The organism is Bacteroides sp. ET336 (assembly GCF_024733815.1).
Taxonomy (GTDB): domain Bacteria; phylum Bacteroidota; class Bacteroidia; order Bacteroidales; family Bacteroidaceae; genus Phocaeicola; species Phocaeicola cellulolyticus.
In genome coordinates, this window is record NZ_JANRHK010000001.1 from 1 (window position 1) to 115,343 (window position 115,343).

At 39.4% G+C, this 115,343-nt stretch carries 106 protein-coding genes and 6 tRNA genes (1 of these 112 running past the window's edge); 55 read left to right on the forward strand and 57 right to left on the reverse strand.

Annotated features, from left to right (window positions below; all coding sequences use genetic code 11):
• Window positions 1-27 precede the first annotated feature (27 nt).
• From NW213_RS00005 to NW213_RS00015, 3 genes are read right to left on the reverse strand one after another with little or no spacing between them, the layout of a single operon-like run.
• Window positions 28-1,272, reverse strand: a complete 1,245-nt coding sequence (locus NW213_RS00005; protein WP_258321458.1) for an ABC transporter permease — start codon at window positions 1,270-1,272, stop codon at window positions 28-30.
• Between the two features lie 2 nt (window positions 1,273-1,274).
• Window positions 1,275-2,522 (reverse strand): ABC transporter permease, encoded by a 1,248-nt coding sequence (locus tag NW213_RS00010; RefSeq protein ID WP_154044308.1) that lies wholly within the window; start codon window positions 2,520-2,522, stop codon window positions 1,275-1,277.
• 11 nt (window positions 2,523-2,533) lie between these two features.
• Entirely contained in the window at window positions 2,534-3,253 is a 720-nt protein-coding gene (locus tag NW213_RS00015) for an ABC transporter ATP-binding protein (protein WP_258321459.1), read from the reverse strand.
• Between the two features lie 139 nt (window positions 3,254-3,392).
• Between NW213_RS00015 and NW213_RS00020 the strand changes: the two genes are divergently transcribed.
• Window positions 3,393-4,367 carry an ROK family protein gene (locus NW213_RS00020; RefSeq protein ID WP_204390688.1) on the forward strand — a complete coding sequence of 325 codons (975 nt, stop codon included), beginning with the start codon at window positions 3,393-3,395 and terminating at the stop codon, window positions 4,365-4,367.
• 80 nt (window positions 4,368-4,447) lie between these two features.
• On the opposite strand, the gene NW213_RS00025 is transcribed toward NW213_RS00020, so the two are convergent.
• The gene (locus NW213_RS00025; protein WP_235339576.1) at window positions 4,448-4,843 is read right to left on the reverse strand and encodes a hypothetical protein; all 396 of its coding nucleotides are present in this window, start codon (window positions 4,841-4,843) and stop codon (window positions 4,448-4,450) included.
• Between the two features lie 92 nt (window positions 4,844-4,935).
• On the opposite strand from NW213_RS00025, the gene NW213_RS00030 reads away from it, so the two are divergent.
• A complete protein-coding gene (locus tag NW213_RS00030; protein WP_258321460.1) occupies window positions 4,936-6,303 on the forward strand; it encodes a sodium-dependent transporter in 1,368 nt (455 codons plus the stop codon).
• 12 nt (window positions 6,304-6,315) lie between these two features.
• A complete protein-coding gene (locus tag NW213_RS00035; protein ID WP_204390683.1) occupies window positions 6,316-7,035 on the forward strand; it encodes a helix-hairpin-helix domain-containing protein in 720 nt (239 codons plus the stop codon).
• A 120-nt stretch (window positions 7,036-7,155) separates the two neighbouring features.
• Here NW213_RS00035 and NW213_RS00040 read toward each other — a convergent pair whose 3' ends face one another.
• On the reverse strand, window positions 7,156-8,577 hold the full coding sequence (locus tag NW213_RS00040; RefSeq protein ID WP_204390681.1) for an alkaline phosphatase: 1,422 nt from the start codon (window positions 8,575-8,577) through the stop codon (window positions 7,156-7,158).
• A 136-nt stretch (window positions 8,578-8,713) separates the two neighbouring features.
• Here NW213_RS00040 and NW213_RS00045 point away from each other — a divergent pair, with 136 nt between their 5' ends.
• The 3 genes from NW213_RS00045 (at window position 8,714) to NW213_RS00055 (ending at window position 11,659) form a co-directional block, all read left to right on the forward strand.
• The gene (locus NW213_RS00045; RefSeq protein WP_204390679.1) at window positions 8,714-9,628 is read left to right on the forward strand and encodes a fimbrillin family protein; all 915 of its coding nucleotides are present in this window, start codon (window positions 8,714-8,716) and stop codon (window positions 9,626-9,628) included.
• A gap of 94 nt (window positions 9,629-9,722) precedes the next feature.
• A complete protein-coding gene (xpt, locus tag NW213_RS00050; protein ID WP_154044316.1) occupies window positions 9,723-10,295 on the forward strand; it encodes a xanthine phosphoribosyltransferase in 573 nt (190 codons plus the stop codon).
• A 32-nt stretch (window positions 10,296-10,327) separates the two neighbouring features.
• On the forward strand, window positions 10,328-11,659 hold the full coding sequence (locus NW213_RS00055) for a nucleobase:cation symporter-2 family protein (RefSeq protein ID WP_154044317.1): 1,332 nt from the start codon (window positions 10,328-10,330) through the stop codon (window positions 11,657-11,659).
• 155 nt (window positions 11,660-11,814) lie between these two features.
• Here the strand turns inward: NW213_RS00055 and NW213_RS00060 are convergent, their stop codons facing one another.
• A complete protein-coding gene (locus NW213_RS00060; RefSeq protein WP_154044318.1) occupies window positions 11,815-12,459 on the reverse strand; it encodes an HAD family hydrolase in 645 nt (214 codons plus the stop codon).
• 190 nt (window positions 12,460-12,649) lie between these two features.
• On the opposite strand from NW213_RS00060, the gene NW213_RS00065 reads away from it, so the two are divergent.
• Complete coding sequence (locus NW213_RS00065; RefSeq protein ID WP_258321461.1) at window positions 12,650-14,056, forward strand: amidophosphoribosyltransferase; 1,407 nt, start codon at window positions 12,650-12,652, stop codon at window positions 14,054-14,056.
• Between the two features lie 77 nt (window positions 14,057-14,133).
• On the opposite strand, the gene NW213_RS00070 is transcribed toward NW213_RS00065, so the two are convergent.
• Window positions 14,134-15,360, reverse strand: coding sequence for an outer membrane protein assembly factor (locus NW213_RS00070; protein WP_258321462.1), 1,227 nt, complete (start codon window positions 15,358-15,360; stop codon window positions 14,134-14,136).
• Window positions 15,361-15,566: 206 nt separating this feature from the next.
• On the opposite strand from NW213_RS00070, the gene pepT reads away from it, so the two are divergent.
• From pepT to NW213_RS00090, 4 genes are all read left to right on the forward strand, one after another.
• Window positions 15,567-16,793 (forward strand): peptidase T, encoded by a 1,227-nt coding sequence (gene pepT / locus NW213_RS00075; protein ID WP_258321463.1) that lies wholly within the window; start codon window positions 15,567-15,569, stop codon window positions 16,791-16,793.
• 106 nt (window positions 16,794-16,899) lie between these two features.
• On the forward strand, window positions 16,900-17,985 hold the full coding sequence (gene gcvT, locus NW213_RS00080; protein ID WP_258321464.1) for a glycine cleavage system aminomethyltransferase GcvT: 1,086 nt from the start codon (window positions 16,900-16,902) through the stop codon (window positions 17,983-17,985).
• 118 nt (window positions 17,986-18,103) lie between these two features.
• A complete protein-coding gene (locus NW213_RS00085; protein WP_258321465.1) occupies window positions 18,104-20,356 on the forward strand; it encodes a cation:proton antiporter in 2,253 nt (750 codons plus the stop codon).
• A 121-nt stretch (window positions 20,357-20,477) separates the two neighbouring features.
• Complete coding sequence (locus NW213_RS00090) at window positions 20,478-22,040, forward strand: lipopolysaccharide assembly protein LapB (RefSeq protein ID WP_258321466.1); 1,563 nt, start codon at window positions 20,478-20,480, stop codon at window positions 22,038-22,040.
• A gap of 71 nt (window positions 22,041-22,111) precedes the next feature.
• Here NW213_RS00090 and NW213_RS00095 read toward each other — a convergent pair whose 3' ends face one another.
• Window positions 22,112-22,666 carry a 1-acyl-sn-glycerol-3-phosphate acyltransferase gene (locus tag NW213_RS00095; protein WP_154044325.1) on the reverse strand — a complete coding sequence of 185 codons (555 nt, stop codon included), beginning with the start codon at window positions 22,664-22,666 and terminating at the stop codon, window positions 22,112-22,114.
• A 17-nt stretch (window positions 22,667-22,683) separates the two neighbouring features.
• Window positions 22,684-22,950, reverse strand: a complete 267-nt coding sequence (locus NW213_RS00100; RefSeq protein ID WP_154044326.1) for a hypothetical protein — start codon at window positions 22,948-22,950, stop codon at window positions 22,684-22,686.
• Between the two features lie 299 nt (window positions 22,951-23,249).
• Here NW213_RS00100 and NW213_RS00105 point away from each other — a divergent pair, with 299 nt between their 5' ends.
• From NW213_RS00105 to NW213_RS00120, 4 genes are all read left to right on the forward strand, one after another.
• Window positions 23,250-24,893 (forward strand): diphosphate--fructose-6-phosphate 1-phosphotransferase, encoded by a 1,644-nt coding sequence (locus tag NW213_RS00105; protein ID WP_258321467.1) that lies wholly within the window; start codon window positions 23,250-23,252, stop codon window positions 24,891-24,893.
• A gap of 143 nt (window positions 24,894-25,036) precedes the next feature.
• Window positions 25,037-25,948 (forward strand): glycoside hydrolase family 25 protein, encoded by a 912-nt coding sequence (locus NW213_RS00110; protein WP_375338089.1) that lies wholly within the window; start codon window positions 25,037-25,039, stop codon window positions 25,946-25,948.
• An 88-nt stretch (window positions 25,949-26,036) separates the two neighbouring features.
• On the forward strand, window positions 26,037-26,405 hold the full coding sequence (locus NW213_RS00115; RefSeq protein ID WP_258321468.1) for a YccF domain-containing protein: 369 nt from the start codon (window positions 26,037-26,039) through the stop codon (window positions 26,403-26,405).
• A 39-nt stretch (window positions 26,406-26,444) separates the two neighbouring features.
• Window positions 26,445-27,785 (forward strand): MFS transporter, encoded by a 1,341-nt coding sequence (locus tag NW213_RS00120; protein ID WP_258321469.1) that lies wholly within the window; start codon window positions 26,445-26,447, stop codon window positions 27,783-27,785.
• A 224-nt stretch (window positions 27,786-28,009) separates the two neighbouring features.
• Here NW213_RS00120 and NW213_RS00125 read toward each other — a convergent pair whose 3' ends face one another.
• From NW213_RS00125 to prmA, 14 genes are all read right to left on the reverse strand, one after another.
• Complete coding sequence (locus NW213_RS00125) at window positions 28,010-28,387, reverse strand: hypothetical protein (protein WP_204390663.1); 378 nt, start codon at window positions 28,385-28,387, stop codon at window positions 28,010-28,012.
• Window positions 28,384-28,938 carry a hypothetical protein gene (locus NW213_RS00130; RefSeq protein ID WP_154044332.1) on the reverse strand — a complete coding sequence of 185 codons (555 nt, stop codon included), beginning with the start codon at window positions 28,936-28,938 and terminating at the stop codon, window positions 28,384-28,386. Before NW213_RS00130 ends, NW213_RS00125 begins: the two co-directional genes overlap by 4 nt.
• Before the next feature lie 115 nt (window positions 28,939-29,053).
• Window positions 29,054-30,145, reverse strand: a complete 1,092-nt coding sequence (locus NW213_RS00135; RefSeq protein ID WP_258321470.1) for a hypothetical protein — start codon at window positions 30,143-30,145, stop codon at window positions 29,054-29,056.
• Between the two features lie 10 nt (window positions 30,146-30,155).
• Window positions 30,156-31,148 carry a DUF6175 family protein gene (locus NW213_RS00140; protein WP_258321471.1) on the reverse strand — a complete coding sequence of 331 codons (993 nt, stop codon included), beginning with the start codon at window positions 31,146-31,148 and terminating at the stop codon, window positions 30,156-30,158.
• 5 nt (window positions 31,149-31,153) lie between these two features.
• Entirely contained in the window at window positions 31,154-31,768 is a 615-nt protein-coding gene (locus NW213_RS00145; RefSeq protein ID WP_258321472.1) for a DUF4230 domain-containing protein, read from the reverse strand.
• Window positions 31,769-31,778: 10 nt separating this feature from the next.
• Window positions 31,779-32,333 (reverse strand): DUF4230 domain-containing protein, encoded by a 555-nt coding sequence (locus NW213_RS00150; protein WP_258321473.1) that lies wholly within the window; start codon window positions 32,331-32,333, stop codon window positions 31,779-31,781.
• A 238-nt stretch (window positions 32,334-32,571) separates the two neighbouring features.
• Entirely contained in the window at window positions 32,572-33,720 is a 1,149-nt protein-coding gene (locus NW213_RS00155; protein ID WP_154044338.1) for an EcsC family protein, read from the reverse strand.
• A gap of 140 nt (window positions 33,721-33,860) precedes the next feature.
• Entirely contained in the window at window positions 33,861-34,016 is a 156-nt protein-coding gene (locus NW213_RS00160; protein WP_258321474.1) for a hypothetical protein, read from the reverse strand.
• 81 nt (window positions 34,017-34,097) lie between these two features.
• On the reverse strand, window positions 34,098-35,852 hold the full coding sequence (locus NW213_RS00165; protein WP_154044339.1) for a P-loop NTPase fold protein: 1,755 nt from the start codon (window positions 35,850-35,852) through the stop codon (window positions 34,098-34,100).
• A gap of 58 nt (window positions 35,853-35,910) precedes the next feature.
• The gene (locus NW213_RS00170) at window positions 35,911-36,153 is read right to left on the reverse strand and encodes a hypothetical protein (protein ID WP_154044340.1); all 243 of its coding nucleotides are present in this window, start codon (window positions 36,151-36,153) and stop codon (window positions 35,911-35,913) included.
• 72 nt (window positions 36,154-36,225) lie between these two features.
• Window positions 36,226-36,537, reverse strand: coding sequence for a hypothetical protein (locus NW213_RS00175; protein ID WP_258321475.1), 312 nt, complete (start codon window positions 36,535-36,537; stop codon window positions 36,226-36,228).
• Between the two features lie 54 nt (window positions 36,538-36,591).
• Complete coding sequence (locus NW213_RS00180) at window positions 36,592-37,254, reverse strand: hypothetical protein (RefSeq protein ID WP_154044342.1); 663 nt, start codon at window positions 37,252-37,254, stop codon at window positions 36,592-36,594.
• A 1-nt stretch (window position 37,255) separates the two neighbouring features.
• Window positions 37,256-37,618 carry a hypothetical protein gene (locus NW213_RS00185; protein ID WP_154044343.1) on the reverse strand — a complete coding sequence of 121 codons (363 nt, stop codon included), beginning with the start codon at window positions 37,616-37,618 and terminating at the stop codon, window positions 37,256-37,258.
• A 767-nt stretch (window positions 37,619-38,385) separates the two neighbouring features.
• Entirely contained in the window at window positions 38,386-39,231 is an 846-nt protein-coding gene (gene prmA / locus NW213_RS00190) for a 50S ribosomal protein L11 methyltransferase (protein WP_258321476.1), read from the reverse strand.
• Window positions 39,232-39,402: 171 nt separating this feature from the next.
• Here prmA and NW213_RS00195 point away from each other — a divergent pair, with 171 nt between their 5' ends.
• The 6 genes from NW213_RS00195 (at window position 39,403) to NW213_RS00220 (ending at window position 48,049) form a co-directional block, all read left to right on the forward strand.
• Window positions 39,403-39,624, forward strand: a complete 222-nt coding sequence (locus NW213_RS00195; RefSeq protein WP_154044345.1) for a hypothetical protein — start codon at window positions 39,403-39,405, stop codon at window positions 39,622-39,624.
• On the forward strand, window positions 39,621-40,037 hold the full coding sequence (locus NW213_RS00200) for a putative toxin-antitoxin system toxin component, PIN family (RefSeq protein WP_204394394.1): 417 nt from the start codon (window positions 39,621-39,623) through the stop codon (window positions 40,035-40,037). Before NW213_RS00195 ends, NW213_RS00200 begins: the two co-directional genes overlap by 4 nt.
• A gap of 212 nt (window positions 40,038-40,249) precedes the next feature.
• Entirely contained in the window at window positions 40,250-41,533 is a 1,284-nt protein-coding gene (locus tag NW213_RS00205; RefSeq protein WP_258321790.1) for a hypothetical protein, read from the forward strand.
• 35 nt (window positions 41,534-41,568) lie between these two features.
• Complete coding sequence (locus NW213_RS00210; RefSeq protein WP_258321477.1) at window positions 41,569-43,200, forward strand: hypothetical protein; 1,632 nt, start codon at window positions 41,569-41,571, stop codon at window positions 43,198-43,200.
• A gap of 126 nt (window positions 43,201-43,326) precedes the next feature.
• On the forward strand, window positions 43,327-44,496 hold the full coding sequence (locus tag NW213_RS00215; protein ID WP_258321478.1) for a helix-turn-helix transcriptional regulator: 1,170 nt from the start codon (window positions 43,327-43,329) through the stop codon (window positions 44,494-44,496).
• A gap of 181 nt (window positions 44,497-44,677) precedes the next feature.
• Window positions 44,678-48,049, forward strand: coding sequence for a DUF2723 domain-containing protein (locus NW213_RS00220; protein WP_258321479.1), 3,372 nt, complete (start codon window positions 44,678-44,680; stop codon window positions 48,047-48,049).
• Between the two features lie 283 nt (window positions 48,050-48,332).
• Here the strand turns inward: NW213_RS00220 and NW213_RS00225 are convergent, their stop codons facing one another.
• The 4 genes from NW213_RS00225 to NW213_RS00240 all read right to left on the reverse strand — a co-directional run bounded on the left by NW213_RS00225 (window position 48,333) and on the right by NW213_RS00240 (window position 50,540).
• Window positions 48,333-48,767 (reverse strand): RNA-binding S4 domain-containing protein, encoded by a 435-nt coding sequence (locus tag NW213_RS00225; RefSeq protein WP_154044352.1) that lies wholly within the window; start codon window positions 48,765-48,767, stop codon window positions 48,333-48,335.
• Window position 48,768: 1 nt separating this feature from the next.
• On the reverse strand, window positions 48,769-49,332 hold the full coding sequence (pth, locus tag NW213_RS00230; RefSeq protein WP_154044353.1) for an aminoacyl-tRNA hydrolase: 564 nt from the start codon (window positions 49,330-49,332) through the stop codon (window positions 48,769-48,771).
• Window positions 49,333-49,372: 40 nt separating this feature from the next.
• Window positions 49,373-49,978 (reverse strand): 50S ribosomal protein L25/general stress protein Ctc, encoded by a 606-nt coding sequence (locus NW213_RS00235; protein WP_154044354.1) that lies wholly within the window; start codon window positions 49,976-49,978, stop codon window positions 49,373-49,375.
• A 181-nt stretch (window positions 49,979-50,159) separates the two neighbouring features.
• Window positions 50,160-50,540: a DUF3276 family protein gene (locus tag NW213_RS00240; protein WP_154044355.1), complete on the reverse strand. Its 381-nt coding sequence runs from the start codon at window positions 50,538-50,540 to the stop codon at window positions 50,160-50,162.
• Between the two features lie 176 nt (window positions 50,541-50,716).
• Between NW213_RS00240 and nusB the strand changes: the two genes are divergently transcribed.
• The 5 genes from nusB to NW213_RS00265 all read left to right on the forward strand — a co-directional run bounded on the left by nusB (window position 50,717) and on the right by NW213_RS00265 (window position 54,114).
• A complete protein-coding gene (nusB, locus tag NW213_RS00245; RefSeq protein WP_154044356.1) occupies window positions 50,717-51,640 on the forward strand; it encodes a transcription antitermination factor NusB in 924 nt (307 codons plus the stop codon).
• Window positions 51,641-51,688: 48 nt separating this feature from the next.
• Window positions 51,689-51,997, forward strand: coding sequence for a preprotein translocase subunit YajC (gene yajC / locus NW213_RS00250; protein ID WP_154044357.1), 309 nt, complete (start codon window positions 51,689-51,691; stop codon window positions 51,995-51,997).
• A gap of 15 nt (window positions 51,998-52,012) precedes the next feature.
• Entirely contained in the window at window positions 52,013-53,038 is a 1,026-nt protein-coding gene (locus tag NW213_RS00255) for a YbbR-like domain-containing protein (protein ID WP_204394401.1), read from the forward strand.
• Window positions 53,028-53,624: a dephospho-CoA kinase gene (gene coaE, locus NW213_RS00260; protein ID WP_235340207.1), complete on the forward strand. Its 597-nt coding sequence runs from the start codon at window positions 53,028-53,030 to the stop codon at window positions 53,622-53,624. The genes NW213_RS00255 and coaE overlap by 11 nt, the downstream gene beginning before the upstream one ends.
• A gap of 85 nt (window positions 53,625-53,709) precedes the next feature.
• The gene (locus NW213_RS00265) at window positions 53,710-54,114 is read left to right on the forward strand and encodes a DUF5606 domain-containing protein (protein WP_154044359.1); all 405 of its coding nucleotides are present in this window, start codon (window positions 53,710-53,712) and stop codon (window positions 54,112-54,114) included.
• Between the two features lie 101 nt (window positions 54,115-54,215).
• On the opposite strand, the gene NW213_RS00270 is transcribed toward NW213_RS00265, so the two are convergent.
• From NW213_RS00270 to NW213_RS00305, 8 genes are all read right to left on the reverse strand, one after another.
• Window positions 54,216-54,288: transfer RNA gene (locus NW213_RS00270), tRNA-Gly, on the reverse strand.
• Between the two features lie 14 nt (window positions 54,289-54,302).
• A tRNA-Tyr gene (locus NW213_RS00275) sits at window positions 54,303-54,385 on the reverse strand.
• Window positions 54,386-54,413: 28 nt separating this feature from the next.
• Window positions 54,414-54,486: transfer RNA gene (locus tag NW213_RS00280), tRNA-Gly, on the reverse strand.
• A gap of 13 nt (window positions 54,487-54,499) precedes the next feature.
• Window positions 54,500-54,582: transfer RNA gene (locus NW213_RS00285), tRNA-Tyr, on the reverse strand.
• A gap of 28 nt (window positions 54,583-54,610) precedes the next feature.
• Window positions 54,611-54,683, reverse strand: a tRNA-Gly gene (locus NW213_RS00290).
• A gap of 13 nt (window positions 54,684-54,696) precedes the next feature.
• A tRNA-Tyr gene (locus NW213_RS00295) sits at window positions 54,697-54,779 on the reverse strand.
• Between the two features lie 61 nt (window positions 54,780-54,840).
• On the reverse strand, window positions 54,841-55,335 hold the full coding sequence (ribH, locus tag NW213_RS00300; RefSeq protein ID WP_154044360.1) for a 6,7-dimethyl-8-ribityllumazine synthase: 495 nt from the start codon (window positions 55,333-55,335) through the stop codon (window positions 54,841-54,843).
• Window positions 55,336-55,440: 105 nt separating this feature from the next.
• Entirely contained in the window at window positions 55,441-56,118 is a 678-nt protein-coding gene (locus NW213_RS00305; protein WP_154044361.1) for a tetratricopeptide repeat protein, read from the reverse strand.
• 146 nt (window positions 56,119-56,264) lie between these two features.
• Here NW213_RS00305 and recF point away from each other — a divergent pair, with 146 nt between their 5' ends.
• Together recF and NW213_RS00315 are read left to right on the forward strand one after the other, a co-directional pair.
• Entirely contained in the window at window positions 56,265-57,389 is a 1,125-nt protein-coding gene (gene recF, locus NW213_RS00310; protein WP_235340205.1) for a DNA replication/repair protein RecF, read from the forward strand.
• Complete coding sequence (locus NW213_RS00315) at window positions 57,376-57,666, forward strand: DUF721 domain-containing protein (RefSeq protein ID WP_154044363.1); 291 nt, start codon at window positions 57,376-57,378, stop codon at window positions 57,664-57,666. Before recF ends, NW213_RS00315 begins: the two co-directional genes overlap by 14 nt.
• Here the strand turns inward: NW213_RS00315 and NW213_RS00320 are convergent.
• From NW213_RS00320 to NW213_RS00345, 6 genes are read right to left on the reverse strand one after another with little or no spacing between them, the layout of a single operon-like run.
• The gene (locus tag NW213_RS00320; protein ID WP_258321480.1) at window positions 57,653-58,204 is read right to left on the reverse strand and encodes a 5-formyltetrahydrofolate cyclo-ligase; all 552 of its coding nucleotides are present in this window, start codon (window positions 58,202-58,204) and stop codon (window positions 57,653-57,655) included. The two genes, NW213_RS00315 and NW213_RS00320, sit on opposite strands and share 14 nt — an antisense overlap.
• A complete protein-coding gene (locus tag NW213_RS00325) occupies window positions 58,204-59,865 on the reverse strand; it encodes a S41 family peptidase (RefSeq protein WP_258321481.1) in 1,662 nt (553 codons plus the stop codon). The genes NW213_RS00320 and NW213_RS00325 overlap by 1 nt, the downstream gene beginning before the upstream one ends.
• Before the next feature lie 28 nt (window positions 59,866-59,893).
• Window positions 59,894-60,322, reverse strand: coding sequence for a dCMP deaminase family protein (locus NW213_RS00330; protein ID WP_258321482.1), 429 nt, complete (start codon window positions 60,320-60,322; stop codon window positions 59,894-59,896).
• 2 nt (window positions 60,323-60,324) lie between these two features.
• A complete protein-coding gene (locus NW213_RS00335) occupies window positions 60,325-60,807 on the reverse strand; it encodes a DUF4847 family protein (RefSeq protein ID WP_204394484.1) in 483 nt (160 codons plus the stop codon).
• Window positions 60,808-60,815: 8 nt separating this feature from the next.
• A complete protein-coding gene (locus NW213_RS00340) occupies window positions 60,816-62,852 on the reverse strand; it encodes a M3 family metallopeptidase (RefSeq protein ID WP_258321483.1) in 2,037 nt (678 codons plus the stop codon).
• A gap of 56 nt (window positions 62,853-62,908) precedes the next feature.
• Window positions 62,909-63,589 carry a Crp/Fnr family transcriptional regulator gene (locus tag NW213_RS00345; RefSeq protein ID WP_154044368.1) on the reverse strand — a complete coding sequence of 227 codons (681 nt, stop codon included), beginning with the start codon at window positions 63,587-63,589 and terminating at the stop codon, window positions 62,909-62,911.
• Between the two features lie 167 nt (window positions 63,590-63,756).
• Between NW213_RS00345 and NW213_RS00350 the strand changes: the two genes are divergently transcribed.
• Entirely contained in the window at window positions 63,757-64,395 is a 639-nt protein-coding gene (locus NW213_RS00350) for a MarC family protein (RefSeq protein WP_258321484.1), read from the forward strand.
• A gap of 104 nt (window positions 64,396-64,499) precedes the next feature.
• Here the strand turns inward: NW213_RS00350 and NW213_RS00355 are convergent, their stop codons facing one another.
• The gene (locus tag NW213_RS00355; protein ID WP_258321485.1) at window positions 64,500-65,348 is read right to left on the reverse strand and encodes an AraC family transcriptional regulator; all 849 of its coding nucleotides are present in this window, start codon (window positions 65,346-65,348) and stop codon (window positions 64,500-64,502) included.
• A gap of 221 nt (window positions 65,349-65,569) precedes the next feature.
• Between NW213_RS00355 and NW213_RS00360 the strand changes: the two genes are divergently transcribed.
• A complete protein-coding gene (locus NW213_RS00360; protein WP_258321486.1) occupies window positions 65,570-67,081 on the forward strand; it encodes a PCMD domain-containing protein in 1,512 nt (503 codons plus the stop codon).
• Window positions 67,082-67,147: 66 nt separating this feature from the next.
• Here NW213_RS00360 and NW213_RS00365 read toward each other — a convergent pair whose 3' ends face one another.
• Together NW213_RS00365 and NW213_RS00370 are read right to left on the reverse strand one after the other, a co-directional pair.
• Window positions 67,148-67,939 carry a porin family protein gene (locus tag NW213_RS00365; RefSeq protein ID WP_204394492.1) on the reverse strand — a complete coding sequence of 264 codons (792 nt, stop codon included), beginning with the start codon at window positions 67,937-67,939 and terminating at the stop codon, window positions 67,148-67,150.
• Window positions 67,940-67,944: 5 nt separating this feature from the next.
• On the reverse strand, window positions 67,945-69,057 hold the full coding sequence (locus NW213_RS00370; protein WP_258321487.1) for a PCMD domain-containing protein: 1,113 nt from the start codon (window positions 69,055-69,057) through the stop codon (window positions 67,945-67,947).
• Window positions 69,058-69,285: 228 nt separating this feature from the next.
• Here NW213_RS00370 and NW213_RS00375 point away from each other — a divergent pair, with 228 nt between their 5' ends.
• The 8 genes from NW213_RS00375 (at window position 69,286) to NW213_RS00410 (ending at window position 79,509) form a co-directional block, all read left to right on the forward strand.
• Window positions 69,286-70,095, forward strand: coding sequence for a DUF4493 domain-containing protein (locus NW213_RS00375; protein WP_258321488.1), 810 nt, complete (start codon window positions 69,286-69,288; stop codon window positions 70,093-70,095).
• A gap of 16 nt (window positions 70,096-70,111) precedes the next feature.
• Window positions 70,112-71,476: a DUF4493 domain-containing protein gene (locus tag NW213_RS00380; RefSeq protein WP_258321489.1), complete on the forward strand. Its 1,365-nt coding sequence runs from the start codon at window positions 70,112-70,114 to the stop codon at window positions 71,474-71,476.
• Between the two features lie 41 nt (window positions 71,477-71,517).
• Window positions 71,518-73,203 carry a DUF4493 domain-containing protein gene (locus tag NW213_RS00385; RefSeq protein WP_258321490.1) on the forward strand — a complete coding sequence of 562 codons (1,686 nt, stop codon included), beginning with the start codon at window positions 71,518-71,520 and terminating at the stop codon, window positions 73,201-73,203.
• A 7-nt stretch (window positions 73,204-73,210) separates the two neighbouring features.
• Window positions 73,211-73,939 (forward strand): hypothetical protein, encoded by a 729-nt coding sequence (locus NW213_RS00390; RefSeq protein ID WP_204391752.1) that lies wholly within the window; start codon window positions 73,211-73,213, stop codon window positions 73,937-73,939.
• 11 nt (window positions 73,940-73,950) lie between these two features.
• A complete protein-coding gene (locus NW213_RS00395; RefSeq protein WP_258321491.1) occupies window positions 73,951-75,570 on the forward strand; it encodes a PCMD domain-containing protein in 1,620 nt (539 codons plus the stop codon).
• Window positions 75,571-75,586: 16 nt separating this feature from the next.
• Window positions 75,587-77,782: a DUF4493 domain-containing protein gene (locus NW213_RS00400; protein WP_258321492.1), complete on the forward strand. Its 2,196-nt coding sequence runs from the start codon at window positions 75,587-75,589 to the stop codon at window positions 77,780-77,782.
• Between the two features lie 6 nt (window positions 77,783-77,788).
• Window positions 77,789-78,490 (forward strand): DUF4493 domain-containing protein, encoded by a 702-nt coding sequence (locus NW213_RS00405; RefSeq protein WP_258321493.1) that lies wholly within the window; start codon window positions 77,789-77,791, stop codon window positions 78,488-78,490.
• 824 nt (window positions 78,491-79,314) lie between these two features.
• Window positions 79,315-79,509, forward strand: a complete 195-nt coding sequence (locus NW213_RS00410) for a hypothetical protein (RefSeq protein WP_204391743.1) — start codon at window positions 79,315-79,317, stop codon at window positions 79,507-79,509.
• 121 nt (window positions 79,510-79,630) lie between these two features.
• On the opposite strand, the gene NW213_RS00415 is transcribed toward NW213_RS00410, so the two are convergent.
• Window positions 79,631-80,965, reverse strand: a complete 1,335-nt coding sequence (locus NW213_RS00415) for an NADP-specific glutamate dehydrogenase (protein ID WP_154044376.1) — start codon at window positions 80,963-80,965, stop codon at window positions 79,631-79,633.
• A gap of 202 nt (window positions 80,966-81,167) precedes the next feature.
• On the opposite strand from NW213_RS00415, the gene NW213_RS16955 reads away from it, so the two are divergent.
• Window positions 81,168-81,326: a hypothetical protein gene (locus NW213_RS16955; protein ID WP_375338090.1), complete on the forward strand. Its 159-nt coding sequence runs from the start codon at window positions 81,168-81,170 to the stop codon at window positions 81,324-81,326.
• Between the two features lie 93 nt (window positions 81,327-81,419).
• Here NW213_RS16955 and NW213_RS00425 read toward each other — a convergent pair whose 3' ends face one another.
• Window positions 81,420-83,705, reverse strand: a complete 2,286-nt coding sequence (locus NW213_RS00425) for an NADP-dependent malic enzyme (RefSeq protein ID WP_154044378.1) — start codon at window positions 83,703-83,705, stop codon at window positions 81,420-81,422.
• Between the two features lie 311 nt (window positions 83,706-84,016).
• Between NW213_RS00425 and NW213_RS00430 the strand changes: the two genes are divergently transcribed.
• The 7 genes from NW213_RS00430 (at window position 84,017) to NW213_RS00460 (ending at window position 94,663) form a co-directional block, all read left to right on the forward strand.
• Window positions 84,017-85,228 carry an efflux RND transporter periplasmic adaptor subunit gene (locus NW213_RS00430; RefSeq protein ID WP_154044379.1) on the forward strand — a complete coding sequence of 404 codons (1,212 nt, stop codon included), beginning with the start codon at window positions 84,017-84,019 and terminating at the stop codon, window positions 85,226-85,228.
• A gap of 66 nt (window positions 85,229-85,294) precedes the next feature.
• Window positions 85,295-88,516, forward strand: coding sequence for an efflux RND transporter permease subunit (locus NW213_RS00435; RefSeq protein WP_154044380.1), 3,222 nt, complete (start codon window positions 85,295-85,297; stop codon window positions 88,514-88,516).
• An 11-nt stretch (window positions 88,517-88,527) separates the two neighbouring features.
• Entirely contained in the window at window positions 88,528-89,910 is a 1,383-nt protein-coding gene (locus NW213_RS00440) for a TolC family protein (RefSeq protein ID WP_258321494.1), read from the forward strand.
• Window positions 89,911-89,933: 23 nt separating this feature from the next.
• On the forward strand, window positions 89,934-90,701 hold the full coding sequence (lpxA, locus tag NW213_RS00445) for an acyl-ACP--UDP-N-acetylglucosamine O-acyltransferase (protein ID WP_258321495.1): 768 nt from the start codon (window positions 89,934-89,936) through the stop codon (window positions 90,699-90,701).
• Between the two features lie 141 nt (window positions 90,702-90,842).
• A complete protein-coding gene (locus NW213_RS00450; protein WP_204391733.1) occupies window positions 90,843-92,219 on the forward strand; it encodes an SGNH/GDSL hydrolase family protein in 1,377 nt (458 codons plus the stop codon).
• On the forward strand, window positions 92,188-93,171 hold the full coding sequence (locus NW213_RS00455) for a GDSL-type esterase/lipase family protein (protein ID WP_258321496.1): 984 nt from the start codon (window positions 92,188-92,190) through the stop codon (window positions 93,169-93,171). Before NW213_RS00450 ends, NW213_RS00455 begins: the two co-directional genes overlap by 32 nt.
• A complete protein-coding gene (locus NW213_RS00460) occupies window positions 93,149-94,663 on the forward strand; it encodes an MBOAT family protein (protein ID WP_258321497.1) in 1,515 nt (504 codons plus the stop codon). The genes NW213_RS00455 and NW213_RS00460 overlap by 23 nt, the downstream gene beginning before the upstream one ends.
• Window positions 94,664-94,727: 64 nt before the next feature.
• Here NW213_RS00460 and rfbB read toward each other — a convergent pair whose 3' ends face one another.
• The 6 genes from rfbB to NW213_RS00490 form a co-directional block, all read right to left on the reverse strand.
• Window positions 94,728-95,867, reverse strand: a complete 1,140-nt coding sequence (gene rfbB / locus NW213_RS00465; RefSeq protein ID WP_235340099.1) for a dTDP-glucose 4,6-dehydratase — start codon at window positions 95,865-95,867, stop codon at window positions 94,728-94,730.
• A 66-nt stretch (window positions 95,868-95,933) separates the two neighbouring features.
• A complete protein-coding gene (locus NW213_RS00470; RefSeq protein ID WP_204391725.1) occupies window positions 95,934-96,425 on the reverse strand; it encodes a metallophosphoesterase in 492 nt (163 codons plus the stop codon).
• A 13-nt stretch (window positions 96,426-96,438) separates the two neighbouring features.
• A complete protein-coding gene (locus NW213_RS00475; RefSeq protein WP_258321498.1) occupies window positions 96,439-97,383 on the reverse strand; it encodes a hypothetical protein in 945 nt (314 codons plus the stop codon).
• 163 nt (window positions 97,384-97,546) lie between these two features.
• Entirely contained in the window at window positions 97,547-98,596 is a 1,050-nt protein-coding gene (gene recA, locus NW213_RS00480) for a recombinase RecA (protein ID WP_154044695.1), read from the reverse strand.
• 25 nt (window positions 98,597-98,621) lie between these two features.
• The gene (gene bcp, locus NW213_RS00485; RefSeq protein WP_154044694.1) at window positions 98,622-99,071 is read right to left on the reverse strand and encodes a thioredoxin-dependent thiol peroxidase; all 450 of its coding nucleotides are present in this window, start codon (window positions 99,069-99,071) and stop codon (window positions 98,622-98,624) included.
• Between the two features lie 85 nt (window positions 99,072-99,156).
• Window positions 99,157-100,350: a saccharopine dehydrogenase family protein gene (locus tag NW213_RS00490; RefSeq protein ID WP_154044693.1), complete on the reverse strand. Its 1,194-nt coding sequence runs from the start codon at window positions 100,348-100,350 to the stop codon at window positions 99,157-99,159.
• Between the two features lie 214 nt (window positions 100,351-100,564).
• On the opposite strand from NW213_RS00490, the gene NW213_RS00495 reads away from it, so the two are divergent.
• Window positions 100,565-101,350 carry an META domain-containing protein gene (locus NW213_RS00495; RefSeq protein ID WP_258321499.1) on the forward strand — a complete coding sequence of 262 codons (786 nt, stop codon included), beginning with the start codon at window positions 100,565-100,567 and terminating at the stop codon, window positions 101,348-101,350.
• 108 nt (window positions 101,351-101,458) lie between these two features.
• Here the strand turns inward: NW213_RS00495 and nadD are convergent, their stop codons facing one another.
• Genes nadD through NW213_RS00515 form a run of 4 tightly spaced genes read right to left on the reverse strand, consistent with a single transcriptional unit; the run spans window position 101,459 to window position 103,650 of the window.
• A complete protein-coding gene (gene nadD, locus NW213_RS00500; protein WP_258321500.1) occupies window positions 101,459-102,043 on the reverse strand; it encodes a nicotinate (nicotinamide) nucleotide adenylyltransferase in 585 nt (194 codons plus the stop codon).
• Complete coding sequence (locus NW213_RS00505) at window positions 102,025-102,174, reverse strand: hypothetical protein (protein ID WP_309148277.1); 150 nt, start codon at window positions 102,172-102,174, stop codon at window positions 102,025-102,027. Before NW213_RS00505 ends, nadD begins: the two co-directional genes overlap by 19 nt.
• A gap of 34 nt (window positions 102,175-102,208) precedes the next feature.
• Complete coding sequence (gene gmk / locus NW213_RS00510; RefSeq protein WP_258321501.1) at window positions 102,209-102,772, reverse strand: guanylate kinase; 564 nt, start codon at window positions 102,770-102,772, stop codon at window positions 102,209-102,211.
• A 2-nt stretch (window positions 102,773-102,774) separates the two neighbouring features.
• Window positions 102,775-103,650 carry a YicC/YloC family endoribonuclease gene (locus NW213_RS00515; protein ID WP_154044688.1) on the reverse strand — a complete coding sequence of 292 codons (876 nt, stop codon included), beginning with the start codon at window positions 103,648-103,650 and terminating at the stop codon, window positions 102,775-102,777.
• A 106-nt stretch (window positions 103,651-103,756) separates the two neighbouring features.
• Between NW213_RS00515 and tsaB the strand changes: the two genes are divergently transcribed.
• The 8 genes from tsaB to NW213_RS00555 all read left to right on the forward strand — a co-directional run bounded on the left by tsaB (window position 103,757) and on the right by NW213_RS00555 (window position 112,817).
• Window positions 103,757-104,446 (forward strand): tRNA (adenosine(37)-N6)-threonylcarbamoyltransferase complex dimerization subunit type 1 TsaB, encoded by a 690-nt coding sequence (gene tsaB, locus NW213_RS00520; protein ID WP_235340093.1) that lies wholly within the window; start codon window positions 103,757-103,759, stop codon window positions 104,444-104,446.
• 21 nt (window positions 104,447-104,467) lie between these two features.
• Window positions 104,468-105,079, forward strand: coding sequence for a DUF4290 domain-containing protein (locus NW213_RS00525; protein ID WP_258321502.1), 612 nt, complete (start codon window positions 104,468-104,470; stop codon window positions 105,077-105,079).
• Between the two features lie 64 nt (window positions 105,080-105,143).
• Window positions 105,144-106,448, forward strand: a complete 1,305-nt coding sequence (murA, locus tag NW213_RS00530; protein WP_154044685.1) for a UDP-N-acetylglucosamine 1-carboxyvinyltransferase — start codon at window positions 105,144-105,146, stop codon at window positions 106,446-106,448.
• Between the two features lie 9 nt (window positions 106,449-106,457).
• The gene (rimM, locus tag NW213_RS00535) at window positions 106,458-106,973 is read left to right on the forward strand and encodes a ribosome maturation factor RimM (RefSeq protein ID WP_154044684.1); all 516 of its coding nucleotides are present in this window, start codon (window positions 106,458-106,460) and stop codon (window positions 106,971-106,973) included.
• Window positions 106,974-106,988: 15 nt separating this feature from the next.
• On the forward strand, window positions 106,989-107,846 hold the full coding sequence (locus NW213_RS00540) for a murein hydrolase activator EnvC (RefSeq protein ID WP_258321503.1): 858 nt from the start codon (window positions 106,989-106,991) through the stop codon (window positions 107,844-107,846).
• A gap of 4 nt (window positions 107,847-107,850) precedes the next feature.
• Window positions 107,851-109,008 (forward strand): 1-deoxy-D-xylulose-5-phosphate reductoisomerase, encoded by a 1,158-nt coding sequence (gene dxr, locus NW213_RS00545; protein WP_258321504.1) that lies wholly within the window; start codon window positions 107,851-107,853, stop codon window positions 109,006-109,008.
• A 33-nt stretch (window positions 109,009-109,041) separates the two neighbouring features.
• Window positions 109,042-110,382 (forward strand): RIP metalloprotease RseP, encoded by a 1,341-nt coding sequence (gene rseP, locus NW213_RS00550; RefSeq protein WP_258321505.1) that lies wholly within the window; start codon window positions 109,042-109,044, stop codon window positions 110,380-110,382.
• A gap of 14 nt (window positions 110,383-110,396) precedes the next feature.
• Window positions 110,397-112,817: a DPP IV N-terminal domain-containing protein gene (locus NW213_RS00555; protein WP_258321506.1), complete on the forward strand. Its 2,421-nt coding sequence runs from the start codon at window positions 110,397-110,399 to the stop codon at window positions 112,815-112,817.
• A 77-nt stretch (window positions 112,818-112,894) separates the two neighbouring features.
• On the opposite strand, the gene xyl3A is transcribed toward NW213_RS00555, so the two are convergent.
• On the reverse strand, window positions 112,895-115,343 hold the 3' portion of the coding sequence (xyl3A, locus tag NW213_RS00560; protein WP_258321507.1) for a xylan 1,4-beta-xylosidase. The gene runs 143 nt beyond the window's last position; only the last 2,449 of its 2,592 coding nucleotides appear in the window; its start codon lies beyond the right edge, outside the window; its stop codon occupies window positions 112,895-112,897.

Sequence of the window (115,343 nt, forward strand, 5' to 3'; positions counted from 1 at the left end):
TATTAATTTTTAATTATAAATTGAACATCACTCATCCCTTATAGCCTCGATTGGTTTTATTGCCATTGCCCTGAAGGCAGGTGCCAGTCCGGCAAGCAGTCCAAGGATAAGCAGTAAGACGCAGGCTCCTATGGCTCCCCAGAAACTGATTTGGAAGTGTGCTGCCGAGGTAGGCGAGGAGAGTGCCTCTTCTACAATATTCAGAAGGAAAACGGCAAAAGATATTCCGCTCATACCTGCTATGATGGTAAGTACCATACTTTCTGTAAGAATCTGGCTGAGGATGTCGTTAGGACGTGCGCCTATCGCTCTGCGGATACCTATTTCAGTGGTTCTCTCTTTTACTGTGACCATCATTATATTGCTCACGCCAATAGCTCCTGCCAGTAGTGTTCCCAGACCTACCATCCATCCCAGAACTTCTATGCCGGAGAACAGATTGTCCATCATTCCGAACATGGCTTCGGCATTTACACTTATCACAGCCTGCTTGTCATCGGGGTGTACATTGTGTGCCCGTTTTATTACCGATTCTACCTTCTTTTGGATTTCACTCACCGAGTATCCCTTTTTAACGGTAAAACTCAACATCTGGATTTTGTCTCCGAAATTATAGTTCTGCTGCATTGTAGAGAATGGTATAATGATTGATGTTTCAGCCTGTCCCTGAACGGACATGTTTCCTGCAGCCATATTGACTCCTATTACCTGATAATATATTCCGCTGACTTCAATGTATTTGCCGCATGGATTGCTCTTGTCAGGAAAAAGACTTTCAAAAATTCTGCTGCCTAGCACACAGACTTTTCTCCTGTTTAGAATATCCATGTCATTGATGTAACGTCCCATCGAAATTTGCGGCTCTTCTATTTTTGAGTATATAGGATAGAGTCCTTTTAAGGTGCCGGAAGTTTTGTTTTCGTTGTAAACCATTTCTATTCCCCATTTGGTAATATTTGGAGTTACAACTTCTATCTCCGGAACGCTGCGTCGTACTCTTTCCACATCAGTGTTTGTAAGTTCCCAGAAACGTCCCTGCTGGAATCCTTTATATGCCTTGCTTGTCTGGTTGGTACCAATAAAACCGGAGTTGGTCGCGAATCCCACGAACTGTTTTGCCATAAGATCCTGCACACCCTTCGTCCCTCCCATGAGGGCAACAAGCATGAATATTCCCCAAAAGACACCGAATGCCGTTAGCAGGCTTCGTGTCTTGTTCCTTGTTATGGTGAGGATTATCTCCTCGCATGTATCCAAATCAAATCGTCTCATAATCAGTCTGCTCTAAGTGCTTCAATCGGTCGTATCATTACAGCCTTTCTTGCAGGGAACAGTCCGGCAAGCGTTCCGGCTATTATCAGTGTAAGAGTGGCTTGTATGGCAATGCTTATATCGACAGTAGGATTTTCGAAGAAAGTCATTGAGAAGACTCCTGCATCCACCACTTGCTTGCCTGCTACTATATTCATGTATTCTGTGGTGGCAATTCCCGCAACCATGCCTATATATCCGAAGAATGTTGTAATTACTACGCTTTCGGATATGATGAGCCAAAGAATGGAAGAAGGCTTTGCCCCGAGTGCTTTCCTTATTCCGAACTCGTGTGTTCTTTCTCTGACCGTAATAAGCATGATATTGCTTACACCTACGATTCCGCTAAGCAGAGTGAAAATACCTACTACCCATATCGAGATTTTTAGGATATTGGTTGCCGACTGCTGTTGCAGATATTGTGTAAATCTGTTCCAGATCCATATCGCGCTGTCATCGTCGGGAGCAAAATTGTTGTTCTTGCCTATTGCAGCGCGGTATTCTTTTTCAAATTTATCGTTTGTAGCCTGGTCTGTAAGATTTTTTGTGGCAAATATTATATTGTCGATACTGTCACCTTTGCTGTATATCAGCTGTAGTGAGGTGAATGGAATAAGCGCGCTTGGTGAGAAACTGTTCTGGTCGGAATATATACCTATTACCTGATACATGACACCTTGTGATGTGATATATTTACCTATTCCTTCAGTGTGTGGAAACAGTATGTCGTATGTCTTCTGGTGAAGTACGATAACTTTTCGCATTTCATCCATATCACGCTTGTTGATAAATCTTCCCCTGACAAGTTTCATCGGTTCCATCTCCGTGTGGTTAGGGAATACACCGTCTATGGTGATGCTGACATTTTCTTTGCCGTATGTCAGTATTCCGCTGTGACTTGTTGTGGCTCCTACTGTAGTGATGTTGTCTTTAAATCTTTTTGAAGTGATTTTCATATCGCTTTCGTTAAGCGATATGTTTCTGCCTTCGTTCAATCCGTTGAATGCTTTTGATGTAAATCCCGGATAAATCTTCATGGAATTCATCTTCATGTCAGCCGACTGGTTTTCGAAAGCATGGATAAGTCCGTTTCCGGCTCCCAAAAGGACAATAAGCATATATATTCCCCAAGCTACGGCAAATCCTGTGAGTGCCGTACGAAGCTTGTTGCGCATTATTGTACCGTATATTTCCTGAATAAGATCTGTCATTTCCCTATGTGTTATTTCATAAATCCGTTTTTTCCGAACGGTGATGCGTTATGATCGATATTGTCTTCTATCTTTTCTATAATACCGTCTTTTATATGGATTATCTTGTTTGTCTGGTTGGCTACACCGCTTTCGTGTGTCACTATAATGATTGTAAGGCCTTCTTTTTCGTGCAGCTCTTTAAGGATATTCATTACTTCTACCGAGGTCTTGCTGTCAAGCGCTCCTGTAGGTTCGTCCGCCAGGATTATTTCTGGTTTTGAAATCAGGGCTCTTGCTATTGCCACTCTCTGTTTTTGTCCTCCTGACAGTTCGTTAGGCATGTGGTGTGCCCATTCCTTCAGACCGAGCTTGTCAAGATATTCCATTGCAAGCTCGTTTCTTTTCTTTCTGCTTACTCCCTGATAATATAGGGGCAGGGCTACATTTTCCATTGCATTCTTGAACGAGATTAGGTTGAAGGACTGGAATATGAAACCTATCATCCTGTTTCTATATTCTGCTGCTTTTGTCTCGCTGAGGTCTTTTATCAATACACCGTTTAAAGTGTATTCTCCGGTATCGTAATTGTCAAGTATCCCCAATATATTAAGTAATGTGGACTTTCCGGAACCGGATGCTCCCATTATAGAAACGAATTCCCCTTTTTCTATATCCAGATTTATACCTTTCAGAACATGTAACGGTGCACCGTTGTGATATGTCTTGTTTATGTCTTTCAGATGAATCATTTTGCCAGTTGATTAATAAATTCGCAGCTAAATTAGGAAAAAACTTATAGATTCGTATTAATATTTATTTGAAAAATTTGTGAGATTATTGTCTATTGTATATTTTTGTCTCAATAATTAACCCTAAACAATAAATGTCATGACTGTAAATATGGAAAAACCCTATGTGGTTGGTATGGACATCGGCGGTACAAATACCGTTTTCGGTGTAGTTGATTCTCGTGGAAACGTTTTAGCTTCCGATTCAATCAAGACTCAGGAACATGAGGAAATAGATGAATACGTTGATGCAGTGTGCAAAAAACTTATTCCTTTGTTGCAGCAGTTCGGTGGAGCTGAAAAGTTCAAGGGAATGGGTGTTGGTGCGCCTAACGGAAACTATTATAAAGGAACAATTGAATTTGCTCCAAATCTTCCTTGGAAGGGGGTTATTCCTTTGGCAGCGATGTTTGAAGATAAGTTGGGAATACCTACTGCTCTTACAAATGATGCCAATGCGGCTGCAATCGGTGAAATGACATACGGAGCTGCACGCGGGTTGAGAGACTTCATAATGATTACACTTGGAACAGGTGTTGGTAGCGGTATCGTTGTAAACGGACAGTTGGTTTACGGTCACGACGGTTTTGCAGGTGAGCTTGGTCACGTGGTAGTAGAACGTGACGGTCGTCTTTGCGGTTGCGGACGTAAAGGTTGTCTTGAAACATACTGCTCGGCTACCGGTGTTGCACGTACTGCACGCGAATTCCTGGTTGCACGTTCAGAACCAAGTTTGCTTAGAGAGATTCCTGCAGAAGAAATCGTATCAAAGGATGTTTACGATGCGGCTATCAAAGGTGACAAGCTTGCTTTGGAAATATTTGAATATACAGGAACAATCTTGGGTAGAGCATTGGCTGATTTTATCGCGTTCTCAAGTCCGGAAGCAATTATTCTGTTTGGAGGTCTTGCCAAATCAGGTGATCTCATCATGAAACCTATACAGAAGGCTATGGATGAAAATGTTCTTAAGATATATGCCGGTAAGACTAAACTGTTGCTTTCACAGCTTAAAGATGCAGATGCTGCCGTTTTGGGTGCAAGTGCATTAGGTTGGGAAGTGAAGGAAGATTAATCTTTAAGTAATATATACATAAAAAAACTCATCAGGTGTTTGGTATGATACCTGATGAGTTTTTTTATGCATATATCCGATTATTTCTTATTATGTTTCTTCCATATGTATGGCCGTAATACATAATAACTGAAAATGCTGCCCAGTATTACGCCTGTGATGTTGGCCGCAAAATCCAGCCAATCGCCACCTCTTGTCTCTGTCAGTGTGGCTTGACCTATTTCTATGAGTCCGCTCATGATAATAGGGCATATAATTCCCCCTATTATAAGATGTCTTTTTATCAAAGGAAAGTGTTGCCTTATATGTTCAGACCATAGAATGACTGTAAGTCCTCCGTACATACAGATGTGTACTATCTTATCGAGATTCTTTATCTCGTTCAGTGATGTTTGCGGAGGTTTGAAAAACGACAAATAAAGTATTGCCGCTATCACCAGAATAGATAATGGATAACGCTTTAAATATGTAATCATGTTATAAATATTAATTTCCCCGCCAAAAATATGATATTTTTTGTACATTTGTGCCGCTAAACAGTTCTATTTATTATTTAATATGTTTTTTTATGCAACATAATCACGACAGAGTTAGTTTTGGAAGTAAATTGGGTGCGATATTGGCGGCGGCAGGTTCAGCAGTGGGATTGGGTAATATATGGCGTTTCCCTTACGAAGCGGGTAATCATGGTGGTGCTGCTTTTATCCTTATATATTTGGGATGTATCTTCATATTCGGTTTGCCGATAATGGTAGCCGAATTCACTATAGGACGTAGTGCCAAAGCGAGTACCGGAGGATCTTTCAGTGTTCTTGCCCCCGGCACAAACTGGAAATGGGTGGGATATTTGGGTGTTCTTACCGGTTTCCTTATCTTGGGATATTATTCGGTTGTGGCAGGATGGACGTTGGAATATCTGCTTCAGTCAGCTATAGGAGGTTTCGAAGGTAAGGATGCTGACGGATTTATAGCCATGTTCAATGAGTTTTCGTCCGATCCTTTACGTCCTATCATATGGTTAACGGTTTTCATGCTACTTACACACATTGTAATTGTCAAGGGTGTGAAAGACGGAATAGAGCGTTCGTCAAAGGTTATGATGCCTGTCCTTTTCATTCTTGTAGTCCTTCTTGCAATATGCTCTGTCACTTTGCCTGGAGCGGAAAAGGGTATTGAATTCCTTTTTAAACCGGATTTCAGTAAAGTTACTCCTGAAGTATTCTTGGGAGCCATGGGGCAGGCTTTCTTTTCGATGAGCCTTGGTATGGGATGTCTGTCAACTTATGCATCATATTTTGGAAAGGAAACAAGATTGGGGCATACGGCGATGAGTGTCGGAATAATTGATACGTTCGTCGCGATACTGGCCGGTATAATTATATTTCCGGCGGCTTTTTCTGTGGGAATAAACCCGGGTTCCGGTCCTTCATTGATATTTATAACATTGCCAAATGTATTCCAGCAGGCATTTTCCGCAGTGCCGTTTTTGGCTGTGATATGTGCGATTGCATTCTATCTTCTTCTAGCTTTGGCCGCACTTACTTCAACAATTTCACTTCACGAGGTTTCTACTGCCTTTCTCCACGAAAAGTTCGGACTTACACGTGGAAGGGCTGCGACCATTGTGTCTTTGGGTTGTTGGTCTATAGGTGTCGTTTCATCGCTTGCACTGGGAGAATGGAGCGGATTCAAGATTGCTGGTATGAACTTCTTTGATGCCTTGGATTATCTTACAGCAAAAATCATGTTGCCTGTTTCCGGTATGTTGTCTGCTATCTTTGTCGGATGGGTACTAAACAAAGCTATCGTAAAAGGTGAGGCTACAAATTATGGCGCGTTGAAATCTACTTATTATCCTCTTTATATTTTCATTTTGAAGTTTATCGCTCCGGTCGGTATAATGCTTATTTTTCTTAATGAGTTGGGACTTTTCTAAAAAGCATTATATATGTGGAAGGATTGGTTCTTTTATTCTCGCGGACAGCGTAGGGCAATAATATTTTTATTGTTGGTTCTTATTCTGCTGATATGTATTTTGGCGAGCGAAAATATCGGGAATAACAGGACTGAAATTGCTATTGATCCGTTGAAAATTGCTGATTCTTTGTATGTCAGGATTGATAATGACAAGCGTAATCGTGACAATTACAGAAGATATAAAGATAAAGAGCCTGTATATAAGAAGAATAAAAAGCAGTCTTCTGATTTTTCCTATGAGCATAAGAAGGAAGAGAATAAAGAGATAAAGAAATATCCTAAACAGGAGAAATTCAATGCAGGAATCATAATTGATGTAAATACCGCCGACACGTCAATATTGAAGAAAATTCCTGGCATAGGAAGTGTCATTTCAAGAAATATTGTGAACTATAGAAACCGTTTGGGAGGGTTTTACAATACCGCTCAATTACTAGAAGTACAGTATGTCGATTCTACATTGCTGAAATGGTTTGAAGTCAAGTCTGATGTTTTCCGTAAAATCAGAATCAATAAAGCCGGAATAGATGAATTGCGTTCGCATCCGTATATGGATTTCTATAAGGCCAAAGCTATTATTGATTTCAGACGTAAGAGAGGTTCTATAGATGGTATGTCTCAGATATCAATGTTCGGGGAATTTTCGGAAGAAGATATAGATAAGCTAAGTCATTATTTTTCGTTTGAATAGGGAGTTAGCAGTTCTTTTCCATTATATGTTATCAGCCGTTTGGCAACTGTCCGGTTGAACATTCACCTGACAAATTCCAAACGGCTGATAAATATTTTAAAACTATTGTGGCTGTATAGTTTATTTTTCTACTGTATATCCTGCAGATTTTGCTATAAGGACAGGTATTTGTGTGTTGTCCAATCTTCCGCTGAAGTTTTCAGCTCCGGCTCCGATAGCAAATACAGGTACATATCCTGCAGAGTGTCCGCCACTTGTCCATCCGATAAGAGCTATTTCGCTTACTATACGTTTAGCCTCTGCGGCAAGAGCTTCATCGCGTGCATACTCACTTTTTTCCATTTTGGCATTCTGACCCTTCAATGTGTTTTCGTAAACATTTACCAGGCGTTTTTCCTGTTCCTCTGAAAGCTTTATTTCATCCCAAAAACCGAAGTTCTCTTTCAAGGCTGTCTTTACTGATTCCCATGGAACATTATTCTTATATTTCTTACGCAGTGTATTCAGTACTTTGGTAAATCCGCTTTCGCTCATTTTCTGGTTATCCAGTGCTTTCAGGTTAAGTCTGTATTCTCCAGTTCCTAATACTATACCACCGGTTTCATGGTCGGCTGTTACCACAATAAGTGTTTCGTCAGGATGTTGTTTGTAGAATTCGTATGCTTGCCTGATAGCCTTGTCCAAATCCTGCACTTCGCGGAAAGCAGTTGCTGCATCGTTGCTGTGGCATGCCCAGTCTATTTTTCCGCCTTCCACCATCAGGAAGAAACCTTTACTTAAATCTTTTGAAAGGAAATCTATGGCAGAACGTGTAATTTCTTCCAGTGTAAGATCTTTCTCTGTTCTGTCTATAGCATATGGAATGGCACTTCTGTCTTTTGATGAGGCTTCTTCACTTTGGAAAAGGATCATCTTGTCGGCTTTAGCGCTTTTCTTGGTATAGTCATTATAACCTCTGGCGATAGAATAACCGTATTCGTCAGCCATTTTGTAAAGGTTCTTTGCGCTTTTGTCTTCCTTATTGTCCGGTTCCATAAAATCTGAACCTGCGTAGAAATCAAATCCTGCGGCATAAAGATCGGCACCAATGTTGTAATAGCTTCCGCGTCCTGCTTCGTGGGCATAGAATGCAGCCGGAGTTGCATGATCGACGCTGACACTTGTTGCTACTCCAACTTTACGTCCGCTGTTTTTTGCCCATACGGCAACACTGTTTACAGGAGTTTCAAGGTCTTTCAATACACCGATAGCACCGTTTTTTGTCTTGTTGCCTGTAGCCAATGCAGTACCTGCTGCGGCAGAATCGGTAACTCCGTTTGTTGCGGAGAAAGTGGTTGCGACCGTAGATACCGGAAATTGAGTGAAACACAATGGTTCGATGGCTATTTCGCCTTTCATTTCACCCTGGAAAAGTTCTGTTCCCTGTACCTGGTTTACACCCATACCGTCGCCGATAAAATAAAATACATATTTAGCCTGCTGTGCAAAGCTCCAATTGCACGAAAGTAATACGAGAGCAAATAATAAATGGAATTTTTTCATTGTTGTTTGGTTTTTGATTTGTGCAAAAATAAGAAAATATTGTGTTTTAGCTTTAGTTTAATCTTTTTTTACGTTTAAATAATGGATAAAATCCGTTTTTGAAAGTTTAGATATTACAAATAAATTATTTATGATTATGTCTAAAGTCTTTTATCTGGTATCATTGCCTCTGATTTTTTGTTCATGTAAAAATGAATTGCCGTTTAATGATGATATGGCTGTAAAATTATTTGTTGAAGTAGGGAACTCTCCATTTTCAAGAACAGTAACTTCAGTTGACGGAAGTGTTGATTTCCGTGAAAATGATATTACAGGCATGTTTATAGAGAATATTGATAATCCTGTTGAGTGGACATACAGGAATGGCAATTGGGCTACGGAAAACAGTATGATGTGGGAGAACCGTACTGATGATTTTGAGTTCCTGGCATATTATCCGTGTGTACAAACCGATAATGTATTGCGCTCTTCTGTCCCTATGCCTGATCTGTCTGTACAGTCAGGTAATATATCTGATATCGGCGAAAAAGACTTTCTGGTAGGAAAATGTGTTACTTCTTATTCTGATAATAACGGAATTGTATCTTTCAGTGGGGAAAATTCTTTTGTACACGTTTATTCTCTGTTGCATCTGAGTGTCATCAATGACGACCAGTCACAGTCATTTTCCATGAAAGAGTGTAGCTTTTCCGGCGAGGGTATAGTTACTCCTCATGTCTATTCATTCGATACATCATCTGAGGGAATGAAGAAAAGTGGATCTGATGACATCTCAGTATTACGGATTAATGATTTGTCTTCTTTGTCGGCTGTTACTGTACTTATTAATCCTGTCACACTGCAGACGCCGCTTAGATTTACATTGAGATATATTTCCGGCGACAAAGAATACGAGGCTTCAGCCAATTTGGGTAATAATTTTGCAGGTGGAAGTTTCAATAAAATTACATTGAGGGTTATTGACGGTAAACTGGTGATGACAGGTAATGAAGTAACGGATTGGAATGTCATAACGTTGGATGAAGTAATATTAAATGGGGCTTCGGTGTAATATAATGTCATTATTTTGTAATACATAAAGAAATTTCTTGTAATTTTGCACTTTCAAAATCATTTAGAAACTCTTTTAATTATTAGTTGCACGTATGAAAGCACTGAAGGAACGGATATTGCGCGACGGAAAATGTTTTGAAGGTGGTATCCTTAAAGTTGATAACTTTATCAATCATCAGATGGACCCTATTCTGATGAAATCCATGGCGGTGGAATTTGTAAGGCGTTTTGCCAGTACCAAAATTAACAAAGTGCTGACTATCGAAGCAAGTGGTATCGCTCCTGCCATCATGGTGGGCTATTTGCTTGAACTTCCCGTAGTCTTCGCAAAGAAAAAGAAACCAAGCACAATGGAGAATATGCTCACCACTACTGTTTATTCTTTTACTAAAGACAGAAATTATGATGTATGCGTAAGCAGCGACTATCTGTGTCCTGGTGATAAAGTGCTTTTCATTGACGATTTCCTTGCCAACGGTAATGCTGCCAAGGGTATAATAGACTTGGTTAACAAGGCGGGAGCTGAATTGGTAGGTATGGGATTCCTGATTGAGAAATCATTCCAACACGGAGGCGAACAGCTCAGAAACATGGGGGTACATGTAGAGTCACTCGCCATCATTGAAAGTCTTGACGACTGTAAGATTGTTCTTAAAGAAGAATAAAAACTCATAAACTCAAAAACTCAAATCAACAAATGGAAAATGAACAGAATGTAGCCCCAGGCGAGGGGCTGATTTACGGACTTAACGACCGCCCACCTTTGAAGGATACCATTTTTGCGGCCTTGCAACACTTGCTGGCTATTTTCGTGGCAATCATCACTCCTCCGCTTATCATAGCAGGAGCGTTGGGACTTGACATCGAAACTACCGGTTTCCTTGTTTCCATGGCACTTTTCGCGTCTGGTATTTCTACTTTCATACAGTGCAGAAAGGTAGGACCTATCGGTTGCGGACTTTTATGTATTCAGGGAACAAGTTTCTCTTTTATCGGTCCTATCATTTCAGCCGGACTGACAGGAGGATTGTCCTCTATTTTCGGAGCAACTATTGCTGCTTCTACTGTCGAGATGCTTATCAGCCGCGTGCTTAAATATACACGTAAGATTATCACTCCGCTAGTGTCGGGTATAGTGGTTACCCTTATTGGTATGAGCCTTATCAAAGTAGGTATATCTGCATGCGGAGGAGGTGTAACGGCACAGAATGACGGTACTTTCGGAGCGTTCCAGCACGTTGGTCTGGCAGCTTTGGTTCTTGTGCTTATCATAATCTTCAACCGTAGTTCGAACCGCTATCTCCGCATGAGTTCCATCGTTATAGGTCTTCTGGTGGGATATGTCGTAGCCTGGGCTTTGGGTATGGTAGATTTCTCGTCTGTGCAGAGCTATGGAGGTTTCAATATTCCTATACCTTTCAAATATGGTATCTCGTTCGATATCTCTGCCATCATCGGTCTGGGACTTGTCTATCTTATCACAGCCATTGAGGCATATGGCGATGTGACTGCCAATTCGCTTATTTCAGGCGAGCCTGTAGAAGGAGAGAAGTTTGTAAAACGTGCTTCGGGAGGTATCCTTGCCGATGGTTTCAACTCTATGCTTGCAGGTATCTTCAACTCTTTCCCTAACTCGATTTTCGCACAGAACAACGGTATGATTCAGCTTACAGGTGTTGCCAGCCGCTATGTGGGATATTTCATTGCAGGTTTCCTTATCCTGCTCGGTTTATTCCCAGCGGTAGGACTTGTGTTCTCGCTTATGCCTGAGCCGGTACTTGGAGGTGCCACTCTGCTGATGTTCGGTACTGTGGCGGCAGCCGGAATACGTATTATCGCTTCTCAGAAGATTGACAGAAAGGCTACTTTGGTAATGGCATTGAGTTTTTCTTTCGGTCTTAGTGTTGAGCTTGTTCCGGAGATACTTTCTCAGTTGCCTGAAACTGTAAAGAACATATTCTCGTCAGGTATCACTACAGGTGGTCTTACAGCTATTCTGGCTAATATTCTTATCAGAATAAAAGAATAACATTGTTTTAATATCAAAATAAGGGCGATGGCTGCCTTGTTTGTGGACGGCCATCGCCTTTTTTATGTCTTGTCGTAGTTGGCGTTACACGTTCGTGTTACACCCGTTACACGTTTGTGTTCCGCCCGTTACACGTTCGTGTTACGCCAATTATGTCAGAGAATTTCATCAAGGGTGTCCATTATTTTCACGTGAGGATACATTTCAAGTTCATATCGAGTGGTCATCCCGTGCAGTACACCTGCGAAATCAGCTCCGGCGTTGCGTGCCGTCTCCGCATCTACGGTGCTGTCGCCGCAATACAGGACATCTGCTGTTTCTAATCCCAGATGACCTATGGCGAACATCAATCCCTCGGGCGAAGGCTTTGGAGTTTTTACATCCTCTCCGCCTACGATTATGTCAAGAAATCCTTCAGGCAGTTTCGTTTCCAACAGTTCCATTATTCTGTATCTGTACTTTGTAGAGATTATTCCGATTTTTGCTCCTCTTTCCTTCAGGCGTGAGAGCACATCGAGTGTTTCCGGAAACAAAACTGTGTTTGCTGTCATTAGTTTGTCGGCTTGTGTCACATATTCTTTGCGGTAGGCGGCCAGAGTTTCTTTATCGTCTATGCCTGTAAGTATAGTGAATGATTCCTCAAGAGTTTTTCCTATGGTACGCTTTATGGCTTCGTCGCTGATGCCTTCATGTCCGTGCGTGGCGAGTACATTTCTGAAACACATAACTATGCCGCGTGACGAGTCGGCGAGTGTATAGTCGAAATCGAAAAGATAAGCCTTGTAAGTTTTCTGTATCATTTGGTTATAAGTTTTTATTTCGCGTAAAGGTAATGCATAATGAGGGTTATCCAAAGTAAAACATGTTTTTTGTTTTCAGATTGTAGTTTGAGCGATTTTTTTTGTAACCTTTATACCTTCATGCTTATGCATATTTTCTGAATTTTTTGTACTTTTGTTCCGCTTAAACTAATTTAATTGTTTTAAAAGAATGGGAGGTTTTTTTGGTACAGTCTCTAAGGCTGAATGTGTGACCGATTTGTTTTACGGCACAGACTATAATTCTCACCTTGGCACAAAGCGTGCCGGAATGGCTACTTACTCTGCCGGTGAGGGTTTCATGCGCGCTATCCACAGTTTGGAAAGTTCTTATTTCCGCACTAAGTTCGAATCAGAGTTGCCGCAATTTAAAGGAAATGCAGGTATTGGAGTTATAAGCGATACCGATCCGCAGCCTATTATGATAAACTCTCACTTGGGCAAGTTCGCTATAGTGACAGTGGCAAAAATCAATAATGAAGAGGAGTTGGTAAATGAGCTTCTTTCATCGAACATGCATCTGTCGGAAATGAGTATGGGTAAAACCAATCAGACGGAACTTGTAGCATTGCTTATTGTTCAGGGAAAGGATTTCGTGGATGGTATAGAGAATGTATTCAACAAGATAAAAGGTTCTTGCTCAATGCTTATACTTACTGAAGACGGAATTATCGTTGCGCGCGACAAGTGGGGACGTACTCCGATTATCATCGGTAAGAAGAATGGTGCATATGCTGCAACTAGCGAGTCGAGCAGTTTGCCAAACCTTGATTTTGAAATAGAAAAATATGTCGGCCCGGGAGAGATTATCCGTATGCGCGCCGATGGACTGGAGCAGATGCGCAAACCTAATGACAAGATGCAGATCTGCTCTTTTTTGTGGGTTTACTATGGTTTCCCTGTTTCTTCATACGAAGGAAGGAATGTAGAGGAAGTCCGTTTTATGTCCGGTTACAAGATGGGACAGACAGACGATTCTGAAGTGGACTGCGCTTGCGGTATTCCTGATTCCGGTGTAGGTATGGCGCTGGGTTATGCCGAAGGTAAAGGTATTCCGTATCATCGCGCAATAGCAAAATATACTCCTACATGGCCTCGCAGCTTTACTCCTAGCAATCAGAGTATGCGTTCGCTTGTGGCGAAAATGAAACTTATACCAAACCGTTCTATGCTTCAGGGTAAGAGACTGTTGTTCTGTGACGATTCTATAGTACGCGGTACTCAGCTTCGAGATAATGTGAATATTCTCTATGATTACGGAGCAAAAGAGGTGCATATGCGTATAGCTTGTCCGCCGCTTATTTACGGATGTCCGTTTATCGGTTTCACTTCGTCAAAGAGTGACATGGAGCTTATCACACGTCGTATTATCAAGGAAATAGAAGGTGATGAGAATGCTAAACTTGACAAGTATGCTACTACTGATTCTCCTGAGTATAAGGAACTGGTAGAGCGTATAAGAGCACGTTTCGGACTGACTTCGCTGAAGTTCAATACCCTTGAAACTTTGATTGAGGCTATCGGACTTCCTAAGTGTAAGGTTTGTACACACTGTTTCGACGGTTCAAGCTGTTTCTGATATAAATAAGATACACATAAAAAAACTCCGCAGGTCATCGTGCCTTGCGGAGTTTTTTTTATATATGAAATGTTTTATCAGAATGCTTCTGTCATATTTATATAGAACAGGTTCTGCTTGTTTACGAAGTCCCTGCCTATATCAAGTCTGAAATTCATACGTGGCTGTACTTCTATTCTCAGACCGACACCTGCGTTGGGCAGTACACCTTCGATCTTGCCTGGATTCGGTCCCATAAAACCGGCGCCTCCCCATACTACGTATCCTAAGCGGTTAGCTACTTTCTTCCACCAGTTACTTCTGTCGGTATTGAACATCTGTCTGTATTCCAGTATTGCAAGATGTGATGACTTGTCGCGGAACTGTCCCATATAGTAGCCTCTGAGGTCGAACGGCGTACCGCTAAGTACATACTTGTTCAGAGGTATATTATTGCCGAATACGTTTTTGCTCTGTACTGTCCATGCCAGGACTTTCCTTTTGCCTACCGACTTGTACTGGCGGTAGTCGAATTCCAAACGGTAGTAATTGTCATCGCCACCTAACCATTTCTGATACATTACACCGCGGAAATCAAAATACAGACCTTTAAACGGATTGGCAGGAATGTCGCGTGTGTCGTAACTTAACAGGAATCCCAGACCGGAACTGAAATTGCTGTATCCGTCGGCAGTACCTCCGGCCTTTATGTAATTCTTGTCTTGTGTTATACCTTCAGCCACATTCATCATGTGGTCGTAGTTCAAGTCAATCTGCGGACCGGCAAAGAAGTTTGTTTCTTTTATACGGAAAAGGAACCATGGGTTAACCTGTATTCCGCTGTATTTGTATTGGCTGGTTTCTTTGCCTCGGATGTAATTCTTGTTGGTGGTATATCCCACTCCGTAATAGTTTTCCTGTGTGTTCTTGTAGATGAATTGTCCAAAGATACGGAATTTATCGTTCTTGAAGAACAATTGTGGTTTTACTACTATATTAAGTCCGCCTTTGAACATCAGTGCTACCGAAGCTGGAACTACCGAGCGCTTCATAGTGCTGTCCTTTGGATTCATGCTGAAAGTTACCAGTGCGCTACCACCTATCAAAAAACCGAAATCAGGGGTATAGCTCGGACCGCCAAGAATATTATAATGTACGTTTCGTTGGGCTTTTTTTTGTCTTTTGAGTTCTTTTTTACTTAGAACGGCTGTAGTATCGCCGGCAATAGGAATACCTTGTTTTACAATCTCTGCTTCTTGTCCTAAAGTTTTCACTGGAAGCGCTATTAAACACGCTATGAGCAATAATGTAGAATATAATTTCATTCTGTCTTTATGTATTTTGGTGCAAAATTACGAAACTTACTCAATAGTTTGATGTTCTTTTGATAATACTTTTTGGTTTTTATGATGTATTTCTTTTTAAATGAGTTTCCGAGTATGAAAAATTACCAAAAAAAGGATATGTAGTTTTGTTATTAGAAACCATTTATTTAACTTTACATCAATCAATAATTTAACATATAAAAAACATGACAGTAATAGACAGATTTTTAAAGTATGTGACTTTTGATACCCAGTCGGACGAGAATACAGGCATTACTCCAAGCACTGCAAAGCAGATGGTTTTTGCAAAATATCTTCAACAGGAACTTCAGGAACTTGGACTTGAAGAAATATCACTTGATGAAAACGGATATTTATTTGCCACTTTGCCTGCAAATATAGACAGACCTGTTCCTGTGGTAGGATTTATTGCCCACATGGATACAAGTCCTGATATGAGTGGCGAAAACGTAAAACCTCGTATAGTAGAAAATTATGACGGTACTGATATAGTATTATGTAATAAGGATAATATTGTTCTTTCTCCTTCGCAGTTCCCTGAATTGCTTGACCATAAAGGTGAAGATCTTATTGTGACAGACGGTCATACTCTTCTTGGTGCCGACGACAAGGCAGGTATTGCCGAGATAGTTTCTGCAGTGGCTTATCTGAAAGAACATCCGGAAATCAAGCATGGTAAGATAAGAATCGGTTTCAATCCTGATGAGGAAATCGGTTTGGGAGCACATAAATTCGACGTGCAGAAGTTTGGTGCAAAATGGGCTTACACAATGGACGGCGGCGAAGTGGGAGAACTTGAATTCGAGAACTTCAACGCTGCAGCCGCAAAAATTGTGATAAAAGGAAGAAATGTTCACCCCGGATATGCAAAAAACAAGATGATAAATTCAATGCTTGTAGCAAATGAGTTTATGTCTATGCTGCCGGCTGATGAGACTCCTGCAACTACTGAAGGTTACGAGGGTTTCTATCATCTGGTAGGCATGAAGGGAGAGGTGGAACAGTCAGAACTTTCATATATCATCCGCGATCATGACAGGGAAAAATTTGAAAGCAGAAAAGCTTTTGTTGTCGATTGTGCAAACAATATCAACACCAAATATGGTAGTGAAATTGTAGCTGTAGAACTTAAAGACCAGTATTACAACATGCGTCAGGAAGTAGAACCGTTGATGCATATCATTGACATTGCATTCGGTGCGATGAAAGAGGCCGGAGTAGAGCCTAAGGTCAAGGCTATACGAGGAGGTACTGACGGTGCGCAACTGTCGTTCAAGGGATTGCCTTGTCCTAATATCTTTGCGGGAGGATTGAATTTCCACGGAAGATACGAGTTTGTTCCTGTTCAGTCTATAGAAAAGGCTGTAAAGGTAATAGTGAAAATTGCGGAACTGACAGCAAACAGATATTGATTATTGTAATAGTTTGTGAGTTTGTAAGTTTTTAAGTTGGTAATAACAAACTTATAAACTTATAATCTCATAAACTAATAAACTCACAAACTTTAAACTTATACTTATGAAAACTACTCCATTTACAGAGAAGCATATAGCTCTTGGAGCTAAGATGCATGAATTCGCAGGTTATAATATGCCGATTGAATATTCAGGAATTATAGAAGAACACCTTACTGTGTGTAAGGGTGTTGGAGTCTTTGATGTTTCGCATATGGGAGAATTCTGGGTAAAGGGACCATCTGCGCTTGAATTCATTCAGCTGGTTACCTCGAACAATGCTGCAGTACTTACTCCGGGAAAAATTCAATATTCATGTTTCCCTAATGAAGATGGCGGAATAGTAGATGACCTTTTGGTTTATGCCTACGAACCTGACAAATATATGCTAGTGGTGAATGCCGCCAATATAGAAAAGGACTGGAACTGGTGCGTTTCGCATAACACAGTCGGTGCAGAACTGGAAAATTCGTCCGACAATATCGGACAGCTCGCCATACAGGGACCTAAAGCCATTGATACATTGCAGAAGCTAACAGATATTGTTCTGGCTGATATTCCTTATTATACTTTTAAGGTTGGCGAACTTGCCGGTGTGAAAAATGTCATTATATCCAACACAGGATATACCGGTGCGGGAGGTTTCGAACTATATTTCTATCCGCAGGATGCAGAGAAAATCTGGAATGCAGTGTTCGAGGCAGGCGAGGAGTTCGGCATCAAACCAATTGGCCTGGGAGCTCGCGATACTTTGAGACTCGAAATGGGATTTTGTCTGTATGGTAACGATATAGACGATACGACTTCGCCTATAGAAGCAGGGCTGGGATGGATAACAAAGTTTGTTGATGGAAAGAACTTTACAAACCGTGCTGCACTGGAGAAACAAAAGGCAGAAGGGGTTTCACGCAAGCTTGTAGGTTTCGAGATGATAGACAGGGGCATCCCGAGACACGGCTATTCTCTTACCGATATGGATGGAAACGTTATCGGAAATGTAACATCTGGAACAATGTCTCCAACACGCAAGATTGGTATAGGTATGGGATATGTCAAGACAGAATTCTCCAAGCCGGGAACAGAAATATGTCTGGACAATCGTGGCAGAAAACTAAAAGCCATAGTAGTCAAACCTCCTTTCAGAAAATAAAAGTATTGTCTTTTTGATATTATAAAGCGGAAGTTTATGTGATATTTTGCATAGACTTCCGCTTTTGCTATTATTTTATTTAGTAATTTTGCGTTTGTAATAACTATTTATAACGATTATGTCTCATTTGGCTCCTTTAATAAGCGATTTGGCCCTGATATTGATATGTGCCGGTATAATGACTCTTGTGTTCAAGAAACTGAAACAGCCATTGGTGCTGGGGTATATAGTTGCCGGATTTCTGGCCAGTCCGCATTTCACTTTTACTCCTTCCGTAACTGATGCCGACAGTATAAAGACCTGGTCGGATATAGGTGTGATATTCCTTTTGTTTGCCCTTGGTCTTGATTTCAGCTTCAAGAAACTGATGAAAGTCGGAGGTTCGGCAGTTATTTCGGCATGCACCATTATCCTGTGTATGATAGCGGTGGGAATATTCGTAGGTTGGACCTTCGGGTGGAAGCAGATGGACTGTATATATCTGGGAGGTATGCTTGCCATGTCATCTACCACCATTATATATAAAGCATTTGATGATTTGGGCATCAGGCAGCAGAAATTCACAGGACTTGTGTTGAGTATTCTTATTATTGAAGATATTCTTGCCATCGTACTTATGGTTATGCTTTCCACAATGGCTGTGAGCAAGAATTTCGAAGGAATGGAGATGGTAGGTAGTATCCTGAAACTGGTGTTCTTCCTTATCTTGTGGTTCGTGGTCGGCATGTATCTCATTCCTACATTCCTAAAGCGCTCGCGTAAGCTGATGAGTGACGAGACACTTCTGATATTCTCCTTGGGTATGTGTTTCGGAATGGTGGTACTGGCTTCCAAGGTGGGATTCTCTCCGGCATTCGGAGCTTTTATTATGGGTTCCATACTTGCCGAGACACTCGATTCGGAGCGTATTGAAAAGCTGGTAGCCCCTGTAAAGGACTTGTTCGGTGCAATATTCTTCGTGTCTGTGGGTATGATGGTCGATCCTAATCTGATAGTTGAGTATATATGGCCTATTGTAGCCATAATAGTTGCAATCCTTCTAGGACAGACCATATTCGGCACAGCAGGTGTACTGCTTTCCGGACAGTCGCTCAAGACATCCATGCAGTGTGGTTTCAGTTTGACACAGATAGGTGAGTTTGCCTTTATCATTGCCTCTCTTGGTGTAAGCCTGAATGTGACCAGCGATTTTCTGTATCCGATAGTCGTTGCGGTGTCTGTAATAACCACGTTCCTTACACCTTATATGATCCGTCTTTCTGTTCCGGCATATAACTTTGTAGATAAACGTATGCCTCCTAAATGGAGAAACATGATAGAAAGATACTCGGGCTCCACCCAGCCGGCCAATTATCAGAGTAACTGGAAATCGTTGATTTATGCCATAATCAGGATTACTGTGATATATTCTGTACTGACTATTGCGGCCATTTTTATATCTTTCAGCTTTATTCTTCCTTTGCTTGTTGAAACTATGGGAGACAAATGGGGACGTTGGGCAGGCGCGGCCATAACGATAATTCTTATATCGCCTTTCCTGCGTGCCATGATTATGAAGAAGAACCACTCCGTCGAGTTCAAGGCTTTGTGGAAAGACAGCAGGTTCAATCATGCTCCTCTGATATCTGTGGTGATACTCAGAATAGTGATAGGTGTGATATTCGTGATTTATGTGATTAACCATATATTCCAGGCTTCCGTGGCTATAGTTGTCGGAGTGGCAATTGTAGTTGTGCTTACCATGATATTCTCCCGTTTCCTGAAGAAACAGTCAATTCTGATGGAGAGGACTTTCGTCCAGAATATGAGGTCGAAGGATATGTTTATGGTTTATAGGGGAAGCAAGAAACCGGAGTACGCAGGACGATTGCTTGACAGGGATATACACCTGACAGACATAAAGATTTCGGCAGATTCGTTGTGGGCAGGTCTGACGCTGATGGAACTGAACCTGGGAAAAAGGTTTGGAGTTCATGTGGCATCAATCATACGTGGTACACACAGAATCAATATTCCGGGCGGGCAGACAAGGATTTTCCCCGGTGACACTATCCAGGTTATAGGTTCCGACTCGCAGTTGTCGGCATTCGCCGAACATGCGGAAGCTATCTCTGAAGGCTGTGTGGATGATGACTTTGAAAAGAAAGAGATGCTTCTCAAGCAGTTTGTTGTTACAGAAAATTCAAAATTTGTAGGTAAGACAATACGTGAGAGTGGAATAAGAAACAAGTATCACTGTCTTGTGGTAGGAGTTGAGTCTTCCGACGATATGTCGTTGCGTCAGCCTGATGTTGATGCAGAATTGCAGGAGGGTGACATAGTATGGGTAGTGGGAGAGGAGTCCGCTCTCGATTCATTATTCGAGGATTGATAGTTTATTCCTGTATATAACACTTAAAAGACCCAAAAAAGATATCTGAAAATACTGTATATTATTTAGATATTAATACAGTTTTGTATCTTCGTAATAAAATTAACCTTATCCTGATTTTATGTCATTATACAGTTTTTTCAGATATCTGATATATTCTTTTCTTTTTGTCTTTATCATGTCTTCCTGTTCGCGTCGTGATGATGCCGATGTGAAACGTGCAGTAAACGTTTTGTCGATGGTGAAAGACATGTGCGATAAAGACAGTTTTCCAAAGAATGATTCTATTTTGAATTTTTCAGTCAAGGTGTTTTCACGCGAGGAAATGGATTCCTGTCTGGCTATGGCTTATTTTTATCAGGCTAGAATTCAGCATAAGAATTTTTATCTTCTCAGGGCGATAGACAGTTATGTCATGGCAGGTGAATATGCCGGATCGGACAGTATGCTTCATTTTAAGATTAATTTGGAACTGGCGAAAATATACCGTTTCAAGATGAGGCATGATATGGAAAAGTCGTACATAAATTCAGCTGAACGCTTGTTGAAGTCACTGCACGATTCATCGGCAAACATAGATTTCCTACATGAAAAGGCATTATATTATCTGAATAAAAAAGACATGCCGAAGGTATATTCCACTTTAAGGAAGGCTTTGGCATATCTATATGATAAAAACGATAATACTAAGTCGGATATATATAAACATTTGTCGGAGGCATATATGGCTTCAGGTAATTCTGACAGCGTAGTGTATTTTGCCGACAAAGGTCTGGAACTGGGGCCGGTTCCACAGTTGAAGAGTGAACTGCTCATGTTGAAAGGACTGGCATACACCTTGAACGGGAACTCTGATTCTGCATTGCATTATATAATCCCCAACATGTATAGTGTAGATATGCCTGCACGTATTAAATCGTATAGGGCTATGTCTGAAATGTATGACAGTCTTGGAAAACTTCCGCAAGCTTATGATTTTCTTAAGAAATATACTGTAACTCTTGATTCACTGATTGAGGACAGACGTGATGAATTTTTGGAAAAGATGCACGGCATTCATGAATATAACATCCAGAAAAAACGTGCCAACAAGGCTGAGATGCAAGCTGCATCAAGCCAGTTGATGTTTTCCAACTTTGTACTTGCCGCATTACTTCTTATTATGTTCTTATCCATATTGCTCCATTATTACCGTTCCAATAAGCGTAAACTGACGGAACGTCTGAGGGAAGAAACATGTCTGAAAATGGAAGAAACCATAAAACGCAGAGATATGGAAATATCGCTAGCGCGCAAGCAGGAAGAACTGAAACAGAAAGAGATAGAAAAGCTTAACAAGAATATTGACTATTATAAGCAACTTAACAATATCACTCTTCCGGTGATAATGAGGAGGCAGAACGCACAAGGTTCCCTACACCTTTCGGATGATGACTGGAATATAATAACAGGCAATGCAGATGCTTGTTTCGATATGTTCACGGAGAGATTGAAGAAGCTTTGTCCGCAACTTACTGACGATGACATACGTTTCTGCTGTCTGGTTAAGATGGAACTTTCCATGTCCATGCTTTCAGAGATATATCACATTGCAAAGGCCAGCATATCCCGACGCAAGATGAGGCTGAAAGAGAAAATAGGAATAGAGAATACCAGCTTCGATGAGTTTATTATTGATTTCTAGGATATTTGCTCAAGTTTCAGTTTAAAAACAAAAACGGCTGTAAATCAAATAATTTACAGCCGTTTTTGTTTTTAAACCTCTCCTATATCGAACTTCTCAGGATGTTTTCCCTTGAAATCCTTGAAGTAGAGTTTTATTTCGCGCATATCTTTATCTATATCGCCTGTAGGCATGATAGCTTTGTTGGCATAAATGCACTTTTTCTGATAATCTATACCTATAAGTACAATAGGTATATTTGCGCCGCTTGCTATAAAATAAAAACCTTTTTTCCAATTAGGGTTTGCCGAACGTGTACCTTCCGGAGTTATTGCCAAATGGAATTTCGGACTTTTCTTTATCAGTTCCACAGTCTGTTCAACCAGTGAAGTCCGTTTGTTCCTGTTTACCGGTATTCCGCCCATCCATCTGAACAGGTATCCCAAAGGGAAGAAAAACCATTCTTTCTTCATCAGAAAACCAGATTCGCGACCTATTGCACCGATGAACAGTTTTCCTATTATCAGGTCCCAGTTGGTGGTATGTGGGGCAGCACAGATTATACATTTGTCGTAATCGGGAACATTGACTTCAGCCTTCCATCCCAATAGTTTGAAGTAAATAAAACTGAAAAGCGCTTTCTTCATTTCCTCCTGTCAGTGGATTATTTTTCGTTCAGCTTGTTGAATACTTCTTCAATCTGTGTATTGAAATCCGATTTCAGTTTTTTGTAGAAACCTTTTACATTTCCCGGTTCAGTATGGCTGATTCGGCTTATTATATCTGAACGGAGGTTTAGTGTCTTTTCTACAAGGTTTGCGATAGCTTCACGTCTTTCACCTTCGGCGTTCATGCCTTCTATAATACACATACCAACAGTTACTTCAGAAATATAGTTCACATGTTTTTTCAAGTCTCTTCTACTAGCCATAATTCTATGATTTTAATTGATTAATAAAAAATATTTTGTCGTAAAGATAATGTTTTTGTTGGAATATCTACCTCTTTTTGTCAAATATTATTCCTATGGCGTATTTTTTTTATCCGTCATTTTCGTATTTCCGAAAAAAAGGCGAAATTTGCACGGAACGTTGAAAAAGCATTAAAAATAAAACGTCCGCACGTTTTGACTAAAACAACAGGTCGTTTTGACTAAAACGACAAGGCGTTTTTTTAAAACGTATAGAAGGATAAAATAATATACACCTTATATAAATAAATTTTGAAATTATGACAAAAAGTGCATTACAAATTGCTAGAGCTGCTTATCAGCCAAAATTACCAAAAGCCCTGACAGGTGCGGTTGCAGTGAAGGAAGGTGAAGCTACTCAGTCTGTAGCCGATCAGGAAGCTATCAAAAAGTTGTTCCCTAACACTTACGGAATGCCTTTGATCCAGTTCGTAGAAGGACAGGCTCAGAACACTGCAGAAATGAATGTCGGTGTTATCTTGTCTGGTGGACAGGCTCCTGGTGGACATAACGTTATCTCTGGTCTTTTCGACGGTATCAAGAAACTTAATCCTAACAACAAACTTTACGGATTTATCCTTGGTCCTGGCGGCTTGGTTGACCACAACTATAAAGAACTTACTGCTGATATCATCGACGAATACCGTAACACAGGTGGTTTCGATATCATCGGTTCAGGTCGTACAAAACTTGAAAAAGAAGAACAGTTCGAAAAAGGTTACGAAATCTTGAAAGAACTTGGTATCAAGGCTTTGGTTATCATCGGTGGTGACGACTCTAACACTAACGCTTGTGTATTGGCTGAATATTATGCAGCTAAGAACTATGGCGTACAGGTAATCGGTTGTCCTAAGACTATCGACGGTGACTTGAAGAACGAAATGATTGAAACATCATTCGGTTTCGATACAGCTTGTAAGACTTACTCAGAAGTTATCGGTAATATCGAACGCGACTGTAACTCAGCTCGTAAATACTGGCACTTCATCAAATTGATGGGACGTTCTGCTTCTCACATCGCTCTTGAATGTGCTCTTCAGACTCAGCCAAACATTTGTATCATCTCTGAAGAAGTTGAAGCTAAGAACATGTCACTTGACGATGTAGTTACTTCTATCGCTCAGGCTGTTGCAAACCGTGCTGCTGCCGGAAACAACTTCGGTATCGTTCTTATCCCGGAAGGTCTTATCGAGTTCATCCCTGCCATGAAGGCTCTTATCGCTGAATTGAACGATTTCCTTGCTGCTAACGGTGAAGAATTCAACAAAATTGAACCTAACAAACAGCGTGAATATATCATCAGCAAGCTTTCTGCTGAAAACGCTGCTATTTATGCTTCTCTTCCAGAAGGTGTTGCTCGTCAGTTGTCACTTGACCGCGACCCACACGGAAACGTACAGGTATCACTTATCGAAACTGAAAAACTCCTTTCTGAAATGGTAGGCAAGAAACTTGCTGCATGGAAGGCTGAAGGCAAGTTTGTAGGTAAGTTCTCTGCACAGCACCACTTCTTCGGTTATGAAGGACGTTGCGCTGCTCCATCTAACTTCGACGCTGACTACTGCTACTCACTTGGTTACACTGCTTCATTGCTTATCGCAAGCGGTAAGACAGGTTACATGTCATCAGTGCGCAACACTACTGCTCCTGCTGCTGAATGGATTGCAGGTGGTGTGCCTATCACAATGATGATGAACATGGAACGTCGTCACGGCGAAATGAAACCAGTTATACAGAAGGCTCTTGTTAAACTTGACGGTGCTCCTTTCAAAGCATTCGCTGCACAGCGTGAAGTTTGGGCTAAGGAAACTGCATATGTTTATCCAGGTCCTATCCAGTACTTCGGTCCTACAGAAGTTTGCGACCAACCAACAAAGACTCTTCAGTTGGAACAGGCTAAATAATATCGGTTAATGACTGATATGATATAATTGCCAGGAATCACCACAGACAAGCAACAGAGTATGTATGCTCCTGTGGTGATTCTTTTACTATAGTGTATGTACTTGTAACTCTCTGTCTGATTTTTATAATAATATTTTAAACCATGATTAAAGAACCGAAAGTTTCTGTGGAGAAGAAGGCTGCCAAAAAGCCTGCCGCAAGACGTAAACCGGCACAGACTGCAAAAACCGTCAGCCGTAAGACCACGGTAAAGGTTAAATCTTCCTCTCCAAAGAAACAGTCACAGTCAGTCAAACTGTCGGATACTGCCCATTATGTCTTGATGGCGGTCGGTGCATTGTTTTTTGTGGTTTGTTTCTATTATTTTTTCATCCGTCCTTATTCCTACAGATGGAAACCGTGTTATGGTATGAAGGCGTATGGTGTTTGTCTGCCGTACGGATATGCTGTTCATGGTATAGACGTTTCGCATCATCAGGACGAGATAGACTGGAAGGCGTTGAAGAGTGTCCAGTATGCACAGTTTCCGGTACGTTTCGTATTTATAAAGGCCACAGAGGGAGGAGATTTCAAGGACAGGGCTTTCGACTACAATTTTGCCGAGGCTGACAGTATGCATTTCATACGTGGCGCATACCATTTCTATAATCCCAATACAGATCCTGTGAAACAGGCGGATTTCTTTATTGATAACGTAAAATTGAAAACAGGCGATTTGCCTCCGGTACTTGATATTGAGAAAAGACCGAAAGATGCTTCGAAACTGAAAAAAGATCTTTTGGTATGGTTGAACAGGGTGGAAAGGCATTACAAAGTCAAACCTATATTATATACTTCGTATAAATTCAAGAACAAATACTTGTCCGATTCTGTTTTTAATACGTACCCATATTGGATAGCACATTATTATGTCGATTCGGTTAGGTACGACGGAGAATGGAAGTTCTGGCAGCACACGGATGCCGGTACCATGCCGGGAATAGATGAACAGGTTGACTTGAATGTTTTCAACGGCTCAATGAGCGAATTGCTTGAATTGACAATTAAGGATTAACAATTATCAATTAAAAATTAATAGTTAATAAATTACTACTTGCCGGTTGCTAACAACTAACAACCAACAACTAACAACTAATTATCACATGAACATCTTGATGAATATTCTTTGGATAATCTGTGGAGGATTATTCGTATGTCTGGAATATGTAATATCCAGTTTCCTTCTTATGATAACCATCATAGGAATACCTTTCGGTCTTCAGACTTTAAAGCTGGCAATGCTCGCTCTTTTTCCTTTTGGTGTGAAAGTGCAAAGCACCCCGTCCGATGGCGGATGTCTGAATGTATTCATGAATCTGTTATGGATACTTATTGGCGGAATATGGATTTCTATTACTCATCTTATTTTAGGTGCATTGTTGTGTATCACAGTGATAGGAATACCTTTCGGAATGCAGCACTTCAAGTTGGCAGGACTAGCCCTGACACCGTTCGGCAAAACCATTTCCTGACATCGTTTGTTTTCTAACCATTAAATACATTTTTAATTGATGACAAAATTCTCTCGTGCGTTCTGGACAGCCAACTTGTCGGAACTATTTGAACGTATGGCCTATTATGCCATCTTTATCGTAATTACACTTTATCTTTCCAACACATTAGGCTTCAACGACATTGAAGCGAGTCTTATTTCAGGTCTTTTCTCCGGAGGACTTTATTTCCTGCCTATGTTCACCGGAGCTTTTGCTGACAAGATAGGTTACCGTAAGGCAATACTGATAGCCTTTACTTTGCTTACCATAGGATACTTAGGCTTGGGTATGCTTCCTGTCATGCTCGAATCAGCAGGATTAGTTGAGTATGGCGAAAAGACACATTTCACCGGACTTCAGACAAGCGGTTTGCGTATGCTTATCGTTCCTATAATGATTATATTGGTGATAGGCGGCTCGTTTATCAAGTCTATCATATCTGCGTCAGTAGCAAGGGAAACTACTTCTGAAACCCGTGCCCGTGGATATTCCATTTTCTATATGATGGTCAATATCGGGGCGTTTACCGGAAAATGTGTAGTCGATCCGTTGCGTTCAGTGGTAGGCGATGAGGCATATATCTATATAAATTTCTTTTCTGCCACCCTCTGTTTTGTGGCATTGCTGACAATATTCTTCTTTTTCCATTCTGCCAATACGTCAGGCGAGGGAAAGAGTATGGTTGAAGTGTTCCGCGGACTTGGTAAGGTGTTCACCAACGGACGTCTGCTTCTGTTGATACTTATAGTTACAGGTTTCTGGATGATTCAGCATCAGATGTACGCTACAATGCCGAAATATGTAATACGCATGGCGGGTGAGATCGCAAAACCGGGCTGGATAGCCAATGTGAATCCGTTTGTGGTTGTAATCTTTGTTAATATAATAACCCAGCTTATGGCAAAACGCAAAGCGTTGACATCTATGGCGGTAGGAATGTTCCTCATACCTCTTTCAGCTTTGATTATGGCGTCTGGAAATCTTTTTGGTGGAGATATTTTCGGTATGCACCCTATAACAGTGATGATGATTGCAGGAATTGCCGTTCAGGCACTTGCCGAGTGTTTCATCTCTCCGCGATATATGGAATTCTTCTCACTTCAGGCACCGAAAGGCGAGGAGGGACTCTATTTAGGATTCAGCCATCTGCACTCATTCCTTGCCTCAGTAATAGGTTTCGGTTTGTCAGGTATTCTTCTTACCGCATATTGTCCGGACCCTGCACTGTATGATTCCGTAGAAGCATGGAAAGCCGATGCCGCAAACGCGCATTACATCTGGTACTGGTTTACAGGTATTGGTGCCATTTCGGCTATTGCGCTTATAATTTATGCTAAGGCTACAAAGAGTGGAAAATGATATTCTGTTCAGTGAACGGCTGCTGAACGGGCAGTGAACATATTTTGAAAAGGAGAAGACGCATAATGAATGGGTTCTGAGGCCATTCGTTATGCGTCTTATTATTATGGGTAAGGTTTGCAATATTCTTGCAAAGGTTTTGCAAAGCTTTTTTAATCCTTTCTCTAATAGTTTTTAAACGGTATTTAAATGATGTTTAATCAGTGTTTAATGTTGTATCTATTCTATTCTTTTATGAATACAGAAAGTACAAACATGCATATACTTGGAATAGTAAGCACTAAAGTAAAAAAGCTGGCTATAGCAATGCCAAATGAGTGTTTTATTCTTTTCTGCATAAGATCTACTTTGCTTGACCTGTACTTGTCACTTCTTGATAAAACTTCATCAAAGTTCTTGTAAGCAAATATACCTATTGGTATAGACATTATTATTGCTATAATGCATGTAGCAATGAAAATAACTTTTCCTAAAAGATTTATATCTTCACCATTATCAGATATTGTGTAACTACAATATTTTAATGCAAAATATCCTAAAAATATTGATAAGGTAAGGAATGCGTATATGCCATTGGCAAGAATGTAGAGTAATGTTTTCATTTTAGTCTGAATTCTTTACATATTTTGTTAGCATCATCGTAATTATATATTACATCGTCACCATCGTAAGATGTAGAAGGTAGTAGTAGAGCAACTAAAGTTTTCTTGAACTTCGGGCTTAATTCTGCTCCTTGATAGTCTAAATGTATCAATAGCTTTTTTATGGCATTATTATTCTTGCTATGTATTTCATTTATTTCGTCGGTTGCCCAATGACACATGATTGATGAATATCCAGTACCAGCCCAATATCTTGGAGATGCATTATTTATTAGAGGATAATTAATAAGCGACATAGCTTTTATTACATCTTCTTCCCCTCCATTACTATAAATATAGATTAAGTTCTCCAATACAGAGTTTGCGTAATAACCTTCATCTTTTAGTCTGTCTTTGGAAATGTTTAAAGCAAAAATGAAATCTTTGTTCTTTATCATGTAGTCGATTTCAGCAATAGGCACATAGTCAATATTCATACCTTCCTCGTTCATAATCTTATATGCCGTTTCAAAATCGTTTTCATTTACATATTCCATTAATCTTTTTTCCAAAGAATCGTATTTTTCTCTTTCTTCTTTTCTTCTGTTACTATCAACACAGTCATAAATTATGGCAATGACTAAAAAAATAAAGAAAGCAATCAGACACCCTATTTTATTCATGAATTTATTCCTTTCCAAAATAGAATAATTTACCTAACCAGCTCATTTTCTCGTAGTTTACATCTTTCTTGTATTTTTCTAACAAAGTAGTCTGTCCTTCTATTGCTACTTTTGTTGACATTTCTGTTTTATACATATCCAATTCATACTGTCTGTCGAGCTGTTTCATTGTTGAATCCCATTCCCTCATGTCCTGCTCATGTTTTAGCTTAGCTTCCGGATTAAGGCTTTTTATATATTCAGAGTATATTTTGTCGGCTTCTTTTTTGGCCTTCGAATCCGATGGTATATTCCTGTATATAGCCATAGCTTTTTCAGAAAATCCTCCAATATTATCTCTTTCTGTTCCTAATGTCGCTTTAAAGTCATTCAGCATTATATCGGAGTTATTTTCCATATATTTTTCTATAGCATCAAACCTCATTTTAGAAGATTTCCTATATAGTTCCTGACATTCATTTGGTATTGAATTTAATATAGCTAATGCTTCTTCATATTTATGATTATTAATGTATCCGACAGCTTCATTCAGTAACAATTCTCCATTAGTATTATAATAATTGATGATTTTTTGTTCAGTTCCGCTAATGAGATTTGTTATATCTGTATCATTTGTAGAGATAGAAGAAATGGCATTTATAGTAGCCAATTCCTTTGAATCGCCCACTCCAATAAGCGTTTTGTTTATTGAATTGAATATTTCTCCTGTCAGAATATTTCCAATATAGATTATTACACTGTAATTAATTTTATGTTTTTGGGGTATGGTAGAGGTTATATAATAGCTGGTTTCTGTCAAAGTCGGAGCAACTATGATTTGTGGATTAACGCCTTGTGATGCTATACCATTATGTGTTATAATATTTATAATCTTTGATTTCAGTAATTCTGCACTTTCTGATGGCAGATTGTTTTGTACAATAACGCTTAGTGCAATATTGCCATTAATTGGAGATACAGTTTTAGTGATATTGGATATTTTATTAGTTACAACAGTTTCTTGTGTAGTCGGATTGAATGTCGGCTTATTGTTCTTTTTATTTTCCGAACATGCTCCACATAAAACTATACCAAACAATAGGATAATCTTTTTCATATACAAGTGATTAATTTATGATTACTAATGCATTACCTAATCCTTGAGAATTGTTGCTTGACTGTAATGAGAATGTTTTGAAGAATTCTTTTCTGAACTTTCCTGCAAACTCGTATGCATTAAACTGAGTTCCATCATCCATTACATTTGATATTCTTACATTGGTAAATGCCATTTCTTTTTTTGTATTTGATACCATATTTGCGCTGCCATTTTTAGCATTTGTTATTACCCAGCGGCGAATCCAGTCAGAGTATGTATCTCCTTCATTATTATACATGTCCGATAAATTGATTGGGCAGTCATTGCTAAGAGTAACTCTAAATGAGATTTCCCTACCGTTAGCTACGATATCAGTGAAATAGTTTCTTAGCTGAGGCTCAAGTGTTTCCAAATCTTTTGTAATTCCTTTTTCCAAGTATTCATCTAAACTCATATCAAGATTATTTTTATTTGATACGGCAATGACTTTATCGGAATATACATCTATGGCTGACAATGCTATATTGATATACGATTTTCTTGAAGTCCTTCCTGTTATAACATTTTCTTGGTAGTCAAGTTCCAGTATCATATCGGGTAAAACTGTATTGATTAGAAGTGTTTTAGCGTCCTTAGCAATATTATCGGCTTCATCTAGAATCTGTTTATTGTTAATGGATTTAAGTGATTGTTCCAGGTCATTAAGAGGATATCCTATATGTATAAAATACTTTTGTATGGCAGAAACGATACTATTTGATTTCTCACTTTTCACGATGAAGCCATATATATCCCTTATAATTGTTTCCTTTCCATTGAATGTTTTTATTGCCAGACATTTTTCATCCTTTAACATCCTGTCGCTCGGAATAATCATCAATTTAGGTTTTGCCTGATTGATAACGTTAACAGTGTTGTCATTATTCTCAGTGATATTGATGTCAGTAATATTTTTTTTCTTGTTTCTCTGTCCGCACGAAACAAAACTTAGAGTCAATAATATATAGTAAAGGTATTTCATTTTTTCTAAAAAGGTGCTGTTATACTATCAATGCAAATATAAACGTAATTAAAACCCATAGATTTGAACAGATTTCCAAGTTTAAGCATACCTGTCTTCTCAGCTTTTTCAAGAATTCCAAAATTTAATGCGTCTTGTAATATCCTATCCTTTGCTTTTTCTGTAAGTTTAACTACTTTTTCATGAGACCATGTTCCGTTCTCAACATAAATCTCATAATCTGTAGGATTAAGAATTACATCAAAGACCACAGCTTTAGGCAAGGTAATAGATATAGAATCTTCATTTACAACCAAATCATTACTGTCTAATTCTGCCAGATTAAATCCAGCTTTGACTTTACCATTTGCTATAATTACAATTTCATCCTTGAAATCAGTATTAAACAAGTCTCCTATATACGATTTATTGAACTCACTGCTCTTAAAGTCTTTTATAACAAGTTCTTCATAATAACAAGTACTATAAAATTCGCCTATTCTCTTAATATCTTCCACCACATTGGCGGTCTTGTCAATTTTTAATTCACTATTGCCGAACAGACCCAATTTATATGCTCCAAAAGCAGCTACTCCAAGTATCGCAACCAGAACCAGAATCTTTATTACATATTTTATCATAACTATTTAATTATTCGAAGTTAACAATAATAGATTTGAATCCCATTTGAGACATCATTGCTTTAAAGAAATCGGAAACATTGTTTTCTGCTTCCTTCAGTATACCGATATTCTCTATATCAGAAATGATATCTTGTTGTCCTTGTCTAAGAAGCATAGTTCTTTCTTCTGCAGTGAACCCACTTCTCAACAACGAGACCTGGTCATATACCAGTTCTGTTTCATCTGTCGGCATATCAATGGATAAAAGCTTGGCATGTGGAAGTGTAATAACAACCTCTTTTTTGGATTGGTCAATTTTGAAATTCTCAATGCCAAGCCCCTCAAGGTCTATACCAGCCTTAAGATATGCAGTGCAATTGAACAAAATCTTTCTATCTCCGATTTTATACCATTCGCCTATATCATTGGCTTTTATAACTTTCTTCACTGTATATTCCACAGAACCTAACTCCGATAGTTCTGTAACCTTTTGTATTTTGCTTTCTATCTGCTTGTTTATGTCATTGCATGAAAACATAAACAAACATGAAAACAATACTAAAACTGATTTGTAATTTTTCATATTGATGTAATTCCTTTTAAATTGAAAATGCAACAGTATTGAATATTTGTAAATTATTGATTTATATCTCTTTAAGAATCATATAACCTAATATTTCCATCAGTCTTGAGTTCAAGATATTCTGAACGCGTATTACCTGATCTTTGATTTTTAATAATAAAAATAGATGATTATATTTAATCCATTTTTGTCTTTTTATTTAAAAATATATTTTGAGAATAAGAAACTTGAATAACTTCTATTTGCATAAATCTTCAATCTGTTCAGGAGTAAATCCCAATCCTTTGCCGACCATTTTTAAATATACCAGTTCAGAATTTTCTGTTTTTCCATCTTGTATAATAAGTTTTGATAGTAATGACATCATAGTCATAGATAGTACAATATCTTCTTTAAACAACTCATAATTTATATTTTGGGTTTTGGGATGTTGTATCATTTTATACAATCCATCTCTATTCTTATCAGAGATATTTAAAGTGTTAGTTAAATTGTATAAGAATTCAGCTTCGCTTTCACTGTATTCTCCATCAACTAATGCCATATTGATCAGTATCTTCACCTTTTCCTGTTCAATAAGTTCCTGCTTCTCAAAATCTATAATTTCATTTAGAAAAAGTGCTTTTGCCGCTTTTGCTATGGCATATGTAGAAAGAGCATCAACACTCGCACCGATAACACCTCCTAATATAGGTATCATTCTATTTATATTTACAAGTCCTGTCTGCCCGAACTTAGTAAACAGTCTGAAACCTACAGCTTTGTTTATTTGTGTCAGTACTGTACCTGGAAGTTTTTTTAAAGCAGCAGTGGTAAATTTAATAGTAAATTGTGATGTTGTCTTTGACAATACATTTCCAGCTTGAGAGCCTAATAGACAAAGATACATACCTGTTTTCTTTTCTTCTGATTCTTCGTGATATCCGCCAAGTTCTGCTATAGCTCCAATCATGCGCAATTGAATAGCCATTACTCCAGCTATATTTGCGGGCAATGTAAGTGGCATAGTTGCTAATCCTCCCAAACTACTTACAAATCCAGTTGAAGCTGCTGCTGTTATTTGCCATCTGACCATAGAGTCAACAGCTTTTATCACACTTCCACCCTCCTTGTCAAGATATTTCTTTGCCATTTCTGATGAAGTTCCCAAACCTGGTATGTCACTATTTGCTTTAGTGTAAGCCCAGTCCAGAACTTGCAGCATTTTATTAGATTTATCTTCTTTAACCTCTTCACTTAAAATTTCTTCGACTTCAGCTTCAATCCCATTTTTCTCTTTATTACTTAATTTTTCCTTAAATAAGGTAATACAATCTGTAGTCTTCTTTACTGCTTCGCCTATCTGTTCTCTACTGTTAAGTAAATTTTTAATTCTCAATAATGTCATAATATAAAATCTTGGTAAATTTATAATATCACACGGAATTCTGATTCAGAACCATTTTCAACAACATTTATTTTATTTACCTTACAAAGGCTAAATATTGCAGAATCATCTTCAACGCCGGATTTACGCATTGCATTAATTTATTTCTTAAAAATGAATTTAAGAATTGCTCCTCCTATTTTCCTCTCCAATCCCTGTTTTGTAGTTGGTATTCCCGTCTTTCTTGCTACTTTATGCTTTAATGCAGTAATTCCAATAGCTCTTTTGAGTGAGAAAGATACTCCTGGTATTTTCATAATGTGATAAATTATGTTATTTATTTTAATATCGTGAGGAAAATATTTTTTAGTAAGTACTTTCCTCACTTTAATACATTATTACGCTTGTGTTACAGGATAGCCTAATTGTTTGTTTACTATTTCTAAAAAGATAGAAAATTCAGCTGGCTTTCCTTGTGAAGTAGTTGGCCAGTTTGAACATATAATAATAGGTTCATCTGCAGTTTCTATAAAGTCTGAATCTGTTGCATTCTTCTTTATGAAGTTCAGTTTTCCTGCGGCTTGCTTTTCTATATATGTGTCTTTTCCCATGAAAACAGTTTCCATATTTTTCTTTATAGGAAAGGCCGCCTGTAACATCGCTTTTGTTGTTCCAGGATGATCTTTTATATATTTTCTTATTACGTCACGGACCAACTCTACCTTAACACTATATTCTTTTCCATCAAATTTGTAGTTGTTTGTATCTCTATTAAACACATGTACCTTTTTAGGTGTATCAAATGCCTTAAGGTTTGTAACAGCTGAAAGTTCGATTGTATCTTCTATAACCTTGCCAATACTGTTGTCATCTTTTATCATCTCAGCTATTTTATTGAGCATTTGTGACACTTGAAACACGCGATTGCTCAAATGGGTTTCTTTTTGACACATACGGAAAACAATTTTCTCCCATTCTTCATCAAATTCTTCTGCAGCATCCAAACTTATCTTTTCTTCTGGTGTCAACGAACGTAATTTAAGCTTTGCTGCAATTGTCTCATTCCATTGTTTAAAATCTGGTTCCTCTGCTAACTGGTTGTAGATATATGGATAAGCAATCTGCATGCATACAAGCCCGAAATTTATTACTTTATATTTATTGGCTATGTCCTCTGCTCCTGTTTTCGATATACCTGTGTTTATTATTGATATCAATGACAGCGTATTTGTCAATCTTTTCAAGGAGCGTGGATTTGTACCAACTGATAGTCTTGCTAGTTCAGAAACAGATTCTTGAATAGCATTATCTTTCATTTCCTCTTCTGTGAAGAAGTTTATTTTTGATAATGCGTCAACTAAAAAAGCATCAATGTTATAATTAGCTACAGGCATTGAGAATGGTAACTGTATGATTTTATCGAAGAAAGATCTGAATTCACGTTCATTCTTGTCTGTAAGCTCACCAAACTTAGGTTTTAGGCCTTTTATCACTACATCATAATCAATGGCTAAAATAAATATGCAATGTTCAAGATCGAATATGTTTTTCAATAACTCGAGAATTTCAACTGCAACTGGCGGATCAATTCTATCAAGGTCATCTATAAAGAAAGTAAAACCTGTTCTTGTCGAATCATTCTTGAGTGATTCTTCCACTAATTTTGAGATTTCTTCTTTCAACTGTAAAATATCACTTTGACCATTATCTGAACCAAATAAATCGTCAATAGCTTCTCCGTCAACTCCTACAGTACTAATAGCTACCTTAGTTCCTACCGAAGCTATCTTTTTAAAAAGTCCACCAATCTTTTTTTTACTCTCTTCCCATTTATGTGCCGGATTAAGTGCACCGATTTGATTAATAATACCATCAAGTATTGATATTATAGCTTGAGCAGGAGTTTTCATAAGTGAATACTGCCATGTATTAATCCATATTGGAAAGAACTGCGCATTATCGATATCACACAGATTCCAGCGAAGAAGATTCATAAGAGACGTTTTACCGGAACCCCATTCACCCTGCAAAGCTATTGTAATAGGTGTATCAGTAAGCTTAATGTATTGTATTAATGCGTCCTGATAGATTTTTATTCCAAAAAGGTCTTCCTGATCATGACGCCTAGGAACGTCTATTATACTTGATTTCATTTCTTATTCTATTTAATAAAGATTGATGTAGTTTGATATTTTATTTAAAGTGCTATGGTTATTTAGACCTTTTAAGTGATTCTTTCGCACTTTCAATCTGCCTTTTAAGCTCTTCCACTCTTCTGTCATGAGAGGCGGCTTTATCTATTTTATATTTTTTATAACTTGCTTTAGATAATGGAGAAGAAGTATTTTTTATCATTCTTGTATAATATTCATTATCTTTCTTCTTTGCCTCCTTCTCCTTAGTTATACTTGCTCGCAGATCTATAATTTTCTTTTTATAATATTCTTTGCTCATAGTATTGTTTATAATGACATGGTAAACGTACTTACCATGTCATATTTTTAGATTTATTATCAGACAACAGTTTTATTTTCCTGCAGCGGCAAGTGTCAAATCGTTGTCTACAAGCTTTTTGTCTTCAGGATCTGAAACTTGAACACCTATACCATACATTTCACCTATTTTCTTTTCAAAGTTTCCAACTCTTAAATTTCCTCCAACAGTTAATGTTCCACCTTTTGCGTCAGCTTTTCTTATTGATGCTAAAGTCGCTTTATCATCTGCAAATGTTTTACAAGATGTTGTTGTATAAACTCTTAATGAAGCTCCAAAACATTTTTTAAAATTCTCTTTCAAGCCTTTTACTGTCATACGACCATCTAAACTAAATTCTGCCATAATTATAACTTTTAAAATTACTACCAGTTACTAATAACAATTATTTACATCATACTAAATTTCAACTATGCAATAATGGAATTTAATTTCTTTTATTTCCTTAATATGCCAATTGATACAATATTCTTTATTAAGTTCAAAACATTTATATTGTTTTGCACAAGTTGTTTCTGAATTTAACCATTGCTTTTTTGTACTATGAAATCCTTCATTCATATTAAAATGAAAACAATTGGACGTTAACGAGCTTTCTTTTGTATAAGAATCATCATTTGTTAAAAATACAGCAATAGCATTTTTAATGTTATTAAACCTTTCACATACCTGTTCCAATCGCTTAATATCTTTCCAAAAACTATATCTACCAATATCTTGTGCGCTCTGATTTTTTATAACAGTTACATTTTGTTGAAGCATTTCCCCAAAACGTTCTATTTTACTCTCAACCTTCTTAGTTTTATACTTAATTTCTACAGGTAAATATTCACAATCTTTCTTTACAACGATATCTAATCGTAATTCACTTTCCCAAACATAATCATTAAGTTCATTATGTGGTACGTAATACTCTACATCGACATCATCATAGTTGCTAGTTGATTCTTTTAACCACAAAGCAAGATGCATTTGAAAGTCTCTTTCATTAAAAAGAATTTCATTATTTTGTTTTAAAAAACTGTGAATATCTTTTTTGACTACTGACAATAAACTTTCCATACTAATATTCACCTCTTGCTGCCTGCCCTATTGTTATTTCATTTGGAACAAATTTAGAACCAGCAGGATCCTTTATCTGTACTTTTAATCCAAAATTCTTATTAAAGAGTTCTTCTACTTCACCCACTTTCATACTAGCCTTTATTTTCATTCCATCAGCAGAACTCTTTACTTCTTTAGTAGTCTTTTGATTTAAAGCAGCCAATGTTAATTCTCCATCAGCTATTTTCATGCCTTTGTAGAAAACCAAAGTTAAACCAAACGATTTCTTGAAATCAGATGAGATTGTTTTTAATTTTTTCTGAGGAGCTACAGTAAATTCGGCATTCTTGAAATTGTCTAATAAATTATTTATTATGCCCATAACAATATATTTAAGTTATACCTACTCTAGTAAGGGATTTTCAGCTTATTCCCCCTATAAGCCTCCGAATTCAGATTTTAAGATTATATACAAAGAAAGGCGTGAGGCTTGTCCTGCAGTCCATTATAACTAGGTATCGCCAAACACCCAACAGAAATGAACAAAGACAATTTACCCACGCCTGAATGTAGTATCGACCGATATGGAGACACCATACCGGATACATATACAAACAGAAAATGAGCGTAATATTGTCCTTTATCCTTCTGCTTTTAGAAATTGGCGATTTCAGTTATAGGATAAAAGCAAAAAACGCTTTCTTTACGTCCAACCATTTCTCCAGTCGAACATTGCAAATATAACGTTTTTTGTTAATATTACGCTCTGTTGGTATTTATTTTTTCAAAAATATGATTAATTCATGTATTGTGTACAGTCCAAATTAGTCCATTTATTTATTAGTGAACGTTTACTGAACGCTCAGTGAACGTGTGCTGAACAATGAAAAACGCATAATGATGAAGGAGGGAATACTTTCATTGTGCGTTTTCTGATATTACAAATTGTTCTTAAAAAAAGTTTTTTAATATTCTAATGGTCTTCGAATGACATTCTAACGCTATTCGAACACTATTTAAACGCTATTTAAGCAGTATTTAAATGCTATTTAATAACATAAGAAGAACCTCTATTTCTTATAAAGTATCAGTCCGGAAAATGTTCGCTGAGCGTCCATTCACTGTTCACTGCCCGTTCGGTAGAAATTATCATTCCATTATAAGCTTCACTGCAGCCCAGTTGTTTTTCTCGCGGTAATGTACAAACTTGAGTCCGAGGCTTTCCCCTTTGCTACGGATGGCATCTATATCCTGTACATAGAATCCGCTCATGTATATTTCCGAGCCTTTGTGCATACATGCTGTATAGGCAGCCATATCGTTCAGGAGGATATTTCTGTTGATATTTGCTATTATTACATCGAATGGCTTGCGTCCTTCGAGAAGTGATGCGTCGCCTAATTCCACTGTAATATTGTTGATGTTGTTGAGTGCTATATTATCGCGCGAATTGTTTACACACCAGTCATCGATGTCGATAGCTGTTACCGGGTCTGCACCTCTCATGCTTGCTAAGATTGCCAAGATTGAAGTTCCGCATCCCATGTCGAGTACAGATTTGCCTTTCAGGTCGGCATCAAGCAGTTCGCCAAGTATAGAGCTTGTAGTCTCGTGATGTCCTGTTCCGAAAGCCATCTGTGGATTGATTACTATGTCGTATTCTGCCTTAGGATAGTCCTTGTGGAAAGTGCTGTGTATCACGCATCTGTCTTCTATTACTATAGGTTGGAAGAAGTTCTTTTCCCATTCTTCATTCCAGTCCTTGTCTTCAGGTTCTGTGATGGTGTATGTTATCTTTGTATCCGGAATAGGGAAGTCTGCTATTATGTTTTTGAGTGCTTCTTCGTCGAAAAGTGACTGTTGTATATAGGCTTGCATGCCTCCTTCGCATTCTACAAAACTTTCAAAACCAATCTCAGCTGTAAGTGCAGAAAGGATGTCTGTAATAGTTTCATTACATGGATTAGCGGAAAATGTAACTTCAAAGTATTTCATATGTGGATATTTTTGTTTAATTTATGACGCAAAGATAATAAAAGAATGAATGGCATAATAATGTTGTTTACCTTTGTTTATCTTGATATTGTGAAATAATAAATTTAAATATACTATATTTCGGATTAATTGTTTATCTTCGCATAAATGAACTGTTAAAATGTCATATATATGGAAAGAACTGTATTTAATAAAGCTCAACTTGAGATGCTTGAAATTATGGCAAATGTGCGTTCGGAAAAGGAGTTGGATGAACTTAAGCATGTGATATCTGAGTATTATGCTAAGCGTGCAGATGAAGAAATGGAAAAATTATGGGAATCTGGTCAATGGAATGAACAGACATTAAAGGATTTAAGTAATGCTCATTATCGTACACCATATAAGCAATGAACAGGTTAATTGTATTGGATACCAATTGTTTGGTACAAATGTTGTCTATTCATAGTCCGTATCGTTCTGCATGGCAGGCTTTTCGAGATGGAAAGTATATTTTATGTGTTACAAATGAAATTTTGGAAGAGTATCAAGAGATTATATGTAGAGTAGCGAATGAAGCTGTAGCTCATAATATTGTAAATGCGATAGCCCGTAGTCCTTATACTCGTTTTTTTACGCCTCATTTTCGTTTTCGTCTTATAGAACAAGATCCTGATGATAATAAATTTGTTGATTGTGCGATAGTGTCGGGTGCTGATTATATAGTAAGTGAGGATGCTCATTTTCGCGTTCTGGATACAATTCCTTTTCCTAAAGTCTTTGTCGTAAGATTGGAAAAATTTGTAGCAGAAATAGCCAATTACTAAAGGATTTTTCTATCTATGATTCTATATCGTCTTATCATATTATTATTGTGATATGGTAGGACTATATTTTTATTGTATAAACTCAAAATAGGGAAATCCCTATGATATATTAGGGAATTTCTATACATAGTATGATATTACCATATTATATTTGTACGTGAATAAAAGTATGATGTATTAAACCTATAAACTAAAAAAATAAAGATATGAAGATGAGAAGAAAAGTACTGGCTTCCATGCTGTTTGCTTTCCTGCCGTGGTTGGCAATGGCGCAGAGTACTGACGACCTTTATTTTATCCCAAAGAAGGAGAAAAAGACTGAGGTTAGTCAGAAGGTTGGAGTGGTACCTAAGGAAGTCTCAAACAAAACGGTGAACGAACTGCCGTCGAATACGGCTATAGTTGTGAAAGATGTGAAGGGAAATGTACGTGATGTTGACGAGTATAACCGCCGATATACATCGCGCGACAATACTTTTACATACGATAATGATACTCTATATATTGAGGAAAAACCATATAATGAACGTGGTGAGTGGGTAAACGGTTTCCAGGGTTCGGACATGGACTATGAATATGCAATGAGAATAGTACGTTTCCGTAATCCGAGATATGCCATACCTATAAGTAGTCCTCTTTATTGGGATGTAGTTTATGGTGCTTTCCCTTCATGGGACTGGAATGTTTATGACGATGGCATGTATGCTTATATCTTCCCTACATATACCAATCGTTTGTGGTGGGACTGGAGATGGTCATACGGTTTCTATGGCCCAGAATGGGGATTTGGCTTTGGATGGCATTCTCCATGGTACTCTCCTTGGTATTATGGTGGATGGTATTCACCATGGTATGCAGGTTATTGGGGTGGCTACTGGGGTGGTTACTGGGGACCTGGATGGTATCATCACCATCATTATCCATATTATGGGTGGAACAGCGGATGGTATCGCTCAGGACATACTGACTACAGACCAGGCAGGTACCAGTCATATAACAGAGGTAGTTCTATTGTCGGTTCAGGATCGTCATATACCAGACGTCCACAGCCTTCTTCGTCTGCAATAACAACAAACAGAGCCAATACGGCTGCCAGACGTTCGTCTATAGGTAGAGTGGTGACTGGAAGTAATACAAGAGGTGAGGCTACTCAGTCTGTAAGACCGGGCAGAACTGCTATAAGGAATCAAGGCGTAACGACTGGAACAAGTACAGGTACACGTGTAAATTCAAGCAATACATACACTCGTCCTAATACCGGAAATTATACACGACGCAGTGCTACTAATATAGACAGAACAGGCTCTAACTATAATCGTCCTAGCAGTACACGACGCAGCTCGAACTATTATAATAACAGCAATACGCGAAGCACATATCAGCGTTCAAACACAGGTTCGTCCGGTAGCAGTTTCAATAGAAGCAGCAGTAGTTATAGCAGATCATCTGGAGGCTCTGTTACACGTTCAAGTGGTGGCAGCAGTCGTCGCAGATAATTATAATAAGTTGTTTCCTATAAATTTTCAACACAATGAAAAGAATAAATATTTTTGCTGTATTGACAATGTCAGCATCGGCATTGTTTGCACAAACACAATATGATGCAGCCCGTATCACCGGTACTGAGCTTAACGGAACAGCGCGTTTTGTTGGTATGGGTGGTGCAATGGGAGCTTTGGGAGCCGACATATCTGTCATAGGAACAAATCCGGCAGGTATAGCGTTGTTCAGAAGTCATAATGTCTCAACTTCGTTTGGCTTTAACAAGAATATGACAAGCAGCACATTTAATGGCACCAAAGTGAATGACAGCCGTACTAAAGCTTCATTCGATCAGATAGGTTTTGTATATTCAAACAAGATTGGTAATAAGACTAATTTGAGATATCTAAACTTTGGATTCAATTATCATAAGGCTGCAAACTTTAACAGGCAATTTACTTCGAAGGGCGCTTTGAATGGTTCTTCTTTAAGTTGGCAGATGACTGACATGATGATTGGTGCAGGGTACGGATCGCAGGAAAGCTATGATAATGTTCTCGATGCTGACAATCCATATACATCTGAATATTTTTATGGAACACCATTCCTTGGTGCAATGGGAGCCAGAACAGGACTTGTTGATGGCGGAACAGATGAGCAGGGATTCTATATGATGGGATGGAACGGCGATATGGGTGAATACTATAGCCGTGAAGAAGGTGGTATCAACCAGTATGATTTCAATATGTCGTTCAATGTTCAGGACCGATACTATTTCGGTGTGACATTGGGAGTGTATGATGTAAATTATAAACGTTATTCTTCATATTCTGAAACTCTTCTTGATGATAATGGAGCGGATAACGGTAACTTTACATTGAACAATTGGTTTAGCACTCAGGGAACAGGTTATGACCTGAAGTTCGGTTTTATCGCGCGTCCGTTTGAATATTCTCCTTTCAGAATAGGTTTTGCAGTACATACACCTGTTTGGTATATGTTGACAGACAGATATACATCAACATTAAGTACGGATATATTTGCAATGTCTGAACCTTATACTGAAAACCTTTCGGACTATCTGAATCCGGATTATGTGTGGGATTACCGTATGCGTACGCCGTGGAAATTTAATGTGAACATGGGTACTACATTCAGTGGTGTATTGGCTGTAGGAGCAGAATATGAATATTCTGACTATTCGTATATAAATTACAAGGATTATAATGGATATGATCTTTCCAGTTCAAATATTGCTACAGATAAGTATCTTAAAGGAGTACATACATTGAAACTCGGTATGGAAGCTATGCTTACACCGTCGTTCAGTTTCCGTGCTGGATATAACTATGTAACTTCTGCATTCAAAGAAGGTTCTGTCCGTTATGTGCCAAATGTAGAAACAATGAACGATAAATATATCTGGTTTGACGAAACACGTACCGATCCGGAATATCATAATATCAAGGCACGTAATACAATAACCTTGGGACTTGGCTACAGTGGCAGGATTGTGTATGCGGATGTGGCTTATAAGTACGATTTCTATAAATCAGATTTCTATATGTTCGACGATTATAAGTTTGCAGGCGATGGAGTTACTGTTGTTGACAGAAACAATTCTGCGTTGGTCGATCATAACCGTCATCAGGTATTATTTACTGTAGGTTGCAGATTCTAATCATTTTCATCTTTCATATACAATATCTTTTGTTTCATCCGGCTTGACGTTATGTCAAGTCGGATGATTTTTTGTATATACGGAGATAAATGTTACATTTGCGATTGTATATAAGTTTTGTATTCTATGAGACATCTTTTATCATTTATATTTTCATTCCTGCTATCTTGTATTTTCATTTCGTGTAATTACGGAAATAGTCAGACTGATGATACTTCGTATGATATAACGTTGCTGTTTGACCAGGCAAAGGCTTATGAAGCTGAAGGGGATGCTGAAAAAGCTATGGTATGTTACCTGAGTGCTATTGATATGCTGAAGGAAAGACAGGACACAGTATTGAAAGTTTCAGCATACACAAGACTGGGAGATTTTCATTTCAGATACGGAATGTATGAGAAGGCAGTAGAGAATCATCGTGAGGGATACAATATAGCGAGAAGAATGGATGATGATAAACTCTTGTGTGAGTCTGCGGCAAGATTGGGACTTGACTATATGATGCTTAACCAGAAGGATACAGCAGTGTATTTTATAGACAAGTACCGTAGTGTTTCTTTTGCAAAAGGTTTGCAATATGTTTTCAAGGATGACTATGGACTGGATTCGTTTAATCCCGAAAAGGATGATTGGAGTTCTATCGTCAATACGGTGAAGGCTGATACTATTGGAAACCTGAAATGCAGGGAACAGCTTATGTTGCTGGAGGCTGATTTCATGCATGAGAAGGCTTTGTTGAGAAAAGAGAATGCAGAAAAGAGTAGTGCTGTTAATGCGGCTTCTGTCATATTTATTGTAGGCATGCTTTCTGCTTTGTCCTTTTTCTTTTACCGTGGAAGGAGGAAAGCTGAAAATAATCTTACTGATGCGATACAAAATGGTATAGACAGGAGAATTTATTATGATAATCTTGAATTGGACTTATGCAGACAGGAGGAACAATTGAAGATGCGCGAGGAACGGTTGCTTTCTGATAAGAATATATCTGCGGTGGCTCTGATGAACAAGATGAAGTCTTCGCCTTCATACATGCCTGTAAAGAGTACAGATGAATGGGATAGCCTTTTTTCATTGGCAGAAACATTGTATCCGGGATTTTCCGATAGTCTGGATACGGCATGCGGGTTGACAGAACGTGACCGGGAGATTAGTTGCCTGACGAAACTTGGATTTACAACCGGACAGTTGGCTGTATTTTATGGGATATCACCGGGCTCCATAACAAAAGCAAAATTCAGAATACAAAAGAAAATGGAAACGGGACGTGTTTCTGAAATTCCCGCTCAGATGGCCTGATATATGTGTATTGATAAGGCTCAGAATCGGTAATGTCTGCATCGATTTTTACGGGATTATTTTATAAGTGCTTTATTTATAGTGGAATATGCACTGATTCTTGACATAAAGATGTCCGTATAGATATTATCAATGTAAATGGAGAAGCTCGCTAACTTTGTCTGAAAAAACAGAGAAAGTTATGTGTAAATATCAACGAGTGAATCTTGTTTGCGGATTTATAGCATTTTTGATTTCTGCTGTGGTCTATATAATCACTGTAGAACCGTCCGCCAGTTTTTGGGATTGTCCCGAGTTTATTCTTTCAGCATCGCGACTTGAAGTAGGTCATCCGCCTGGTGCTCCTTTTTTCATGTTGGCAGGAAATGTGTTTTCTCTTTTTGCTTCCTCGCCTCAGGATGTTGCATATTGCATAAACGTGATGAACGCACTTCTCAGTGCCGGATGTATATTCTTCTTGTTTCTTATCATAACATATCTTGCGTCGTCGCTGATATGTACCGGTAAATCTAGGAGTGAATATTCCCCGTCTTCGGTAGCATTGATTATGCTATGTGGATTTACCGGAGCTCTGGCGTATGCTTTTACGGATACTTTCTGGTTTTCGGCAGTAGAGGGTGAGGTATATTCTTTCTCGTCTTTTCTCACAGCTCTTACAGTATGGATTATCCTGAAGTGGGACGAAGAGTCCGGCAGCGTCTCTTCCGACAGATGGATTGTGCTTATGTCGTATATTATCGGATTGTCAATAGGTGTACATTTGCTGAATCTTTTGTGTATTCCTGCTGTAGGACTGGTTATATATTATCGTAAATTCTCAAATACCGGTTTACGGGGACTTTTTTTGGCACTTTTACTAAGTATGGTGGTGATAGCAATAGTGCTTTACGGAATTATTCCAGGAGTGATGAAAATGGCAGGGCTTTTTGAGCTGTTTTTTGCCAACACCCTGGATGCCGGATATGATACGGGCATGATAGCTTATTCCGTCTCGCTTTTCATTGTGCTTGTATTGTCATGTATCGAAAGTGTCAGAAGGAGTAATGTACGCATTGCATTGTTCTTTATTTTTCTTTCTATAATGATGCTTGGCATAACTCTCCATGGAGATATTGTCTTTACGCTTTGTCTTTCATTTATAGTAGCTCTGATTATGCTCTTCTTCTTTAAGAAGATTAGCCTCGATAAACTATGGAGAATGTCGTATGTTGTAAGTTTCAGTATTCTTATGCTTACTGTCGGCTACAGCTCGTATGCCATAATATTGATACGTTCATCGGATAATACTCCTATGGATCAGCAATCACCGGAAGATCCTTTTACGCTTCGCGATTATCTTGGGCGTGAACAGTATGGTGATACTCCTTTGCTTTATGGCCAGTCTTTTGCATCGGTGAATGCCTTGAAGGAAAAAGACGGGTATTTGGCTTATGATTATAAGGAAACTGAGAATATATATAGGAGAAAGGACTGGACTACAGATTCTGCAGAAAGCCGCAAAGACGAGAAATATGTCATAACAGGAAAAAAGATGAAGCCAAAGTATGAGGATGTGACATGTATGATTTTTCCACGCATGTACAGCCAAACTTATGCAGAGCAATATAAGTCCTGGATACCCGGTGGAATGAAAGGTAAGCAGGTTACTTATTATGATAAATCAAGAGGAGAGAATGTTTCTGTAACTGTTCCTACTTTTATGGATAATTTGAAATATTTCCTGTCTTATCAGATTAATTATATGTATCTGAGGTACTTTATGTGGAACTTCGTAGGCCGTCAAAATGATATTCAGGGTTATGGTGATAAAATAGCGGGTAATTGGATAACTGGAATTGGTTTTATAGATAAACTTAGAGTTCTTGATAATGAGTTTCTTCCTTCATCCCTGAAAAACAATAAGGGAAGGAATGTCTATTATGCATTACCGTTGATATTCGGAATATTGGGTATTTTGTGGCAGTGGAGGAGTGGCTCTCAAGGAAAACGTCAGTTCAATATAGTGATGATATTGTTCTTTATGACAGGACTGGCTATCGTTTTATACATTAATCAGGTTCCTGTACAGCCACGCGAAAGGGATTATGCTTATTCCGGTTCGTTTTATGCATTCGCTGTCTGGATTGGTTTTGGTGCGGCATCTATTTTCAATTGTATCAGGTCAATATCCGGAAAAATCAAGCCTTGGACTGCTATTTCTCTTTCTGCAATGATGTGCACAGGGCTTGTTTTGCTGATTGTTTCCCAGACCTGGGATGACCATGACAGAAGTGATCGTTATCTTTGCCGCGACATGGGATATAACTACCTGAATACACTTCAGGAAGAGGGTAATCCGATACTTTTCGTAAATGGTGACAATGAGACTTTCCCTCTTTGGTATGCGCAGGAGGTGGAAGGTGTGCGTACAGATGTGCGTGTGTGCAATCTTATGTATCTCACAGGAGGATGGTATGTCGATCAGATGTGCCGACCGGCCTATAATTCACCAGCCTTGCCTGTTTCGTTTCCAAGAGAATATTATAGGGATGGAGTGAATGATTATGTGCGTGTAAATCCTGTTGTAGGCTATTCAGATGATGGAAAACCGTATCGTATAAAGGAACAGATAGAAGCTTATTATAAGTCTCATCCTGGAGAGTTCCCTTTCGGAGAAGACCCGTGGGAGTGGAATAATATTGTCCGTTATTGGCTTACTTCCGAGGATGAGGCTATGAGATGTATTCCTACTGATGAGATACATTTCAGTATAGACATTGATGCCGTAAGGTGTTCAGGTATGTACATTCCGGAAAATGTTGATATACCGGAAACAATGACTGTCAGTCTCAAGGGAAAGTCGTATCTTACGCGAAGCGGTGTAATACTTGCCGATCTGATAAGCAATTGCAATTGGAAACAGCCGCTTTATGTAGCCAAATCAATGCAGATAAGCGAGTATCTTGATTTGGATGATTATCTGGTGCTGGAAGGAATGGCCCAAAGGATTGTTCCGTTTAATGCACGAAAACTCAATAAAACTGTAGATGCCGACAGATGTTATGAGAATATAATGAACAAGTATTCATATGGAAACATGTCTGATAATACGGTCTATTTCGATGAAACCAACAGACGTATGGCTATCACCATGCAGAGGATGATTTGTGGTGCTGCCGAATGGATGCAATCTACTGGCGATACAATACGCAGTTCTTCCATGGCAGCCAGATGCCTTGACGAAATATCAAATAATGATATTCTCTTGGACGAATATTCATGTGCCGACCGTTTGGCGTTGATTTCTGATTCCTCTCTTAATAAAGATATCTATTCTGATATCATGAAGAACCGTATGGAATATGTTTTGTGGTATCTATCGTTCTCAGACACCGATTTTATATTATACGCGGATAAGCTTTTGCGTACGCTGTATAGTATAGATCCGGATTTGGTAGATAGCGAATATAATGAAGCATTGAGTATTTCTGAAGAAAGATTTAATATTCTTGGTATGAAAGATTATGCCGAATTTGTCGGAAAAATGAAAAAAAGGATTGGCGATATGGAATAAAAATATTCCTGATAAAATATTCATTATTTCATGTAAATATAATGGGCGTTTTCTGATATGTACATCATATAATTTATCAATGTATTGTAAATCAGTGTAATAGATATTCTATATGTACATCATGGAATTCACCTTCCTTTGTCCATAATCCCTATCTTTGCAATGTAACACAAAAACACCCATATATTTTCATTCTATATCTTTAATCGCTGAAAAGCCGTATCTTAATATCATTGCTCATGGATATTATTGATACGGCTTTTGTCATTTTATATTTTCTGATTTATTGTTCGTCTTCTTCGTTTTCTTCATCTTCCAGATCGAAATCAAAATCATCGAAATATTCAGGAGTAAAGAATTCGTCAAGACTTCGTCTGTCTTTTTTGGTTGGACGTCCGGTTCCTCTTGCACGGTCTATGAAACCGCTTATCCTGCTCATCTCAAGAAGTTCGTATTGTTCAGGAGATGTTACGTTTTCCATTATTTCAGGAACAAGTTTTGCACCGACACGTTTTTCTATGGCTTGCAATACTTTGAATGAATATGTGATAGGAGATTTCTTTACGTTTATAACATCTCCCGGTTTTATCATTCTTGATGGCTTGGCTTGTGCTCCGTTAATGCTCACTCTGCCTTTTTTGCAAGCTTCTGCTGCAATAGTTCTTGTTTTGAAAATTCTGGCAGCCCACAACCATTTGTCAATTCTTGCTTCAGCCATTTTATTTGTTGTTATATTGGTTCATTGTAATATTCAGACCTGCCAGACAGAAGCTTTTGATTATTTCGTCTGCCAGTTCAATCCTTTCAGGAAGGATTTTCTTAGCTTCATCATCGAACTCTCCTAAAACGAAGTCTATTTGTCCACCTTTAGGAAAATCGTTGCCTATACCGAAGCGTAAGCGTGAATAGTTTTGTGTTCCCAATGTAGCAGCAATGTGTTTCAATCCGTTATGACCGGCATCGCTACCTTTACCTTTCAGTCTAAGCGTTCCTAAAGGTAAGGCAAGGTCATCTACTACTATTAAAACATTTTCCAAAGGGATTTTTTCTTGCTGCATCCAATATCGGACAGCGTTTCCGCTTAGGTTCATATATGTTGACGGCTTTAACAATATCACCTGACGTCCTTTCAACGACAAGTTGGCTACAGCGCCATAACGTTTGTCGCTAAAAATAATATTGGACGCCTTAGCCAAGGCGTCCAATACCATAAATCCTATATTGTGACGGGTATTACGGTATTCATCACCGATATTTCCCAGTCCTACTATCAGATATTTCATTAATATGGATTTGTAATGTATTAGTTGTTTAAACTATTACTTATTTCTTTCCTGTAGCTGCTGCAGCCTGAGCACCACGAGCGGCACGAGTCAATTTAACAGCACATACAACTGCTTCTTTTGCATTCAAGATCTGCAAACCTTCATAGTTCAATTCACCAACCTTGATAGTTTTACCAAGACCCAAGTTTGTTACGTCGATAACAAGTCTTTCAGGGATTAAGTTGTAAAGAGCTTTAACTTTCAGTTTACGAACCTGCAATGCCAATTTACCACCGGCTTTAACACCTTCAGCAAGACCTTCCAATTTAACAGGAACTTCCATAACGATTGGGTTAGATTCGTCAATCTGCAAGAAGTCAACATGAAGAATGTTGTCAGTTACAGGGTGGAACTGTATATCTTTCATTATGGCTGTAACAATTTTGCCATCGATATTCAAGTCAACTACGTAGATGTGTGGTGTATATACCAAATTACGTAAACCGTCGTTTGTTACAGTGAAGTGAGTTGCTACCTGATTACCGTTTTCATCTTTGTTCAATCCGTACAATACACAAGGAACACTGTTGTTCTTACGAAGGTCACGTGTAGCTTTTTTTCCAGTTTCAGTTCTCAAAGAACCTTTGATTTCAATTGATTTCATTTCTTTAAATTTTTTGTGTTACTCTAAATTAAGTTGAATATAAATTTGCTTAATTCGCCATCACACGATGCGGTATATCACACGATGAGCTTAAAAAAGCGGTGCAAAGGTAATCGATTTATTTTTAATAGCCAAATATTGTCTTGATTTTATTTATATAATATAGTTCTTGATGAATTTATCAGAATTCAATGTCTATCTTTATGTCTGATGATGCATTAACGTTTTCTTCATCAGATTTGTCTTCTATATTGTTTTCGCTGTCTTGAGTGTCCGGTGTATTTCCGTTGTCTTCTATGAACTTAATAGCTTCCTGCAATCCATTGATGAATTTATCAAAATCTTCTTTATAAAGGAATATTTTGTGTTTTTCGAAACTTATAGATGGAGCATTCCCCTCTCCGGTTATAATTTTCTTGCTTTCTGTTATAGCAAGGAACATGTCGTCTTTCTTATTTTTTCTTACATCAACATAATATATTCTTTTGCCAGCTTTTATGGCTTTTGAGAATACAATTTCCTTGTCTGTTTCTGTCATGCTTTTCTTTTTCAAATCTTCCATAGTCACTATATATTATAAATAAATTGTGCCCAAAGTTGAATATTTTTTTTTTATGTTCAAAGAAACTGTGTGTAGAATTTAATCCAATAGTGAAAAAAAATAGAATTTTGAGCGTTTATATTGCTTTAAAAGAATAAAATGATTACTTTTGCACCCTGAAATTTCATCTTATTAATATGATAAACAGAGTTCTTATTCGTCTGAAAATAGTTCAGATTATTTACGCTTATTATCAGAATGGCGGTAAAAACTTGGATACTGCAGAAAAAGAGTTGTTCTTCAGTCTATCCAAAGCGTACGATTTGTACAATTATCTTTTGCTTCTAATGGTGGCAGTAACTCGTTATGCGAGTAAGAAAATCGATGCCGCCAAAAACAAGTTGGCACCTACTAAAGAAGACTTATCTCCTAACATGAGGTTTGTAGAAAATAAGTTCATAGCCCAATTGGAGGCGAATAATGAACTTAACGCATTCGTTGTCGCTCAGAAGAAAACATGGGACAATGAAGACGATTTCTTGAAATCTCTGTATGAAAAAATACAGCAGAGTGATATCTATGCTGAGTATATGGCAGCTGAGTCAACATCATACGAGGATGACCGTGAATTCTGGAGAAAAATCTACAAGAATATTATCTTCAATAATACTGAACTTGATGAGGTATTGGAAGACCAGAGCCTTTATTGGAACGATGATAAGGAAATTGTAGATACTTTCGTATTGAAGACTATAAAGCGTTTTGATCCGAAAAACGGTGCAAAGCAGGAACTTCTTCCTGAATTCAAGGATGAAGAAGACCAGGATTTTGCCCGTCGCCTGTTCCGTCGTGCAATTATGAATGCAGAATATTATCGTCATCTGATAGGTGAGACTTCAAAGAACTGGGACCTGAACCGTGTTGCCTTGATGGATGTTGTGATAATGCAGATTGCACTTGCTGAGATACTAAGTTTCCCTAATATTCCTGTTAATGTTTCGCTCAATGAATATGTTGAGATAGCAAAACTTTATAGTACTCCAAAAAGCGGTGGCTTTATTAACGGAACATTGGATGCTATAGTTAATAAATTGAAAAAGGAAAATAAGCTGACAAAATAATAATATATTTGCCGGCGTAACTATTATTAATTTAAAAAATAAGAAACTATGAATTTATTGACAGTAATGCTGCAAGCTCAGGGTGGAGCAGATTATTCTTTCTTGATAATGATGGTGGCAATATTTGCTATCATGTATTTCTTCATGATTCGTCCTCAAAACAAGAAGCAGAAGGAAATTGCTAATTTCCGTAAGAATCTTGAAGTTGGACAGTCTGTAATTACTGCAGGTGGTATATATGGAAAAGTAAAAGAATTGGAAGATAATGCAGTAATAGTAGAAATTGCTCCAAGTGTAAAGATCAAGGTTGATAGAAACTCTATATATGCTGACGCTCAGGCTCAGGTGAATAAATAAAATAATAAAGATATGTTGTTCGGTAAAAAGAACATCAAGAATATTTTAAAGTCTTATTTAAATAAAATCAGAAACTTCCTGCTTACTGAAAAGTGCAGGGAGTTTTTGATTTTTTTGTTTTTTGTGGTCATATCTTTCGGCTTTTGGATGCTCCAAACCTTAGATGGTGGTTTTGAAACTGAGTTTACTATTCCTTTAAGACTGAAGAATGTTCCTAAAAATGTAGTCATAACATCAGAATTGCAGGATGAGGTCAAGGTGAGAGTAGCTGACCGCGGAACTGTTCTTTTGAATTACATGTTGGGCAGATCGTTCTTGCCTATATCAATTGATTTTGCTGACTATGAAAATGGAAGTTCGCGAGTGATTCTGCCGCAAGAAGATTTGAAGAAAAGGGTTGCATCGCAGTTGAATTCCACTACCAGACTCTTGTCTGTATATCCCGACTCTGTAGGCTTTGTTTATTCTACAGGTAAATATAAGAAGGTGCCTGTCTCTGTCAGCGGAAAGATAACTCCGGGAGTTCAATATTATGTCTCAGATATAAGTATAACACCGGATTCTGTTATAGTATATGCTCCATCAGAGATATTGAAAACCGTACAGACAGCATACACAGTACCATTGGAATGCGAGGATCTGACAGAGAAAACCTCTTTGAGAACTTCTTTTAAAAAGATAGAGGGTGTCAAGTACGAACCTTCATATTGTGATGTATCAATATCCGTTGACATGTATTCTGAGAAAACAGTGGAAGTGCCTGTCAAAGGAATTGGTTTTCCGGCAAACAAAACCTTACGTACATTCCCTTCTAAAGTTAAAGTTACCTTCAAGGTGGGACTTTCCGATTATTCATCAGTCGATGCTTCCGATTTTCAGATAAACGTAAAATACGATGAATTACTGCGGTCTGGAAGTGATAAGATAGATTTGTCGGTGGATACTTCTTGTCCACATGTGTCTAATATAAGGGTAAATCCGTCAAGTGTTGATTACTTGATAGAAGAAACCAGTTTTTTCGTTTCAGACAATGAAAAATAACGTATTTATAAGGCTGGGAATAACCGGAGGTATTGGAAGTGGTAAATCCTTCTTTTCTTCTTCGTTGAAAGAACGTGGTGTGCCTGTTTTTGATTCTGATAGTGAAGCCAAGAAACTAATGGTTGCGGACCCTGTTATAGTTTCTTCATTGAAATCCCTGTTGGGTGATGAGGTGTATATTGATGGGAAACTGAACAAGCAACTTCTGGCAGGCTATATTTTCAGTTCACCTGATAATGCACATAAGGTAAATGCCATTGTGCATCCATGCGTAAAGCAAGCGTTTCTTTCGTGGGCTGACGAGCATTTCAAAAAAGGAAGTAGGGTGGTAGCCATCGAAAGTGCCATATTGTTCGAATCCGGTTTTGATGATATAGTCGATAAGATTGTGATAGTTCATGCTCCTTTGGAAGTCCGCATTTCCAGAGTGATGAAGCGTGATAATGTAACCAGCGAGAAGGTTATTGAGCGTATAAATTCACAGATGAACGATGATGAAAAAATATCAAAATCGGACTTTGTGATAGAAAATGACGGCTCGGTTTCATTAAACGAACAGATAGACAGATTGTTTTCTGTATTGTGAATCATAAAAGATATTCAATGTCTTGTGTAATTCGAAAGTGAGTTGTATTTTTGTTCGGTAATTAACAATTAAAATAATAAGAAACATGTTGAAAACAATTTTGGCTATATCCGGCAAGCCGGGATTATATAAGCTTATTTCTCAGGGAAAAAATATGCTTATTGTTGAGTCTGTAAGCGCAGACAAGAAGCGTTCACCAATTTATGCTTCGGATAAAGTGATTTCATTGGGAGATATTGCAATGTACACTGATGCGGATGAAGTTCCATTGTCAGAAGTTCTTGAAGCTGTAAAGACAAAAGAAGGCGGAAAAGAAACATCTTTAGACTACAAGAAAGCTTCTGCTGAAGAGTTGGGAGAATTCATGGCTGAAGTGCTTCCTAATTACGACAGAGATAGAGTTCATTTGAGCGATATCAAGAAGCTTATTCAGTGGTATAATCTTCTTGTATCAAACGGAATTACAGAGTTTGTAGAAAAAGCAGAGTAAAGAATCTCGATATTTCTTATTTCAGGCTGTCTCTTATGAGGCAGCCATTTTTTTGTTATAATATGGCATAAAAAAAGAGTCCTGAAAAGGACTCTTTGTAGAGCGGAAGACGGGACTCAAACCCGCGACCCTCAGCTTGGAAGGCTAATGCTCTATCAACTGAGCTACTTCCGCATCTTTAATATTTGTGGGCAAAGATGGATTCGAACCACCGAAGGCGTAAGCCAGCAGATTTACAGTCTGCCCCATTTGGCCACTCTGGTATTTGCCCTTTCAAGAAACTATGTTTCAATAATGAGAGCGGAAGACGGGGCTCAAACCCGCGACCCTCAGCTTGGAAGGCTAATGCTCTATCAACTGAGCTACTTCCGCATCTCTATTTTTGTGGGCAAGGATGGATTCGAACCACCGAAGGCATAAGCCAGCAGATTTACAGTCTGCCCCATTTGGCCACTCTGGTACTTGCCCTTTCGAGAAACTATGTTTCAATAATGAGAGCGGAAGACGGGGCTCAAACCCGCGACCCTCAGCTTGGAAGGCTAATGCTCTATCAACTGAGCTACTTCCGCATCTCTATTTTTGTGGGCAAAGATGGATTCGAACCACCGAAGGCGTAAGCCAGCAGATTTACAGTCTGCCCCATTTGGCCACTCTGGTATTTGCCCTTTAGCCATTGAAAGCTTAACAACAGATGTTGCTTTTTTCAATTGCGATGCAAAGATACAACTATTTTTTTAATCTGCAAGTGAAGTCAATCATTTTTATTGCAGTAATTGCACATTCGTCACCTTTATTTCCTAATTTGCCACCGGCTCTGTCCTCTGCCTGCTCCATATTATTGGTTGTAATCAGACCGTAAATCACTGGTGTATCGGTTGTTGCATTCAGGTGAGCTATACCTTGTGTAGTTCCGGCGCATACATAGTCAAAATGTGGAGTATCGCCTCTTACAACGCATCCTAATGCTATTATTGCATCGAACTTATTGCTTTTTATCATTTGTGCCGATCCGTAAGTAAGTTCGAAGCTTCCAGGTACAGTCTGCACATGTATGTTCTCATCTTTCGCTCCGTGCTTTTTCAGAGTCTTTACTGCACCATCCAGTAACGCTCCTGTAATATTGCTGTTCCATTCAGATACTACTATTCCGAATCTCATTTCCGATGCGTCGGGCACTGAATTGAAGTCATAATCCGATAGATTGTGATAAGCTGTTGCCATGATTTTATAAGTTTAGTAGAGTTAAGATAAAAAAACAAGCACGGAACTCCTTTTGCGCATAACTTTTCCTGCGCCGGAAATCCGTGCCTGTAAGTAATAAGTTTATTATTTAATAGAAGCGCGTTCTATATATTTGTCAATATCCATTGCCTGATATGAGTTGGCATAATCTTTCTTTACAGTTTTGTATGCTTCAACTGCTTCAGCATTCTTTCCCTGTTTTTCAAGAATCTGTCCTGCCTGAATCAGGTAAATAGGGCTCAATGAAAGGCTGTTGGCACGTTTGGCAGCTTTGATAAGTGTAGCGGCAGCTTTGTCCAACTGTCCCATCTGTGCATAGCAGTTACCCATAGTACCAAGTATTGCAGGAGCAACCAACTGGTCGTCACCGTCGAATTTACTCAGATATTTTTCTGCATCTTCATATTTGCCAAGCTGAGCGTAGCAGATACCTGCATATGCGTTGGCAAGGTTTCCGGCTTTTGTTCCGCTGAATTCGTCAGCCAATTTAACGAAGCCGGCAAATCCAAGGCTGTCACCGTTTAATGCTGCTTCATAGTTGTCAGCACCAAAATATTGTTCACCTTTGAAGATAGCTTCAGAAGCTTTTAATTCTTTAGGTTCAGATACAAAGTTCTTATATGCCATGTATCCGCCTACGATAACTACCAATGCAATAACTGCACCCAATAACAAATTCTTGTTTTTGATAAGGAAATCTTCAGAATTGCTGATAGTTTCATCCATGTTCAGCAAATCATTTGTGTTTTTTTGTTGACTCATTGTTATATTATTTTTTATTATTATTTCTAATGTGTATTTCGGACAGCAAAAGTAATTTATTTATGTTTATAAACGAAATTTGTCGGCATCTTTTTTTACCAATCATGCTTTTATTGTTAATTTTGTGGCTAAAACATGACTTAATTATGTGGCTTAAACGCATCTCCATATTAAATTACAAGAACATAGAACAGGCAGAGCTGTCATTTTCTCCCAAAATGAACTGTATTATAGGCCGTAACGGTATGGGAAAGACCAACCTTATGGATGCCGTATATTACCTTTCATTCTGCAAGAGCGCTACAAATCCCATTGATACGCAGAATATATTTCATGACCGTGATTTTTTTGTGGTGCAAGGCTTTTATCAGACTGACAACGGTGAGCCGGAAGAAGTGTATTGCGGACTCAAACGAAAGCAGAAAAAACAGTTCAAGCGCAACAAAAAGGAATATACCCGACTTTCAGACCATATCGGTCTCATTCCTCTTGTAATGGTTTCTCCATCCGATTCAGTACTGATATCAGGGGGTAGTGAAGAGCGTCGCCGGTTTATCGATGTCGTTATTTCCCAGTTCGACCGTGAGTATCTGGATGCGCTTATACGATACAATAAGGCCATGCTCCAACGTAATACATTGCTTAAATCGGAAGTGGAGCCTGAACCGGAACTGATGAACGTTTGGGAAGAGATGATGGCCTCGTCCGGTGAGGTTGTCTATAAGAAACGCCGTCAGTTTATCGACGAGTTTATCAAAGTGTTCCAGTCGTATTATTCCTTCATATCCGAGGATATGGAAACAGTAAGTCTTGAGTACGAGTCGCACGCTTCGCAAGGAAATCTGCTGGAGACAATCCGTGGCAGCCGTCAGAGAGACTTGATTATGGGATACTCCCTGAAAGGGATACACAAGGACGATCTGATAATGAAATTGGGTGATTTCCCTATAAAGCGCGAAGGTTCACAAGGACAGAACAAGACATATCTGATAGCATTGAAGCTGGCTCAGTTCGAGTTCCTGAAACGTACAGGAAGCCGTACAACTCCTATAGTGCTGCTTGACGATATATTCGACAAGCTCGATGCGCATAGGGTAGAGCAGATAGTAAAACTTGTGGCAGGCGACAGTTTCGGCCAGATATTCGTTACTGACACCAATCGCGACCATCTGGACAAGATTCTAAAGAAGATAGACGGCGACTATAAACTGTTTGAAGTGGAAAATGGAAATATAACAGAAAGAAAGGAAATGTCGGATGAAACGGAATAATACAGAAAAACTGGGCGATGTGATAATGCAGCTTTTACGTCAGGAAGGGCTGGAGACACCCCTTAACCAATATCGGCTTATCGATTCGTGGAAAGATGTTGTAGGTCCTGCAATATTCAGACATACCACCAACATATATATAAAGAACCAGACCTTATACGTACAGCTCTCGTCGTCTGTCATACGTCAGGAACTCCAGATGGGACGTGAGTTATTAATAAAAAACCTGAACTCCCGTGTAGGAGCCCAGGTCATTACCAATATCATTTTTTGCTGACATATCCATTTTCGGTCCAAATTTCATCCATCTCGACGTCATGTTCGCTGTGCGGAATCTCTTCGCTTAGCTGAAAGCCGAAACACACTCCAATCTTGAAAGTGTTAAGTTTTTTCAGGAAACGGTCATAAAAACCTTTTCCTCTGCCAAGCCTGTTGCCGTGCCTGTCGAATGAAACTCCCGGTATTACTGCCGCATCAATCGATATCAGGTCGTTATAGGCTTCTCCCTGCGGTTCGTCAATATTGAAACTGCCTTTCTGCATACATTCGCTGCCGGCATAAACTTTTATTTCAAGTTCATCACCTTTTACGACCGGCAACAGAATAGTTTTCTCCTTGCTCCATTTCTCAACAAAATCGTGGGTAAAGACCTCGTCAGGAAGCGAGTAATATAGCAGTACCGTCTTTGCACATTTCAGGACAACATTATCTTCCAGCTTTTTCATTATTGTGGAAGATAATGCTTTCAGCTCGTTTTCCGAAAATTCTTTTTTCTTTTCGGAAATGCGTTTTCTTATTTCATCCTTTGTTTCCATCAGGCAGCTTCTTTATCAGTAGTTCCCTCGTCTGTCATTTCAGGCGCTTTAGGCACAGACTCGCCTTTCTCCAATACCTCAACAGCTTTCAGAACCGTATTGTCTGACTTGTTCAGATATTTGATGTATTCTTCTATACCCAACATGTTGTAAATAATGTTGCCGTATATACTTGTTTCGAACAATTCTTTCGATGTAATCAGCATGTTGTTTCTTCTCTTCAAGCCTTTCTTTTCTGCCCATTTTGAGAATTTCACCAGCAGATTTTGTGTCTTGAGATAGTCGCACAGCTCGTCTCCTGTTTTATACTCCATCAGTTTGTTTCTGTTCTGGTCTGTATAGTCGAAAGCATATCTTATGATAAGACCTCTGTTGGCAGCCATTCTGAAATAAGATGTCATACCCAGGGTGTCGTGCGGAACGAAAATGTCAGGCATTATTCCTCCTCCGCCGTAAACCTTTCTGCCAATTCCGGTATAGTAGATTTCCTTCTCATTCTGCTTGATGCTGTCTGCCGAGAAGAACTCGCCATGCTCATATCTAGTCAACAGATCCATTTCGTATTCAGCACCGTTTCCTTGCTCGTACGGTTTCTGGATGCATCTTCCCGATGGAGTGTGATATCTGGCGATTGTCAGTCTGATTGCAGAACCGTCGTTGAACTCTATAGGCTGCTGTACAAGTCCTTTTCCGAATGAGCGTCGTCCGATGATAGTACCTCTGTCGTTGTCCTGTATTGCTCCTGCAAAAATCTCGCTGGCAGATGCCGAACCTTCGTCCACCAGAACTATGATTGGCAGTGACTGGCTGCTTCCTGTTCCGTTTGAAGTATAGTTCTCTCTTGGATATTTTCTACCTTCAGTATAGACTATAAGTTTGTTTGCCGGAAGGAATTCGTTCACCATCTGTATGGCAGCAGCCATATATCCACCTGTATTTCCGCGCAGGTCAACTATAAGTCCCTGCATATTCTCCTGATTCAATTTAGCAAGTGCAAAAAGCAGTTCAGGATAAGTGGTTTCGCCAAATTTGTTTACTTTTACGAATCCCCACTTGCCGTCAATCATATATGCCGCGTCAACGCTCTTGACAGGAATATCACCTCTTATAATAGTGAAATACAGGGTCTCAGTCTCACCGGGACGGAAAATACCCAGTTTCACTTTACTTCCCTTTTCTCCTTTCAGCCTTTTCATGGCTTCGCTGTTGGTTACTTTCTTTCCTACGAAAGCCGAGTCATCTACTTCTATGATACGGTCGCCCGCCATAAGTCCCACTTTTTCCGAAGGGCCTCCTGGTATTACACTGTTTACGTGAATTGTATCGTCCTTAATCGTGAACTGAATACCTATACCGCTGAAATGTCCTCTCAGTTCAGAATTTACTTCCTCCAGCTTTTGTGCCGGTATATACGATGAATGAGGATCCAGTTCCGACAGAATCAGAGGCATTGTTTTTTCCACCATGTCTTCCATGTTGACGGTGTCAACATACGAATCGTTTACAATTCTCAGAAGAGCGTTGATTTTGTTTGACGACCCCTTTATTACTCCAAGCTTGTTTCCTGAATAAAGATTGGTGTAAAACACACCTATTGCTATACCAATCACTATGCCTACGGCAAGCAATATCGGCATGAAACGTTTATACTTATTGTCCATATATATAGATTTTATGTTATACAGTTTGTTATTCGTTTTCCAGATAGACTACCTCAATACCTGCTTTTCTGAGTAGGTTGAGTCCGTCTTCCAGACGATATTTCTCTCCATACACCAGTCTTTTTATACCTGCCTGTATGATAAGTTTTGCACATTCTATACAAGGTGATGTGGTTACGTACATTGTTGCTCCCTCACTGCTGTTGTTTGAGCGCGCAATTTTTGTTATTGCGTTAGCTTCAGCATGCAGTACATAAGGGATTGTCAGTCCCTCTTCGTCTTCGCATATGTTGCTGAAGCCTGATGGTGTACCATTATAACCGTCTGATATTATCATCTTGTCTTTCACTATAAGGGCTCCCACCTGACGGCGTTTGCAGTATGAATTTTCAGCCCATATGCGCGCCATGCGCATATATCTCTTGTCTAATATTTCTTGTTTGTTTTCCTGTTCCATAATTATTGATTTAAAGAACCTAAGGGATAAAATTGTATGTATTCTGATTTATTTGAGTTGAATAATTTTATACATTTAGAATCTCCTCTATAAAAATTAGCAGATTTTATGGCATCATAAAAAGTTTTATCCAGACCGGAAATATTACCTTGGGTCTGTATGTTTATATAGAAGCTTTTATCTTTGCTCATAGCATTCCATGTTCCTTTAAACGTGAAATTTTCACCTTTACCGGAAACATTACCGTTTTCTTCAAATATAATATTGTAATAATCTGTCTTTTTGTTGATTTGACTCAAATCGTCAATATTTAAATTAAGTTTATAGTTATTATCGTCTTTCCAATTGGTTGTGGTATATGAACCACTCCAATGCCATGTCTTATCGTTTGCAAAGATTTCGAATACATCATCCTCCTGATTGCATCCGCATAACGCGATTGAAAGTACAATCAGCGTGAATATATATTTTATTGTTCTTGTCATATAAAAAATTATTTAATTCCATTTCTTCTAAGTAAAGCCTCAATACCCGGTTCCTGTCCGCGGAAACGTTTGTACAGTGTCATAGGATGCTCTGTTCCGCCTTTCGACAGTATATTGTCTCTGAAAGACTGTGCCACTTCGCGGTTGAATATACCTTTTTCCTTGAATACTGAGAATGCGTCCGCATCAAGCACTTCAGCCCATTTGTAGCTGTAGTACCCGGCAGAATATCCTCCGGACATGATGTGTCCGAACTGTACACTCATACATGTGTCATCTACCTGCGGAAGAAGCTGTGTCTTTTCCCATGCCTTCTTTTCATATTCCTTCACGTCGCCGTCGAATGCTTCTTTTCTTGTGTACCATGCCATATCCAGAAATCCGAAACTCAACTGTCGCAGACATGCATATGCCACGTTGAAGTTCTGCGAATCTATGATACTCTTGATGAGGCTCTCTGGAATAGCTTCACCGGTGATATAATGTCTGGCAAATGTGTTCAGGAATTCCTTTTCCACCGCAAAGTTTTCCATAATCTGTGATGGAAGTTCCACGAAGTCCCAATACACGTTGGTTCCGCTCATACATTGGAATCGTGTGTTGGCAAACATTCCGTGCAGCGCATGACCGAATTCATGCAGGAATGTGTTTACTTCCGAGAATGTGAGCAGGGCAGGCTTGTCGGCTGTAGGTTTTGTGAAGTTCATCGTAACCGAAACATGCGGGCGGCTGTTCGTTCCGTCATCTTCTATCCACTGCTCCTTGTAGCTAGTCATCCATGCCCCGGAACGCTTGCCTTCCCTTGGATGGAAGTCGGTGTAGAGCACAGCCAGGAAGCTTCCGTCGGCATCAAACACTTCGAAAGCCTTTACGTCAGGGTGATACACCGGTATATCCTTGTTCTCACGGAATGTTATTCCGTATAGTCTTGTGGCAAGTCCGAATACGCCTTCTTTCACCTTTTCAAGTTCGAAGTATGGTCTCAACGCCTCTTCGTCAAGGCTGTATTTGCGGCTTTTCAGCTTCTCGGCATAGAAAGAGAAATCCCACGGCATAAGTGTGAAACCGTCTCCTTCGGTTTCCTTTGCCAACTGTTCTATTTCTTCTATCTCCTTATGTGCGGTAGGGGAGTATGCTTCCAGCAAGTCGTTCAGGAGTCTGTAAACATTCTCACTGTTTTCTGCCATTCTTTTTTTCAATACATAGTCTGCATATGTCTCGAATCCCAGCAGTTGAGCAATTTCCATACGCTTGTTTACCAATTGTTTCACAATTTCGATATTGTTCCATTCGTCATTGTGTGTACACTGTGTATTGTATGCCATATACATCTGCTTTCTCAGTTCACGGCGGTTGCTGTATTTCATGAACGGCACATAGCTAGGAGCCTGCAGAGTGAATACCCATCCTTCCTTGTCTTTACCTTTTGCTGTATGTTCGGCAGCTTCCACAGCGCTTTCAGGCAGTCCTTCCAGATCGTTCTTGTCTGTGATGTGCAGTTCGAATTTGTTGGTTTCCTTCAGGTGGTTCTGCGAGAATTTCAGTGTAAGCGTACTCAGTTCGGCAGACAACTTTCTGAAAGTCTCCTTGTCATCATCGTTCAGGTTGGCGCCGTTTCTGATAAATCCATCGTATGTCTTTTCAAGCAATCTGTTCTCTTCTGCGGTCAGCTCCAGACTGTCTTTCTTTTCATACACTTTTTTCACCTTTTCGAACAATACCGGATTCAGACTGATGTTATTACTGTGTTCGGTCAGTTCAGGCATCATCTTTTCCGCTATGGCATCGAGCTCGTCGTTGGTTTCGGCACTCATCAGATTGAAGAACACTGTAGTTACCTTGTCCAGAAGTTTTCCCGAATGTTCCAGTGCCAGTATTGTATTTCCGAAGTCCGGCTCTTCCGTATTTTCGGTAATTGCCTTTATCTCTTCGTCTTCCACCCTCATGCCTTCCCTTATGGCAGGTTCGTAGTCCGAAATTTTAATTCTGTCGAAAGGAGTGGTATCGTGCGGTGTGTTATATGGTTGTAAAAATGGATTTGTCATATTTATATATTTTGATATTTCTAAAAACTAACAACTAAGAACTGACAACTCAACAGTTAATTCTTCACCTCCTCGGTAAGTTTAGCCAAGTCCTCTATGGTTATTTTCTTTCTTCCCAATGTTAGTATCCCTTTTTCCTGAAATTCGTTCAGGGCTCTGGATACGTTTATTCTTGTGTCGTCTATCAGTGAAGCCAGATCTTCCATCGTGATGAACAGTGTTTTCTTTCCGTATGGAATCACACATCTCAGCGCGAAGAAGTTCATAAGCTTTTCTTTGGTACATCCTATGTGCGAGTTCCACAGCTTGTTGTTCGCAGTCTGTGCCCTGTTGCTCAGGATGTTCAGATAGTTCAGGTTGAAAATTTCGTATTTGCACAGATTTGTCAGAATGTAGCTTTTGTCAATGTTCAGAGTATCTACATCCCCGGTTGCAGTGTACGATGCATTATATTTTGTGCGCATCCCGAATAGTGACTGTGGTTCTATTATGTATGGAGCCTGTACCTCTTCCACAATCTTGAAGTTGTGTATCGGATCGTTTGTTGTGACGGCAACCTTGCCTTCAAGTATGAAAATCAGACTGTTGCATCTGTCATCCTGCGAAACGATGTTCTGTTTGGCTTCATATTTATGAAATCCCATTTTCACCTTTTCTATGATGCTGGTTATATTTTCTTTAGTCAATCCCTGGAACAGTGGCAGCTCCAGTAGTGTATCGTACATCGAAACCTTCATAATCCGTTAAATTTATTGAGTGTAAATCTTTATTTTAACATACAAAGTTAACAATTTATTTTGTATCACTACATCAGTGTGTATATTGATTTTAGTATTTTTTTCCTTAATGTGTATGAATAATGATTTTTTATGTATTTTTGTAATGTAAAAAATATATCATTAAAATGAAAACGTTATTTATCCAGCCTGCATCGGTTCCTTTTTGGGGAGCGTTCGATGTTCAGCAGTTTCTCAGTGCATTCATAGTGTTGTTTGCCGTGATAGATATAATTGGTTCTATTCCAATCATTTTGGATTTGAAGCAGAAGGGTAGGCCTGTAAATGCTATGAAGGCTACACTGATAGCTTTTGCCCTGCTGATAGGTTTCTTTTATGCCGGCGATATGATGCTTAAACTTTTCCAGGTTGACATAGCCTCCTTTGCTGTAGCCGGTGCCTTTGTTATTTTTATGATGTCGCTTGAGATGATTCTGGATGTGGAGATTTTCAAAAACACGGGTCCTATAAAGGAAGCTACCCTAGTACCTTTGGTATTCCCGCTGTTGGCAGGAGCCGGAGCATTCACAACGCTGCTTTCATTGCGTGCCGAGTATGCCCCTATTAATATAGTATTGGCACTGACACTTAATATGGTGTGGGTATTCATAGTTTTGAAGCTGACAGACGTGATAGAACGTTTCCTTGGAAAGGGCGGAATATATGTAATCCGCAAATTCTTCGGTATAATTCTACTGGCTATTTCTGCCAGACTTTTTACAGCAAATCTAACTTCGTTGATAGAGCAGTTTCAGGCTTTGAAATAAGGCTTTGATACGTTTAAAAAAAACGGGCGTTCATTTAAGGTGAAACGTACGCACGTTTAAAGTGAAATGGGCGCACGTTTAAAGTGAAACGTACGCTCGTTTTTTTACCCCTTATTTCTGTACTCCAAAGGACTCATTCCAACGTGTCGTTTGAAGTACTTTCCGAAGAATGACATATTGGCAAAATTCAGAGAATCCGATATTGCCTGAATGCTTTGTTGTGTAGATTTCAATTGCGATTTAGCGTCCATTATCACCATCGATGATATTATGTCCGCACAAGTCTTTCCTGTGGCTTGTTTCACTATTGAACAAAGGTGAGCATGCGTAATCCCCAATTTCTCGGCATACCATGCCACGTTCCTGTTGTCGTTGTAGTGCTGCATCACCAGTTGAGTGAATCCCTTGCACAGCTGCTCGCTTTTTGATGAGGCTATGTCATCCTTTACCGATTTCTTCTTATATATTAATGAGATGCCCTTGTGTACGTCGGTGAAAATATTGTCCGCAATTTCCATCCTTATTTTTTCGTCGAAGTGTTCATATACATCTATCATAAGGTTGTAATACTTTTCTGTCATCACGGCACCCTCGTCAGATAGTGATAACTTGGGCTTTCCCAAAGTGGAGTAGATGGCATCAAGCAGAATTTTCGATTTGTCGTTTTTTTCTATATATCTTGACGAGAAACCTAAGAAATATATTTTCAAGTCTCCTTTCAGGTCGTTAATCTGAAAGATGGAACCAGGCATCAGCGTTATTATATCGTTTTTCTTTACCGTGAGGTGGTTCAGGTTGACAGATGCTTCAATCTCTCCATCCATACATAGTGCAATGATTTCACATTTCAGCCGGACGGGATAGTTTTTGTACATTCCCAGCAGTTCTTTACTTATGTCTGTACCCGACAGCCAGTCCTCAGGCAGATCGAATTTAGGTATTGTATTGTCCATTGTAGTATAGTTTACGTTTATGCACAAAAGTAATAAATTTGAAGTATAGACCAATGAATATATTAATAAAAGTCTATAAAATATTAAAATAATAACGATTGTGAATAAATAAAATCTTGCATATATTAAAAATAGGACAAAAATATCAAGAATAGACCTTGCAGGGGATTGCGTTGTGGCCTTACTTTGCATTTGGATTTTAATAAATTAGATAGCTAAAAATGAAAAAGTTTATTTACTCGTTTATGCTTGCAGTCGTTGGTATGACTACAGCATTATTTACTTCATGTACAAATGAAGAATCAATTAATTTCCCTATAGAGGAAGAACTGGCCGGTAATTATAAAGGTAAGCTTGAAGTAACTGTAGATGGACAAAATCTTGGAGAACAGTCACAAAAGATTACAGTAGAAAAAGCCAGTGAAAAGTCAATTAACCTGTCACTGAAGAATTTCTCTTTTATAGGTATAAATTTAGGTGATATTGAATTGAATGATTGTCCTTTATCCGAAAACTCCGGCAACTATGCTTTTACAGGTACTACATTGTTGGATACAGAAGTACTGAAAGCTGATGTAAAAGCAACCGGAACTATAGGTGGTGGTAAGGTAGAAATAAGTATGGATATTGATGCGGATCTTGCAGGGGTTAAACAGTCTGTAAAGGTGGTTTATACCGGTGAGAAACTTAAAGGTACTGAGAGCTCTGAGGCAAAGATTACAAAGTTTATTTTCGATAGAAATGTAGCTGCTGTTGATTCTTTGGTTATTTCTCAACCTGTAATAGATGAAGAATCAAAGACTATAACTTTTATGGTGGCAGATACAGCTAAAGCTGAGCATCTTGCTGCTTTGGTTCCTACAATTGAGGTATCGGAAAAAGCAACTGTAACTCCAAGAAGCGAGGTGGCTCAAGATTTTTCAAATGGAAGAAAAGTAAAATATATTGTTGAAGCTGAAGATGGAACTACAGTTGAATACACAGTTTCTATCAAAGGATTTGGTGATTATTTTGGATTTGAAGAATGGTATGAAGGTGGAATCTATCCTGATATCCCAAATGTGAACCCTTGGGCTTCATGTAATGCGGCAGTTGCGTTGATAAAAAATATGGGACCTATATTGGGTGGTCCAACTTATGAAGGAGGTTATCCTATTGTTGCTACTGATGATGCTTATTCTGGTGAAAAAGCTGCAGTTTTGGAATCGGTTGATACCAAAGGTGGTAGCATGGGAGGAACTAAAGTGCCTAAAGTTACAGCAGCAACAGTATTTTTAGGTAGTTTTAATGCATTTGCTGGTTTATCTAATCCTATGGCAACTACCAGTTTTGGTATTGTTTATGAAAAACAGCCTTTGAAGGTTACTGGATATTATAAGTATACTCCGGGAAAAGAATTTTATAATAGTGACGGTGAACTGGTTGAAGGAAAAGTTGATGAATGTTCAATGAGTGCTGTGCTTTATGAAATTACAGATGATAAAGAAACCTTGGATGGAAGTAATATCTATTCTTCTGACAAAATTGTAGCTAAAGCAATGTTCAAGAGCAGTGAAACTGTATCTGAATACACTCAGTTTGAATTGAATTTGGAATATTTGAAAGATTACGATCCTACCAAGAAATATAAATTTACGGTTATACTCTCAGCTAGTGCGGATGGTGCCGCATATAATGCTGCAGTAGGAAGTAAGTTGATTGTAGATGATGTGATTGTAGTCAATAAGAAATAATTATCTATATCTAATTTAAAAGAGAAAAAAGAGAGCTCGGATTTTTCGGGCTCTCTTTTTTCTCTTTTAGAACTGATATCCAAATCCGAAGTTCAGATAAATTGGATACATGGAAAATGTGATAGTCTTAAAATTGTTGTTGAATATATCATTAAGTCCCCAAGTTAGGTCTGCATGTACAGTAAGGTGCTTGTATGCTTTCCATTCACCACCTATCTGTGCTCCCCATTGAAATTTCCTGAGTTCGTTTGAGAAATCATATGTGGCAATATTTTCTCCTTCAAATATTATTTTTGAACCGGTAGCATCAGGTGTACGTAAATGTCCTTCGTAAACGTTGCCGTCAAAATCTCCATCCATCATATATGAAAAGTAAGGCCCTGCGGATATTTTCCATCTGTCGCTGATTTTATACACTCCAAGTACGGGGAAAGACAGAAGAGACATTTTTGCCCTTGTTTTTACTCCCCCTGTCCATAATCCTTCAACTTTTCCTCCTGTTTCGCTTATGATGGCCATATTATAGTTCTTTACTGTTGCTTCGGTCTTCATGTCTTTACTGTCAAGTCTGAGTCCAACACTTATTCCGAAATTTTTCTTATTGTTGATCCATTTTGTGGCATATCCTTCTATAGTAATAGCAAGTCCAGGAGAGTAGCTGTCAATGCTTCTTATTTCTTGAGGTAGTGGTATAGGTGAAGATCCACCGATATTTATTCCTGCTCTTACATCATAGCTTATCCCGTTGAGGTAAGACCATATCAATCCCTTGTGTGTGTTTTCGTTTTCTGATTTTGAATATGAAATTTGCAATGAGCATGCAAGGCATATTAATGCCATTATTATTCTGTTTGTCATTTCTTTTATTGGTTATTTGTTTCACATACAATTTCAAGTTCATCTACCCAAAGTGTGCTTCCTATTGCACCAATGAAGTATGCGCCGTTTATACTTGAAGATAATACAATTGCTAATTTGTATTTTCCGTTTTTCAAATTATCCATATCTATGGATTTCCCATTTTTAGTTTCGAACGGAATGTCGAAATATGTCCATTCGTCTGTTTCTTTAGCGTCTTCAGCCTTAATACGAGCTAGCTTTACTATGCTAGGGTCGGTCAATGAATTTCCACCATTAAGGAAAAAGTCGTTATTCTGTGCTTCATACATTACAGCATAAATATCGAAGCTGTCTTTGCCGTCAATAGGCTTTTTTTCTGCATCAGTCATTTGTTGGCCGGCTTTGAATTTGTAATATCCGGTCATTCGGGTAGGTATCTTTGTAAATGGATAACCGAATAGTGTAGCTTCAAGTGGCTTTAAAACTGCATTTGAAGATTCAAAAGAGCCTATGAAAAGGTTTCCTGCAGCTATAGGCATACTTACCTGTTGTCCGAAACCTCCTGTATCCTTTGTCTCAAGTTTTATGCAATAGCCTTTTTTACCTTCAGCTACTTGTGATGTTGGGTAGTCGTTGGCATTGTTTGCAATACCGGTAAGTTTGTAGCCTAGATTTCCGCTAGCCCATTGCAGCTTTTTGCTTTGGTCGCTTAGATATAGGATATGATATGGATTTGTTTCCGCAAGATTGTCAAAAGAATATAGTAGAGGTAGCTCCATTTTGAAAATGCTGATATCGTATTCGGCATTATTGCTTTTATCTTCTGATGTTACAATAAATTTCCTGTTGTCAGACAAACTGAAATCATAAATAGGAGGATTGTCTTTGGGTTGCTTTTCTTTTGGTTCTATAGTAGCACCTTCCGGCAATTCGAATACCAGCTCTTGTTGTGAGATATCTGCTCCATCCTGTACGTAAATATCAATTTTTTTGTTTTCGCTGTTGATAGTCAGTAGTTGGATGTTTGAACCTTTGCATCCGTCAATTGCTGCTTCAACATTTAATGCCTCTTCCTGTATGCATGAAGCTAGGCATAGAGATAAAGTAAGTCCTGTGATAAAAAAGTGTTTTTTCATTTTTATGTTTAATGTTGTTTTGGTAATTATCAATACAAATGTAGGCTAATTTGAAGTATTGACCAATAATCATATTAATAAAAGTCTATAAAATATTAAGATTATACTGTTTATATATGTGCTAAATATACAATACATTAAAAATGGAACAAAAATATCAAAAAATGACCTTGCAAAACATGTTGAAAGATAGTTACTTTGCATCGTGAAAATTTAAAATTTAATTAAATGAAGATTATTAACTATTTAAAAGTATTTTGTTTATTATTGCTGATTGCAGGATTTTGCAGTTGTTCTAATGGAGCAAATGAAAGCGTATCAGGACAAGGTGCTGTAATGATTGATTTATTGGCTAATTTGTCCTATAGTCGTTCAATAGACGAGTCTGTCTATCGTGACGTAAATAATTATAAAGTATCTTTGTATAAAGGCGAAGAGCCTGTTTATACAGATAAACTTTATAGTGAGTTGGAAGTGGAACAGAAGGTTGATTTTGGTGTTCCTTACACAGTTACAGCATATTACGGTGAGGACGTTGCGGCAGGTTATGATAAGTTGTATGTAAAGGGTAGTGAGACATTTACTGTATCTCAAGGAGATAAGAAAACTGTTTCTATTGTTTGTAAACCTGCAAATGCCAGAATTATATTGGTATATAAAGGAAATGATGATACTGATACATTTGAGGATTATTTCCAAGACTGTACCGTTACTGTCAAGACTGATTATATGAATGAGGTTTGGACTATGAACAAATCGAATGAGAATCAGCAACTTTACTTGAAAACAGGTGATGAAGGTGTAAAGGCTGTATTGTCATTTTCTTTGATAGATAAAAATGGCGAGCCAGTGTCTGTTGATGATTTTAATACTTCTAAGACTATAGATTTAAAGCCTTGTTATTCTTATACATTGACTATTAAACCGAATGCAACAGATATTGAAGGCGGTAAATTAGGGTTGGAAATAACTGTTGACGATGGCGTTACTGAACAAGACGTTACAGTTGATATTCCGGGTGATTACATTCCAAGTTAAAATAAAAATGAATAAGATGAAAAAGTATAAGAGTTTAATATGGCTTTTAGGTCTCATTGCAGGTTTGTCATCTTGCGAAATGCGAGATGAACTTTTAAGAAAAGGTGGAGACGGAGAAAATATTGGTACATTGGAGCTTGATCTGGCATCTATTTATAACGGGGTGGCAATAAGCCGTGCTGGAGAAACAGTAGACGGCGGAACTACTACAGGAAACTTTAATGAAGAAGATGTGAATGTAGACAACTATACATTGGTTGTTACAAAAATAGAAACTCAGGAAGAAGTAACAAAAGGCAAGGTTAGCGAATTGAAAAATGAAAGTGGTAAGGTAGTTATTTCTTTAAGTGAAGGAAGTTATTCTGTAATAGCTTACAATTATGAAGGTGAAAATGTAACGGTGTCAAATCGCCCTTATTTCAAAGGAGAACAGACTTTCTCTGTAAAGAAAGGTATTGCCACAAGTGTTGATTTGCCGTGTAAACTGGCATGTATTGAAGTGTCTGTAGGTCTGACTACTTCATTCGAAGAGGCTTTTGAAGACGATTATACAGTTGTTGTAGATAATGGAGATGGAGCTAGCCAGATTTTCGATAAAACTTCTATCGGTACGAAATATTATTTTCAGGTTCCTGAACATCAGAACAGTCTGAATGCTTCTATCAAGGCAACTTCTGTAGAAGGTAATTTTATTGAACTGAAAGCAACTGTTCAGAAGCCTGCGGATGCAGAAGGTGGTCAGTCTGATTTAGCAGGAGGAGATTCTTTTGAAATTATGCTGACAGAGGAAGGATCTACAGAATCTTCTATTTCTATCGGTATTACTGTTGACCTGACATTTACAGAAGTTGGTGAGACTATCGAAATACCGGTAAGTAATATTATTTATGATGGTCCGGAAACACCGGGTGAAGGCGGTGAAGAACCTGAAGAACCAAGTACTGGTACTTTGTCTGTTACTGGTATTCCGAAAACTTACGATTTAAGTTTAGCTGAGCTTATGGCATCAGGAGAAATGCCGACTATAAAGGTAGATATGGTTTCAGAAAACGGAATAAAGTCATTGGTGGTTTCAATTGAAAGTGATAATGAGGTATTCCCTGTGTTACTTGCTGGTATGGACTTGGATAAACCTTTTGATTTGTGTAATTTGGAAGATAGACCTCAAGCAAAGGAAGAGTTGATTGGTTTGCCACTTATTACAGAAGAAACTTACAATCAGCTTCATAGAGGAAATATGACCAACTACACTTTTGATGTAACATCTTTGGTTGCTTTACTGCCAGGACAAGGATTAATGGGAACACATAAGTTTACATTGACTATTTCTGATGGCAATGAGACTAAGGAGGGCACTTTAACTGTGAATGTAACAGAATAATAATCCTGCTTTATAAAGATAATAATAAAACATAGATATAAATGAAAACAAATATATTAGTTACTAGTTTATTTCTTTTGGCAGGACTATTTACTTCCTGCCAGTCAGAGATAGATGAAGCTAAAGGATATGGCTATCTTCAGCTGTCTTCTGTTGATGTCAATAAGAGTGTAACCACTCGTACTGATATAGCCGAATCGGAAGCAATAGCTGTAGATATATTGGATGAATCGAATGCTGTTGTACAGCATGCCGATGACTGGAGAAATCTGAATGATGTATTACTGCGTGTAGCAACTTATACCGTAAAGGCATATTCAGCCGACAAGGATATGGAAACTCAAGGGTTTGATGTATTGCCTTATTATGAGGGACAAAGCAGTGTACTGATTGAAGCCAACAAAGCAAAAAGTGTGAAAGTGACTTGTAAATTGGCTCAGACAATGGTCTCTGTAAATAGTTCGGAAACTTTTAAATCGACTTTTACCGGTTATACCTGTTATATAGAAGGTGCTGATGCGTTGAGCATTCCGTTTGTAGAAGGAGAAGAACGTGCAGCTTATGTAAAAGCTGATCAGACGTTAACTTTAAAAGTTGATTTCGGTAACGGAAAGTCTTTCTCTCAGCAAATAGCATCGCAGGCGGAAGCTGCTTACCACTATAAAGTGAACTTGGATATTACCGAAGGTAATGCAGGATTTGATATTTCGGTAGATCAAACTATTCATCAGTATGATGTGACTGTAAAGGTTCCTACCAAGCAGGAAAGTGCAGATATAGTGACTGATGATATCAAAATTGATGCTTCTAAAGTTTGGGGACAGTTTGCTTATCTGTCGGGTACTTGTAATTTGGAAGAAGTTACTTCTCCGGTGCAGTTCCGTTACAAGAAGAAAGCTGATGCTGAATGGATTACAATAGATGCTGTTCAGGAAGAAGGAACCAAAAACTATTCTGCAAAGGTTGCTCCGCTGGATTTTGGTACTGAATACGAATATTATATTTTATGTGGAGATAAGACTGGTGAAACTTGTACGTTTACCACAGAATTGTATGAAGAAATTCCAAACCTGAACTTTGATACGTGGACGAAGGTTGAGAAAGGCCTATTTACAAAACGTGATTGTTGGTTCCCGAATGGTGATCAGGCTAATAGTTATTGGGCTACAGGTAATGATGGAGTCGTTACTCTAAAAAGCTCAAATTCAATACCTGTACAAGATGGTCGTAGTGGATATTCGGTTCAACTTTCTACAATAAGTATTACGATGGTTGGATATGCTGCCGGAAATATATTTATCGGTGAGTATAATACGAATATGAGTAATCCTGCAAGTAGCGTTACATTTGGTCGGTCTTACTCAGGTGCCCGTCCTGTAAAACTTTCCGGTTGGTATAAGTATGCTCCAGGTGCGAATATGAGAGATGGTGGTACTATTCCTGCAGATCGTACGCTCACTTCGGATGAGTGTGAGATTTATATAAAACTTTGGTCAGGAGAAACACTTATTGGTGAAGGTAGCTTTGTTGATAATAAGAATGTTTCAGAATATACAAGGTTTGAATGTCCTGTTGAATATATTGATCCGACAAAACGCCCGACTAAAATAACTATTGTTGCTACGTCAAGCCGTTATGGTGGTGAATTTCAAGGAACGAGTGTTGTTGGGCAGTTGGCGGAAGGTAGTACCCTTTGGGTAGATGATTTTGAATTGTCATACTATTAATATTAGCATGAAGAAATATTTCATTTTATTATTAATCTTTTCGTGCGTAACTTCGGTTTACGCACGAAAAGGTTATGATCGTAATATAAAGACTTCTCTGTTTGTTCCTAAAGGTTCGTGGATGGGAGGAGTTACATTTTCTTATACCGAGCTGGCTGGAGATAATTACAAATTTCTTATATTAGATGATATAAACAGTGAAGGATATACTTTTAAGGTGAGTCCGTATGCCGGATATTTTTTTCGGGACAATATGGCAGCCGGTGTTCGTTTGAATTATAACCGTACATATGCGGATATAGGTAATGTCAATCTGGATTTGGGAGATGACCTGACATTTGATATCAGTGATTATAAATATCTTGAGCATGAATATACTGCAGCCGGATTTTTACGTACATATATGGGCTTGGGAAACAGTAAGATTTTTGGCTTTTTCAATGAACTTCGCCTTACATATGGATATGGACAAGGAAAGACCTTATCTGGTGCAGATCAGACGCTTTCAGGTACTTATCAGACTTCTCATCGTTTGCAAATTGGTGCAGCACCCGGACTAACGGCTTTTGTTATGAACAACATGGCTGTAGAAGTTTCTATTAACGTGGTCGGACTGGATTTTAAGTGGGTTGAACAGGTTACCAATCAGGTGGAATATGGGTCATACCGCCAAAGTTCAGCTGATTTTAAAATTAATATATTTTCTATCAATATCGGTATTTGTACTTATTTTTAAATTGACAAATTATGATGATGAAAGTTTTGAAGCTTAGTCTTGTATCACTCTTGTTACTGAACATGTCTTCGTGTATAGAGAATGACATTCCTTATCCTTATATAGAGGGAGTTATTCAGGAAATTCAGGTAGACGGAATGCAGGGAGAAGCTGTGTTCAATAATCAGGCTCGTACTATTGAACTTACTATAGGAGAGGATGCTTTTATTGATAGTTTGCCGATTACTAAACTGGTTGCCAATTCGGAAGCTATGATTTATCCAGATACGTCTGCTTGTATTAAACCAAATGGTTTTCCTTCTTTCAGCTTTATATCTCTGAATGAGCTTCCTGCTAATGCTAATACTGCCATTAACTTTACAAATCCGGTAAGTGTCTTGCTGAAAACATATCAGGATTATTGGTGGAAGATAACTGTAAAACAGGAAATAGAACGGACTATTGAAGTAGAAAATCAGTCGGGTACTGCTCCTTTACTAGATTTGTATAATCATATCGCTATAATTTATGTAACTGAGGATGCTGACTATCGGAATATAAAAATTAAAAAGTTAAATTTGGAAGGCTCTAAAACTGTGCTGGAGCCTACTGCAGAAACGGTAACTGATTTTACCCGTCCGCGTGTGTTTAAAGCTTATCGTAACGGCAGATATATATGCGACTGGACTGTGGATGTGCAGAAATCGTCAGTTACAGCTTCTGTTGAAAAGGTAAATGCATGGGCTACCAAAGCTTATATTAGTGGTAGTTTCAGAGCGGGAACGAATGTCTCAGTGGAATATCGTGTGAAAGGTAATGAGGAATGGACAGAACTCGATGCTTCTGCCATTACCGAAACGGGAAATACTTCTTACTCGGCAGAACTTATGGGATTGCAGAGCGGTACTGACTATGAGGTACGCGCGCTAGCAGGAGGCAGTGAAGGAGAGATATATTCTTTCCAGACGGAAACGATTGTTGCACTTCCCAATATGAACTTCGAAACTTGGACACAGAATGGAAAAACATGGTATCCGAATCCGGTTGCCGATAATTATGATGATCCACAAGCTTATTGGGCTACCGGAAATCAAGGTGTAACTAGTGTCGGTAATAGAGATTCGAATGTAGTTCCAGTAGAAGGTGCAGATGCCTATAAAGGGAATGCTGTAAAAATGTATACTATTGAACCTATGACTCTTGTTGGTGCAGCGGCTGGAAATATATTTATAGGAAAGTATAAGACAAATGTAGGAAATCCTGCATCTAGTCCTTCTTTTGGTCGCTCCTATTCGGGGGCTCGACCAACAAAATTGACAGGATATTATAAGTATAAATCAATGCCAATTACCAATGGTGGAACTGTTCCGGGTAATCTGACAACAGATCAATGTCATATATATATGATTTTATGGAATTCAGCTGGTCAGGAAATTGCTTATGGTGAGTTTGTTGGGACTGAAACTGTTACTGAGTATACTAAATTTGAACTAGATTTGGAATATAGTGATAAACAGTCGAAGCCTGCTCAAATTGCTATTGTAGCAACTTCCAGTCGTTATGGTGGTGAATTTCAGGGGATGAAAGTTGTGGGGCAGGTAGGTAGTGGTAGTACTTTATGGGTAGATGAATTTGAATTAGGTTATGAATAAATCGATTATTGAATATATGAAGTGGATAAGTTACTTGTGTTTGCTGGTACTGTGTATGGTATTGACTGGATGTCAGTCTGATGAAGAAACGACTTTATCAGGCAAGACTGGTTTACTTGTTACATTGACTGACGAAGAAAATAAGGCTTATTCTCGTACAGCTCCTTCCGGCCTAGAAGATCCGGTAATGGAAAAGTTTCAGTTAAAAGTAGTATATAGCGGTACGGATAAGTCGGCATATAAAGGTAGCTGCAAGGAATCTGTCCTGCTGTTGGAAGGGCTCTATGACTTGACGGCTACTTATGGTGATAATCCGGTGATTGCCTTGGATGCTCCTTATTATACAGGAAGTTTGGCAGGACAGGAAGTGATAAAGGGACAGATGATACCAATCTCTATTCCTTGTTCAGTTGCCAATTCTTTGTTGTCAGTCATTTATAACAAAGAGAGTCTTAACAAAATGTACGAATCTTATTACGTAACTGTTTCCGCAGGAAGTGAATCTGTCGATTTGGATGCTGATTCAGGAAAGAGTGCTTATTTTCGTGCCGGTTCTTCTGTGAAGTTGGTTTTTCACGGACGTCTGTCAGGAACTGGTAAGGAAGTTGTACATGATATTCCAGAACAGGAACAGTTTGCAAATATTCCTGTAAAGACTCATGTGAAAGTTACGTTGGGATTGGATGAGTCCAGTGTTACATCTGGAGTAGGTATTTCTATTGAGAAATTGGAAACAGAAACAGTTTCCATTTCAGAAACAATCCCTGTGGAATATTTGCCAAAGCCGAAGTTGGAAACAGACGATTTCGTGAACAATACATTGTCGTTTGCCGAAACAGAGAAGAAACAGGCTGTTATTCGTCTGAAACTTTCGTCTGCCTTGCAGGAGTTGAAGCTAAAGTTTAATTCGGCAGATGCTAAGTTTGCCGGACTGGAACAAGGGCGAGAATATTTATTGTCGAATGCTGAAGATAAGTCGGTTATAGAAACGGCGTTGGGTATTACATTGCCGGAAATAGGAGCAACGGAGTGCTGTCTTGATTTTACTTCCTTGATTCCACAATTGATGACAGATAGAGGTGCTACTGTTGTATCGACAGTAGAAGTAGATGTTAAGGCCAATAATCGTTGGGCAAGCGAGGATGCTGCAGCTAATCGAGTATATACGCTTACTTGTAATAAACCGGAATTTTATCTTGTTACCAATCCGGGAAACTTCTGGTGCAAGGAGTTTAGTGTAGATAGTTGTGATATCAGAACGGGTGATGTAGAAACTCTTTCGAAGAGAATCCAATATCAATATCGTAAGAAAGGTGATGAGCAATGGATTGATTGTGACCGCTTGGTAAAGTTTGATGACTATCCTGCTGATAAGCAATATCAGGTGCGTGCCGTATATCGTGAAGGTATCGAAACTGAACCTATAGATGTGGAATTAGAAACTCCGCAGCAGTTGCCGAACTCAGGTATGGAAGAATGGTATTATCAAAAGGTACATTCTAGTGGATGGGTTTCCGATAATATTTATTCTATATATCCTTGGACTAATGGTGGTGATAGTTTTTGGGATAGTAATAATGATTTTACAACTCGTAATAGAGGTACATTTGCTAAAATTTATAATAGTTTTCCTGCTATGTCGTTTGTTAAAAATGCTCATTCTGGAACATGGGCTGCAGAATTAAGAAGTACAGGAAATGGACGAGGAAATACACTACCGAGTAATGTCCTTGAGATGAATCGTGTTGCAGGAGAATTATTTACAGGAACCATACAGGTTAATACAGGAGGAACTGATGCTATTCCTATAGGTGACCAATATACTATTGATAAAAATAGAGGTTTTAATGTACGTCCTACAGCATTGAGTTTTTGGTATAAGTATGTTCCTTATGGTTCTGATACATATAGGGTATTGGTTCAATTGATAGATGTTGAGGGAAATGTTATTATAGAGAACTCATATGAATCTTCTGATATAAAAAATGATTGGACTAAATCTGTTGTACGATTGAATTATGAAAATGGAAAATCGTATGCAAAGTGTGCTAAGATCTTTATATGTTTTAGTTCTACCATAAATACAGGAGAAAATATGTCTTACCAAAAAGGAAGTTATACTATTTGGTTAGATAAAGAGACTAACTTTGAACCTGTATGGTATGGTAGTATACTTACAATTGACGATATTTCATTAATCTTTGATAGATAATATACAATGAGCAAACAGATTCTATATACGATATTATCTGTTTTCCTGCTGATAAGCTGTCGGCAGGAAAATTATACGATACTCTCTGGAGAAGGATTTCTATCTGTTTCTGGTATAGAAATTCAGTCACAAACAAATACAGAAGTTGCTTCGCGTTCAACTGATGATATAATCTGGACTGTTGAACTATGGAAAGGCAATGAGATGCTCCGCACACTTTCTGCAGAAGATATGCAGGATAAAATTGAGTTGGATGTAGCAGATGATTATATGTTGAAAGTATATAGTCCGAATTATGGATCAGAAAAAAATTGGACTAATGATGAAAAAGGCGTACCAGTTTATTATAAGGAAGTACCTTTTATTGTGAAGCAGGGTGAAACAACTGGATTAAAAGTTCAAGTTCCTATGATTACTTTTGCTGTAAGTTTAGATATTTCTGAAGTGCTTGGCGATTGGTTGCATGATTATAGCTTTACGGTTACTGCGGGTGAAAGGAAGGTTTCGCTGCTAAATGGAGAAACTGCTTACTTCCCTCATTCGGAGGGTATTTCTTTCAGCTATCAGTTGTCGATGACTAATTCGGATTCGGAAGTGAATGTTTTGAACGGTGAATGGGGAAAGATGGATGATGAAACTGTGAATATCAACACGATATATACGGTGATTTATAATTGGAGTACTCAATCTTTGTCTTTGAAAAAATAATTTTAATACGTAATATGTCCTTCCTTATTCCATGTATGGTTTTTACATGGGTGGGGAAGGATTATTGTTTCTACCCGTGTAGTTCTGTATTGATACTGTTTTATGTAGAGACTTGAGACTTTTACAAAAAATAGTGTTTGTATATCAATATATACATAAAATGCTTATTTTTGTAACGCAAGTTGAAGATTTTATTTTTACATTAATAGTAGAAATGGATATTTTGTATAGTAAAATACCTGATTTCTTCTGTTGATTAAATTTTAAATCTATTTAATATTATGGATTTAAGTTATTTTTGAATCTAAAATTATAAATGTATAGAAAAATTGTCTTTAATTGCTTGTTTATTGTATAACCTATTTTATCACAAGTCTCATTATTTCCTGCTCCAGCACATATAAAAGAAGGAAAAGATTTTTTCGTGGTTGGTAAGGATGTTGAAATATGTAGCAATGATAGTTATTCTAAAAAGATTATTTCAAATTTAAAGGAAACATTGAGCGATATTCCCACCAAATCTGTCTTGTCGGGTGTAATAATGAAAGAACAATTACAAATAACGGATTAAAGCTGACTCCTGATACTGTAAAACTTACAGCATCCAATGAATCCGGAATGTGCGTTATTTAGACTCCGCGTTGTCCTTTATATGCCGATTTTTTTAGTATAGAACTCATAATATTGGCCGTAGATGGAATAGATATAATCCGATAGAGGATATTTGTAATTTTTCTGAATACTTGGTAAATCTTTTTCATGGCTATGAAATTCAGTTCAGTTTATGGACAGAACGTGTAGCTTAAGTGAAGAGACTTGATTTTATGGCATTTCCAAGACTTATAGTTGTGGCTGAGGCCTATTGGACTTCGGTAGATGTAAAAGAAACTAGCCGTTTTAAGCAAAAATTACCATATTATCTTGAATTGCTTGATGATATGGATATTTATTATTTTAATCCATTTAATCCTGAGTTTACTCTAGAACCACATGGGCATCGGATAAGGATGATGCTTTGAATAACGTATAAATAAGCTTTGTGCTGGAAAATAAAATGAGACTGCCTCAACATTAATATGATGACGACAGTCTCATTATTATTATTATTTAAACTATACTGTTTTAGCGTAGAGTCGGGGATTAAACAATACCCTGAGCCATCATTGCTTTAGCAACCTTCATGAAGCCGGCTACGTTAGCACCCTTCACATAGTTGATATATCCGTCAGGTTCTGTACCGTACTGTACACAAGCTTCGTGGATGTTCTTCATGATGCTTCTCAGTTTTTCGTCAACTTCTTCTGCACTCCAGCTCAACTTGATAGAGTTCTGAGTCATTTCAAGGCCTGATACAGATACACCACCTGCATTGGCTGCTTTACCCGGAGCGTAAAGAATCTTAGCTTCCTGGAATACGCGGATTGCTTCTGGAGTAGAAGGCATGTTTGCACCTTCTGATACAGCGAATACACCGTTTGCGATAAGAGCTTTGGCATCATCACCGTTGATTTCGTTCTGAGTAGCTGATGGAAGAGCGATGTCTGCTTTTTCATTCCATGGACGTGCACCTGCAACGTATTTGCATCCGTATTTCTCTGCGTATTCGCGGATACGGCCACGATACAAGTTCTTGAGTTCCATGATGTAGTCGAGTTTTTCGCGGTCGATACCGTCCGGATCGTAGATGTAACCGTCTGAATCGGACATTGTAACGACTTTAGCGCCCAACTGGATAAGTTTTTCTACTGTATATTGTGCTACGTTTCCTGAACCTGATACAAGGCATGTTTTGCCTGCAATGTCAATATTGCGTGTTTTCAACATTTCCTGTAAGAAGTAGATGTTTCCGTAACCGGTAGCTTCAGGACGGATAAGTGAACCGCCGAATTCGCGGCCTTTACCTGTAAGTACGCCAGTGAATTCGTGAGCCAATTTTTTGTACATACCGAACATGTAGCCTACTTCACGACCACCTACACCTATATCACCTGCAGGAACGTCTGTTTCAGGACCGATGTGACGCCATAATTCCAACATGAATGCCTGGCAGAAACGCATTACTTCGGCGTTTGACTTTCCACGTGGAGAGAAGTCTGAACCACCTTTACCACCACCCATAGGAAGAGTTGTAAGTGAGTTCTTGAATGTCTGCTCGAAAGCAAGGAACTTAAGGATTGACAGATTTACTGAAGAGTGGAAACGGATACCGCCTTTGTAAGGGCCGATAACGTTGTTGTGCTGAACACGATAACCCATGTTAGTCTGGATGTTGCCTTTATCGTCCATCCATGTTACGCGGAACTGATATACTCTGTCTGGAATACAAAGACGTTCGATGAGGTTTACTTTGTCGAATTCAGGGTGTTTGTTGTATTCTTCTTCGATTGTTCCCAAAACTTCTTCTACTGCCTGATGGTATTCAGGTTCATTAGGAAATCTTCTCTTAAGATCCTCCAAAACTTTAGCTGCATTCATAATCTTTACCTTAAAATTAATTGGTTGTTACTATTTGTTGTTTTTTATCTCTCTAGTAGATGATGCAAAAATATATCAAAGAATTGGTTTATGCAACATTTTGATTAAAAAAAATAAGAAAAATATCTTTTTTATACTTTTATTGCATAAAATGTGTTGAAATGCTTATTTCTTTCGGCTGTTGATAGACTTGCCTATCGGTATGAAAACCAGGGCTCCTGATATGATTATAGTTACAATTAGCGGTCCGTCTATCCGTGGTGATGATGTTATGACTACAAAACAGAGTGCTGCCCAGAACAGTGTGAGCAGGACGCATTGTGTATTCGTAAGTGGCTTTCGCATAGCAGGTTTCTTTTAAAAAATGAGTATATAATAAAACGAGTTGGCAAGGTCTGTTCTTTGGAACGGAAACCTTGTCAACTCGTCAAATTAATGCTTCGTCATATTGTGATTAACATCCTTTTTTCTTTTTGTCAACTATGGCGTCAATACATGCTATAGCTGTGATGTTCACTATATCGCGCACTGAACTTTCGATGTCGGTGAAGTGGATAGGTTTGTTCAATCCCATCTGGATAGGGCCTATGACTTCTGTTTCACTCATGTTCTGTATGAGCTGGTAAGTTGAGTTCGCTGAGCTTAGGTTAGGGAATACCAGTGTATTTACCTGCTTGCCTAACAGTTTTGTGAACGGATATTTTTCATCGCGCAATTCGTCATTAAGAGCGAATTTTACTTGCATTTCACCATCGATTGCCAATTCAGGATAGTTCTTGTGCATGTAGGCTACAGCTTCGTGTACTTTTGCCGGACTTCCTTCCTGATCTGAACCGAAGTTGGAGTATGAAAGCATTGCCATAACTGGTTCATGGTTGAAGAAACGTACTGACTTGGCAGACAGACGTGCTATATCTATCAGTGTATCTGTGTCCGGATGACGGTTTATAAGTGTATCTGCAATGAAGTATGTACCCTTCTTTGAGTTGAGGATGTGCATAGTTCCGAAGTGTTTGTATCCTTCCTGTATGCCGATTACTTCCTTGGCAACCTTGATAGTATTGCTGTATTTGGTGTAAAGACCTGTGATGAATGCGTCTGCTTCGCCTGTCTCGACCATCATCATACCGAAGTAGTTGCGTTCGAACATCTTATCGTTTGCTTCTGCAAAGTTGGCTCCCTCGCGTGCGCGTTTTTCGCAAAGTATGCGTGCGTATCTTTCTCTTCTTTCAGCTTCGCTGTCGTGGCGGAGGTTGATGATTTCTATACCTTCAAGGCTGAGGTCAAGCTCTTTGGCAAGTTTCTGTATTCTTTCAGTGTTTCCTAAAAGGATAGGGTTACAGATGCCTTCTGATTTGGCTTCTACTGCGGCTCTAAGCATGTTAGGGTGGATACCTTCGGCAAATACAACTCTCTGAGGACAGCTGCGTGCTGTTTCATAAAGCTTGCGTGTAAGTTTGTTTTCCTGACCCATAAGCTCAAGAAGATGGTTCTTGTATTCATTCCAGTCAGTTATCTCTTTACGTGCGACACCTGAATCCATTGCAGCTTTGGCTACTGCCATTGAGACTTCTGTGATGAGTCGTGGATCGACTGGTTTCGGGATGAAATAGTCTGGTCCGAAAGAAAGGTTGTTTACGTGATATGCTTCGTTTACAACGTCTGGAACTGGTTTCTTCGCCAGATCAGCTATGGCATGTACGGCAGCCAGTTTCATTTCTTCGTTTATGGCTTTGGCACGTGTATCCAATGCTCCACGGAAGATGTAAGGGAAACCGATTACATTATTGATCTGGTTAGGATAGTCCGAACGTCCTGTTGACATCAAAACGTCAGGGCGTGCGCTCATGGCGTCTTCGTATGAAATTTCAGGAGTAGGGTTGGCAAGTGCGAATACTATAGGGCTTGGTGCCATGCTTCGTACCATGTCTTGTGTAAGGACGTTCCCTTTTGAAAGACCGAGGAATACGTCTGCTCCCTTGATGGCTTCTTCCAAAGTGTGGACGTCGCGGCGGTCTGTAGCAAAGAATTTTTTGCTTTCTGTCAGGTTAGGACGGTCGCTTGTGATTACTCCTTTACTGTCGAGCATAAGGATATTTTCCTTGCGTGCTCCAAGTGCTATATATAGTTTTGTACATGATGTAGCTGATGCACCTGCACCGTTAACTACAATCTTGACGTCTTCAATTTTCTTTCCGGCAACTTCGAGGGCATTCAGAAGTCCTGCACTTGAGATGATGGCTGTTCCGTGCTGGTCGTCGTGCATTACCGGAATGTCAAGCTCTGCCTTAAGTCTGTTTTCGATTTCAAAACATTCAGGAGCTTTGATATCTTCAAGGTTGATACCTCCGAAAGTTGGTGCTATTGCTTTAACGGCCTCGATGAATTTTTCAGGATCCTTTTCGTTTACTTCAATGTCGAATACATCGATTCCTGCGTATATCTTGAACAGAAGTCCTTTACCTTCCATAACTGGCTTTCCGCTCATGGCACCTATATCGCCTAATCCCAATACGGCTGTTCCGTTTGAGATAACTGCTACCAGGTTACCTTTGGCTGTATAGTCGTATGCTGTTTCCTGATTTTTCTGGATTTCAAGACATGGCTCTGCTACTCCTGGTGAGTAGGCTAATGAGAGGTCGCGTTGTGTCTGGTATGGTTTGGTGGGAATAACCTCTATTTTTCCCGGTTTGCCCTGTGAGTGATAAAGCAGGGCGGCTTCTTTTGTTATCTTTACCATAAGTTATTACATTTTGTTGTTATTTGTTTATTAAGATGCACAAATGTATGAATAAAAATCTAATATAAGCTTCATTTGTAATTAAAATCTCTAAATTGTTTTTTCTTTTTCTGAAATTGTTTCTTCATAAACTCTTCTTTTTTTTGTCTAATAATCATATTCACTAGTACAATTTTAATATCGTCAGATTTATTGGTTATTCTTAGTTAATTGTTAATTTTAGATGGCCCGAATTTTATATCTTTGCACGTGTGTTTTTATGAAAATAGTTGGCGAACTAAGGTATTTGAAAAAATATATAATAATTTTATATGAAAATGAGCGTGAAAAGTAAATTGAATTTTAGCAATGGCCGTATTGCCATAGCTATGTTGGGTGTTTCTGTTCTTACTGCTTGTGGCGGTGGCCAGGGTGGTATGAAGATGGGTGACAATGAATTTGCTGTTATGACAACGGCTTATACTTCAAGTCATCAGACAAAAACTTATCCTGCCACAATAAAGGGCCTTCAGGATATTGAAATCCGTCCACAGGTTTCAGGTTTTATCGTAAAACTGTGTGTTGACGAGGGTGCTACAGTCAAACGTGGACAGGCATTATTCCAAATAGATCCTACACAGTATAAGGCTGCATACGATCAGGCCAAGGCCGGTGTGGAAGCTGCTAAGGCTAGCCTTGAAACTGTGACTTCAACTCTTGAAAACAAGAAAATGCTTCACGAACAAAAAATCATCAGTGATTTTGAGTATCAGACAGCTATGAATAATCTGCTTTCAGCGAAAGCCAACTATTCACAGGCTGAAGCTGCATATACTGCAGCAAAACAGAATTTGGGCTTCTGTACCGTTACAAGTCCGTCTGATGGTGTTATCGGAACTTTCCCATACAGGGTTGGTAGTCTGGTAAGCCCTTCAGTGCAAGAGCCTTTGACTACTGTTTCACAAATAGGTGACATGTACGTGTATTTCTCAATGACAGAGAAGCAATTGCTGGAAATGACAAAATCTGAACAATCACTGAAGGATCAGCTTGCTGCTATGCCTGAAGTAAAACTTCAATTGGCTGATGGCTCAATTTATGAAGCTGCAGGAAAGATTGATGCTGTAAGTGGTGTTATTGACCAGACTACAGGTTCTGTAAGTATGCGTGCAATATTCCCTAACAGTAGAAATATTTTGCGAAGCGGTGGAACTGCAAATATCATATTCCCTTATGAAATGCAGGATATTATTTTGATACCACAGTATGCAACACAGGAAATACAGGATAAGAAATTCGTTTATGTATTGCAGCCGGACAGCACTTTGAAACATACTGAAATTCAGATTTCAAATCTTAGCGATGGAAAGAATTATATCGTGACAGGTGGTTTGAAGGCTGGTGACCAGATTGTGGTTGAAGGTGTTCAGATCTTGACTGACGGACAGAAGATCGTACCTATTACAACTGCTGAAAAGGAAGCAAAGTATCAGAAACATTTGCAGGACCAGCGTGACGGTAATATACAGACTGCCTTCAATTAATTGCATATCTTGGTCAGAAACAGATATATCAATCTTATTTAATGAGATTTTAAAAAGAATAAAAGAATGAAACTAGATAAATTTATTAATCGTCCGGTACTGTCAACGGTGATTTCTATCTTGATGGTTATCTTGGGTGTTATAGGTTTGGCAACTTTGCCTATTACTCAGTATCCGGATATCGCACCACCTACAGTGTCCGTAAGGGCCACTTATACAGGTGCCAGTGCTTCTGCCGTATTGAATTCTGTCATCGCTCCTTTGGAAGAACAGATAAACGGTGTTGAAAACATGATGTATATTCAATCAAATGCCACTAATACCGGTTCTGCTGATATCAGTGTTTACTTCAAACAGGGAACTGACCCTGATATGGCGGCTGTCAACGTACAGAACCGTGTGTCAATGGCTCAAGGTTTGCTGCCTGCTGAAGTTACACAGATTGGTGTTACAACACAGAAGCGCCAGAACTCAATGTTGATGGTTTTCTCTCTTTACGATGAGACTGACGAATATAATGTAGAGTTTATTGAAAACTATGCCAACATTAACATCGTGCCTGAAATCAAGCGTGTAAACGGTGTGGGTGATGCCAATGTGTTGGGTATGGACTACTCAATGCGTATTTGGTTGAAGCCTGATATCATGGCGCAATATAAACTTGTTCCTTCTGATATCTCTGCTGTTCTTGCTGAACAGAACATCGAAGCTGCACCGGGACAGTTCGGTGAACGCGGAAACCAGACATTCCAATATACTATTAAGTATAAAGGACGTCTGCAGAAAGCAGAGGAATTTGAGAACATCGTTGTAAAGGCATTGCCTGACGGTGAAATCTTACGTTTGGGTGATATCGCAGAGATAGAGCTTGGCCGTCTGGCTTATACATTTAATAATAGGGTTAACGGACATAAGGCTGTATCTGTCATCGTTTACCAGATGGCCGGATCAAACGCTACACAGACTATTTCTGACTTGGAAGAGGTTCTTGCCAAGGCACAGGAATCGCTCCCTACAGGATTGAAAATCAATATTGCCCAAAATGCCAACGACTTCCTTTACGCTTCAATTCATGAGGTAATCAAGACTTTGATTGAGGCATTCGTGCTTGTGTTTATCGTGGTTTACGTGTTCTTGCAGGATATGCGTTCAACACTTATTCCGGCGATTGCAATTCCGGTTGCTTTGATTGCAACATTCTTCGTCTTGAAACTTATCGGATTTAGTGTCAATTTGCTTACTCTTTCTGCCATGGTGTTGGCTATTGCCATAGTGGTGGACGACGCCATAGTGGTGGTTGAAGGTGTACACGCTAAACTTGACCAGGGATATAAGTCGGCAAGAGAGGCTTCAATTGATGCCATGAGTGAACTTGGTGGAGCTATCGTGTCTATTACACTTGTCATGATGTCAGTGTTCATTCCTGTTAGTTTCATGGGTGGTACTGCCGGTACTTTCTATCGTCAGTTCGGTTTGACAATGGCTATTTCAATCGGTTTCTCAGCACTGAATGCGTTGACTCTGTCACCGGCGTTGTGTGCTTTATTCTTGAAACCTCATAAGGCTGAACATGGCGAGAAGAAAATGTCTATGATAGACCGTTTCCATACATCCTTCAATGCTGCATACGATTCTTTGTTGAGCAGTTATAAGAAGCGTGTTGTATTCTTTATACATAAGAAATGGTTCTCTATGGGACTTGTAGCTGTTTCTATAGTATTATTGGTATTCTTCATGAACACTACTCCTACAGGAATGGTGCCTACAGAAGATACAGGTACTATTATGGGTGCAGTGACACTTCCTCCTGGTACATCACAGGAACGCGCGATGGAAATCATGGATAAGGTTGATAGCCTGATTGCCGCAGAACCTGCTGTAAGTTCAAGAACTATTGTTTCCGGTTTCGGATTTATCGGTGGACAGGGTCCTTCATACGGTTCTGTGATTATCAAACTTAAAGACTGGGAAGAACGTTCCTTGATGCAAAATTCAAGTGTAGTAGTAGGAACATTGTTCATGCGTGCACAAAAAATCATTAAGGATGCACAGGTATTGTTCTTTACACCGCCTATGATTCCTGGATATTCGGCTTCAAGTGATATCGAGTTGAACATGCTTGATAGAACTGGTGGTGATCTGAACAAGTTCAATGATGTAGTACATAGCTATATGGACGCATTGAAGCAACGTCCGGAAATCAACTCTGCACAGACTACATTTAACCCAAGTTTCCCACAATACATGATGGATATTGATGCTGCTGCATGTAAGAAAGCAGGTATAAGTCCAAGGGATATTTTGCTTACCATGCAGGGATATTTCGGAGGTTTGTATGCATCAAACTTCAACAGTTTCGGTAAGATGTATCGTGTAATGATACAGGCATCTCCGGAAGCTACGAAGAATATGGAATCATTGAACCGTATAAAAATACGTAACGGAAACGAGATGGCTCCTATTACTCAGTTTGTATCTTTGAAGAAAATATACGGACCTGACGTCATCAGCCGTTTCAACCTTTATACCTCTATTAAGGTGATGGTTGCACCTGCATCAGGTTATACTTCAGGTCAGGCACTTCAGGCTATTGCCGAGGTTGCAAAAGAAAACCTTCCTACAGGTTTCGGTTACGAACTTGGAGGTATGGCCCGTGAGGAAGCCGAAACCAGTGGTGGTACAACTGCCATTATCTTCGTTCTGTGTTTCGTCTTTGTATATTTGCTGTTGAGTGCCCAATACGAAAGTTATATATTGCCGTTGGCCGTATTGCTTTCGGTTCCTGCCGGTTTGTTGGGAAGCTTCTTGTTCGTAAACGGTTTCAGTGCTTTGGGTAGCATACCTGCATTAAAGATGATAATTGGTACAATGTCAAACGACATCTATATGCAGATTGCTCTTATCATGCTTATGGGATTGTTGGCTAAGAATGCAATCCTTATCGTTGAGTTCGCCCTCGACCGCCGTAAGCAGGGTATGGGTATTGCATGGGCGGCTGTGCTTGGTGCTTCTGCCCGTCTGCGTCCTATCCTTATGACATCACTTGCAATGATTGTCGGACTTATTCCGTTGATGCTTGCAGTGGGTGTAGGTGCACATGGTAACCGTACACTTGGTGCTTCAGCCATTGGTGGTATGTTGGTAGGTATGATATTCCAGATATTCATTGTTCCGGTATTGTTCGTAATATTCCAGTGGCTTCAGGAGAAATTCAAGCCTATCGAATGGGATAGCTTGGATGAAAGCGAAGTGGAAGCTGAAATTGAACAATATTCTCATACTAAATAATTAAGACTATAATGAAGAAACAAATCATATTGACAATGTGTGCAGCTGCTGCTTTGAGCAGTTGCCACATTTATAAAGCTTACGACCGTCCTGACACTATTGATGCTTCCGGTATTTATAGAGATCCTGTTGCGGCTAATGATACATTGGTATCAGACACTACAAATATGGGTAACTTACCTTGGAAGGAAGTGTTTAAGGATGCAAAACTTCAGGCATTGATTGAAGAAGGACTTCAAAACAATGTTGATATGCAGGCAGCTGTGCTTCGTGTGAAGGAAGCTAAAGTAATGCTTACTTCTGCACGTTTGTCTTACCTGCCTTCAATTAATCTTGCTCCTCAGGGTACAATGACTACCATTGGAGGTGGAGATATGGTAAAGGCTTACCAGTTGCCTGTAGCTGCAAGCTGGGAAATAGACCTTTTCGGTAAGATACTTAATGCTAAACGTGGACAGCAGGCTGTATATTTGCAGAGTCAGTACGCCCAGCAGGCTGTTCGTTCTCAGATTATTTGTGGCATTGCAAACGTATATTATACATTGTTGATGCTTGACCGTCAGGTGGAAATCACTACAGAAACGGCTGCTATCTACAAAGAGAATGTACGAGCAATGGAAGCTATGAAATTGGCCGGATATGTAAATGAGGCAGCAGTCACACAGATGCGTGCTGCCAGTCATCAGGTTGAGGCTTCATTGCTTGACTTGAAACGTCAGGTTCGTGAGACTGAAAATTCATTGGCTGTACTTCTTGCAAAAGCTCCGCAGGCAATAGAAAGAGGCAAACTTGCCGATCAGGTTATGCCTGAAGAATTGACAGCCGGAGTACCATTGCAGCTGTTGGAAAACCGTCCTGATGTGAAGATTGCAGAAATGACACTTGCAAGTGCATATTATACGACAAATCAGGCTCGTTCGGCCTTCTATCCTAGCATAACTATTGGTGGTAATGCAGGATGGACTAATGGCTCCGGAGTAACTGTTTCCAATCCGGGACAGTTTATGTTCCAGGCTTTGGCTTCTTTGACACAGCCTATATTCAATCACGGCAAACTGGTGGCAAACCTGAAAGTTTCTAAAGCGGAAGAGGAGATAGCCCGCATGAACTATCAGCAGACTATTCTTGAAGCAGGTCAGGAAGTCAGCAATGCCTTGTGTCTGTATGAGACAGTTGACAAGAAGCTGATAGAAGATCGTGGTAGAGTAGAGCAACTTGAAAAAGCCGTGACTTATACAAAAGCTTTGTTCCAGAGTGCTGAGGCTACATATCTTGAAATTCTTACAGCACAGCAGAACCTGTTGAGTGCGGAATTGACAGAAGTTTCTGATAATTTCCAGCGTATTCAGGCTGTTATAAATCTGTATAGCGCACTTGGTGGCGGACGTGAATAATTAACCTTAAAAACAATAAACACATGATTAGTCCTTTAGCTTATGTTGATCCTTCTGCAAAGTTGGGCAACAATGTAACAGTGCATCCGTTTGCCTATATCGACAAAAATGTCGAGATAGGCGATAACAATGTGATAATGCCATATGTAAGTCTTATGAGTGGTACTCGTATGGGCAATGGTAACACTGTGTATCAGGGAGCGGTGATAGCTGCCGTACCTCAGGATTTTTGTTATACTGGTGAAGAAACATTGGTAAGAATAGGTGATAATAATGTGATTCGTGAAAATGCTGTCATTACACGGGGTACCCATTCTACTCATGATACAGTAGTGGGTGACGGTAATTTCATCATGCAGGGAGTACGTATTTCGCATGATGTAGAGATTGGCAACGAATGTATTATAGGAAACGGTTCGCAAGTATCTGGTAACTGTAAGATTTTCGACCGTGCAATACTTACTTCGAATGTCCTGATGCAGGGAAATACCCGTCTGGGCAGTTATTCTATAGTTCAGGGCGGTTGTCGTTTTACAAAAGATATACCTCCATTTATAGTTGCGGCTCATGAGCCAATATCATTCTATAGCATCAATACTCATGTGTTGGAGCATGAAGGATTTCCTGAAACACAGATCAAGCACATTGCTCAGGCTTACAGAATTCTTTATAAGGCAAACACATCACAGCACGATGCCTTGATCAGAATAAAGGAACAAGTTCCTGGTAGCGAGTATATTGATATGATAATAGACTTTGTATCATCATCAAAGCTTGGTATTATTCATTAATTTAAATATTGGGTATTTGCCGGTACTGCTATAATGTATGTACCGGCATTTTTTTGTATATGGATATAAAATAAAGATGTATATTTGCAGCGTTTTTAATAGTATATATTTTGTCCTACAAAATAACGTTTTTGTATTTTCATGAAGAATAGACTGCACTATACATTTCTAATAGCTTTGTTCGTGATGCTGGGGTTGATGTCTCTGCATTATTTACCCGATATAAATTTATGCGGTAAAACATTTAGAAAAGTTGATTTATTGTCAGATATACGTTGCGACGTACATGTTGCCGATACTTTAAATCTTGATTCTCTTTTTTCAGAGCCGGTTGTAAAACCACCGTTTGTTGACTCTTGCAAGGCAGGAATAGAGTGTATAGAAGACTATTCTGATTCTACAGAGTATGGCATGTCTCACTTTTACGAAGCGTTGTCGGATATTGAAAACAGGCAGTCTCCTGTAAGGATTGCATATTTTGGCGATTCATTTATCGAGGGAGATATTCTTACGGCAGATTTACGAAGTCTTTTGCAGACAGAGTTTGGAGGAAAAGGGGTAGGCTACGTAAGTATAACGTCCAAATTCCCTGGTTTCCGACCGACTGTAAGACATAGTTTCTCAGGATGGGCTTCGCACAATGTAACAGATTCAATTGGTTTTATCCGCAACAGGCAGGGTATTGCAAACAGTTATTTTAATGCAACAGAAGGAGCATACACCAGTTTGGAAGCCACTTCAAAATATGCTTCTTGTCTTGACGGTTGTACTTCCTCGTCTATCTTCTACCTAACGGACGATTCATTGTATATTTCGGCAGAAATAAACGGTAGCAGCGAGCAGAAATTCCGTGTGAAAGGAGATAGCACATTGCAGTGTCTTACCGTGAATGGTAATATAAAGAAAGTGAAGTGGAATATTGAGAAATCGTCTCAGGATGCATTGTTCTATGCTGTAACAATGGACAGTAACAACGGTATAATACTTGATAATTTCAGTACTCGCGGTAGTAGCGGACAGCAATTGTTGGGAATACCTTCATCTCTCCTGAAGAAGTACAACAAACTGCGTAAATATGATCTGATTGTTTTTCAGTATGGTCTGAATGTAGCTTTCGAAGGAGGTTTGGATTACGGATATTATAAGGATGGAATGAAGTCCGTTATTCAGCATTTCAAGAAAGCATTCCCAGATGCCTCCATCCTTATAGTAGGTATAGGTGACAGAGAAACTAAAGATGAAAACGGAAATCTCAGAACCATGCCCGCTGTTAAGGGGCTTATAAGAAGCCAGCAAATGCTAGCGGCAGAAACAAATGTTGCATTCTGGAACCTTTATAATGCAATGGGTGGGGAAGGTAGTATGTCGAAGATGGTAAATTCTAATCCGGCTATGGCAAACTATGATTATACACATATAAATTTCCGTGGAGGAAAATACATTGCAGGATTACTGTTTGATGCAATAATGTATGGAAAGGAGCAATATGAGAAAAGGAAATCATACGAGATGCAGTAAAGCAGTTGGATACAGATGCATCATTATTGTGCTGTCGGTCTTTCTGCAGACATTCTCAGAAATGTATGCTCAAGATGTTGTGCCTGAAAAGGCAAAGAGGGATCACAATTCCGGTCCTGTATATTCAAGTACTGCCATGGAACATCTTATGAGATTTATTTCTGTTGAAAGTCCCATGCCTGCATCCTTCAAAGATACAATGGAGAATGTGATAATTGATCCTGAAAGGACGCTTGACGTATTTTGGGAAAAATTGTCAACGATGGAACGCCCTGTACGTATTGTTCATATAGGCGATTCGCATGTTAGGGGGCATATATTCCCTTATAAGATGAGAAAATTGCTGGAAGAGGATTTTGGAGCAGATGCAGTACTTGATTATAATGTTTCCTATCATACCACAGGCATAGCATCCGAGACAGGCAGGTCTGGAATCGTATATCATATATTGGGAGTGAACGGAGCCACTTGTGAATCTTTCAACAAACCGGAAAGAATAAATGAAATCACGTCATTAAATCCGGATTTGATAATAATGTCATTCGGAACCAACGAGGCGCATGGCAGGAGTTACAGGTCAGATCAGCATCGTATTCAGATGATGAATCTGATAAATGAACTGAAGAAAGGTTGTATAAATGCAGGATTTCTTATAACCACACCGCCGGGAGCATATGTAAAATCTGGAAGGAGAAACAGGATTATAAATGTACGTACCCCGTTAGTGGTCAGGACAGAAAAAGATTTTGCTACCGAAAATAAAATTGCTGTCTGGGACCTTTACGACGTGGTTGGAGGTGAAAAGTTTGCTTGCAAGAACTGGACCGCAGCAGGCATGTACCAAAGAGACAAAATACATTTCACGCGCGAAGGATACGCGCTTCAGGGATTATTATTACACGAAGCATTTATTAAAGCATACAATGATTATGTGGCTACAAAAGTTTATTGATATTTTGGAGAATTTCGGAATTGATTACCATAAAATATTGGATGTATTGACATACAATCCGCAGCAGCCGTTGATATTCAGCAGTGGCTTGTTTGTCTTTCTGTTCTTGGCGTTCAGTTTAGTATATGTGTTGCTTCGTAACCATACCACAGCCAGGCTACTGTTTGTTTCGGCCTTTTCATACTATTTCTATTACAAGAGCAGCGGCTTTTATTTCTTTTTGCTGGGTATTGTGACTGTTACCGACTTTATTCTTGCCAGAATAATGGAAAATACCGCAGAAAAGGCTAAGCGCAGACTATTGGTAATTATAAGCTTATGTGTCAATCTTGGGCTTTTGTGCTATTTCAAATACACCAATTTCTTTTATGAAATGTTTGCTCCGTTATTCGGAGGAAATTTTGAGCCTTTGGACATATTCTTGCCTGTAGGAATTTCATTTTTTACTTTTCAGTCGTTAAGTTACACCATCGATGTGTATCGTGGCGACCTGAAACCTCTACGTAGCTTGCTTGATTACATATTCTATGTATCTTTCTTCCCACAACTGGTGGCAGGTCCGATTGTTCGTGCACGTGATTTTATTCCACAGATACGTCAGCCGCTTTTCGTGAGCAGTGAGATGTTTGGTCAGGGAGTGTTTTTTATAGTTAGCGGTTTATTCAAGAAAGCTGTAATATCCGACTATATAAGCGTAAATTTTGTGGAACGTATATTCGAAAATCCCGGCTTGTATTCCGGTATTGAAAACCTCTTCGGTATATACGGTTACGCATTGCAGATTTATTGCGATTTTTCCGGGTATAGTGACATGGCAATAGGTTTGGCATTACTGCTCGGTTTCCGTTTTCCTATGAACTTTAATTCGCCCTACAAATCGGATAGCGTTACAGAGTTTTGGCACAGATGGCATATATCACTGTCCACATGGCTTAGGGACTATCTTTATATTTCATTGGGAGGTAACCGTAAAGGGAAAATACGTACATATATAAATCTCATATTGACAATGCTCCTTGGAGGATTATGGCATGGCGCATCATGGAATTTCGTTGTTTGGGGAGGTCTTCATGGTGTGGCTTTGGCAGTACATAAATTTATACGCAGTATATTGGGAAGAGAGAAAAATTATCAAAGCAGGGGAATAAAGAAGTTCTTTGCTGTAATCATAACCTTCCATTTTGTATGTTTCTGCTGGATATTTTTCCGGAATACCACTTTCGATGGCTCTGTGACAATGATAAAACAGATATTCTCGTCTTTCCATCCTGAATTGTTCGAACAGCTTGTATCCGGCTATTGGAAGGTATTCTTGCTTATGGTTCTAGGATTTGCTCTGCACTGGTGCCCGGACAGGTGGCAGAATGCATGTTCAAATACTGTAACCAAGATGCCTTTGATAATGCAGGCACTCCTGATTATAATAGTCATATTTATAGTAATACAGATAAAGAGCAGCGATATACAACCATTTATATATTTCCAGTTCTGATATAAAAACAGCGGTGCAAAATTCATTATGAACCTTGCACCGCTTTATGTTTTCATGAAAACATTTATTTGTTTTTATACATGTTTTCGTAATAGTTCTGATAATCTCCGCTTGTTACGTTTTTCACCCATTCCTGATTGTTCAGATACCATTCTATGGTTTTTACTATGCCGTCTTCGAATTTCGTTTCCGGCGTCCATCCCAGTTCTTCAGAAATCTTGGTTGGATCAATAGCATAACGTTTGTCGTGTCCCAATCTGTCCTTAACGTAAGAAATCAGCGAATCGTTAATCCAGTCTATAGATATTTCACCATTTTCATTGAGTTCCTTTTTCTTTAGTATTTTTCTCAATTCAGGTTTTTCCGACATCATGTCGTGGATAGTGCTTATTGTAAGCTTTACTATATCTATATTCTTCTTTTCGTTATGTCCGCCTACGTTGTAAACTTCTCCGCATCTGCCTTTGTTTACCACCAGGTCAATGGCCTTGCAGTGGTCTTCCACATACAGCCAGTCTCTCACATTCGATCCGTCGCCATATACAGGCAGTCTTTTTCCTTCAAGTATATTCTTTATGATGAGCGGAATAAGTTTTTCAGGGAAGTGATACGGCCCATAGTTGTTTGAACATCTGGTAATTGTAACCGGCATCTTGTATGTGTCGTGATATGCCATGACAATCATGTCCGCACTTGCCTTTGATGCACTGTAAGGGCTATGTGGACATAATGGAGTGGTTTCAGTGAAATATCCTTCCGAACCTAACGAGCCATAAACTTCATCGGTAGAAACTTGATGGAATCTCACGTCCTTTCTCCATGTAGGATAGCCTGTTTCATCTTTACCAGTAACCCAGGCTCTGCGGGCTGCATCCATGAGGTTTTGTGTGCCTAATATGTTGGTCTGTAGAAACAACTGAGGGTCTTCTATGCTGCGGTCAACGTGACTTTCTGCTGCAAAATTCACAATACAGTCGAATTTATAGTCAGCAAACAGACGTTCTACAAGTTCGCTGTCGCATATATTACCTCTTACAAAAAAGCAGCGTTCATTGTCAATATCGCTGTCTATTGTAGCCAGATTTCCGGCATACGTCAAAGCATCCAATATTACGACTTTAATATCATCGTGTTTTTTCAGAATGTATTTGATGTAATTAGAACCTATGAAACCTGCTGCTCCTGTGACTAAATACGTTTTCATAAAAAGTGTTTATAATTCGAGTGCAAATTTGGGAAAGATTTCTTTAACTGACAAATATTTTTGCAATTAATCTTTTAGCTCAATTACCTCTAGGTCTGAGAAGTTACAATTATTGATATTGAACCTCACAAGCGTACGTACGGTGTGAAAACCATATTTGCCGGCAGCTCCCGGATTGATGTGCAGGAAGCCTAGTTCATTGTCATATTTCACCTTCAGAATATGCGAATGACCGCTTATGAATAGGTTGGGAGAGGACTCTTGCAATACCTTTTTTATGCTGTTGTCATATTTTCCTGGGTATCCTCCTATATGTTTCATAATGACATCGGCACCCTCTACGGTAAATCTGTTTGTTTCAGGTAGTATTTTGCGGATATCCTGTCCGTCAATATTGCCATATACACCTCTGAACGGCCTGAATCCGGCAAGCCTGTCCATGACTTCTTTTGAGCCTATGTCTCCTGCATGCCATATCTCGTCACATTCCTCAAAATATTTCAGATACCTCTCGTCCCAATATCCGTGCGTGTCAGACAATAATCCGATTCTTTTCATCCCACAGTATGAATTATTTCAGTATGGCTGCTATGTTTTTGATTATTTCCGGGTTAGGCAAATCTTTTTTCTGAATGAGCAGATAAGCGAAATTGTCTGCCAGAATTTCTTCCGGATTTATTGTGTATTTAGTGTTTCTTCCCACTTTGTCATAAAAATCTTCAGCCTTGTCAATACCGTATATGATGGTCTTCCCGTCTGTGCGCAATGGTATAAGATTTTCATCCAGCGGTATAAGACCTACGTTCAGATAGTCGCCAAGTCCTCCGGTAGTGTATGCCTTGTCTGAATATATAATCATCGAGCATTTCTGTTTTGTTCCGTCAATAGTGAATTCGGCATAGCTGTCGTACTGTTCGATGTCCGGATTTGAGATTTTCCTTTCCACTATGTCTATAGGGAAAAACAGTTCTCTGTCAGTTACTTCGAATCCTATTACAGAATAAACAGATTTTTTGAAATTCTTGTCGCTTCTAGTTAAAAGATGAAACATTTCATGAGCAAGAAGATATTCCAGATTGTCTTTTGTTGCCTTATTGATAAAATCCTCTCCCAGGGCAATCCAGTTCTTTCTGGTATATGCCGTTACGTTCATCTCTTCTTTCATTGATGTCTTGACAAGTACAATCTCATGAGGATATTTTATTTTCAGTTTTTGTTTGTCTATCTTCGCTTGAAGCGATTTGAACGCTGCTGTAATCTTTTTCTTGTCTTCGTCGCTCCAGTTCAATGTCTCGTTCATTGCAAGTCTGAGCAGTTCTGATTTTCTTCCGTCTTCTTTTCCCAGACGTAAATTTATATCCAGGCTGTTCAATTTATTGGTGAAGTTATCTATGTCTGTGATAAGCATTTGTGCTTCAGCCTTTGTGGCGAAACGATAGGATATTTTTTTCTGTGCCAGTGCTACAGTTGAGATACAAAGTAATATTGCCGATAATACTAAATGCGATATTTTCATAATCGAGATTTTTTATGATTATATTTATTTTGATTTACAACAGCGTAAATTTAAATAAAAAAAAGCCATTCACATATATCAAGCTTTATCTTTTACGTTTTTTTATATCGTGTCCGTAAAAAGAACCTTGGTTAGTGAATGGCTTTTTTATTATGATATATCCTTATTCTTTGTCTTTAAGAGCTTCGAAAATCAGTTTTTCAAGTTCTTCTGCCAGTTCAGGATTGTCTTGTATGCAAACTTTGGCTGCGTCTCTTCCCTGTCCCAGTTTTGTATCATTGTAGCTATACCATGATCCGCTTTTCTTGATTATTCCTAGTTCAGCTCCCAGGTCTATTATTTCTCCGCTTCTGGAAATACCTTCGCCAAACATAATGTCGAATTCGGCTTTGCGGAAAGGAGGTGCTACTTTGTTCTTAACAACTTTCACTCTTACCTGGTTACCGATAACGTCTTCTCCGTCCTTCAGTTGTGTAGTACGGCGTATGTCAAGTCTTACTGACGCATAGAATTTCAGAGCGTTACCGCCTGTAGTAGTTTCAGGGTTACCGAACATTACACCGATTTTCTCGCGCAACTGGTTGATGAAGATACAGGTCGTGTTTGTCTTGTTGATGGTTGATGTAAGCTTTCTCAGTGCCTGCGACATCAGTCGTGCCTGAAGACCTACGCGGTTGTCGCCCATGTCGCCTTCTATTTCAGCTTTAGGAGTAAGTGCAGCTACAGAGTCGATAACGATGATGTCGATAGCTGATGAACGGATCAGCTGGTCTGCAATTTCGAGAGCCTGTTCACCGTTGTCCGGCTGTGAGATAAGCAGATTGTCGATGTCAACTCCAAGTTTTGCAGCATAGAAACGGTCGAAAGCATGCTCAGCATCGATGAAAGCTGCTATACCGCCTGCCTTCTGTGCTTCTGCAATGGCATGTATTGCCAGAGTGGTTTTACCTGATGATTCAGGACCGTAGATTTCTATGATACGTCCTTTAGGATAACCGCCTACACCAAGTGCGGCATTAAGTCCTATTGAACCGCTAGGGATTACTTCAACTTCTTCCACATGGTCATCACCCATTTTCATGATTGAACCTTTTCCGAAGTTCTTTTCTATCTTGTCCATGGCAGCCTGCAGTGCCTTCAGTTTTTCCGAGTTATTAGGCTTTGAAGGGCTGTCTATGCCACCTTCAAATTCCAGTTCGTCTTTCTTTGCCATATATGATTGAGTTTATATGTTGTTATTATTTTAAAATCTGTGCTGCGTGGTCTTTTGTCTTCACCTCTTTAGGAGAAATGATTCTTTCTATCACCCCTTCTTCGTTGATGATGAAGGTAGTACGGAAAGTTCCCATATATTTTCTTCCGTACATGCTTTTTTCACCCCAAACACCGAATTCCTGAACCAGTTTCTGTTCCGTATCGGCAATGATGGTGAATGGCAGACTGTTCTTTTCAATGAATTTCTGGTGCGATTTGGCATCCTGTATGCTTGCACCTATAATTTCGTATCCTGCATTTTGCAGAGCCTCGTAGTTGTCGCGCAGATTGCATGCCTGTGCAGTACATCCGCTGGTCATGTCTTTAGGATAGAAGTAAAGTACTACTTTCTTTCCTTTGTAATTGCTCAGGCGTATTTCTTCGCCTTTTTCGTTCAGTCCCAAAAAGTCGGGCGCCTTGTCTCCTACATTCATGGTATATATAAAGATAATTAAAGCCCGCTCCGGAATAAGTCATACTGAGGATACATATTCCGAAGCGGACTTTTATGTTAGTATATTAAAGTTCCAAATCTCCGTCGAACACTTCATGCCATGGCAATCCGTACATGTTCAATGCTTCCATGAATGGATCCGGATCGAATTCTTCCACGTTCCATACTCCCGGACGTTTCCATAATCCTTTCAGGAACATCATGGCACCTATCATTGCCGGAACACCTGTAGTGTAGCTTACTCCCTGCATACCTGTTTCCTTGTAAGCAGCCTGGTGAGAACAGTTGTTGTAAACGTAGTATGTACGTTCCTTTCCGTCTTTCACACCGCGGATACGGCAACCGATAGAAGTTTCACCTTCGTAGTTTTCGCCAAGATCCTGTGGGTTAGGCAATACGGCTTTCAGGAACTGCAATGGAACGATTTCCATTCCGTTGTAGTTTATAGGCTCTATGCTTGCCATACCGATGTTCTGTATCACTCTCAGGTGAGTGAGGTATTCCTGTCCGAATGTCATCCAGAAGCGTGCACGCTTGATGGTAGGGAAGTTCTTTACGAGCGATTCGAGTTCTTCGTGATAAAGCAGATATGAATCGCGCGGACCGATGTTTGGATAAGTCAAATCCTTGTGGAATTCCAGAGGTTTTGTAGTTACCCATTTTCCGTCTTCCCAGTAACGTCCGTTCTGAGTGATTTCGCGGATATTTATTTCAGGGTTGAAGTTTGTTGCAAATGCTTTGTGATGATTTCCTGCATTACAGTCAACGATGTCGAGGTAATGCATTTCGTCGAAGTGGTGTTTAGCTGCATATGCAGTATATACACCGCTCACTCCCGGGTCGAATCCGCATCCGAGGATGGCAGTCAGACCTGCATCTTCGAAACGTTTCTTGTAAGCCCACTGCCAGCTGTATTCGAAATGAGCTTCGTCTTTTGGCTCATAGTTGGCTGTATCAAGATAGTTCACTCCTGCCTGCAAGCAAGCTTCCATGATAGTCAAATCCTGATAAGGAAGAGCTACGTTAATAACGATTTCGGGTTTAAAACTGTTGAATAAAGCCACCAGTTCGGCCACATTGTCTGCATCTACCTTAGCGGTTTTGATGTTTGGGTTGCCGATTGCCTTTACAATCGCGTCACATTTTGACTGGGTGCGGCTAGCAATCATCACTTCTGTGAAAACTTCAGGATGCTGAGCCACCTTGTGTGCAACAACGGTACCTACACCGCCTGCACCGATAATCAATACTTTACTCATTTAATATATTAATGTGAAATTTTAATTCCCGGTAAACGTTACCGTTCAATATGCAAAGATAAGACTTTTTTCAAAATTGCATGCAGTATTGTTCAAATATCATTATTTTTATATCAGAATAGAAAAAACAATAACATTGTTTGTTACTTTTGTGTGAACAATGGATAATTGTTTTTGTTATAGTATTTGAAATATAAAAAAACAGGAAAAAGGTATGAAGAAAATGTTAATCAGTGCAGCAGCCTTTGCTGCGGTTGTTTTGTCATCTTGTGGAACAACAGGCAAATCAGTAGATATTTCGGGCGAGTGGAATGTTGTATCAGTAAAGGGTGAACAGGTAGCAGGCAATCCTTACATAGGTTTTGATCTTGCAGAAGGACGTATATACGGAAATGCCGGATGTAACAGAATAATGGGTGGAGTAGAGGTTGACTCTGTCAATCCGGGCAAAATAGGATTTACTGGAGTAGGTGCAACACGTATGATGTGTCCTGACATGGAAACAGAACAGAAAGTTCTTGAGGCATTGAACGAGGTTGCCGGATATCAGGCTTCGTCTGCCGGAGTAGAGCTTACTGACAAGGACGGCAATGTATTGATGTCGCTCGAAAAGAAAGAAGCTCCTGCCGTATCAGTAAATGACATCAATGGCAAATGGAATATAACAAAGGTGGAAGGTGCGGCTGTAGAGGTTGCTGACAAGACTCCTTTCATCTCATTCAATGTGGCAGAGAACGCTGTCCACGGAAACGGCGGATGCAACATCATCAACGGTTCATTCTCTCAGGAAGAGGGCAATCCTTCTTCTCTTAAATTCGGTCAGATGATAAGCACCATGATGGCAGGTCCGGGTATGGAAACAGAGCGTAAGGTCCTTTCTGCCATGAATAAAGTAGCTTCATTCGTTGTTAATGAAGACGGAACTTTGTCGCTTATGGATGTTGCTGATAATGAGGTTCTTCTGCTGGTTAAGAGCGAAGACGGAACAGTGTCAGAATAAGTCTTGATACGTTTAAAAAAAATGAACGCACGTTTCTGGTAAAACGTGCGTCCATTTTGTCTCGAATGGGCGTCCATTTTGTTTCGAACGTGCGCACGTTTTCTTTCTTTATTTATATAGTCCTTCATTATTTATAATTTCATATACCGTAGGATGCAGAAAATACCTCACGTCTTTACCCTGTGATATACTCTGGCGGATAAAGGTAGAGCTTACTTCTATCAGTGGACTGTCAACGGCTCTTACGTTTTGTGGCAACGTTTCTGGAATATCATATCCGAGTCGTGGATAGACCAATACATGATGCTTTGATATGATTTCTTCCGGCGATTTCCAACGGTCGAAAGCCGCCCAGTTGTCGGCTCCGATTATCAGGTAGAAATCCCTGTCAGGGTATGTTTCGGACAGTTTGTTAAGGGTATTTATGGTATATGAAGGTTTGGGAAGACTGAACTCAAAATCGGAGACGCGGAAACGTCCGTATCCACTTACAGCAGCGTGCACCATCCTCAGACGGGTCTTGTCGTCAAGAAGCTTTTCGTTTTGCTTGAACGGGTTTTGTGGGGAAACGAGAAACCATAATTCGTCAATGTAATCATTCTCGCACAAGTAGTTGGCCAATGCCAGATGTCCTATGTGGATTGGATTAAACGAGCCTCCGAAAATGCCTGTTCTTAACTTCTTCTCTTCCATAATCTGTAGTTGACAACTTGCCATGCCGCAACCAGTATCATGGCTGTAGCTATTATATATTCTTCCTTGGCGATTGCCACTATGCCTACGGCAATAGCTGCAAAACCGATGACGATTGTTAAAATCGCCATCAGTTGCATTATCTTTTTAGGATTTCTGGCCATATTATTTTTTCAGGAAATTACTGATGGTTTCAAGTACTTCGGCCTGTGCTTTTTCCAGCACGTCGTTCACTATCACTACATCGAACTTGTCGGCATAGCTTAGCTCGAACTCGGCTTTTGCTATACGGCTTTCTATCACTTCTGGAGAGTCTGTGCCGCGTCCGTTAAGTCGTTTGCGCAGTTCTTCCACTGATGGTGGCTGGATGAATACGGAGAGGGCACGTTCGCCATAGAATTTCTTTATGTTGCATCCGCCTACTACATCAACATCGAATATTACGTTCTGACCTTCCGAAAGCTGTTTCTCGACTTGCGATTTCAGTGTTCCGTAGAAGCGGTCGGTATATACTTCTTCGTATTCAAGAAACTCTCCGTCTGCTATTTTCTGTCTGAACTCATCAGGAGTAAGGAAGAAATATTCCACTCCGTTCTGTTCTGTACCGCGTGGCGGGCGGCTTGTTGCCGAGATTGAAAATGCCAGATTAAGGTTCTGTTTCAGCAGATAGTTTATTATTGTTGATTTGCCTGAACCTGATGGGGCTGAAAAGATTATAAGTTTTCCCATGATTACATTACGTTTAATACCTGTTCCTTGATTTGTTCCAGCTCGTCTTTCATCTGGACTACTATGTTTTGCATTTCTGCATGGTTTGACTTGCTGCCTGTAGTGTTGATTTCACGTCCCATTTCCTGAGCTATGAATCCAAGCTTCTTGCCCTGACCGTGTCCGCCTGCCATTGTTTCGCGGAAGTATTTCAGGTGGTTGGCGAGACGTTGTTTCTCTTCGTTGATGTCAAGCTTTTCGATATAGTATATCAGTTCCTGTTCCAGACGGTTCTTGTCATAGTCAACGCTTATTGTCTTCTCCAGTGCATCGGTGATTTTTTCTCTTATGCGTGCCACTCTTTCTTTTTCGAATGGTTCGATGGATGCGAGCAGACGTTCGATGTTGTCAATCTTTTCGTTGAATTTCTTTTCAAGAGCCGCTCCTTCCTGTTTGCGGAAGTTTACCAGGGCATTGATGGCTTCTTCCACAGCACCTTTGGCCACTTCCCATTCCTCGTCTTCCAGCACCTGCATGTCAACCTTTGTCAGTACGTCGGGCATGCGGAGCAGGGTGGCAAACCAGTCGGAAGGTAATGGAATATTACATGTTTCTGATATATTCTTTATTTGTGAGTAGTAATTCTGGAGCAGTGCGGCGTTGATAGGAGTTGCTGCGTCCGAAGCTTCCTTTTCTATCCACAGGCTGAAGTCAACTTTTCCGCGTTCAAGACTTTTGGAAATCATGTTTCTGATTTCCATTTCTTTTTCTCTGTACAATGGGGCTATTCTGGCTGATACGTCAAGTGCCTTGCTGTTTAGTGATTTTATTTCTACGATAATTTTTTTATCGTTGTAAGTAACTGTTGATTTACCGTAACCGGTCATTGATTGTATCATAACAAATTCTATTTTTTTGCAAAAGTAAGGAAAAGTGAGGAATTTATAGAAAGAGAGTGGGATAAAAAGTGTATATTTGCAGACAATAATATATTAAAAGTAAACTATGTCGTGTATTTTACATATTGAGACTTCTACAGAAGTATGTTCCGTATCTGTAAGTCAGGACGGAGCTTCTATTTTTACAAAGGAAGATTTTAACGGACCATCTCATGCCACAGTGCTTGGTGTGTATGTTGATGAGGCTTTGTCGTTTGTTGATAATCATGCTATTCCGCTCGATGCAGTGGCAGTGAGTTGCGGGCCTGGTTCATATACCGGACTTAGAATAGGAGTTTCTATGGCAAAAGGTATTTGCTATGGCAGAAATATTCATCTGATAGGTATTCCTACGCTGGAAGTGATGTGTGTTCCTGTGCTTCTCAATCATGATTTGCCTGACGATGCTTTGTTGTGTCCTATGATTGATGCTCGCCGTATGGAGGTGTATGCCGCAATATACGACCGTTCTTTGAAGGCTTGTCGTGAAATCAGTGCCGACATAATAGATGAGAATTCTTATAAGGAATTCCTTGACGAACATCCGATTTATTTCTTTGGTAACGGTGCGGCGAAATGTCGTGAAAAGATTACTCATCCTAATGCTCATTTCATTGATGACATTCATCCGCTGGCAAAATGGATGTTCCCTTTGGCAGAAAAGGCTATCGCCTGTGAAGATTATAAGGATGTAGCTTATTTTGAACCTTTCTATCTGAAAGAATTTGTAGCTTCTACGCCTAAAAAACTACTTTGATATAAACATTATTACGAATATATGGAATACAATACACAGCAACGCCGTCTTCCGCTTCCTGAATATGGACGAAGTGTGCAGAACATGGTTGACCATGCGCTTACGATAGAAGACCGTGAGCAAAGGCAGATATGTGCAAACACTATAATCAAGATTATGCGCGGAATGTTTCCGCAATATAAAGACAATGCAGACCTGAATCAGAAACTTTGGGATCATCTGGCTATTATGTCTGATTTTAAGCTTGATATTGATTATCCGGTGGAGATTGTAAAGAAGGAAAGCCTGCATGTGAAGCCTGACAGGGTTCCGTATCCTCAGTCAAAATTGCGTTATAAGCATTATGGCCGTTTTGTGCAGGATATGATTAATGTTGCTGCAGGATATGAGGATGGTGAAGAGAAAAGACAGCTCATCAATCTTATTGCCAACCAGATGAAGAAGGACTATCAGAACTGGAATAAGGATGGTGTCGATAATCAGAGAATTGTTGACGACCTGTGTGAGTTGTCCGACGGTAGAATAAAAATTACTGTAGATGATGTGAAAATGTTTGAACATCGTGTGTTTACGCAACGCCGTCGTCAGACAAACAACAATCAGCAGAAGCGTAAAAACAATAATGATAAGTAATTGTCGGTTATCATATGTCATCGTGTGGAATGACTAATGACAGACTGACTTAATAATTAAGAATATGAGCTCATTTGTAATAGAAGGCGGACACAAACTTCATGGAGAGATAACACCTCAGGGAGCAAAGAATGAAGTTCTGCAGATATTATGTGCCACATTGCTCACTTCGGAAGAAGTTACGGTTCATAATATCCCTAATATACTGGATGTGAACAATCTGATTCAACTTATCAGCGACATGGGGGTGAAGGTTTCAAAACTGAATGCTGACACTTATTCGTTCAAGGCTGATAACGTAAATCTGTCATATCTGGAAAGTGAGGAGTTTTTGCTCAGATGTTCCAAACTGAGAGGTTCTGTTATGCTTGTCGGACCACTGTTGTCGCGTTTCGGTAAGGCTATGATTTCAAAGCCGGGGGGAGACAAGATAGGCAGACGCCGACTGGATACACATTTTATCGGTATTCAGAAACTGGGAGCTTCATTCGAATATGATGCGGAACGTGGGGTATATACGCTTTCTGCAGATAATTTGAAAGGAACATACATGTTGCTTGACGAGGCTTCTGTGACGGGTACAGCCAATATTGTTATGGCTGCTGTACTTGCCGAGGGAGTGACGACTATATATAATGCAGCTTGTGAACCTTATCTTCAGCAATTATGCAAGATGCTGAACCGTATGGGAGCAAAGATTTCCGGAATAGCATCAAATCTGCTTACTATAGAAGGTGTAAAGGAATTGAAAGGTTGCACTCATACTGTATTGCCTGATATGATTGAGGTTGGTAGTTTCATAGCTATGGCAGCTATGACCAGAAGTGAAATTACCATTAAGAATGTTTCGTATGAGAACCTTGGTATAATCCCTGACAGCTTCCGCAGATTGGGTATCAGACTCGAGCAGAAAGGTGATGACATATTGGTGCCCCAGCAGGAACATTATGAAATAGAGTCGTTCATAGACGGATCTATTATGACTATAGCCGATTCACCATGGCCTGGACTTACTCCTGACTTGCTTAGTGTTATGCTGGTAGTGGCTACACAGGCTAAGGGTAGTGTGCTTATACATCAGAAGATGTTTGAAAGCAGGCTGTTCTTTGTTGACAAACTCATAGACATGGGAGCACAGATAATATTGTGCGATCCGCATAGAGCAGTAGTTATCGGTCATGACCATAATTTCAGTCTGAGAGGTGGAAATATGACTTCGCCGGATATACGTGCCGGAATTGCGTTGCTTATTGCTGCCATGGGAGCAGAAGGCACAAGCCGGATTCACAATATAGAACAGATAGACCGTGGATATCAGAATATAGAACAACGTCTGACTGCACTGGGGGCTCGTATCACAAGAATTTAATTAATACAGATGATTAGAAAAGAAGAAGTATATAAAATAGGAGTGATAAACAAACCTCATGGGGTGAAAGGAGAGGTTTCCTTTACTTTCACTGATGATATATTCGACCGTGTGGATTGTGATTATCTTATTTTGCTTATGGACGGGATTCTTGTACCGTTTTTTATAGAGGAATATCGTTTCCGTTCGGATAATTCTGCTTTGGTGAAATTTGAGGATGTGGATACGGCAGAAAAGGCCAGAATGTTTACCAATGTGGAAGTGTTTTTCCCTATGAAATATGTGGAGGAACAGGACGAAGTAACATCGTGGAACTATTTTGTGGGCTTCGAAGTGAATGATGTAAATCATGGAATACTTGGCAGGATAGTTGATGTGGATGACGCTACTATAAATGTACTGTTCGTTATTGAAAAGGAAGACGGAAGCGAGATCCTGTTGCCTGCACACGAAGAATTCATACTTGATATTGACCATAAGAAGAAGTGTGTGAAAGTGGATATTCCTGAAGGATTGTTGGAATAATAAAAACTGATGAGCATGAGAAAGAAAGGACGTAAGGCGTTTTGGCATAATATTAAGTTTAAATATAAACTGACTATCATCAACGAAAATACGTTGGAAGAGGTGGTAGGAATACATGTCTCCAAACTGAATGGGCTTTCTGTCCTTATATTTGCTTGCACTGTAATATTTATTATTGCTGCGTTGATAATCGCATTTACACCACTGAGAAACTATTTGCCTGGTTATATGAACAGTGAGGTGCGCGAAATGGTTGTCGCCAATGCTTTAAGGGCTGATTCATTGAGACAGGCTTTGGAAAAACAGAACATGTATATAATGAATATACAGGATATTTTCAGTGGAAAAATAAAGGCAGACACGGTTCAGTCGATAGATTCGCTCACCAATCTGCGTGCTGAACAGCTTATGGAAAGAACTAAGGAAGAAGAGGAATTCCGTCAGCAGTATGAACAGAAGGAACGGTATAATTTGCGTGCCATAGATACAGGGAATGCGGTGGCAGGACTGGTGTTTTTCAAGCCTGTAAACGGAGTTATGGATATGAATTTCGATCCTGAAAAGAAACATTACGGGATAGATGTGATAACTGGTCCTAATGCAAATGTTCTGGCTGTATTGGATGGAACTGTAATCATGGCTGCATATACAATAGACGATGGTTACGTAATACAAATCCAGCATTCGCAAAATTTTATCAGTATATATAAACACTGTGGTTCATTGATGAAACAACCTGGAGATAAGGTGAAAGGTGGCGATGTCATTGCTTTGGTGGGAAAAAGTAAGGAAAAGCCAAGCGGACATTATCTTCACTTTGAACTTTGGCACAGTGGTACGCCAATCAATCCGGAAAAATATGTAGTTTTCTAAGATTATGAAGAAACAGATAGCAATTTTGGGCTCTACTGGGTCTATTGGTACCCAGGCTTTACAAGTGATAGAGGAACATCCTGATTTATATGAAGTGTATGCTCTGACAGCTAATAATAAAGTAGAAAAACTTATTGAACAGGCCAGAAAGTTTCAGCCTGAGGCTGTAGTTATAGCAAACGAAGATAAGTATCAGCAACTTAAAGATGCTTTGACTGACCTTCCTATAAAGGTTTATGCTGGAGCAGAAGCATTGTGTGAGATAGTGGAATCAGGACCAGTCAATATAGTTCTCACTGCAATGGTGGGTTATGCAGGTCTGAAACCGACCATGAATGCCATAATGGCCGGAAAAACAATTGCACTTGCCAATAAGGAAACACTGGTAGTTGCAGGAGAGCTTATAACTGAACTGGCACAACAATACAGAACTCCTATTTTGCCGGTTGACTCTGAACACTCGGCAATATTCCAGTGTCTTGAAATGAATAATCCTATCAGTAAGGTTATTCTCACGGCATCAGGAGGGCCTTTCCGTACATTCAGCATGGAACAACTGGCAACAGTAACCAAGGAACAGGCTTTGAAGCACCCTAACTGGAGTATGGGAGCAAAGATTACCATAGATTCTGCTTCTATGATGAATAAAGGATTTGAAGTTATAGAGGCCAAATGGCTTTTTGGAGTTAAGCCTGAACAGATTGAGGTGGTGGTTCATCCACAGTCGGTCATACACTCTATGGTGGAATATAAGGACGGTGCGGTAAAGGCCCAGCTTGGTGTACCAGACATGCGTCTGCCGATACAATACGCGTTCTCTTATCCTAAACGCGAGAGTCTGTCGGGCGAACGTCTTGATTTCATGAAATGCAATACACTTACATTTGAAGCTCCTGACACAAAACGTTTCAGAAACCTTGCTTTTGCATACGAGGCTATGAACCGTGGAGGTAATATGGCTTGTATATTGAATGCAGCCAATGAGGTCGTAGTTGCAGCTTTCCTGAAAGACCAGATTTCTTTCCTGGGAATGAGTGATGTAATTGAAAAAACAATGAATAAGGTGACTTTCATCAGTAACCCTACATATCAGGATTATGTAGAGACTGATGCTATAGCACGCCGTATAGCTGCAGAGTTTGTCATAAATTCGGGCTTTTAGTCAATAACCTATTAAAAAAAGTAAGAAAAATCAATGGAGACATTTTTTATCCGTGCCCTTCAATTGGTGCTAAGCTTGTCTATTCTGGTCATAGTACATGAAGGAGGACACTTCTTTTTTGCGCGTTTATTCAAAATAAGGGTTGAGAAATTCTATATATTTTTCGATCCATGGTTTTCTTTGTTCAAATTCAAGCCTAAGAATTCGGATACGGAATATGGTGTAGGATGGTTGCCGTTAGGCGGATACTGTAAAATTGCAGGTATGATAGACGAATCGATGGATACCGAGCAGATGAAGCAGCCTGCACAGCCTTGGGAGTTCCGTTCAAAACCTGCATGGCAGAGATTGCTGGTGATGATAGGAGGAGTGATGATGAACTTCATTCTGGCTTTGTTCATCTATTCAATGATTCTGTTCACATGGGGTGACAAATATATCGCACTCAAGGATATGAGCTATGGGTTGAAGTTTAACGAAACTGCTCAGGAAATAGGTTTCCGCGATGGTGATATACTTATCAGTGCCGATGGAAAAGAACTTGACCGTTTCGGTATGGATATGATACGCAGTATGGTTGAAGCCAAGGAAGTGACTGTATTGCGTAATGGAGAAACTGTTAATATTGCCATGCCTGAATTGAGCCTTATTGATGTGGCACAGCAGGATCCTATGTTTGTTGATGTATTCCATCCTAATGTAGTCGATTCAGTGCTTGCAGGTGGCGGATTTGCAAATGCCGGAATACAGAAAGGCGACTCGCTTATAGCTGTCAACGGAAAAACTCTTAATTCATGGAATGACTTCCAGAACCAGATTGCCGATTTGAAACTTAGGGCTGAAGTTGCAGAAAAGACTACAGCTGAATTTTCTTTGGTGTATTCGCGTGCGGGAGTAAGAGATACCGTAAATGTGACTACTGACGAGCAGTTCAAAGTGTCTGCCTTTGGAGGACTGCTTAACTACACTCCTACGGTGCGTTCATTCGGTTTCTTCGAGTCATTCCCTGCAGGAGTTACTCTTGGTGTAAATACATTGAAAGGGTATGTGAACGACCTTAAATATGTATTCACTAAGGAAGGAGCCAAGAGTGTGGGTGGTTTCGGTACTATCGGAAGCATCTTCCCTAAGGTTTGGGACTGGCAACGTTTCTGGTCAATGACAGCATTCCTGTCTATTATATTGGCATTTATGAACATTCTGCCTATTCCTGCACTCGACGGTGGACATGTGCTCTTCCTTATCTATGAGATTGTGGCCCGCCGCAAGCCTAGCGACAAGTTCCTGGAATATGCTCAGATGGTTGGTATGTTCCTGCTTTTTGCATTGCTTATCTGGGCAAATTTCAATGACGTACTTAGATTCTTGTTATAATTAAATATCGAAATATGAAGAGAATTTTGTTTTCTGCAATATTGGGAAGTATGATGCTTTCTGCTACATTGGGCAAGGCACAGGAAAGACTTCCGGAATATCTGCAGGCTGAAAAGTTTACCGAAAGTAAGCTTAAAAACATGTTGTTTTCTACCATGGTCGATCCTCATTGGTTTCAGAATGGAAACGGCTTTTGGTATGAATATAAGACTTCCGAAGGTAAGTTCTGGTATGTGGTAAACCCATCGCAAAAAAAGAAGGAACTGTTGTTCGACCGTGATAAGCTGGCAGCACAACTCACTGAAATAGTGAAAGACCCGTTTGAGGCAAGACAGCTTCCTGTTAAGAATCTTAAGGCCGAAGCTGACGGACGTACTTTTACTTTCGAAGTAGTGTCATCGCAGGATGAAAAAAATGATAAGGACAATAAAACTGAAAAGAAGGTTTTCTATTTCTCTTATGATTTTCCATCCAAGAAACTGACTCACCTTGCAGATAAGGAAAAAGAACCTAAGAAACTTGACTGGGCGTCTGTTTCACCCGACGGACAGTCTGTGGTGTATGCCAAGGACTGCAATCTGTATCGTATGAGCATTGCCGATTACCGTAAGGCTCAGAAGGATGAGAAGGACAGCACTATAGTGGAAATTCAGCTTACCACAGACGGTATTCCTGATTTCGGCTATGGTATTCCTTACAGCATACTGAATACAGACACTTTATGTAATGGCAAACGCCGTAGAGCATGGGGCTGCTGGTCGCCCGATTCAAAGCATTTTGTTACTATAGTTTCGGATGACAGAGCTGTAAAGCCTTTGTGGGTAATAAATTCCATAGCTGAGCCTCGTCCTACACTTGAGACATACAAGTATCAGATGCCGGGGGAAATGGAGGCACCGGAAGAACATCTCTATATATTCGATATGACATCGAACACACGTAAGGAGATTAAAGTGTCGGCATGGAAGAACCAGTGGTTGGGACTTGAAGAAAAACCAATGGAAAAGAAACAGAGAGACATGGAATTCCGTCCTTCGGTATGGCAGGGCGACAATAACCGTTTCTTCGTTACACGATATAGCAGAGATCTTCACCGTATTGATGTGTGTACATATACAGTAGGAGAGGATTCCATCGTTCCAATAGTGAAGGAACGCATGAATACTTATCAGGAAACTCGTCCTATACATGTATTGAACGGAGGAAAGGAATTCATACAGTGGAGCGAACGCGACGGCTGGGCGCATCTTTATCTATACGACGACAAGGGAAATCTGAAGAACAGAATTACCGAAGGACCATGGCATGTGGAGCAGGTATTGAAGATAGATGAGGCTACACGTACCGTATATTTCCTGGCAAACGGTAAGGAAAAGGATGAGAACCCTTATTACGAACATCTGTATAAAGTAAATGTAAACGGAAGCGGGCTTACAAGACTGACAAAAGGAGATTACTTCCATCAGATTTCATTGTCGGACGATGCACAGTTTGCGGTAGATAATTTCTCGCGTGTAAACACGGTGCCGTGTGCAGACCTGATTGACAGAAACGGAAACAAGGTGATGACTATTCAGGAAAGTGATTTCTCAAACCTTAAGGCTGCGGGATATAAGTTCCCTGAACTTTTCAAGGTTAAGGCTGCCGATGGTGTGACAGACCTTTATGGAGTGATGTACAAACCATATGACTTTGATTCAACAAAGGTATATCCTATCATAGACTATGTATATCCGGGACCTCAGGTTGAGGCTGTATATTATCCGTTTACACGCATGAGTATCCGTACCGACCGTTTGGCTCAGGCTGGATTTATCGTCATTTCTGTAGGTCAGAGAGGAGGACATCCAAGCCGTTCGAAGTGGTATCACAATTATGGTTACGGCAATATGCGCGATTATCCTTTGGCAGACCACAAGGCAGCGGTTGAGCAGCTGGCTGCACGATATAAATATATAGATATAAATAAGGTAGGTATTCACGGTCATTCCGGTGGCGGTTTTATGTCAACAGCCGCAATATGTCAGTATCCTGATTTCTACAAGGCTGCAGTCTCATGCGCAGGAAACCATGATAACCGTATCTATAACCGCTGGTGGAGTGAAACACACCATGGAGTGAAAGAAACTGTTTCTGAGAAAGGTGATACTACATTCGTATATAAGATAGCTACTAACCCTGAGATAGTAAAGCAATTGAAAGGTCATCTTTTGCTGGTTCACGGTGACATAGACAACAATGTTCATCCGGCAAATACTACACGCGTGGTAAATGCGCTTATCAGGGCAGGCAAGCGTTTCGATATGCTATATCTTCCGGGACAACGTCATGCTTTTGGAGATATGAATGAATATTTCTACTGGAGGCTTGTAGATTATTTTTCAGAGCATCTGAAGGGACAAAGTGAAAAATCGGTAGATATTCCTAAGAGGTGATAGAACTTTCTTACAGTATAAAAACAAATCAGGCTGTCCATGAGGGCAGCCTGATTTGTCTTTATACTGTATGTAGATTATTCGGCTATTGTTACCTTAACCGATTTCAGCTTCTTGATGTCTGATGTTCCACCATAAAGAATTTCGTATTCACCTTCAAGTGTACGCATCGTATTGCTGTTTGTGTCAAACCATTCAAAGCTTTCAGGAGTAAGTTGGAATTTCACATTGCTTGTCTCTCCCTGACCTATATTTACACGTTTGAATTCTCTTAAAGTCAAAATAGGGCCTTGTTTGTCGTCCGGACGGCGCAAATAAACCTGAACAACTTCTTCTCCGTCGCGTTTGCCTACATTGCTTACAGGAATTTCAAGCGAAAGTGTTTCATCAGCCTTTATAGTTTGAGAACTTAAAGTTGCGTCTCCATATTGGAAAGATGTATAACTCAAACCGTGGCCGAACGGGAATAACGGTTCGTCTGTGAAATATCTGTATGTACGTCCTTTCAGTGAGTAATCTTCGAAGTCAGGCAATTGGCTTGTGCTCTTGTAGAAAGTGAGCGGAAGTCTTCCGGCAGGATTATAGTCACCCATAAGAGTTGCCGCTACAGCTCTACCTCCAGCCTGTCCTGGATACCATGCCTGAAGGATAGCGTCGCACAGCTGTGCTTCTTTTGTAAGTGCCATAGCCGAGCCTGAGAAGTTGACCATAACGATTTTCTTTCCGGCTTTTTTCAGTGCGGCAAGCAACTTGGTCTGTATTGCTGGCAGTTCTATACTTTCTCTGTCTCCACCGTTAAATCCTGGTATTCTGATAGGCATTTCCTCGCCTTCAAGCTGAGGTGAAATACCACCTGCAAATATAACTACATCTGCATCTTTTACTTTGTTTACTGTAGAAGAAAGGTTTAATGGAACTTCTCGTCCGAAATCGAAATTCAGTGTCGCACAGTTTCCTTCGGTAGCGACATAATCTACCTTTATGTCATATGTTTTACCTTTTTCGACGTTCATCTCGTAAGCGTGCGAGTTCTTAACGTTTAGTCCCGATGCAACTTCTTTTCCGTCTATATATAATCTGATATATCCCTGAGTCTGGAAGCTGAATGCTATAGTCTCATCTTTTACCGGTTTCAGTTCCGATTCATATCTTGCCGAGAAATTTCCTAGGTTTACGCCAGGAGCAAATACTGTGGCACCGGCAGTGGTGAAATGGAAAGGAGTACCTACATGAGCGGTAACGTCAGGATCGCCTTCCTGCTTCATCTTGTTCCAGTACAAAGCCTTGAATCCTTTTTCGCCATCGGCACTGCACAAATCGAACAGACTTTGCAAAGATACTTCAGAAGTGTGGTCACATCCTTGTTCGTATATAATCTGTGATTCAGGAATGAATTCTTTCAGTCCTTCAAGCAGTGTTATAGTCTTGCTTGGAAATCCGTTATAGTTACCCCACTGCATTACAGAATCGTTAGCGTTAGGACCTATAACCGCTATCTTCATATTCCTGTTTAATGGGAGTATGTTGTTCTTGTTTTGAAGTAGGACAAGTGATTCTTCAGCCATTTTCAATGCAAGGTCTTTATGTTCTTTGCAATCTACAACGCTGTAAGGGATTTCTTTCCATGATACATTTTCGTCCATTTCGCCAAGCTCGAAACGTGCTGTCATAAGGCGTTTCAATGAATTGTCGAGAGTCTCTTCCTTTATCAATCCTTGTTTTACGGCGTCAACCAGCGAACCGTAGCTCTCGCCACATTCCAGGTCTGTTCCTGAATGTACAGCTTTTGCACTCGCATGCTCAGCGTCAGGTTCAGTGTTATGATGTCCTTCAGTATAAAAATCGGCTATAGCCCAACAGTCGGACAGAACGATACCTTTAAATCCCCATTCATCGCGCAAAATCTGCTGCAAAAGCCTTGTACTTCCACAGCATGGTTCGCCTTCGTATCTGTTGTAGGCACACATCACTTCTTTTACTCCGGCTTTTGTCACCAGATCCTTGAATGCCGGAAGGTAAGTTTCCCATAAGTCGCGAGGATCAATATTTTCGGCATTGAACACATGTCTGTTCCATTCCGGTCCGCTGTGTACTGCATAGTGTTTTGCACATGCGTGCAGCTTGTCGTATTTTGTTGAGTCAGGTCCCTGTAATCCTTTTACTACGCTGATACCCATTCTTCCTGCCAGATACGGGTCTTCACCATAGGTTTCCTGACCTCTTCCCCAACGCGGGTCTCTGAAGATGTTTACGTTAGGAGTCCAAAAAGTAAGTCCCTGATATCTTTGCAAGTCTCCGGATTTGGAAAATTCTGTATTCTTGGCTCTGGCTTCATCGGAAACGGCTGTGAATACATCGTATAATAACTCATCATCAAATGATGCAGCCATACCGATACATTGTGGAAATACAGTTGCTGTTCCGGCTCTTCCTACACCGTGTAATGCTTCGTTCCACCAGTCGTATTTCTTTATTCCAAGTCGTGGAATGGCAGGTGAGTTCATTTGCATTAACGATACTTTTTCT

Bases quoted from the DNA above. Each gene is read 5' to 3' on its own strand.
- NW213_RS00005 (WP_258321458.1), bottom strand. From the start codon at position 1,272: ATGAGACGATTTGATTTGGATACATGCGAGGAGATAATCCTCACCATA.
- NW213_RS00010 (WP_154044308.1), bottom strand. From the start codon at position 2,522: ATGACAGATCTTATTCAGGAAATATACGGTACAATAATGCGCAACAAG.
- NW213_RS00015 (WP_258321459.1), bottom strand. From the start codon at position 3,253: ATGATTCATCTGAAAGACATAAACAAGACATATCACAACGGTGCACCG.
- NW213_RS00020 (WP_204390688.1), top strand. From the start codon at position 3,393: ATGACTGTAAATATGGAAAAACCCTATGTGGTTGGTATGGACATCGGC.
- NW213_RS00025 (WP_235339576.1), bottom strand. From the start codon at position 4,843: ATGATTACATATTTAAAGCGTTATCCATTATCTATTCTGGTGATAGCG.
- NW213_RS00030 (WP_258321460.1), top strand. From the start codon at position 4,936: ATGCAACATAATCACGACAGAGTTAGTTTTGGAAGTAAATTGGGTGCG.
- NW213_RS00035 (WP_204390683.1), top strand. From the start codon at position 6,316: ATGTGGAAGGATTGGTTCTTTTATTCTCGCGGACAGCGTAGGGCAATA.
- NW213_RS00040 (WP_204390681.1), bottom strand. From the start codon at position 8,577: ATGAAAAAATTCCATTTATTATTTGCTCTCGTATTACTTTCGTGCAAT.
- NW213_RS00045 (WP_204390679.1), top strand. From the start codon at position 8,714: ATGTCTAAAGTCTTTTATCTGGTATCATTGCCTCTGATTTTTTGTTCA.
- xpt (WP_154044316.1), top strand. From the start codon at position 9,723: ATGAAAGCACTGAAGGAACGGATATTGCGCGACGGAAAATGTTTTGAA.
- NW213_RS00055 (WP_154044317.1), top strand. From the start codon at position 10,328: ATGGAAAATGAACAGAATGTAGCCCCAGGCGAGGGGCTGATTTACGGA.
- NW213_RS00060 (WP_154044318.1), bottom strand. From the start codon at position 12,459: ATGATACAGAAAACTTACAAGGCTTATCTTTTCGATTTCGACTATACA.
- NW213_RS00065 (WP_258321461.1), top strand. From the start codon at position 12,650: ATGGGAGGTTTTTTTGGTACAGTCTCTAAGGCTGAATGTGTGACCGAT.
- NW213_RS00070 (WP_258321462.1), bottom strand. From the start codon at position 15,360: ATGAAATTATATTCTACATTATTGCTCATAGCGTGTTTAATAGCGCTT.
- pepT (WP_258321463.1), top strand. From the start codon at position 15,567: ATGACAGTAATAGACAGATTTTTAAAGTATGTGACTTTTGATACCCAG.
- gcvT (WP_258321464.1), top strand. From the start codon at position 16,900: ATGAAAACTACTCCATTTACAGAGAAGCATATAGCTCTTGGAGCTAAG.
- NW213_RS00085 (WP_258321465.1), top strand. From the start codon at position 18,104: ATGTCTCATTTGGCTCCTTTAATAAGCGATTTGGCCCTGATATTGATA.
- NW213_RS00090 (WP_258321466.1), top strand. From the start codon at position 20,478: ATGTCATTATACAGTTTTTTCAGATATCTGATATATTCTTTTCTTTTT.
- NW213_RS00095 (WP_154044325.1), bottom strand. From the start codon at position 22,666: ATGAAGAAAGCGCTTTTCAGTTTTATTTACTTCAAACTATTGGGATGG.
- NW213_RS00100 (WP_154044326.1), bottom strand. From the start codon at position 22,950: ATGGCTAGTAGAAGAGACTTGAAAAAACATGTGAACTATATTTCTGAA.
- NW213_RS00105 (WP_258321467.1), top strand. From the start codon at position 23,250: ATGACAAAAAGTGCATTACAAATTGCTAGAGCTGCTTATCAGCCAAAA.
- NW213_RS00110 (WP_375338089.1), top strand. From the start codon at position 25,037: ATGATTAAAGAACCGAAAGTTTCTGTGGAGAAGAAGGCTGCCAAAAAG.
- NW213_RS00115 (WP_258321468.1), top strand. From the start codon at position 26,037: ATGAACATCTTGATGAATATTCTTTGGATAATCTGTGGAGGATTATTC.
- NW213_RS00120 (WP_258321469.1), top strand. From the start codon at position 26,445: ATGACAAAATTCTCTCGTGCGTTCTGGACAGCCAACTTGTCGGAACTA.
- NW213_RS00125 (WP_204390663.1), bottom strand. From the start codon at position 28,387: ATGAAAACATTACTCTACATTCTTGCCAATGGCATATACGCATTCCTT.
- NW213_RS00135 (WP_258321470.1), bottom strand. From the start codon at position 30,145: ATGAAAAAGATTATCCTATTGTTTGGTATAGTTTTATGTGGAGCATGT.
- NW213_RS00140 (WP_258321471.1), bottom strand. From the start codon at position 31,148: ATGAAATACCTTTACTATATATTATTGACTCTAAGTTTTGTTTCGTGC.
- NW213_RS00145 (WP_258321472.1), bottom strand. From the start codon at position 31,768: ATGATAAAATATGTAATAAAGATTCTGGTTCTGGTTGCGATACTTGGA.
- NW213_RS00150 (WP_258321473.1), bottom strand. From the start codon at position 32,333: ATGAAAAATTACAAATCAGTTTTAGTATTGTTTTCATGTTTGTTTATG.
- NW213_RS00155 (WP_154044338.1), bottom strand. From the start codon at position 33,720: ATGACATTATTGAGAATTAAAAATTTACTTAACAGTAGAGAACAGATA.
- NW213_RS00160 (WP_258321474.1), bottom strand. From the start codon at position 34,016: ATGAAAATACCAGGAGTATCTTTCTCACTCAAAAGAGCTATTGGAATT.
- NW213_RS00165 (WP_154044339.1), bottom strand. From the start codon at position 35,852: ATGAAATCAAGTATAATAGACGTTCCTAGGCGTCATGATCAGGAAGAC.
- NW213_RS00170 (WP_154044340.1), bottom strand. From the start codon at position 36,153: ATGAGCAAAGAATATTATAAAAAGAAAATTATAGATCTGCGAGCAAGT.
- NW213_RS00175 (WP_258321475.1), bottom strand. From the start codon at position 36,537: ATGGCAGAATTTAGTTTAGATGGTCGTATGACAGTAAAAGGCTTGAAA.
- NW213_RS00180 (WP_154044342.1), bottom strand. From the start codon at position 37,254: ATGGAAAGTTTATTGTCAGTAGTCAAAAAAGATATTCACAGTTTTTTA.
- NW213_RS00185 (WP_154044343.1), bottom strand. From the start codon at position 37,618: ATGGGCATAATAAATAATTTATTAGACAATTTCAAGAATGCCGAATTT.
- prmA (WP_258321476.1), bottom strand. From the start codon at position 39,231: ATGAAATACTTTGAAGTTACATTTTCCGCTAATCCATGTAATGAAACT.
- NW213_RS00195 (WP_154044345.1), top strand. From the start codon at position 39,403: ATGGAAAGAACTGTATTTAATAAAGCTCAACTTGAGATGCTTGAAATT.
- NW213_RS00200 (WP_204394394.1), top strand. From the start codon at position 39,621: ATGAACAGGTTAATTGTATTGGATACCAATTGTTTGGTACAAATGTTG.
- NW213_RS00205 (WP_258321790.1), top strand. From the start codon at position 40,250: ATGAGAAGAAAAGTACTGGCTTCCATGCTGTTTGCTTTCCTGCCGTGG.
- NW213_RS00210 (WP_258321477.1), top strand. From the start codon at position 41,569: ATGAAAAGAATAAATATTTTTGCTGTATTGACAATGTCAGCATCGGCA.
- NW213_RS00215 (WP_258321478.1), top strand. From the start codon at position 43,327: ATGAGACATCTTTTATCATTTATATTTTCATTCCTGCTATCTTGTATT.
- NW213_RS00220 (WP_258321479.1), top strand. From the start codon at position 44,678: ATGTGTAAATATCAACGAGTGAATCTTGTTTGCGGATTTATAGCATTT.
- NW213_RS00225 (WP_154044352.1), bottom strand. From the start codon at position 48,767: ATGGCTGAAGCAAGAATTGACAAATGGTTGTGGGCTGCCAGAATTTTC.
- pth (WP_154044353.1), bottom strand. From the start codon at position 49,332: ATGAAATATCTGATAGTAGGACTGGGAAATATCGGTGATGAATACCGT.
- NW213_RS00235 (WP_154044354.1), bottom strand. From the start codon at position 49,978: ATGAAATCAATTGAAATCAAAGGTTCTTTGAGAACTGAAACTGGAAAA.
- NW213_RS00240 (WP_154044355.1), bottom strand. From the start codon at position 50,540: ATGGAAGATTTGAAAAAGAAAAGCATGACAGAAACAGACAAGGAAATT.
- nusB (WP_154044356.1), top strand. From the start codon at position 50,717: ATGATAAACAGAGTTCTTATTCGTCTGAAAATAGTTCAGATTATTTAC.
- yajC (WP_154044357.1), top strand. From the start codon at position 51,689: ATGAATTTATTGACAGTAATGCTGCAAGCTCAGGGTGGAGCAGATTAT.
- coaE (WP_235340207.1), top strand. From the start codon at position 53,028: ATGAAAAATAACGTATTTATAAGGCTGGGAATAACCGGAGGTATTGGA.
- NW213_RS00265 (WP_154044359.1), top strand. From the start codon at position 53,710: ATGTTGAAAACAATTTTGGCTATATCCGGCAAGCCGGGATTATATAAG.
- ribH (WP_154044360.1), bottom strand. From the start codon at position 55,335: ATGGCAACAGCTTATCACAATCTATCGGATTATGACTTCAATTCAGTG.
- NW213_RS00305 (WP_154044361.1), bottom strand. From the start codon at position 56,118: ATGAGTCAACAAAAAAACACAAATGATTTGCTGAACATGGATGAAACT.
- recF (WP_235340205.1), top strand. From the start codon at position 56,265: ATGTGGCTTAAACGCATCTCCATATTAAATTACAAGAACATAGAACAG.
- NW213_RS00315 (WP_154044363.1), top strand. From the start codon at position 57,376: ATGAAACGGAATAATACAGAAAAACTGGGCGATGTGATAATGCAGCTT.
- NW213_RS00320 (WP_258321480.1), bottom strand. From the start codon at position 58,204: ATGGAAACAAAGGATGAAATAAGAAAACGCATTTCCGAAAAGAAAAAA.
- NW213_RS00325 (WP_258321481.1), bottom strand. From the start codon at position 59,865: ATGGACAATAAGTATAAACGTTTCATGCCGATATTGCTTGCCGTAGGC.
- NW213_RS00330 (WP_258321482.1), bottom strand. From the start codon at position 60,322: ATGGAACAGGAAAACAAACAAGAAATATTAGACAAGAGATATATGCGC.
- NW213_RS00335 (WP_204394484.1), bottom strand. From the start codon at position 60,807: ATGACAAGAACAATAAAATATATATTCACGCTGATTGTACTTTCAATC.
- NW213_RS00340 (WP_258321483.1), bottom strand. From the start codon at position 62,852: ATGACAAATCCATTTTTACAACCATATAACACACCGCACGATACCACT.
- NW213_RS00345 (WP_154044368.1), bottom strand. From the start codon at position 63,589: ATGAAGGTTTCGATGTACGATACACTACTGGAGCTGCCACTGTTCCAG.
- NW213_RS00350 (WP_258321484.1), top strand. From the start codon at position 63,757: ATGAAAACGTTATTTATCCAGCCTGCATCGGTTCCTTTTTGGGGAGCG.
- NW213_RS00355 (WP_258321485.1), bottom strand. From the start codon at position 65,348: ATGGACAATACAATACCTAAATTCGATCTGCCTGAGGACTGGCTGTCG.
- NW213_RS00360 (WP_258321486.1), top strand. From the start codon at position 65,570: ATGAAAAAGTTTATTTACTCGTTTATGCTTGCAGTCGTTGGTATGACT.
- NW213_RS00365 (WP_204394492.1), bottom strand. From the start codon at position 67,939: ATGACAAACAGAATAATAATGGCATTAATATGCCTTGCATGCTCATTG.
- NW213_RS00370 (WP_258321487.1), bottom strand. From the start codon at position 69,057: ATGAAAAAACACTTTTTTATCACAGGACTTACTTTATCTCTATGCCTA.
- NW213_RS00375 (WP_258321488.1), top strand. From the start codon at position 69,286: ATGAAGATTATTAACTATTTAAAAGTATTTTGTTTATTATTGCTGATT.
- NW213_RS00380 (WP_258321489.1), top strand. From the start codon at position 70,112: ATGAAAAAGTATAAGAGTTTAATATGGCTTTTAGGTCTCATTGCAGGT.
- NW213_RS00385 (WP_258321490.1), top strand. From the start codon at position 71,518: ATGAAAACAAATATATTAGTTACTAGTTTATTTCTTTTGGCAGGACTA.
- NW213_RS00390 (WP_204391752.1), top strand. From the start codon at position 73,211: ATGAAGAAATATTTCATTTTATTATTAATCTTTTCGTGCGTAACTTCG.
- NW213_RS00395 (WP_258321491.1), top strand. From the start codon at position 73,951: ATGATGATGAAAGTTTTGAAGCTTAGTCTTGTATCACTCTTGTTACTG.
- NW213_RS00400 (WP_258321492.1), top strand. From the start codon at position 75,587: ATGAAGTGGATAAGTTACTTGTGTTTGCTGGTACTGTGTATGGTATTG.
- NW213_RS00405 (WP_258321493.1), top strand. From the start codon at position 77,789: ATGAGCAAACAGATTCTATATACGATATTATCTGTTTTCCTGCTGATA.
- NW213_RS00410 (WP_204391743.1), top strand. From the start codon at position 79,315: ATGGCATTTCCAAGACTTATAGTTGTGGCTGAGGCCTATTGGACTTCG.
- NW213_RS00415 (WP_154044376.1), bottom strand. From the start codon at position 80,965: ATGAATGCAGCTAAAGTTTTGGAGGATCTTAAGAGAAGATTTCCTAAT.
- NW213_RS16955 (WP_375338090.1), top strand. From the start codon at position 81,168: ATGAAAACCAGGGCTCCTGATATGATTATAGTTACAATTAGCGGTCCG.
- NW213_RS00425 (WP_154044378.1), bottom strand. From the start codon at position 83,705: ATGGTAAAGATAACAAAAGAAGCCGCCCTGCTTTATCACTCACAGGGC.
- NW213_RS00430 (WP_154044379.1), top strand. From the start codon at position 84,017: ATGAAAATGAGCGTGAAAAGTAAATTGAATTTTAGCAATGGCCGTATT.
- NW213_RS00435 (WP_154044380.1), top strand. From the start codon at position 85,295: ATGAAACTAGATAAATTTATTAATCGTCCGGTACTGTCAACGGTGATT.
- NW213_RS00440 (WP_258321494.1), top strand. From the start codon at position 88,528: ATGAAGAAACAAATCATATTGACAATGTGTGCAGCTGCTGCTTTGAGC.
- lpxA (WP_258321495.1), top strand. From the start codon at position 89,934: ATGATTAGTCCTTTAGCTTATGTTGATCCTTCTGCAAAGTTGGGCAAC.
- NW213_RS00450 (WP_204391733.1), top strand. From the start codon at position 90,843: ATGAAGAATAGACTGCACTATACATTTCTAATAGCTTTGTTCGTGATG.
- NW213_RS00455 (WP_258321496.1), top strand. From the start codon at position 92,188: ATGAGAAAAGGAAATCATACGAGATGCAGTAAAGCAGTTGGATACAGA.
- NW213_RS00460 (WP_258321497.1), top strand. From the start codon at position 93,149: ATGTGGCTACAAAAGTTTATTGATATTTTGGAGAATTTCGGAATTGAT.
- rfbB (WP_235340099.1), bottom strand. From the start codon at position 95,867: ATGAAAACGTATTTAGTCACAGGAGCAGCAGGTTTCATAGGTTCTAAT.
- NW213_RS00470 (WP_204391725.1), bottom strand. From the start codon at position 96,425: ATGAAAAGAATCGGATTATTGTCTGACACGCACGGATATTGGGACGAG.
- NW213_RS00475 (WP_258321498.1), bottom strand. From the start codon at position 97,383: ATGAAAATATCGCATTTAGTATTATCGGCAATATTACTTTGTATCTCA.
- recA (WP_154044695.1), bottom strand. From the start codon at position 98,596: ATGGCAAAGAAAGACGAACTGGAATTTGAAGGTGGCATAGACAGCCCT.
- bcp (WP_154044694.1), bottom strand. From the start codon at position 99,071: ATGAATGTAGGAGACAAGGCGCCCGACTTTTTGGGACTGAACGAAAAA.
- NW213_RS00490 (WP_154044693.1), bottom strand. From the start codon at position 100,350: ATGAGTAAAGTATTGATTATCGGTGCAGGCGGTGTAGGTACCGTTGTT.
- NW213_RS00495 (WP_258321499.1), top strand. From the start codon at position 100,565: ATGAAGAAAATGTTAATCAGTGCAGCAGCCTTTGCTGCGGTTGTTTTG.
- nadD (WP_258321500.1), bottom strand. From the start codon at position 102,043: ATGGAAGAGAAGAAGTTAAGAACAGGCATTTTCGGAGGCTCGTTTAAT.
- NW213_RS00505 (WP_309148277.1), bottom strand. From the start codon at position 102,174: ATGGCGATTTTAACAATCGTCATCGGTTTTGCAGCTATTGCCGTAGGC.
- gmk (WP_258321501.1), bottom strand. From the start codon at position 102,772: ATGGGAAAACTTATAATCTTTTCAGCCCCATCAGGTTCAGGCAAATCA.
- NW213_RS00515 (WP_154044688.1), bottom strand. From the start codon at position 103,650: ATGATACAATCAATGACCGGTTACGGTAAATCAACAGTTACTTACAAC.
- tsaB (WP_235340093.1), top strand. From the start codon at position 103,757: ATGTCGTGTATTTTACATATTGAGACTTCTACAGAAGTATGTTCCGTA.
- NW213_RS00525 (WP_258321502.1), top strand. From the start codon at position 104,468: ATGGAATACAATACACAGCAACGCCGTCTTCCGCTTCCTGAATATGGA.
- murA (WP_154044685.1), top strand. From the start codon at position 105,144: ATGAGCTCATTTGTAATAGAAGGCGGACACAAACTTCATGGAGAGATA.
- rimM (WP_154044684.1), top strand. From the start codon at position 106,458: ATGATTAGAAAAGAAGAAGTATATAAAATAGGAGTGATAAACAAACCT.
- NW213_RS00540 (WP_258321503.1), top strand. From the start codon at position 106,989: ATGAGAAAGAAAGGACGTAAGGCGTTTTGGCATAATATTAAGTTTAAA.
- dxr (WP_258321504.1), top strand. From the start codon at position 107,851: ATGAAGAAACAGATAGCAATTTTGGGCTCTACTGGGTCTATTGGTACC.
- rseP (WP_258321505.1), top strand. From the start codon at position 109,042: ATGGAGACATTTTTTATCCGTGCCCTTCAATTGGTGCTAAGCTTGTCT.
- NW213_RS00555 (WP_258321506.1), top strand. From the start codon at position 110,397: ATGAAGAGAATTTTGTTTTCTGCAATATTGGGAAGTATGATGCTTTCT.